Below are 112,227 nucleotides of genomic sequence, written 5' to 3' on the forward strand. Positions count from 1 at the left end.
CGTTTGAAAACCGTTTTGGCGGCCGTGGACTCTCGTCATGACCGATATTCGAATCTCTCTCACCGACAAGACAATCGCTCAATTACCCGCTCCGAAGGAAGGCTGGTACCTAGCGCGCGATACCGAATTGAAGGGCTTTTTCGTTGTCATTGGAAAACGAAGGAGGACCTTCACCGTCCAAGGTGACCTCAGGCGGGGCGGCAAGCGGGCTTCATCCATTAGGGTTTCCATCGGCGACGCCAGCGAGATGTCGACCCGAGCTGCGCGCGGCACTGCCAAGGAGTACCTCGCCCAGATTAGTCGGGGACGGCATCCGAACGACGAGAAGCAAGCCGAACGGACGAACCCAGTTCCGGCGATGGAAAGTTGCGGGACGGTTGCGAGCATCACGCTCAAGCAGGCCTGGGAACGGTATCTCGATGCGCATCTAATCCGGAAGAACCGCAGCGAAAAGACCATTGAGGGCTACCGCGATCACGTCGATCGCATTTTTGCGGAATGGCTCGATACTCCCCTCCATGAGCTCGCAACTGATCCCGCTCGGGTAGCCAAGAAGCACGACCAAGTTACGAAGGAGAACGGGCCGTACATGGCCAATGGCAGTATGAGGACCTTGCGAGCCATCTACAATCATGCACGGAAGACGAACAGGTCGTTGCCGTCAGATAACCCGGCCAATGCGGTCGACTGGAATGAGGAGGAGCGCCGCAACACCGGGATGGGAGCGGCCGACCTAAAGGGCTGGTTTGCGCAGGTCGCCGCCCTCGACAACCCCGTACGGAGAGAGTTCCACCTCTTCACGCTGCTTTGCGGTTCTCGGCCCACCGCGCTCCAGCAAGCCAAGCCAGAACACATCGATTTTCGGCGCCGCACGCTGCACATTCCCAAACCAAAGGGCGGTAAGAAGAAGGCCTTCGATATTCCGTTGTCGCGACAGATGATCCTTTGCCTCATCCGCACAATCCGGTTCGGTAAACAAATGTATCCTCTGCAAGCACAAGGATGGGTGTTTCCAGCCGACAGTGCGTCAGGGCATTTGGCGGAAACGAAAGAAGATCGTGAAATACTATCGAAATGGGGTAACGATCTCCGTCAGACCTTCCGTACGATTGCAACGGCTGCGGGAGTCTCGGAAGTCGACGCCAAGTTGCTGATGAACCATGCCATTCCTGGAGTGAACGGAGGCTACATCACGCGGCATAAGCTTCTTGAGGATCATCTGCGTAGCGAGCAGCAGGCGATCACCAGCGCCGTATTTGCTGCCTTGGGCGCATCAATGACCCGGGAGGGGTCGTTGCAGGATTGGCTCGGAAGAGGTGGTAGCCGAAGAGCAACACAACGGGCCGCTTCAGATAAACAAGGTGCAGCCCCGCCGGTTGTTCAAATTCAGCAAGGATCAATCGAGGGCTCGGTGCGTTGAAACTTCGACTCTCTATCCGCGCTCACGAATCGGTCCAATCCATCATGGTCAAGTTTGAGCCAACTCCAGCAATCGATGTCCATTCGGATCGAAGAGGCACAGAGACACCCCTCCTCCTCATCACCGCGGCGGTCGCCACCACCTACGCCCTGTCGCTGCGGTACGAGCGCGATTTCATTGTCGCCGAGCGAGCGCGTTTAGGCAGACCATAGCGCTGCCGCCCGGCCGCGGCATCGCCGGGAACAACCGGCCATCGCGGTGCTGCACGACGGGCACAGCTTTCGGCTCGCGTAGAGCACAGTCCTCGGATTTTTCCTGCCACCCGCATGCGTAGTTCATCGCTTGATGTCGGTGCAACAGTGTCGCCGAAAGTTGTCCGCGATCTCCTCAGCTCTTGACCTCTCCGCCGGCCGATAGTGAAATCCGGCTTTCAGTAATTGTTGCGGGGGTGGCGTCGTCGAAGAGTTCTACAGAGGCTTCGCGCAGCGGGCGCGCGATCTGGCGGAGAATGCGGGCCCGTTCACCAAGCGGCGGCTGCTCGACCTGGCCAGCGGTACGATCTCAAGAGCAGCGGATCAAGCTACGGACGCTCCGGTGCCAAGGGCAACGCCGCCGAACTTGCTGTTCTCCGGCTCGGGCGAAGTGAGTAAGGGCGGCATCGCAGAGATCCGGTGCACTTAGTCCGCAACGCACGAGAGCGCAGCGTTGGACGAGGATGTCACTCGGTTTGATTCACGCTCTCGATTCTGAGGACATCCATTCCTTCCGCGACGAAATATGGCATGTGATCTCCAACCCGGAGGCCGACAAGCGCGGCGCCCAAACCCGACAAAACGGAAAGCTGAGCCGGATTGGACGTGACGACTTCAGGCCAGACCAACTGCACGGTGCGTCTGCGAATGCCCCAATTCGTCCAGAACTCGACCCACGAGCCGATCGCGACGAGCGATTTGACCTCGGGAGCGTTATCCGAGACGATACTTGCTCGATCGATTTCAGCAAGCAGAAACGCCCCACCCGCGTCTCCTTGCCGTGCAGCTACGCGCGCGAGTGTGTCTAGGCGCGGATAGTCGGACGCGGTTAGGGCGATGGAAGGCAGAGGCATCACTACACTCAGTTCGTCAAGGTAAAGGGAGGCGATCCCGCAACGAAGCGCTGGAACAACCTGTTGGATCGAAAGACAGTCCGGACGGGCGAGGCTACCGTCCGGCTAAGTGCCTAATTGCAAGCGTCCGCCATGCAGAGAACGCCGCGTAACGTGCGTATCAGGCTCAACCGCGTGAATCATAACAACTCCAACATAGCCTTACTGACATTGCGACCATTGCGCCGAATAGGACGCAAAACAGTTCGACATAGTTCCGCTGATGCGACTGCATTCACAAAAGCCCACGCTCCTCGTCCGCAGAATAACCATCCGTTCAAGCGACGCGAGTAGATCGCATGGGGCTCGAAAACGTCCCGGCTCGCGATGCCGCTAAGCTCATCCAATCGCGAAGAAGCCCCCTGTCATGCCTCGAATGGGAGGCCCGGCGCCGAAGATCATCAATTGTGTCGTCGGGATAACAGCGCGCAAAGTCTTCCCGGATCAAGCTCTCAAGGAAGTCTCGCTCAGCTCTGCCCGCTGGATCTACGTAATGGAGGCAAGTACTCAACACTGAGTTGTTCACCCGTCTCTGCTTTTTGCGCTCTAGATTTGAGGGGCCAAGCGCGCACGTTATTCGTTCCGCGGGGCAGAATAAGTACTGCCCCGCGCTGTTACATCGCGATTACCATTTTCCCCTTCGGAGCCTCAGGCACTCTGTGGTACGCGAACCTCAAGAACCGTCAATCGCCGAAGGTCGCCGGTTCGCGTCTCCCAGGTGATCGAGTTACCGGCATTAAGGCCAATGAGAGCGGCGCCGACGGGCGTCAGGACGGAAAGCCTTCGCCGGGAGATGTCCGCGTCGTCCGGATAAACGAGCGTCGCGGTCCGAATGGTCCCGGTCGAGTCGTCCCGGAACCGCACCTCAGAGCCCATGCAAACAGTTTGTACAGGATGACCATCCGCAAGCACGTGTGCCCGCTCCAGCTCCTCGGTTAGTACAGAGGCCACATCAGGCATTTTGTTCTCCGCTGCTCGCGCGAGCAGCGAGAGCCGCTTGTAATCATTGGCTGTGAGCGTTATCGGCGGCTTGATCTCACTACGCATCGTCGTCTTGGTTGATGTAATTGACATCGTGTTCTTCTCCATTTTTGCGTTCGGGTGTCGGCCCGACAAGATGTTTTCGTCCGCTCGTCTGGTGGTGTGGGTCCCATCGCCGCGCCAGTTCGAGCAGAGCTTGCTCCAGGAAATGAAGCGGTCCGAGCTTCTGAGCCGATCTGGGACCGGCCAAGTTCGGTTGCTCGGACTTGATTCATCACATCGGATGCATGCGCCTCGCATCTACGGGCACTCTGATACGCTTGCAGGCAGATTTGGGCTCGACCGAATGCAATGCGCGTTAGTTTGCCTGCCGGCGGTCACCCCGAGCTCGGAGCGGACAAGCGCGCTGAGCTCGGGGCTATTCGCCCGCGATCGGATACCTTGCGAGATACAGGCTCCGACAGAATGTTGCCAAGCTCACCATGATAAAGTTTAAGTGGGCATTCCTGGCATGAAGTCAAACGCGACATTTCGTCAGCAACGCATAGCGCCTCAAGTAGAATATAAGACCCTTCCCAGCCCGAAGGAGGTGCACTTCCTCTCCTGCGCAAAAAGCCGCGGGCCTCTCTTACTGGCATTAGGTTTCAGTGATTGATCGCCTCTTCGGCGGGCAATATTCAGAGCCCTTCTCAAACAAGAACCTCAATTCCGCTCGCTTTTTGGTGGTACTTGTGCGTTTGCCACCGAGGTTCTCTGGCAAAAGACGGCCGGCCGCCTAAAAAAGCGGAGGTTGATAATGCCGAAAGAATACGAAACATCGGAGCAGCGAGAAAAGCGAGAATTGGACGAGGAGCTGGACCGGCAACTGCGGGAAACTTCTCCGGCCAGCGATCCCCTAAAAATCACGCGGCCAGCCAAACGAACTGCGTGGAAATCAGCTGTCCGCGACAGTGGCCGAAGGCGCGGCTGAGCATCTCGGAGGCCACGGCGATCCGCGCACATGCGAATGCCTTGCGGACCCCATGCTGCTGCGCAAGGGGATCCCACGCTCTGGTGCTGTTGAGACCCTGGGCCCCTCCCGGCGAGTCCCCAGTCGTTCCGCGTCACGCCTGAGAGGAGGCAGCCGTGGCTTCCTTTGGCGGTCTGACGTCAGGGCGGGTGGGAGGAACGATGAGAACGTCCACGTTCACGGACCGCAGAACTTCTTCTGTGACGCTGCCAATCAACGCTCGGAGCAACCCAGATCGGCCGTGAGTACCCAGTACGAGCATGTCCGGCCGCTTTGCCGCAACCGCACGCGCGATCACCTGCATCGGAAGGCCCTCGTCGACCCTAAGCGACCATCGCTGAGTGCCAAACTCATTGGCCACAAGAAAAGCGCTCATTTCCTCCATCGCCCCGTGGCGCTCGCTATCGACATATCCACTGATGACGTCGGAGCTCGCACCAGAGCTGAGCAACCGTCTCTTAGCCAGCGGCGAGAAGGCGTGAAGAAGCGTCGCTCCGTCTTCCAACAGCCCGGCGGACAGACCGAAGCGGATCGCGTCGGCCGATGTTTCCGACATGTCGACCGGCACCAGAACCCGTTCGTAGTGCCGCTGCGCCTCGTTGTTCACCATTAGAACGGGATACTTTCCTCCGCGAATGACGCGCTCGATCGTGGTCCCCGTAAAGATGTCGCGCAGAAACTGCTTGCGATGGGCCCCCATCACGATGAGATCGGCGCCGACCGCGGCGCTTGCGCGCAAGATCCCGTCGAAGGGGTGACCCCTGATCACGGTTGGATGGCAACGCGCGTCATGCAGTTCGGCCATGGACCCGATCTGCTCAACCAGCACCCGGTGAGCCTCCCGCTCTTCCATGCGGACCAGATCGTTAGGCAGATCTTCATCGACGACGTGAACGAGGTGCAACTCGGCACGACGGGCGCGAGCCAGAAGGCCGGCCTGGCGCAAAGCGCGATGAGAACGCGTAGAAAAATCCGTCGCAGCGACGATGATCATGTCAGAACCCTTGTATTGGGCCACCTCGCCGAGGTGATCTCGGCAAGGCGGCGATCTGATTGCTTAGGCCCGCTCATGACGCGGCCACACACAGGCAGCCCCGAGATCGGAGCGCAGTAACGTGTCGCGGTCGAAAACCGTAGGAGCGGGAGCGCGAGGTGACGAAGCAGCTTCCAGCGTCACCCTTCCGGGTGATGCGGTATCGGGGGCGGGCGGCGCGCAAAGGCGGTGCGGAATCCGTCCGGATCATAAGTCCAGATGAACAGGATCCACGAGGTCAGGACGAGCAGTGCCAAAAAGACAGACATGAAGAACTCCTGGCTGGGTCAGAATCGTTGAGTTGCAGCGCCCGGGCGATAAGAATCGCCCGGGTCACATGCCGATTTGCAGCCGGTTCTCCTGAATGCCTGGTCGCACTTTGGTCATCACGTCCTCTATTTGGAATGCCGCAGAGCTTCGAGCGACATCCCCAAGATCAGTCCGCCGGCAAGGGCCGACGATCGGCCGGCTGAAGTCGCGGCGAACGCGCACGCAGTTCAGCATCATGCCTACAATGGACGTAGGCATGCGCCGCGGGGAATCAATTGCGGCATTTAGCCGGCCTTGCCCTGGGGAGCGCCACCTTGGAACCGGCGCGTGAGCAGCTCCCGCCTACCTATCCTGTGGGTCACCCAGCTGTGCCCGTTCGGCGGTGTCACGAAAGCGGGCTGCGCCGACGAGAATGGTCAGCGCCATCGGAGTGGTGACGGCGCCGAGCACAACAATCAGGATCTCGTGCAGCACCTGCCTGCTCTCCAGGACCGAAAAGTACACCATCGAAGCGGCCGCGATGAAGACGGTGCCGAGCGTCGTTCCGAGCGTCGGCGCATGGACCCGCTCGTAGAACGAGCCGAGCCGCAAAAGGCCAAGCGAGCCGATCAGCGTGAAGGCAGCGCCGGTCAAAAGGAAGACCGCTGCGAGGACTGCAGCCCAAGGCGGCAAGTGCTCGATGCCGTTCATTCGATCACCTCCCCGCGAAGGAGGAACTTGGCGAGCGCCACTGTCCCGACGAATCCGAACAGGGCCATGGCCAGCGCAGCCTCGAAATAGAGCCCCTCGCCGGTCCGAATCCCAACCGTCAGAAGCAACAACATCGCGTTGACGGACAACGTGTCGAAACCGAGAACGCGATCTTGAGCTCGCGGCCCGAGAAAGATGCGCAAAGCGCCGCAGCCCATGGCCAGTGCCAGCAGCACCTGCGCGGCCAGGAGCGAGTAGGTCAGCATGAGCTGGCTCATTCGAATATCTCCAGCAGATGACGTTCGTAACGGTCCTTGACGGTGCGGATCCACTCCTCTTCATCGACGAGATCGAGAACGTGGATGGTCAGCACCCCTCTTTGGGCGTCGAAATTCACCCACAACGTCCCCGGGGTCGACGTAATGATGCAGGCAAGCGAGGCCAGCCCGTAGGAGTCGCGCACGTCGAGCGGAATCTCCACAAAACCCGATTTGCGCTGTCGGCGCCCCAAACCAAGAACGATCCGGCCCACCGCCAGGTTCGAGCGGACGATGTCGACGGTGACCAGTGCTACCAGCCGCGGAATGACGCCCGGTCGCCTGATCCGCACGGGTGGTAATTCCAGCGCGTTCAACATCTGCCCGCCGACCAGCGCGACCACGCTGCCGAGCAGGATGTGCCCGAAGGTGACCGCTTGATTGAGCAGCAGCCACAGCGCGAGCAGGCAGAAGCTGACAATGGGAAAGGGCAGCAAGCGAGTCATTTGCCCTCCGCTTGTCGCCTGCTGGAGCCGGTGTCTAGGACGTCGCTGACGTAACCCGCCGGCGCGTGGAGCGATTGCGCGGTGGCCTGCATAAAGCGGATCACGGGGCCGGCCAGAACCGTCTGCGCAGCACAGATTAACAGCAGGAACATGATCGGCGCCATCTCGATCACGCGCACGCGCGGCACCATGCGATCGGGCGAGGCCCAGAAGATGCGGATGCCTGCGCGTGCCATCGCGATCAAGGTCGCCAAACCCGAGAGGATCAGAACCGCGAGCAGAGCCCATCCACTGCGGGGAATGGCACCGCCCGGCTGATCGGCCGGATGGAGCGCCGCCGCGAGCAGCGCGAATTTGGCGATAAATCCGGACAATGGCGGCAGGCCGGCGATGACCAGCGCACACCCGATGAAAGCGATGCCGAGCCATCCCATAGTCGCCACGATGGCGATGCCCACGTCCGGTTCGGCTTCGTCTGTCTCGACCTCCTCGCCATAAGCTTCGCGCGTGACGGCGATCATGTCCGCTCCAGGTTCCCGGCCGCGCTCGATGAGCTCGACGAGGAGGAAGAAGGCGCCGATGCCGAGCGTCGAGCTGACCAGGTAGAAGAGCGCTCCACTGGTGACGCCGACCTGTCCCATCCCCGTGGCGGCGAGCACCGTTCCAGAGGATATGAGCACCGAGGAGCCGCCGAGTCGAGCGGTGTCTTGCGAGGCCAGTGTGCCGATGGCTCCGAACAGGATCGTCGCCAAGCCGGCCAACAACAAGAACTCCCTGCCGAAGCCGGCCGATGCGCCGGCGTCCTCGCCGAAAAGCAAGAGCGACAGGCGCAGCACGATATAGACGCCGACCTTCGTCATAATCGCGAAGATCGACGCCACAGGCGGACTTGAGGCGGCGTAGGCGGTGGGCAGCCAGAAGTTCAAGGGCCACATTCCCGCCTTGAGCAGGAAGGCAACCGCAAGCACCCCGGCACCTGCTTCGAGCAAGCCGCGGCTCTCGGCGGCGACTGCCGGCACGCGTGCCGCAAGATCCGCCATGTTGAGCGTTCCGGTTACGCCGTAGATCAAGCTGACCCCGATTAGAAACAACAGCGAGGCGGCGAGGTTGACGACGATGTAATGCAGCCCTGCCTTGACCCGTGCAAGGCCGGATCCGTGGAGCAGAAGGCCGTATGACGCCGCGAGCAACAACTCGAAGAACACGAAGAGATTGAAGAGATCGCCCGTGAGGAGGGCGCCGTTGAGGCCCATCAGCAGGAATTGAAACAGCGAATGGAAATGCGCGCCTGCCCGGTGCCAGCGTGCAAGGGAGTACACAACTGAGGCCAGCGCGAGGATATTGGTCAGAACTAGCATTAGTGCCGACAGCCGATCGAGAACGAGGACAATTCCGAACGGCGCAGGCCAACTGCCCAGACGATAGATCTCCCTTGTGCCGGTATCGGAAATTCTAAGCAGGATCATAGCAATGCAAACGAGAGCAACGGTTGCCCAGACGTTGAGGCCGGCCACGATCCACCGGTGCCTCTCACCGTTGAGCAGCAGCATGCCGGCACCTGCCAGCAGGGGCAGAAGGATCGGGGCAATGACCAGACCAGAGGCGCCGCTCACGCTTCCGGCTCCTGGCCGTCGACATGATCGGTCCGGGCGAGGCCGCGTGATGCCAGCAGCACGACAAGGAACAGCGCGGTGGTCGCGAAACTAATGACGATTGCAGTCAGTACCAGCGCCTGCGGAAGCGGATCGGCATACCGCGCAGGATCTCCGGCCTCCTTTGCAATGAGCACCGGAGCCCCCGTCCGCACTCGCCCCATGGCCACGATGAACAGGTTTACCGAGTAGGAAAGCAACGACAGCCCGATGATAACCTGAAAGGTGCGCGGCCTGAGGATCAGCCAAACGCCGGACGCGGCAAGCGTTCCGATACCGATTGCCAGCACGAACTCCATCAGACCAGTTCCTCCCTCGATGGCTCACTGGCCAAGCCTCGGCCGCTCTGAGGCGGAACTGTGTAGCGACGTAGCGATTGATGCGCGATCGCGATGAGCATCAGCACCGTGGCACCGATCACGAGCGAGAACACGCCGACGTCGAAAAGGAATGCGCTCGCCGTGGGGACGCGACCGACCAGCGGCAGCTCGGCATACGCAAAGTACGAGGTCAGGAACGGATATCCGAAAACGCAGGCGGCGGCCCCCGTGCACCCGGCGAGCAGAAGCCCGACCCCCATCCAGCGTACCGGCATAACGTGCAGACGAGCTTCCACCCATGTCGTGCCACGAGCCATGTACTGCAGGATGAACGCGGCCGCCATGGCGACGCCGGCCACGAAGCCTCCACCCGGAAGATCGTGCCCGCGCAACAGCAGAAAGACCGCCACGACACCGATCACGGGAAACATCAGTCTCATCATCAGCGCCGCCGTCTCCGTCGTATCTTTGGCGGTGTCACCCTTCTGTCGGTCGGGATGCGCCTCGTCGTGGCTGTCCTGGGCGTGCTGCTGTTCGGGAATGGGGATGCTCTCCGGCGCCGGACGGAAGCGGCGCAACAGCGCGTAGACGGTGAGCGCAACGACGGCGAGAACTGTGATCTCACCCATTGTGTCGAATCCGCGGAAGTCCACCAGGATGACATTGACCACGTTGGTTCCGCCGCCCTTGGCATAGGCGTTTTCGACGAAGTAGCGCGAAATGCTGTTCGTATCGGGATGCTGCAGGGCTGCAAACGCGAGCGTCCCCAGCCCGACACCGACGGAGAGCGCGATCGCGAAGTCACGTACGCGGTGCCATCGAATCCTGCCGGCTGGCGCCTCCGCCCCGGCCGGGGCGATACGTTTCGGCAACCATCGCAAGCCGAGCAGCAGGAGCACTGTCGTGACCGTCTCGACGACGATCTGCGTCAGGGCCACGTCGGGAGCCGATAGCCATACGAAGCTGACGCAGGTCACGAGACCGGCAGACCCGAGCAGTATCAGCGCGACGACACGATGAAATTTGGCCTGGATCGCGGCGCCGACCGCGCAGGCGGCTCCGACCGTCCAAAGCAAAGCGAACGCAAGATCAAATGTAGACCGCAGGGGATCCGCCATCGGGACGCCGCGCGAATAGAGCGGCAGCAAGGCGGCGAGGAACGCCGTGCCGGCCAGGATTCTCAATTGTGGCTGGAGATGTCTCGTCCCGAGCTTGCTCTCAAGCCAGCGTGCAAGACGCCAGGATAACGTCACCATCATCCAGTCGAAGATCCGCTTGCCGCTGAATCGGCCGAGCAGGGGCGGCCCCTCGTTGACGAGAAAGGAGCGCAGCATCACATAGACGCCGACACCACCGACCATCGCCAGGATGCTCATCAGCAATTCGGGCGTGAAGCCGTGCCAAATCCTCAGACTGTACTCCGGCATGTTGGAACCGAGCACGGCGCCAGCGGCGGTATCGAGGACAGGTGCAACGGTCAACGCCGGAGCGATGCCGACCACGACGCATGCAAGCACGAGAAGCTCGGCTGGAAGCCGCATCAGGAGGGGCGGCTCGTGAGGCGTGCGCGGAAGGCCGACGGGGGCGGGACCGAAGAACACGTCGCGAATGAACCGGAGAGAATAGGCAACGGTGAAAGTGCTTGCCGCAGTGACGATGTAGGGAAGCGCTTGATCGACGAATGAATTGTCATGGACTTCGATTGTCTCGGCGAAGAACATCTCTTTCGAGAGGAAGCCATTCAGCAGCGGCACGCCGGCCATCGATCCGGCCGCAACCATGGCCAGCATCGCGGTGATCGGCATGAACGCGTAGAGACCGCTCAAGCGCCGAATGTCGCGCGTGCCGCTTTCGTGGTCGATGATGCCCGCAGCCATGAACAGCGACGCCTTGAAGGTGGCATGGTTCATGATGTGAAAGATCGCTGCGATCTGCCCGAACGGAGTATCCAACCCGGTCAAGAGCGTGATCAAGCCGAGATGGCTGATGGTCGAGTAGGCCAGCAGGCCCTTTAGATCCTGCTGGAATACCGCGAGAAACGCGCCCAGCAGAAAGGTGATCAGACCGGCCGATCCTACCAACCACAGCCATTCATTCGATCCGCCGAGGGCGGGCCAGAGCCTGACCAAAAGAAACACACCGGCCTTCACCATCGTTGCCGAGTGCAGATAGGCAGATACGGGAGTCGGCGCCGCCATCGCGTGCGGCAGCCAAAAATGGAAGGGAAATTGGGCGCTCTTGGTCAAGGCGCCCAGCAGGATCAACACGAGCGCGGGGACATAGAGCGGATGCGAACGGATCGCCTCTCCTGACGCCAACACCTTGTCCAGGTCATAGCTACCAACGATGTGGCCGATCAGCAAGACGCCAGCGAAGAGGCAAAGTCCTCCGGTCGAGGTGACCACCAGCGCCATGCGTGCCCCCTCCCTCGCAGCCGCATTTTGGTGCCAGTAGCTGATCAGCAGAAACGAAAACAGGCTGGTCAGCTCCCAGAAAAACACGAGCTGGAGCAGGTTACCCGAGAGCACGATCCCCAGCATTGCCCCCATGAAGGCCAGCAGCAGGGAAAAGAACCGGGGCACGGGGTCGCTCGGCGACATGTAATAGCGGGCATACAGCACCACCAGAAAGCCGATCCCGGAGACCAGCATGGCGAAGGCCCACGCGAAGCCGTCGAGTCTCAGTGCAAAGGCGAGCCCAAGTTCGGAAATCCACTCCGTGCGCCAGCCGATAACGCCGCCATTCGTCACGCTCGGATAGGCCGCAGCCATGAGACAAAATGTTGCAAGTGCGACGCCGCCGGCGAGCCATGCCTCGGCATTGCGTGCATCGACCCGCAGGAGTGCCGCAATGAAGCATCCGGCGAACGGAAGGACGAGAACGGCAAGGAGGAGCATCGCGTTCGTTGGCCCAGCTGCAAAGGTGGAGGGTACGGTTCGCTAACCCTCATTGCTTAGCTGAGGCGGAGAGATATCTCCACTGCCAGATTGGTGCCGTAGTGCGGATCCGACCTGGAAGCCGCTATTCTGCCTGGAACCACCCACCTAGCACTCACTCACAATTGAGCTGCTGCCGGTTTGATGGACACCGGGATAAGCTAATCCCACCTTGCGCTCGAACTCAACCGGGCTGAGATAGCCGATGGTCGAGTGCCTGCGGATCGTGTTGTAAAATCGTTCGATGTAGTCGAACACATCGGCTCGTGCCTCGTCTCTGGTCCTGTAGGTTTTGCCTTCCGTCCGTTCGGTCTTGAGCGACGAGAAGAAGCTCTCCATCGCCGCGTTGTCCCAGACATTACCGGAACGGCTCATGCTGCAGACGATGCCGTGGTCGGCCATCAAACGCTGGAACTGCTCGCTGGTGTACTGACTGCCCTGGTCGGAGTGGTGCAACAGTGCTTCCGGCTTGCCGCGTCGCCAGACGGCCATCAGCAGGGCATCGGTCACCAACTGAGCTGTCATGGCGGCGCTCATCGACCAACCCACCACCCGGCGTGAGAACAGGTCGATCACTGCTGCGACGTAGAGCCAGCCCTCGGCCGTCCAGAGATACGTAAAGTCGGCGATCCACTTCTGGTTCGGCCGCTCGGCAATGAACTGCCGGTCAAGGAGGTTCGCCGGCACGGTCTCGAGCTGTCGATCGCCACTGTCCTTCGGCAAGCGCCGGCGTCGCGGCCGCGCCCGCAAGCCTTGCAGGCGCATCAGTCGTTCGATTTGGTGGAGGCCACAGTCCGCCCCATCGGCAAGCAGATCACGCCACACCCGGCGCGCACCATAGGTGCGGTCGCTCGCCATGAAGCTTGCCTTCACCTTGCCGCCGAGCTCTTCGTCGCTGCGGGATCTGGCGCTGGGCGAGCGATTCAGCCAGGCATGGAATCCCGACCGCGACACCCCCAGCGCATCGCATAGCCATGCCACCGGCCAGATCGCCCGGTGCTTCGCGATGAAGACGAACTTCATATCGCTTCCTTCGCGAAGAAGGCTGCGGCCTTTTTTAGGATATCCCGCTCGGCCTTTAACTTGGCGACCTCACGGCGCAACCGCTCGATCTCCTGCTGCTCCGGCTTCATCTGCCCGTGGCCGGGAAAGGCCTGCACCGGATCGGAGCCGAACTCTTTCACCCATTTGCGCAGAACGTTCTCATGGACATCCAGGTCGCGCCCGGCCTGCGCCACCGACACCCCACGCTCCCTAACCAGCTTGACCGCCTCGATCTTGAACTCGCGACTGAACTTCCGTCTCTTCATCGCCCACCTCCGGCTTCATGAAACACCTAATCCCGGTGTCCATCAAACCGGCAGCAGCTCATCTTTCGCAGTGGCGCGCGAAGCTCGAGTCGACATCTCACTGGCATCACCACTAGAAACCTTAATGGATTAAGCCCGCTTGCCGCGCGCATCAGGTCGCCTTGGACGCTAAAGTTCCTCCGCCGCCTTCCGAAGCACGAAGTTTGTTCTTAACTCTCAGGAAATTTCGTTTGTCTGAAGTAAGCGTCAGGCTCACGATAGAGCGTCAGACAATTTGTCGCTTGTCAAATGCGCACAAGAGACAAAACCAACGGCGTGACGTAAGCGCGGCCTTTGGAGATCTGAGGTGCACCGGGGTGAACAACGGCGTAATCCAGTCCCGTCGTCGGACGACCGGAGCGCATCCATCGCCTGGCGCCGTCTATGCCCGTCGCATTCAACACGGAGGTAGCGCGATGAATCCGACAAGAACGCTTCACGATTTCGGTCAAAGCTTGTGGCTCGACAACATCAATCGCGATTTGCTCAACGATGGCGCTTTGCAACGTTACATCGACGAACTATCCGTGACGGGACTGACCTCGAACCCCGCAATCTTCAATCATGCGATCAACAGCAGCACAACCTATGACGCCGACATTTCCCGGCAGGCGTTGCCGACGAAATCGGCTGAGGATACTTTTTTTGATCTGGCCTTGGCAGATTTGACCCGCGCCGCCGAGTTGTTTCAACCTGTTTTCGCCCGGACAAACGGGATCGACGGCTGGGTGTCGCTAGAAGTCTCGCCCGCCTTAGCTCATGACAGCGACAAGACCGTCGAGGCGGCGCTCGAGCTTCACCGGCGTGGCGGCAAGTCCAACCTGTTCATTAAGATTCCCGGCACTGCGGAAGGGCTGCCTGCTATCGAGGCGGCTATCTTTGCCGGCGTTCCCATCAACGTCACGCTGCTTTTTTCACGCGAGCAATACGTCGCGGCTGCCGAGTCCTACCTGCGCGGCGTCGAGCGGCGCATCGCGGCTGGGCTGAATCCGGCAGTCGCCTCGGTCGCCTCGCTCTTCGTCAGCCGCTGGGATGTCGCAGTCGCCGACAAGGTTCCGGGCGCGCTGACAACCCGGCTCGGCATAGCTGTCGCTCAGCGGACCTACAAGGCTTATCGAGAGTTGCTGGCCTCCCCCCGCTTCCTGCGCGCCGCCAACGCCGGCGCACTACCTCAGCGCCTGCTATGGGCCAGCACCGGCACCAAAGATCCGCACGCCTCCGATATCCTCTACATCAAAGCACTCGCGGCACCTTTCACTATCAATACGATACCGGACGCCACCCTCAAGGCCTTTGAAGACCACGGCGAGGTCGACACGACGCTCGATCCTGACGGAGGAGACTGCGAGAGGGTTCTCGCCGAATTCTTGAGGGTCGGTATCGATATCGACGTACTCGCTGCCAAGCTGCAGAACGACGGCGCCCAGTCTTTCGTCAAGTCTTGGAAAGATTTGATGGCCTGTATCAACTCCAAGGGGAACGCGATCCGCAAAGCGAGCTGACGTAGACGGTTATAACGTACCGTACACCAGGCATTGTGCGGAAGCATTAGAGCGTTAGCCGATCAGGTTGCAAATAGCCGGCGGCGGCGAAGTAGTTTTTGGATTCAGTGGGCGTGTAGGTGTCGACGATGCGCCCGATCGCGTCCCAAAGGCCGCCGACGGTACGTTCGGCGGCCTTTCGCAAGTGCGCCTTGAGCTTGGCGAAGGCGTTCTCGATGGGATTGAGGTCGGGGCTGTACGGCGGGAGATAGAGGAGCGTGGCGCCGGCCGCCTCGATCATCTCGCGTATGCGTGGCCCTTTGTGGCTGGACAGATTGTCCATGATGACGATGGCGTGCTCGGGCAGCTCGGGGACGAGCACTTTTTCGACATAGGTCTCAAAGGCGTCGCGGTTGATGGGACCGTCGAGCACCCAGGGAGCGATGATGCCGTGCGTGGTGAGAGCAGCTACGCAGGTTGTCGTTTTCCAATGGCCGTGCGGAATGGCGGCGCGCAGGCGTTCGCCGCGCCGGCAGCGGCCATGTGTCCGCGCCATGTTGGTCGATGCCCAGGTCTCGTCAATGAAGACGAGGCGATCCCGGTCGAGCTTGTCCTGACGCTCGCGCCAAGCCTCGCGCCCCTTCAAGACATCCGGACGGTCCTGCTCTGCGGCATGGGCAGTCTTTTTTTGCGCGTGATCTTGTGACGCGCGAAGAAGCGGCGGATCGTGCCATAGCCGAAGGATAGGCCTTGTTTGCTCAAGCTATGCCGCAATTCCTCGATGGTGATATCGGGTGAAGCCTCCAGCAGAGCCATGATCGTCGCCTGATGGGCATCAATGCGGTGAGACTTGCGATCGCCCCCTTGAGCCCTCGGCAGGGCATCGCCTTGCTTGCGCTCACGCGTTCGCCAGCGGCTTACGCTCGCCGGGCTCACGCCAAATCGCGCAGCAGCCTGCCGGCCTGAAACGCCGCCTTCAATACAGCCGAGAACACGTTCACGAAGATCCATCGACAGCGGTTTCGCCATGCCCGCCGGCCTCCAGTCCCCGGCAGACAGTTTGAATCATTAAACCGCTGATTTGGGAATCCCAAACGATTCAGTCAGGTAGGCTACCGCTCTAGCGCCCTGTCATCCACCAGACCGGCCCGCTTACCCAGCGCTTGCTTTACCTCATTCACGGCTCGATGCGCGGGAGCTTCGGCATTCTGGTCCTTGCCGGCCCTTGGCATCCCGGAGCGGCCGCTTGGCCGTCAAGGGCGCTTGACGCACGTCAAGAGCTCGTCATCTTCGATATCCGGATTGGCCATCCTTCATAGGTGACTGCGCACGACGAGATAGCGTCCATCGGGCTTCACCTTTACGCCGTTTCCGCCGCGCTGCGGGTCGCCAGCAGGGCATTTCAAAGTCCAGAAGATGATTTGGATACTGCACCGACTTTGCGCTGCAAACTCTCTCAATTCTACCAGCGCGTCTATGTCTCGATTGAATTTCGTAAGGTCGCCAATTCGAGGAACTCGTCTGCCTGCCGTCTCAGCTCTTCGGATACCATCGCCGGTGCGGTCTGTACACTTGACACGACCGTGGCTCTGACTCCCAAACGCTGAACCGCCTCGACGAGGGCACGAAAATCGCCGTCCCCAGAGAAAAGGAACAGTTCATCCAGTTGCGGAGCGATCTCAAGCGCGTCAATGGGAAGGTCTATACCAATGCTGCGTCTCGACCTCCTACCCTCATCCTCATGGCGCTTGATCAACTTCGTACGGACGGTGAACCGATTGACCTCGAGCCAGTCAGTGAGACGCTGAACGCCGCCGGCCGCGCTCTCTCTTATCGCCAAGTAGAAGTAAGAACGGACTATGACCCCCGATTTCTCGAATTCCAGCAATAATCTTTTGTAATCGATCTCGAAGCCAAGGTTTCTCGCCGTCCGATCCAAATTGGCTCCATCGATGAAGAGCGCTCTTCGTCCTGTCATGCCTCTTGCTTCCGCGGCGATCTGAGTCGCCTGCTTCTTTCGCGACAACGTGCGCAGTGGTTCCTAATGATCTCCCGAAATCCGAGGCAATACTTGGAATTGGTGGAACGGCGGCGGAGACGAAAGCGTCCACTCCAGCGTGGTCGCGCCGGGTCCCCACGGGTTACCCGCTGCCGTTTCCTTCCGGACGAAGGCATGCACCATGGTCACGAAGAACGTGATCAAACCGGCGGCGGAGAGATAGGACCCAATTGACGCAATCTGATTGAAGCCGCCGAATGCATCCGGATAATCTGCAATTCGGCGTGGCATTCCCGACAATCCGAGAAAATGCATCGGAAAAAACGCAATGTTGACGCCGACAAACGTCAGCCAGAAGTGCAATTTGCCGAGGGCTTCCGAGAACATGTATCCGGTCATTTTCGGAAACCAATAATACCAGCCTGCAAAAATTGCGAACACGGCACCAAGCGACAAGACGTAATGGAAATGCGCAACGACGTAATAGGTGTCCTGCAGCGATCGATCGATGCCTGGGTTGGCGAGCACAACGCCGGTAACTCCGCCGACGGTGAACACGAAGATGAATCCGACAGCCCACAGCATCGGCGTCCTAAAGGATATGGAGCCGCCCCACATCGTGGCGATCCAGGAAAAGATCTTGATGCCCGTCGGCACAGCGATAACCATGCTGGCCAAGGCGAAATACGCCTGCGCGCTGCTGGACATGCCGACGGTGTACATATGATGGGCCCAGACGAGGAACCCGATGACCCCGATTGCGAGCAGCGCATAGACCATGCCCAGATAGCCGAAGATCGGCTTGCGGCTGAACGTGGCGACGACATGGCTCACCATGCCGAAACCCGGCAGGATCATGATGTAGACCTCGGGATGACCGAAGAACCAGAACAGATGCTGGTACAGGATCGGGTCTCCGCCGCCTTCAGGCGCGAAGAACGTCGTTCCGAAATTGCGGTCGGTGAGAAGCATGGTAATGGCGCCGGCCAGTACAGGCAGAGACAGCAGCAGCAGGAAAGCCGTGACGAGGACCGACCAGACGAACAGCGGCATCTTATGCATCGTCATGCCGGGCGCTCGCATATTGAAGATCGTCGTGATGAAGTTGATCGAGCCGAGAATCGACGACGCACCCGCGAGATGCATCGACAAGATCACGAAATCGACTGCCGGTCCCGGATGACCAGCGGTCGACAACGGGGCGTAGAGCGTCCACCCGGTGCCGGCACCATCCGATCCAGGCGCGCCTTCGACGAACATCGAAATGATGAGCAGAGCAAACGACGCCGGCAGCAGCCAGAATGAAATGTTGTTCATGCGCGGAAATGCCATGTCGGGCGCGCCGATCATGAGCGGCACCATCCAGTTGCCGAATCCGCCCATCATCGCAGGCATCAGCGTGAAGAAAATCATGATCAGGCCGTGGCCCGTTACGAATACGTTGTAGACGTGCGGGTCCGTGAAGACCTGCAGGCCGGTATGCTGCAACTCCATCCGAATCAAAACTGAGAAGGTTCCGCCGATAAGGCCTGCACATATGGCGAGCACGAAGTACATCGTGCCGATATCTTTGTGGTTAGTCGAATAGAGATATCGACGCCAGCCGCCCCGATGTGCCCGCCCCGCATCGTGCGCCTCGCCAACTGTCGACATGGTTGTCATCGTCAATTCCGATCAAGCATTCGAATGCTAGACCTGCTTGCCTCGCGACCTTCAAAGAAGGCGCTTGCATCTTTCTTCCATCAGAGCACCCGGGCGGCAATCGATTTTAATTGCAGCTTCAATGCATGATTCTTGATCTTTGAAACTTCACGTCCCTCTTCCGCGCCGACGTCGGAGACGTTGCGGACCACGACTTGAGCCAAAGGAGCGGGACAAACCTCTTCGCCGGCGGCGGAACGGCATGTCGGCTTCAGACCGGGCGAGCATTTGCGCCCGCCGGTCGCGTCACTCACTTAAGATCGCCAGGAAGGTCTCGAGTATCTGGGAACCACCACCGGACACATCTCGCGGACCTTCCGAAATTCGCGTGCGACCTCTTCGTAGCCGACTGCGTCGAGGAAGTCGCAGATCACCGTTTCGGCGCTACCGTGCACGTTGCAGCCGTCGTTGCTCCGTTGCAGCGATTTCAGTTTAGCGATCGTGTCATGCTTGATGACAGTGTGCTCGAATTGTGGGTTGGGCAAAACCGGCATTTCAACGTACTCCCCTTTCCGGCACGGCACGAAACTGTCTTTCCACCGCGCCTTCACATCGAAATCGACGTTCCTCGATACGGTCGTTCCGTCGCAGGTCGAGGTCTCAAAGCCCGAGATAAGCACGTCGGACTTCTGGATCGTCGATGAGCTGCTTGGCGGACCCGCTGCGAGCGATATGTCCGCTTTCCATGACGTAACCTCGGTCGGCAACCGACAGAGCCAGATTGACGTCCTGTTGGACCAACAGAACTGTCACGCCCTCGCTACGGATCGCCACCAGCGCATCGATCAACTGCTCCACGACTACGGGTGCCAATCCCAAGCTCATCTCGTCGATCATCAAGAGAATCGGAGCGGCCATCAGTCCGCGGGCCATGGCGCACATCTGCTGTTCGCCTCCCGACAAGCTGCCAGCCAGCTGACGCCGGCGCTCCGCGAGCCGCGGAAATAGAGAGTACATCCTGTCCAGGTCCCGGCGTATTGCAGACTTGTCCGCGCGTATGAACGCGCCCATCAACAGATTGTCCCGTACGCTCATGCGGTCGAAGAGCTGGCGGCCTTCAGGAACCTGCACGAGACCGGCTCTAAAGGCACCGTCGGACGTCATCGGCAGGAGATCCCAGGAATTCAAGGACAAGCTGCCATGGCAGGGCAGCACGCGCGACAGCGCGCGCAGCAGAGTGGTTTTGCCCGCTCCGTTGCTGCCGACCAGCGCCACGACCTCGGCCGGGTAAATCTTCAAGGTTATGTCCTGCAAGACCGGCATTCCGCTGTAGCCCGCACTTACTCCGCGCACGTCGAGCAGCGGGACCGCTTTGGCTGCCGAATCCAATTTCATGCCCGCCTCTTGCCGAGATAGGCCTCGACAACCGTTTGGTTCGACAGGACGCGGCCTGGATCGCCCTCGGCGATCTTCACGCCATGATTCAGCACCAGCAGCCGATCCGACAGACTTCTGATGGCCTTGATGACGTGCTCGATGACAAGGACGCTGATCCCCTCATTGCGAACTTTGCGGATCACTCCGATCACGTCTTCGATCTCGACCTGATTGAGGCCAGCCATGACCTCATCGAAGAAGAACCTTCGGCTTCATTGCCAACGCCTTTGCCAGCTCGAGCCGCTTGCGGCCTGGCCCTCCTAGTTCGTCGGCGCGCTGATCGATATTTCTGGCCAGTCCGACGAACTCCAGCTGAGCGCGGGCCTGCTCACGGGCTTTCGCCATCTGGACCTGTCCGCCTCCCCGTCCGAACAGTGCCCCTACGGCGACGTTGTCCAGGACCGATAGGCCGGGAAATGGACGCATGATCTGGAAGGTGCGGCCTATGCCCAGTCTCGCACGGCGATATGCTGGCAAGTGGACAATGGACCTTCCTTCGAAGAGGATGTCGCCGGAGCTCGGAGCCAGCGTTCCGCTTATGAGGCTGACCAGCGTGGATTTGCCTGCACCGTTTGGACCGATCAGGCCGAGGATCTCGCCACGCAGCAGCATGAAGCTGACGTCGTCGACGGCGACTAGGCCCTCAAAGCGCCGGGTGACGTGATTGATCTCGAGCATCGCCGTCATAGCTGGTGGCTCCGAATATTTTCGCCGAAGTAACGCCAGCCCGTGCCGCGAAAGCGCCGCAGCACGTCGGCCAGGCCACGCGGCATCAAGACGACCGCGACGACGACGACAACGCCGAAGAACAGGCCCGCGAAACTAGTGATCTCGCTCGACAGAAGCTCTGAGACGGCCGAGAGCGAAAGCACCCCGACGACGGGGCCGAAAACCGTCCCGGGCCCGCCAAATACTGCCATGATGATCATCTTGACGTTCAGGCCTATATCGAATGCGCTTTCCGGGTCGATGAACGTAACCCAGTAGGCGTGAATGCCGCCCGCCAGCGCGCTGAATACGCCCGAGATGGCGAAAGCTACGGTTTTGTAAAGGGTCGTATTGACACCCATCACCGCCGCGCCTTCTTCGTTTTCGCGGATCGCGATCAGTCCAAAGCCGAAGCGGCTACGTGTCAGCCAGTAGACGGTTAGCGTCGCGAGCACGAGCAGGAGCAGCGACAACTCGTAAAAAAGCGGGTCGTTGTTGAGGGGCGGCAAGACGAGTCCGACGTTCCGCCCAGCCAATTTCACGTTGGAGACGATCGCGGCCATGACCTGGGCGAGCGCCAACGTCGCCATCGCGAAGTAGTGCCCCCTCAACCGCAGCACCGGCATCCCGATGAGCACGGCAAACACGACCGCAAGCGCAGCGCCGAACAAGAGGCCGACCCAGAAAGGCAATTGCCACTGCGCCATCGCGATGGCCACGCCGTAGCTGCCGAGCCCGTAGAAAACCGAATTGCCGAACGAGGCATAGCCCGCATAGCCCCCAATGACGTTCCAGCTCTGCGCCAGAACGGCCAGAAGAAGGGCATTGATGCCGAACTGGATGAGCACGTCCGAACCGAACCACGGCACCGCAGCCAGGACGGCAAGCGCGGCCAGAAGTAGCATGGTGCGTGCCGTCTTCATGCCGCCTTCCCCAATAGACCGTTGGGACGCACGATTAGCACCAACACCAGCACGCCGAAGCTTGCCACGTCGGAGAAGGTCGAGCGCGGTCAGGGACTCCAGGACTCCCAGGAACAAGCCGCCGACGATCACGCCGAGCGGATTGTCCAGTCCGCCGATAATCGAGATGACAAAGCATTTTGCCGTCAGCGCCGCGCCAATATACGGGTTGATTTGTGACACCGTTCCGTAGAGGCCTCCGGCGGCGCCAGCCAGCGCAACCCCGATTCCAAACGTCATGGCGTAGAGGTGCCGGGGATCGACGCCGTAGAGCCGGGCCGCAACCAGATTTTGCGCGGTGGCGCGGATCGCACGTCCGAGCCGTGTGCGCAGCAAGAAGAGCCACATGCCGACCGTCAACACGATCGCAATGCCGAACGCAAAAAGACGCGACACCGGCAGCACCACCGCTCCGAAGGCGATGCTGTTCCCGGCAGAGGACGGGTTGATGGTGCGAAAGTCGGCTGAGAACGCCAACTGAGCCAGGTAGGTGATCACAACCTCGATCCCGAAGGTCACCAGCAGAGTGCTGAACATCGGGGCCCTGACGATCAGGTTCAAAAGACCTCGCTGCACGCCATATCCCACCGCGAACATCACCACAGCAGTCAGGGGCAGCCCCAGAAATGGGTCGATGCCGGCATAAGTGTACAAGTACCAGGACACATAGCCGCCGAGCATGATGAACGCGCCATGCGCAAGGTTGACGATATTGAGGACGCCCCAGACCAGGGCGCGACCGAGCGCCATCACGGCGTACAGACCGCCCAGGAGCATTCCGTTGATAAGAACTTGCGCGAGCAGGTCCACATCTTCCTCTTCTCGGCCGAAGGCTCGTTCACAGTCTGCCTAGCGCACGTCCCAGGCCGGCATGGGATATTTCGGCCCCGCAATCTTGCCATTGCCACCGTAAATCGCGACCAAGCGGTCGCCCTGGACCTGAATGACCGTCTGGGGCAGATCGATCTGGCCGTTCTCATCGAATGCAATCGAACCATACAGGCTGTCGAACTTCACTTTCGAGAGCGCGTCGCGCACCTTCGCGGGATCCGTCGAGCCTGCCATTTCCGCGGCCTGCACAAGGGCCTTCAACGTCGGCGACACCGGAGGCGGCATGATAATCGGGGTCGTAGCCGAATTTCGCCTTGTAGACGGCCGCGAACTGCGCGGCGTCGCCAAACCAGCGGTCCTTCAGGTCTGTCGAAGGCAGCCAGGCCGTCATACCGAAGGCATAATCCGCATCCTTGCCCAGCGCCTTGCGGAAATCCTCGCTCGGAACGCCCACCGTGAAGGAATACATCTTCGGGGCGACCGCCGGGCTCTTCGCCTGTCGCACGAAATTCAGGATCTCGGTTTCATGACCCGCGACCAGCACCGCATCGATGTTCTTGCTTTTGATCTGCGCCAGAAGCGAACTGAAGTCCGTGGCGTTCGTGCTGTATCGCTCGTCCAAGACCAACGTCAGACCCGCCTTCTTCAATTTTGGCCGAGTCCCCTCCGCGACCGAAACGTCGAAGGCATCGTCCGCGTACAGCAGCGCGACCGATTTGGGAGCGGGATCGAGCCCGCTCAACATCTCGATTGTCGAGCCAAAATAGTTGCTGGCCGGCGCCAGCGTCCCGAAGATGTACTTGAAGCCGCGCGAGACGATCTGGTCTGACGCGCCGCCCCCTGCACCATGGGAATTCTGTATTTTTCGGACACAGCCGAATCCGCCAGCGCGAAATTGCTCGCAAACGGCCCCAGCAGGAAATCGACCTTGTCCTGCGAAACCAACTGTGTGTACTGACGCACACTCAAGTTCACGTCGGACTGGTTGTCGTAGAGCTTGAGCGCGAGCTTGTACGATTCATTGCCGATCTTGACGCCGCCCGCGGCATTAACGCGATCGATCGCGAGTTGGTAAGCGTCGCGATAGTAGCGGCCGGTATTGGCGACGGGTCCCGTCAGCTGCACCGACGCTCCCAAGACGATCTCCTTTGCAAGGACCTCGCCCGAAGGCATCGAGACGGCTGCGGCAAACATCAGAAGAGCCGACAGACGGGAGATTTTGAACACGAAGTTCATGCCTTCCTCCTCGTCTTTGGTTGCTGCATCGGCGTGACGCTGCTCGCCGTCCGCTGGGGCTTTATGGCGATCAGAACGCTGCAGGGCGGCTGGTGCAGGATCGACTCGCCGACCGATCCGTTCAGCCACCGCGCAAGGGCCCCTTGATCGCGATGGCCCACGACAATCAACCTGGCGCCCATTTCCCGGGCACACAGCACTATCTGCTCGGCCGGCCTTCCATACCGGATCTCGCTGGTCGCGATGCATCTGGCGCGTTGAAACCGCTTGACGCCCTCCTCGAGCACTCTCTGCATCACAAACTTCTGATTCTCAGGGATATAAGTCATCGCTTCCCCGATGAGCATGCTTTCGGCAGCATCGACGACCGCCAGAAGATGAACCGTCGCACCGCACCTTGATGCCAATGTCTCGGCCTGCGCCAGCGCCTCGCGGCCATCGGGCGAGCCGTCGAAAGCCAACAAGATTTTCTTATACATGGGGGCTTCCTTTCCGTACTGGTGTGCGCGGCCGGAACACGCCTGGCCGCTAACGCATGCGGCAATCTATGGCGCGAGCGGCAGGCTCCTTCATCGACACGTTCGAGCCGCTACGGCAAAGATGGCCGACACCCATCGAGCCTTCAGGACAGTCTCGACGCCACCGACCGTCGAAGGCCCGGCGAGGCGTTTTGAAAGATCACTTACTGAAGTTCGCGTCATCTCGGCATTCCTCTGTAGCACGCGCTCGGTGCCAACGATCTGCACCATCAAGCCGCCATCAACGTATGTCTGCGATCATGTTTGACAAATGAAATGTATGTACACTTGATATCGGCTTTGTTGCTGTGAGGTCTCGCATGGCAACACCACACAATCCGAGAATGCTCCAAGACGTGACAGTTGGCGAAGCGACAAGAGAGCCGACGCGTCCGTTTGAACAGCCACCTGCATCGAACTTGCATTGAACTTGCATTGAACTTGCATTGAACTTGCAACCAATTTCGTTTGCTTCGTTCAATCACGGGTGAATACAGTCCTCTCAAGGACACAACAAAGCGGCTCAGGTCCGCCCAAGGAGGTTTTGATGTCGCGAGACGTAGTACGTCCGCTTGCCTATCGTCGTGAGCTTCTCACCGTCGGTGCCGCTATCGCCGGTCTTCTGCCTCTCTCCAACAGCGCGTTCGCGACCGGCAGGCGCTCGCGCTCCAACAAGGTACAACCTCGAACTGTCAAGACTTCCGAGACGGCGGCCGCGCTTCGCGATCTTTGGATCGGACACATTTTCTGGGTAAGAGCCGTCTCGCTCGCGACCATCGAAAAGCAGGGAGCGATCGCAAAAACGGCAGAACGTCAGGCCGTTGCCAACGCTAAATCCATCGCCGCGGCCATCGAGCCATTCTACGGCGCAGCGGCCGAGGATGCCTTCTTCAAGCTCCTTGCGGGACACTATGGTGCCGTAAAAGCCTATCTTGCAGCGACGGTTGCAGGCGACGCCATCAGGCAGGGTGCGGCTACTCAGTCTCTGACTTCGAACGCAGAAGAGATTGCGAACTTTCTGAGCAAGGCAAACCCATATCTGCAGAAGGATGCAGTGAACGGCCTGCTCCAGGCCCACGGTAGTCATCACATCCAGCAGATCCAGCAACTGACCGATCACCAATACGACGCCGAGGCTCAAACCTGGGAAGAGATGAAGAACCACATCTATCAGATCGCGGACGCCACCGCCGACGCTCTGGCAAAGCAATTTGCCGAGAAGTTCTCCTGACGGTAGACGCAGCCCGAGCACGGAGAAGCACTGCTCGTCGCCGCGATCCATCCTTCGCAGCACGAGGGGCAATGATATCAGAACTGGCCGAAAAGACCGGCCGAGCCCCGCGAGCTTGGCCGGAACGAAGCGCCGTTCAATCGGATGTGAACCGCGCCCCGCCACGGCACGGACGTCATGCGCGCCCATGCGGCGATGAAATTGTGTTGCACCGGACCCAATCCTTCATGAGCGGGACTGAATCCGCGATACATGCCGATCGCCGCAGGCTGGCGATCTTGCCGAACTCGCTGTCGACCGGAGGACGGTCACGCTGCTCGGCTCGCCGCTTGCCGAACACCAGTCGACCGAGTGGCCTTCCGACAGTCCGATCAAGGCTGCTCCCAGAGGACTCAACACCGAAACCGCGTTCGGTTGTTCCGACGTTTCGTGGGGCATGACGAGGACGACCTGCCTTGTCGTGCCGGTAACATTATCGCGCACGTCCACGTGCGAGTTGACTGCTACGACGTTCTTTGGAAGCTCGTCGTCAGGGACGATTTTCGCCCGAGATATCTCCCGTAGTACGTTCGATGCGGACGACGCCATACGGCTATTCGTCAGCGCGGAAATGGCGATTGCGTATAGCCTGTCTCGGTCTGCTTCTGAAAGCATGACTGGAGGAAGTGCGATCGGATGCTCGTGGGGCGCATTCATGGCGGACTCCTGGCGGGTCGAACCTCGCTATTTTCGTTCCCCGCTCGCTCTCCGCAAGCGAAAAACATTGCGCGTCATGATCAAGAAAATTGATGTATCCTTCTGCGGCTCTTACGCTTGAGCGTCCTTTCCGATGTGTTCGACGGTTCAAGCGCTGGCAACGTGAACTTCGGCGCCCCGCGAGAGTTGACGACGGAACGCCCCACCCGGGGCAGAGGATATCGTTCACTAGAGGGCTCCATGGAAAACGACCTCTTGCCTGAGAGAATTCTCGATCAAATTGCCGACGCCGTCATCTACGCAGACCGATCGGGTGAGATCGCGCGATGGAATCGCGCTTCGGTGGCCATGTTCGGCTGCTCCTCGGAAGAGGCGCTCGGCCAACGTCTCGATCTGATCGTTCCAGAGCATCTGCGCGCTCCGCATTGGCGGGGGTTCGGCGCAGCTATGTCAACCGGCGTAATGAAGGTCGTCCGACTTTGACGCGAGCCCTGCATAAGAGCGGACGCAAGCTCTACGTCGGGCTGACCTTTGCCCTCGTGAAGGGTGTCGACGGCGACGTGCTTGGCTCGGTCGCCATGGCCCGCGACGTCACCGAACGCATCGAGCGAGAGCGTTCTGCAACACGCGCGGCCTGACTTCGGCCGTCATAGCCGCTCGCATCTTCGCTGCGCGGGCGCAAGGTCAGGAAAGCGCGACAGGGGCGTGGCGCGAGCGCACCGTCGCGCTCCCACAAGCCAACAACATTCTTGATGCAAACTTGCAATACTTTTCGCTTGTAGAACTTGACCGAATAGCCGGTACTGGTGCGCGGCAGCCCAAGACATCGATGGCCCAATGAGCCAAGGACTGCAGATCCTTCTCGTTCTCGCAGGGAAACGACATCATGCGGAAAGCCCGGTTACCCCAACAAACGAACGCGGACGTCACAATCCGGCAGTTTGCGCCCCCTCCTTTCAAGGCGAATGCGCTCGGCTCCACCTACTTTGGCTATTGCTCCAAAGAGGAGATACTGAGCTTTCTCAAGCAGCTGCTTGACGGCGAACACATCGGCCTGACCGCATACGCAGCGATCGGTCGTGCGGCCTGCACCCATCTTGCAGACCTGGCTTTAGAGGCCGAAATGGGCCAGGGAGCGATTTGCATCCTGCTCAGAAAGGAGATTGCCGCGAGAGGCGGGACCGGCATGCTTCGCGCAAAGGCGACGGACGCCATTCCCAACATCGATGGCAGCCTCCGAAGCCGGATAAGGTTCGCAAGCCGCAATCAGGCCATGCTGGCCGACATGATCGAGGATGCCGTCGTGGACATCTTCGATTCCAAACTAAATGCGAAGCTCATCTACTTGCTGCTTCTACACCGCAAACAAGTCGAGCAGCTTGAAGCAACTGCCGCATAGCCGGCGGGACGCGCGGGTCTTTCGTGTCGTGCGACACGTGCAAGAACGAAGGGAGATTATCGTGACCGCCAGAGAGTCTTTTGCACAGCGGGAGAAGAGAGAGATAGACCGCCAACTGGATCGGGAGCTCGAGGACACGTTTCCGGCAAGCGATGCCCCCAAGATTACCCGCTTCTGCGCGACATCGCATGCCACCACGGACGATACAAGGCCAAGCGCCCGTGTGCCCAAGCAGCCACCGGGCACCGCGCAATCTTGTGATGTTCAATCAGAATCTGCCGATGGCGCGCAGGACGCCGCAACGCCGATGAAGCAATGAGGTCATGGAGGGTATCATGGCCGGACTATGCGGTCTCGACTCTCGATACGACGCATTCCTGTTTGCCTCGATATACGAGCCGGACCAGAACTACTTGAGCGTCTTGTCACTACTCGCGCGCCAGGACGTCGACCCCTGGCAGGAGGCGGCCCGCCTCAGCAGCCTTTCAAAGGCTCAGGCAATACAGAGCCTTGCCGCGACGATTTCCCAGTCGAAGAGCGGGCAATGGTCGCCATCGGAGGCAGTCGTGCTGACTGGTCGCTTGATCGATCTATTGCCATCGAATTGCCCTGCCTATGCCGCCGCGCCATGGGGAGAGGGCGGAATCGGCGGGGTGATGTTGTGGGCGGCCGTCGGGCTGTTCATCTCGATCGCCATTTCGGGAAACCACGCGAGAAACTCGACCAGGGATTTGGCCCACCCGGTCAACGTCGCGGACAAGGCTACGCAGGCCGGTACGGTGATGCGATCGTCGTGGAGAATCGGAACAGATTAGATCGTCGCTGGGATCGAGCGGACCGGTCGACGTAAGAAGAGGCAGCGATGGGAAGCAAGATTGTGGCGGAGAACATCAAGTTGAAGCGCGCATACGATGATGCCGAGTCCGATGACGGCACGCGAATTCTGGTCGACCGCCTTTGGCCCCGCGGTGTCCGGAAAGTCGACGCGGCGATCGACCTGTGGGCCAAGGATGTCGCGCCTAGCGCCGGGTTGCGGAAGTGGTTCGGGCATGATCCAGCTCGTTGGCCCGAGTTCCGCCGCCGCTACTCGGAAGAGATGCGCCAACACCGCGAGCGGCTTGACGAGTTGCGCGCCCTTGCTCAACGGGGGCCCATCACGCTCGTTTTCGCAGCGCGCGATCCCGCTCACAACGATGCCGTCGTTCTTAGGGACTTCTTGCTCGGCCGGGGCACCTCCGGCGCGTCTTAGGCTCGCACTCCAACGATAGCCGAAAGCGGTGCGAGACTTGACTATCTCCTGATCAGCGAGGCTTACTCGCGCTCCCGACGAAGCGAAGCCAAGTTCGCGCGGCGGATAACACTCACTCGCAACCCACACCCGCCTGTATCGCTGCGCTCTTTAAGTTTCCGACAATCGAACCGTTATGACTTCCCCGTCCTCATGGCCCGGACGCCTGGTGGCTCAACGTAGCGGGTCGCCGCCAGCGCGGTGCCTGCTCCGAGTGGGCGTCCCTGGCGCTCCGACCTTCGCGCGCCAACGTTTCCGCATGGTTTACCATGTCGGCCGGACCGTTCCGGCCTACCTGCTTCCCCTCGCTGGAGCAGGGCGCGTGATTTTCGGCGGATCGCTCGCGGGGAATGTTTCTTCCAGCTGCCTGTGCAACTCCTCGTCCAGTTCCCGCCTCTCGCGCTGTTCTCGGGTCTCGATTTCTCTTGTCACGTCTAATCTCTCCTATCTCGGCGAACATTCGAAGTCCGCTGACATGTTCTCTGCAGCGGGGCTGAATGCGCGGCTTGGCGAATGGATGTGCTGCGGCTACCTCTCGCAAGGTCATCCTCAATGACGGGGACGATGGTGCTTTGTCGGCTTGTGCGAGCGCCCACCTGCTGCAATGCACGATTCGAGCTGGTGGAACCGTCTGTCGAAACAGCGCTACTCGTTCCAACATCTTCGGGGCTGTAACCGCTGCGGGCTTTGGACATACCGGGCGCGCGCGCGCGATGAGGCGCACGCCCGGTTTACGAACGGATTTGTCGATACCCCGCACTGCGAGGAGAATGATTGGAAATTCGATCAAACATCATTGCTTTCATGTATGCTCTCAAGACACGATCTCAAGGCAGCTGCGGACTTTTGCCGCACGGTCACACTGCTGTGAGCTCGATTCAGGCGAGCAGCCTCCGTCGGCATCAGATCAGGAGAGCTTGGTGATGCACCGGAGTTCGATAAAGCGAACTTTTGACGCTGAAATCGGTAGCCACTCTGAGCCTCAAGAGAGCTAGGCTGCTTGCGCGCGCTCTGACTTCGCCACTATCAGCACGCTACATGGCAGTGGAGACAAGGTCGACCCATCTGCCAGGCAATTGAAGTAGCGAGCGAGCGCTCCGTGATCTCGGCGACCGACGATAATCAGATCCGCGCCTATCTCAACGGCGGCGAGCATTATCTGCTCCGCCGGCTTCCCATAGTCCAACTTGCCTGTTGCCGCGCATCCGGTGCCGGTGAGCTGCCTCACAGCCTCGTCGAGCACTGCCTGCGTCTCAACTCCCTGATTTACGAACGATGATGTCCCTGCCTCGACAGTGAGCACTCGCTCGGGCGATTCAACGATCGCAACGAGATGAACTCTCGAACCACACGCGGCTGCCACATTCTGAGCATGAACGAGTGCGTCGCGGCCATTTGTTGATCCATCAAAAGCCAGGAGAATCCTTCTGTACATCAGAGTCCTTGGTTTGACATACGTCAAAGCTCGGAACGTCGACGGCCCCGCAATGGTTCCTCGAGGGCATGGTCGGTCGGCATTTTTCCCGCTCCTGGCGCGCGGATCACGCTGAGGTCAGCCTGCACGTCGATCAACATTTGACAAACGAAAACCATCATCGGTTGATGCCGATAGGCCGAATGAAAATGGCGCGAGAATTTTTCAGTCTAAACGACCATGGGCGCACGACCTGCCGACCGTTGCTCCTAACATTCTCCTCGATGAGAACTGACAACATTTTTCGTTTGCAAGACCCGCACGCTGGACGACAACTCAGGAGGCCCCATGGGGACGCTGAACGCGGACGATTGGAACGGATGCAATGCCTCTGCCGCTCGAACATATCGTCAAGCATTCGATAGGCACCCCCACGCTCACAGCGCCCCAACTGACATTGCTGCTTTTGGCAATTATTGTCTGCCTGGGCATCGCCCTCGTATGGACTCTTTGGGAGATCGAGCACGATACGAATCCGCGACACGATAGACATCGGTCGGATTAGGTATAGCCAATTGCAACTCAGCAACGAGCTGATTCGATCAAAGTGGGCGCGATGCATCCATCGCGCCCACGTCCTGTCTTCGGCGCCTATGTATTAGTCTTCGCGGCCAACCTTGAGCACGGTGAGCTCGCGCCTTTCGCCGCTTCTGGTGCGGAACGAAATCGTCTGATTGACCGAAAGCCCCAGAAGTGCGGCGCCGACCGGCGTCAGCACCGACACACGTCGGCGTGCAATATCGGCATCATGCGGATAAACCAGAACTACTTCTTGAACCTTCCCGGCCTGTTCATCCCGAAATTTCACCTTACTGCCGAAACTGACGATATCGGGACGCAGTTTATCTGCCGGGAGGACATGCGCCCGCTCGAGTTCCTCACGAAGATATTCGCATACCTCGGCCATCGGCCCGCTCGCGATCGAGGACAGCGCCGATAGTCTTGCGAAATGATCAGCATCAATGGCAATCGGGGGTCTCATCTCAGCTACTCTGTCGCGCTGCATTTCCCACTCCTCAAATCTTATCTAGCGATCCAGCTCTCTGCCAGCACATCGGCTCCTAAGCCGCCTGAGGGCCGTCGTCATCGGGCCCCGGAAAGCTGGTGGAAACCCGACCGGCGCTGCGGCGGGATTGTGCCGGAAACAACACGGGTGCTCCCGGCGGTGCCAGGACGCTTTCGACAATGACGGAATGAAGCCCGCCCTCGATACTGAAGAACTTCATGCGCTGCCCAACGCTCATTCCGAGAAGGGCGGCCCCAAGCGGTGAGAGGACCGATAGTTCCACCAGCCCGTTTCTAAGATCGTGCGGGCACACCAGGATTTTGCTTTCGGACTGCCGACTGCCGTCGACCCTGTAGGTCACCCACTCATTGAGGCGCACAGTACCATCCGGCACCTCGTTCGTATCAAACACGACGGCCCGACGGATCTCAGACATCAAGAATCTGCCTACGGGATGACGTTCTTTCACGGCATCATCGGCTAACCGTTCAAGGCGCGCATGGTCTCGTCGCGCTATGAAGATCGAGGGCAATTGCTCGGTGGAGTCGAATCGGATGTTTGACATCGCGCAATACTCCTCAGCTTTCATGAGCTGGTAAAACGCCTTCGTCACCCTCTTGGCGTTCAGCGGGGGCTACACATATGCTTCGCATCCTCCGGGTTAGGTCGATCAGATTGTTCGCGTGCTGCCCCAGCGCACCTATCTGATTTCGATAATACGCGTCTGAAACCTCGATCGCTTCCATGCCGGTTTTGGCGCTTGCAAGGCGCGCAAGATATGCAAATGACTGCAACGTATTGTTGCCGGCCAGTTGCGCGGTTTTGCGACTATGGTCTGCAACGGTGGCAACTACATCGCTCGCGGCGCTCATGTACAATCGCCCGATCGTTTTCGCCTCTGTCATCACTTGACTCCTTCGGTGTTGACCCGATCATGCGGCCGGTTGCTGGGCCCGCGCTGACGCAGCTTCGTATTGCGGCGCACCGTCCTCGATAGGCTCATGTCAAACGAGCGCGCAGCGCGTGCTACGCACCTCGTGACAGAGCAGGATTGTTTTAGAAATAGTTATGCCCGGACAGCCATTAAGGCTACCCGGGTCACCTGCCAATTTGCAGGTGCCCCTCGACGCAATATGGTTGATCGAGCGCAATGATATTCATGCAAACATACTTGGCGCGGCGGTCCGCGAAATCAAGATACTCCGTTGGTCCGCGCCGTTTTGTCGCGAATTGCTTCGTACCTCGTACTTAGACACCTTTCGATTTTCGCGGAATTGAGCCGCGATGCGGTATGCCGCACTGGATCTGTAACGCTCAGCCCAGCGTTTTCATTGCATCGAACGGTCAAATAAACTCGTTTGTCGTCGAGCGCTGCCGATGGGAAGATGCCGCTCTCCGAGAGAAGAGTACCATGACCAACGCTGGACAGAAACGTCCCGACCGACCGTCCATAGTTCTAACGAGGATGGACCGACAAAAGCTGCTCAAGCTGCTTCAAGACTTGCCGATGAGCAGCGTCGATACCGATTGCTCCCTTCGAGAGGAGATTGATCGGGCCGATATGATTTCAGACACCGCCACATGGAGTTCGGCCGTCAGACTCGGATGCGAGGTGAAGTTCGTCGAGCTTGGAACCTCGCAACTTCGTCGCGGTCGTCTCGTTCTTCCGGACGATGCCAGAACCGCTCACTGCATCTCGGTTCTAAGTCCGATTGGCGCCGCCCTCATTGGACTTGGACCTGGGCAGTCAATTCGTTGGACCGAGCGTGGTAGGGAACGAAGCCTCGCGGTGCTTGAAGTGCGAGCGAGCCGAGTATCACAGCCCACTTAGTCGGTGGCACAGCGTGTCGATGATGCAGGTGACGGTCTTGGCGACCCTCGCCATGAACGCGTGCCGATGCTGACGCGATTGCACGTGTTCTTGCTGAACGATTCGACACGCTCTGCTATCGAGCTACTTCCCGACGCTTGCAGCCTTGCGCAGCGCGACGAGCGCCGCCTCCAACGCTGCGGCATCAACATTTGTCGCGTGAGTGGCGTAAACGGGGAATGAGAACCGAGGCGCACCAGGAACCAGGTGAAGTGCGCCCTCGGCAAGATATGACTGAACCGCATGCATTCGGAAGTATCCGGAACCTCCCTCCAGGAGGATATAGCTCAGCGCAAGCGGACCAAGGTTTGTTACGAGGCTCGGCACGGTTTCCGGAAAGCTCACGGCATGATGAAGAGCGAACTCAGAACCCCATTCGACGTGAACATATCGAGGATCGTTCTCGTGATACTTCGCGAGATCGGTGGTCACGAGAACGAGTTCTTCCTCCATAACCAGATCTACCTCCAACCCTGGTCGATGTTGGGGAGCGTACATGATCGCGATATCTACAAGCCCGGCAGCAACGTGAGTAATCAAATCCTGAGGAACGTCGACGTGAACGCGAAGTGCAATGTCTGAGTGTGATCGCCTCAACTCCCTGACCCACTCGATTAAAAGCGGGCGCCATAAGCTGACTTCGCTTCCGATCGTCAAGACAGCGCTGTGTCCTTCCGGCACCGCCACTTGCTGTTTTGCGCGCTGCCACAATTGCACGAAACTCGGCGCGAAACGAAGGAACTGTTCGCCAGCCGGGGTGAGGCTCGCACCGCCCTTGTTTCTAACGAACAGCGGCCGCCCGAGCTGCTGCTCGAGGAGGCGCACACGTGCGCTGACCGTGGTCTGCGCGACATGCAAGCGGTCAGCAGCTTTGATGAAGCTACCGGTTGACACGATCTCGATGAAAGTTCTGGCAAGCTCGATATCCATCGTTTCATAGCATAATTGCTGCAGCAAAATGTCAATTGAATTCGTTTATTTGCTTTGTTCGTGCGATCGGCGGGATTGAACTACGGCCAGGCCATTATTCCTCATGGCTTCAAATGGCCGACGTTCCACAAGCGCCGCCGCAAGGAAGCGTCCGTCCCAAGCAAAGATCGAGTGCGACCGAATCTTCTTGCCAAAGGCCGGCGGATCGATCCCCGATCCATCGGCCGATCGCCGGCCACCTACCCGCCGCCCCTGACGTCGGACCTGCCTTTTCGCCGAAAGTCTATGCCGCCGAAATCCCGCAGCCGGAACCCAAGGGCGAGACGCCCATTGGTCTCGACTGGGTACGTTGAATGGCTCGGATCGAAGACTATGCGTTGATCGGCGATTGTGAGACCGGAGCCCTGGTTGGGCGCGACGGGTCGATCGATTGGCTCTGCCTGCCTCGTTTCGATTCCGATAGCTGCTTCGGACGGCTCCTCGGCAACGAGGAGAACGGGTACTGGAAGCTTTGTCCGGTCTATGGACATCCAAGCGAGCGCCGCTACCGGCCAGGGACGCTGATCCTGGAGACGGTCTTCACGACCGATCGGGGGCGTGTCCGCCTCACCGATTTCATGCCTCCAAAGACAGACGTTTCAAAGGTCGTGCGGATCGTCGAGGGCCTCGAGGGCAAGGTCGACATGCGCAGCGAGCTGGTCGCGCGCTTCGACTACGGCATCAGCGTGCCATGGGTCAGTCGCGTTGAAGACGGGGCGCTCAGCCTAGTTGCGGGGGACTCGATGCTGCTGTTGAGAACCGAAGCGCCCATGCGCGGCGAGTCCATGAAGAGCATCAGCTCGTTTTCGGTCAAGAAGGGGCAGCGCGTCGCTTTCGTCCTTTCCTACCAGATTTCGTACCAGGACCCTGCGGCTGCCGAGGATCCAGGCGCGCTATTGGACGCAACGGACCGTTTCTGGCGCGAGTGGTCTGGCCACTGCGAAGCAGCAGGAGCGTACTCCGATGCTGTTCAGCGCTCTTTGATCACTCTGAAGGCACTGACGTTCGCCCCGAGCGGCGGCATGGTTGCCGCGGCGACGACCTCCCTTCCTGAGCAGATCGGCGGCCCAAGAAACTGGGATTATCGGTTCTGCTGGGTGCGCGATGCCACGCTGACCCTCTTGGCCCTCATGGGAGCTGGGTACTACGACGAGGCGCGCGCCTGGCGAGATTGGCTCGTCCGCGCTGTGGCGGGAAGCCCCAAGCAACTCCAGATCATGTACGCGGTCACGGGCGAGCGCCGGCTGACCGAGTGGGAGGTGCCGTGGCTCTCGGGATATGAAGGTTCGAAGCCGGTGCGCATCGGAAACGCGGCGCACACCCAGCTTCAGCTCGATGTCTACGGCGAGTTGGTGGACGCTCTCTATCAGGCGCGTCGCGGCGGGCTTCATGAGAACAAGCGGGCATGGGCGATCCAATGTGCCCTGCTCGACCATCTCAAAGGCATCTGGACCGAACCAGACGAAGGCATTTGGGAAGTTCGCGGCGGCGCCAAGCACTTCACCTACTCGAAGATCATGGCGTGGGTGGCCTTCGATCGTGCCATCAAGTCGGCGGCCGAGTTCGGCATGCATGGGCCGGTACGAGAGTGGGAAGCACAACGCGCCGCGATCCACGAAGATGTGTGTCGGCACGGTTACGATGAACATCGGCAGAGTTTCGTGCAGGTGTATGGCGAGCCGCAGCTCGATGCCAGCCTACTGCTGATTCCGGCAGTCGGCTTCTTGGCGCCCGATGATCCGCGCGTGATCTCGACCATCAGGGCGATCGAGCGGGAATTGCTCCAGGACGGTTTCGTCCGCCGATATGACACGGGTGCAACAAAGGACGGTCTCCCGCCCGGCGAAGGCATGTTCCTCGCCTGCAGCTTCTGGCTTGCCGACGCGTATCACCTGATTGGCCGTGACGCGGATGCCAAGGCCTTGTTCGAGCGGCTTCTGGCGCTGCGCAATGACATTGGCCTGCTCTCGGAAGAGTACGACGTCGAACGCCGGCGCCTCGTCGGGAATTTCCCACAGGCGTTCTCGCACATCGCACTGGTGAATACGGCCCACAACCTCACACACCGCGAGAAACCCTCTGAGCACCGCGGCAGCAAGAAGCCGGTTCCCAGCAAAGGACAGCAGGCGACGAACTCGCTTTAGGAGGCAACCATGGCTGAGAGCACGACCGACCCCACAGCACCAGCCCTCCCCGGCGAACGTCCTCGACCCGCAGCCCGTTTTCCGGTCGTGCTGGAGGGCCAGCCAGCCCTCGTCACCGGCGCAAACTCTGGGATCGGCCGTGCTGTCGCCCTGGGTCTCGCCGCCTCTGGCGCCGACGTTGCCGTCAACTACATCGTGGACCCGCAAGCGGCTGAAGACGTGGCCCACCGGATCGAAGCGTTGGGTCGGAAGGCGATCACGGTCAAGGCGGACGTCAGCAGTGAGGAGGACGTCCAGTCGATGTTTGCCCGCGCTGTCGAGCACTTCGGGACACTGCACATCGTGGTCAGCAATGCGGGTCTGCAGCGCGATGCTCCATTCCATGACATGACTCTCGAACAATGGAATAAGGTCATCGGCGTCAACCTGACCGGCCAGTTTCTCTGCGCCAGGGAAGCCATCCGCGAATTCAAGAGGCGAGGTGTCGTGAAGGACGTCTCCGTCGCGGCCGGCAAGCTCGTCTGCATGAGCTCTGTCCATCAGGAGATACCCTGGGCGGGGCACGCAAACTATGCAGCCTCGAAAGGCGCCGTCATGCAGATGATGCGAAGCGTGGCCCAGGAGGTGGCTCCGCTCGCCATTCGTGTCAACGGGATTGCACCGGGCGCCATTCGCACGCCCATCAACCGGCCGGCCTGGGAGACCAAAGAGGCCTACGAAAGCCTGATGACCTTGGTGCCCTATAAGCGCATAGGAGAGCCAGACGACATCGCCCAGGCGGTCGCGTGGTTGGTGTCGGACGCCGCCGACTACGTGACGGGCGCGACCCTGTTCATCGACGGCGGCATGATGCTCTTCCCCGGCTTTGCGACCGGAGGGTAGGTCGTCACCGCTGATGGAGCATGTCTCGGGCCGCCTCGACGCCTGAATTCCCCAACATGCCGGCAGCAGCTGGCGACCGCTTCGCACGTTACACGTCTGCTTCCCGGGGACCGGGAAGAGGGATTTTCGGCTGTTCCAACCGGCAAGCGCTTGCACAATAAACGAAGCAAATGACTCAAGCGGTCGTCAACATCGTCGATCTTTGCGTCCGCTCTCCATCCTCGTGGGAGCGGAGGCAACCAGCAAGTGCGCTTTCTCCCCTCCCGTCGGAATTTTTCGGTCGTGCGTGCGCCAACCGGAGGCGGCTCCGCCCTTCTTCAGAAGGTCTGCTCACACTGGATGCAGCAAGATTTTTCCTGATCTCCCGGTGCACACGTCGTGCACACTCCGTCTCCTAACCGACTGAACAACTTGAACTCTCGCTCCAATCCATCATTGGACAAGCCGCAGCGCCACTCATGGATCACCCTCCGCTGATGGCCAGTTAGCCTTAATCACACAACAGAGTGCTGAGGTGTCGCGCGATGCAACTCTCTATCGGCGCACTGCCGGCCGTCGGTCGAAAATGGCCGTTTGAAAAATCAGATGCTCAAACGGTCTTGCTGGCTAAGGTATTGATTTGGTGGGCGCACCAGGGCTCGAACCTGGGACCCGCTGATTAAGAGTTCAAAGCCGGCGCCTCTCTGCGATTTCTGAATCTGCGCCACGCCACGACAGCAGCCAAGAAGGCCTTTTATTTCTAGGGACTTATCGCATAGCTTCGCAGTCCAGCGAACCCAGACCTTCAAACACCTCGGCTCGCCAAAACCGTTTGAAAACCGTTTTAGCAGTTCACATCCGTCCCATGACCGACATTCGCATTGCTCTCAGCGACAAAGCCATCGCTCAACTACCGACTCCTGAAGATGGTTGGTATCTGGCTCGCGACACCGAGTTGAAAGGCTTCTTCGTGGTCGTGGGGAAGCGGAAAAGGACCTTCACGGTTCAAGGTGACCTCAGACAACGGGGAAAGCGGGCCTCTTCCATAAGAGTGTCGATTGGAGATGCCACCGAATTAACGACTCGAGCGGCTCGCGCAATTGCCAAGGAATACCTTGCTCAGATCAGCAAGGGACAGCACCCGAAAGCGAGGCTAAACGGAAAGACCGGACAGGCCGATGGGAATAGTGGCTTAACGGGCGCTACCCTGAAGCAGGCCTGGCAACGCTATTTGGAAGCCCACCTAATCCGAAAAGGCCGTAGCGAGAAAACGATAGGTGGCTATCGGGATCACGTCGAACGTCTCTTTTCGGAATGGCTTGACACCCCTCTGCTCGATCTCGCGAATGATCCCGCTCGCGTCGCCAAAAAGCATGATCAGCTTACCAGGGAGAACGGTCCCTACATGGCCAATGGGAGCATGCGGACGCTGCGAGCCGTCTACAATCATGCGAGGAAGACCAATCGATCGCTGCCGCGTGACAATCCTGCGGATGCTGTCGATTGGAATCAGGAGGAGCGCAGGAACACCGGTATGGGCACCGGCGATTTGAAAGGATGGTTCATAGAGCTGGCCAATCTGGACAATCCAATCCGGCGCGAATTCCATCTTTTGACTTTGCTGTGTGGATCTAGGCCAACCGCATTGCAGCAGGCTAAGCCGGAACACATCGATTTTCGGCGCCGAACGCTCCACATCCCTAGGCCCAAAGGAGGCACTAAGCGAGCGTTTGACATCCCGCTGTCTCGTGAAATGATCATGAGCCTCATTCGGGTGCTTCGCTTCGGCAGACAAATGCATCCGTCACAGGCGCGAAAATGGCTATTCCCGGCTGACAGCGCCTCAGGGCACTTAGCGGAAACGAAGGAGGATCGAGATATCTTGTCAAAATGGGGCAATGACCTTCGTCAAACATTTCGGACGATTGCCACCGCTGCCGGCGTTTCGGAGTTCGATGCCAAGCTCCTCATGAACCATTCTATCCCTGGTGTGAACGCAGGTTATGTCACTCGACACAAGCTGGTTGAAGACCACCTGCGCAGCCAGCAACAAGCTATCAGTACCGTCGTGTTTTCCGCACTCGGTAAGTCGCTCACGGAACAGGAAGCCCTGATCAATTGGCTTGGCCGCGGAGCTAGTCGAAGAGCCGTACCCCAATTCCGGTTGGAACCAAACACTCTGGGCGAGCAGCAAGAAAGAATTCGGCAGGCCGCATGACGATTTGACCGCCGAAAACTCGGGAGACTCATCTTCTAGCCTAGATGCTGCGATAGCGCTCGATAGCGGAGAGATTAGGCAGTATTCCAAGCCCGGGGTTTTGGTTCAATTCAATCCCGCCCTCCCTCACATCGGCAACCGGGCCGCAAAACAAATCGCGCAACGGATTATCATTGGCATCGACCTCCAGCCAGCCATCACCGCCGACAGCCGCGAGGAGATGTGCAGACGCAAGCAGGCCGATGCCTCCGCCGAGATAGTGCGGACAGAACGTCTTGCCTACCCTCAGGATTTGGCGGGCGAGTTCTACGCAAACGGTAAGCCCGCCCCATTTTGCGATGTCGGGCTGAATCACGCCGAGCACATCGTCCCCGAGAGCCGCCTCGAAATCTTGGACACTGGAAATGTTCTCGCCCGAGGCGATCGGCATTTTTGCGTTCGCGCGCAGCTTGCGCCACTCCTCGCGCGGCCGGTCGGCGCGGATCGGCTCCTCCAGCCAGCGTAGATTGAACTCGGAGAGCCGCGGCAGCATCTCCAGCGCCTGATCCACCGACCAGCCCTGATTGGCATCGGTCGCGAGCATGCCGGCACCGACGATGGTTCGCAGCGCCGAGAGGTTCGCAATGTCGGTTTCGGCGCCAAAGCCGACCTTCAGCTTCAGCGCGCGATGGCCGCGCTTGAGCGCGGCTTCCGCCGTCTGCGCGGCACCGCCGGGATTGATGCCGCTGGCATAGACCTTGATCTTGCCGGATTGGCCGCCGAGCAGCCGCCACAACGGCAGGCGCTTGCGTCGCGCCGCGAGATCCCACAGCGCGAGATCGATGCCGGAGATCGCCTGCGCGAACGGACCGGGCTCGCCGCACTGGAGCGCCAGCACCTTGGTGCCCTTGGTCAGGGTTTCGAAAGGCAGGGCGGGCCCCTCGAATTTGCGTCCGACCAGGCCGGGCGCCAGCACTTCGGTGACCAGCCGGGCGCGGTGCTCCGCGCCCGGGGCTGGAAAATTGGACCAGGCTTCGCCCCATCCCTCGACTCCGTCTTCGTCGATCACGCGAACGAAGACCGCAGGACGATTGAGCATCTTGCCGAACGACGTCACCACCGGCGTGGCGAGCGGATAGCGATAGCAGAACGCCTCGACCGAGCGGATGGTGAAGCTGTCAGTCATGTTGCAGATCCTGCGAGACGACGCGGAGCTAACACCATCTCAGTAAGCGCGCGCGAAGTCACCTTCCTGCTTGATGTCGGTGAAGACAGGATAACGCGCCTTCCAGGCCGTGCCCTTGGCCGTGGTCAGTTCGCTGAGCCGGTCGAGCACGTTGAGGCCGTCCTTGCGCAGGCTGGCTGCCACCGCCGCGCGGTCCGGGAAGTTCTTCAGCACGGCATCGAGCCAGATGGTGCGGCCCGCGAGAAAGCCGCTCGCGCCGGCGGCATAGGAGTACTCAAGCACGCGCTCGAACTTTTCCGGCGCGGCGCCGCCGGACAGCAGCACCCAGGGGATGCTGCGCTCGCGGCAGATATCGCCGATCGCATCGAACTCCTTCTGCGCGGCTTTCGCCTCAGCGCTGCCGTCGCGGGCCGGCAGGCCGTTGGCCGCGAGCGGGCTCTCCAGCTTGAGGAGATCGACGCCATATTCCGGCTTGGCGAATTCGCGCACGCTGTCGATCACGAGGGCGGGCAGCTTGCCGGGCGACTCCACGTAGTCGGCAGTGTGGTTGGCGCTGCCGAGGAACGGATAGACCAGCAGTTCGAGGACGTAGGGAATGTCGTGGCGGGCACAATCCTCGCCGATCTCGCGCACGAATTTCTTCTGGTGCTCGTTCACCGCGGCATCGGCGTCCGGCCGGTACCAGGCCAGCACCTTGACGGCATCGCCGCCCATGGCGCGGATCTTGTCCACGCTCCAGTTGCTGATCGCACGCGACTTGCGGCCACCCGCGGTCTCCTCGACGCGGTGCTCTTCCAGCGTCATGATCAGGCCGCACCGTGGCGGCAGCAGATCGATTGCGGCGGGCACCGCAAAGTTCGGATCGAACAGCATCGAGCTGCAATGCGGCGCGAGATTCTCGACCAGGAGGCGCTTCGCCGCCGTCACATCGGAATATTCGACCTGGTCCCGCGTGATGCCCTTTGCTTTCGCGATGGCATCGAACAAGGGCGGCCGCTGGTCCAGCGCGACCATGCGAAAGTGGCCATCCGCGTCAGCAAGCCGTGCCAGGCCGCGGTTCTTTCCAATCGTTCTCATGGCTTCGTCCTCATGAATACAAGACACTCGTTGATGGTGGGGATCCCATTGCGGCCGCCGGCGTGGCGGCATTTCATGGCGGCGGTGGCCGCCGAGAATGCCATGGCGGCGCGCACGTCGAGACCGGCGCCGATCGCCAGCGCATAGGCACCGTGGAAGACGTCGCCCGCGCCCGTGGTGTCGACGACGTCGACGGCATAGGCGGCCTGCCGATGCAGCTCGCGGTTCTCATACCAGCTCACACCGCCCTCGCCGTGCGTCACCGCGATAACGCGGCAGCCGAAGCGCGCGAGCGCTGCGAGAGATTCATCCTTGGCCGAACCGGCAAAGGCGGTGAGCGCGGGCTCGGAAAAGATCGCGTGGTCGGTCAACGGCAGCAGCCGCTCGAACACCTCGGCGTCGGCCATGTCGCCATCGAGCACCGTCGCAATGCCCTGCGCCCGCGCTTCGCGGAACAGCGTTGCCGCACCCTCGACCCAGCGCGGATCGGCCAGCACGGAGGACGCGCGCGCGACGGTTTTGAGCGGAAGCCAATCCGCGCCTTCGGGATAGAGGCCGCGGAAGTTGACGATCTGCCGTTCGCCACTGCTATCGACGATGATCCCGGAGACGGACGAGCGGCCCTCGGCAAACAGCCGGAAGTTCTCGACATCGACGCCTGCGGCGGTGAAGGCCGACTTCATCTCATGGCCGGCGGCGTCATTCCCGGCCCGCCCCCAGAATGCGACCGACGCGCCAAGCTTGGCCACCGCCACACTCGCATTGGCGGCCATGCCGCCGCCGAGCGTGCCGTACTCGACAGCCTTGATCTTCTCGCTTCCACCCGCGAACGGCCGATCGACCCGCCAGACCTGGTCGAGCGCGGACAGTCCCAGGCAGATCACCTGCACAGGCTTCGCCCTGGATGCGACATCCGCCAGTGCCGAGAGATCGGCAATGTTGACCGGCGCGCTCACCGCAACACCTGTCCGTTGGCGGCATCGAACAGATGCGTCTTGCCGGGCTGCGGACGCAGATTGATGCGATCGCCGACCTTCGGCCGGAGCGACGGATCGACCCGCGCGATGGCCGAGACGCCAGCGAGATCGAAATGGATCAGCGTGTCCGAACCGAGCGGCTCGACCAGCCTGACGCTGATCGCGATGCCATCGGCGGCATCGGCCGCGACGGCAAAATGTTCGGGACGAATGCCCAGCACGGCATTGCCGGCCTTGCTCAGGCGGGCTGCGGGCTCGCCGTCCAGCGGCACCACCGTTCCACCTTGCGAGAGGACGGCACGCTTCTGGCGCCATTCGACCGGAAAGAAGTTCATGGCAGGCGAACCGATGAAGCCGGCGACGAACTGGTTGGCAGGCCGTTCGTAGACCGTCTCCGGAGTGTCGTATTGCTGGATCGTGCCGCTCTGGAGCACCACGATCCGGTCGGCCATGGTCATGGCCTCGATCTGGTCGTGGGTGACGAAGACCATGGTGGTCTTCAATTCCTGCGACAGCGCCTTGATCTCGGCGCGGACCTGCCCGCGCAGCTTGGCGTCGAGATTGGACAACGGCTCGTCGAACAGGAACGCCTTGGGATTACGCACGATGGCGCGGCCCATGGCGACACGCTGGCGCTGACCGCCGGACAGCTCTTTCGGCTTGCGATTGAGATACGGCTCGATGTGCAACAGCGCGGCGGCGCGCTTCACCCGCCCGTCGATTTCCGCCTTCGGCGTGCCCCGCAGCTCCAGCGCGAACGACATGTTGTCGTAGACGCTCATATGCGGATAGAGCGCGTAGTCCTGGAAGACCATGGCGATGTCGCGCTGGGCGGCCTGCACGCCGTTGACGCGCTTGTCGCCGATATAGAGGTCGCCCGACGAGATCGGCTCGAGGCCCGCGATGATCCGCAGCAGGGTCGACTTGCCACAGCCGGACGGGCCGACGAACACGACGAACTCGTGGTCCGCGATCTCCAGATTTAGATCGGGGATCACGGTGAAATTGCCGTAGCGTTTGGTGAGGTTGCGGATTGAGATCGAGGCCATGATCGCTTAGTCCAGCGCCAGCACGGGCTTGATCAGCTCGCCCTTGGCGAAGCGGACGAAATTTTCCGGGAGAGTCGACAGGCCGAACTCGCCGTCGACGAGGACGCGGTACTCGTCCTTGTACTTGCGCAGCAGCTCGACATTCCGCTCGAAATCCGAGACCGGGAAGTAGAAGGTCCGGATCATGTAGAAGTCCTTGCGGCGGAAGACCTTGCCTTCCTCGATGGTCCAGGGCGCGGCGTTCTCGCCGACCAGCAAAAGCGCGCCGCGCGGCAGCACGAGCTCGATGCCGAGGTTACGCGCCGCGTGCGCGCCCGAGCATTCCATGATGAGGGCGAAGCGCTTGGAGGTATTGCCGACGGGGTGCGCCTTCGCGCCGAAGGATTGCGCGATCTTTAGACGCCCCGCATTGGGATCGGCGACGTAGATATCGTCGTAACCGAGCGCGCGGAGCGCCAGCACGACCCCAAGGCCGACGGGCCCCGCGCCCATCACGAGAACAGGTCCGGCCTCACTCGCCGGCACCACCCGGCTGACGAAGCGCACGGCATGGCCTGACGTACCGATCGTGTCGAGCAGCAGCGGGGCGAGGCTGTCCTCGATGTCATCGGGCACCGGCAGCAGGCAGTTCTCCGGCACCGGCACATATTCGGCATAACCGCCCGGCCTGTTCCAGCCGATCAGGCTGGAGACTTCGAGGCACATCTGGGTGTCACCGCGCTTGCAGGCGGCGCAGTGACCGCAATGCAGCGGGATATAGACGGCGCAGCGGCGGCCGTGCAGGCGATGGCCCGGCTGCTCGACGACGCCGAAGATTTCGTGGCCGGCGGTGAACTCGGCGCCCTTGTGCCAGAGTTTGAAGTCGGAGCCGCATAACGCCGTGCGCGAGACACGGACCAGGACTTCGCCGGCACCGACATCGGGCATTGCCACGCGCTCGATGGTGATGCGGTCGTTGCCGTGGAAGACCGCGGCCTGCATGATCGAATTCGGGCGGGATGATATGTTCATCAGTTACCTAGCCTTTCACCGCGCCGAGCGTCAGTCCCGACACCAGCCAGCGCTGAACCAGGGCGGCCAACAGCAGCGGCGGCAACGCGATCAGCGTTGCCGCCGCCATGAGTGCGCCCCATTGCGTCGAGCCTTCGCCGATGAAGTTGAAGGCCGCCGCAATCAGCGTCTTCGTGTCGCCGTTGGAGAGCACCAGCGCAAACAGGAAGTAGTTCCACGAGAATACGAAGGCGAGGATCGCCGACACCGCGACGCCGGATGCCACCAGCGGCATCGCGATGCGCCAGAGGATGCGTGTGACGCTGCATCCGTCCACCTGCGCGGCCTCAAAGACGCTGCGCGGGATGGCATCGAAGGACGGCAGCAGCACCCAGATCACGATCGGCAGTGTGATGACGGCGTGACTGAGGATCAGCGCCGTGTAGGAACCGATCATGCCGATCTGCCGGAACATAACGTACCAGGGCAGCAGGAACAGCGTGCCGGGCGCCATGCGCGCCGCCAGTGTGAGGATCGCCGGCCATGAGATCCGTGTCCAGGAGACGGCGAAGGCGGCGGGGATTCCAAACAGCAGCCCGAGCGCGGTCGAGCCGACGGTGACGACGAGGCTGTTGAGCGCGTAGCTCAGGAACGGCGTGGTCCTGGTCAGCTCGATATAATTGTCCAGCGTCGGCGAGAAGATCAGCGTCGGCGGATAGGCGGTGACCTCAAAGGACGGCTTGAACGAGGACAGCACCATCCAGACCGTCGGCGCCATGATGAGCACGCCGGCGAGCACGAGCTGCAGGGTGTTGAGCCAGCGGATCCAGCGATCGGTGTTGGCGGCATCGTTCATGACATCACCACGCCACTGCGCCGCGCAGGCGATTGAAGGCGAGCACGGCGCCGAACACGATCGCCGTCAGCGTCAGCATCAGCGCACTGGCATAACCGATGTTGAAGAACTCGAAGCCGACCCGGAAGCCGTAGATGTTGAGCGTGTTCGAGGCGTTGCCCGGCCCGCCCTGGGTGGTGATGTAGATGATGTCGAAGAAGCGCAGGAGATCGACGCTGCGCAGGATCGCCGCGGTGACGATGGTCGGCAGCAGCAACGGCAGCGTGATGCGCTGGAACGTCTTGAAAGGGGACGCGCCGTCGATCTGCGCGGCCTCGTAGACGCTCGGCGGCAGCGACTGCAATCCGCCCAGCACGATCAGGGCGACGTAGGGTGTCCACTGCCAGCTGTCGATCAGCGCCACGGTCGGAATGACCCATATCGGCGAGGCCAGCCAGTCCGACGGCGGCAGGCCGAGCGACTGGAGGATGAAATTGGCGGCACCCAGCGAGGGATCGAGGATCACCAGCCACATCATGCCGGCCACCACCGGCGGCATCATGAAGGGCGAGATGAACAGCGAGCGCACGATGCCCGACAGGCGCTTGGCGTGGAACAGCACCAGCGCCAGCCAGATACCGAAGACGAGCTGCAGCGCCAGCGACAGTACGAACAGCGCGATGGTGACCCACAGTCCGTGCCAGAACTCGACGTCGGAGATCAGCTTCGAATAATTGGCGAGACCCGCAAAGGACTGCTTGCCCGTCGAGGAAAAGGTCTGGAAGCTCAGCCAGATCGTATAAACGACCGGAAACGCGATCATCGCGACCGTGAAGACCACGGCCGGCGCCGACAGCGCCGCCATCTCCAGCTTCTGCCGGTCCTGCGTGAGTGTCGCAGCCGTATCCGACATGTGTTCCTGTCCTCGATCGAATTGGGTGCCGGCAGGCAGCAAGCCAGCCGGCATCGGGCGGTCAGTTTAGCGCGATCAGCGCGTCCAGCGCCTTGTCGGCATCGGCGCAAGCCTGGTCGATCGGCTTCTGCTTCAGGATCAGATCCTGCACCGCCTGCCCGATGAACTCCCGCGATTGCGGATTGGCGACGATGGGATAGCCGACTTCGGACGAGCCCTTGGTGGCGAGCACGTCGAGCGCGGCCTGCCATTCCTTCCGCACCGGCTCCTCATCGATCCACTTGCGATATTCGGGATCGTTGGCGACCGACGGGCGCGGCGGTGCGATGCCCTGCAGCGCCATCTTCTTCTGCACCTCGGGGCTGGTCGCCCATTGCACGAAGTACCAGGCCGCGTCCGGCTGCTTGCTGTGCGAGGACACCGCCATGCCCCAGCCGATCGTGGTCGGCACCTGGCCGGCATCGCCCGCCGGGAATGGCAGCAGGCCGGTGTCCTTGAGCCGTGCGCCGCCTTCCATCACGGTGCGCAGTTCATTCGAGGATTCGAACGCCATCGCTGCGCGACCGCCGCGATACAAAGCGGAAATCTGCTGGAAGCTGTAGTTGACGACGCCGGGCGGTCCGTAATCGCGCAGCAGGCGGCTGTAGGTGTCGAGCGCCTCCTTGCCCTTCGCCGAGCAGAGGTTCGACTTGCCGTTGGCGATGTAGCTGCCGCCGATATTGTGCAGCATGTTGCTGAAGGTGTAGGCGACCGCGGGCTTGAGGCCGCGCGAGACGAACGGCGTTACCGTGCTGTCGCATGTCTTGATCTTCTCGGCCGCAGCCTCGACGTCCCTGATCGTTTTCGGCGCATCGAGGCCGCACTTCTTGAAGATGTCGGTGCGGTAATAGAAGATCGGACCTTCGAGATTCATGGGCATGCTGGTGAGCTTGCCGCCGAAGGTCGCCGCCTTGAGCAGAGCCTGACTCAGCCCGGCAGGATCGTAATCCTTGGCAACGTCATTCTTGGCCATCGCGGTGAGATCGCCATACCAACCGGCAGCGGCGAACTGCTCGCCCTCGCGCGAGGGCAGCGTCATGAACACGTCGACCTCGTCGCTGTTCGCGTTCATGACCGTGACCAGACGCTGGCGCATCTGCTGTTCCTGATAGCCGTCGACCTTCAGGGTCATGCCGGTCAGTTTCTCGAAATCAGCCTTGTAGGTCAGCAGCGCCTGCGAGACCGGATTGTTGTTGGCGAGAAAGGTGACGGTCTTGCCCTTGAACTTCATCCAGTCGAAATCGGCCGCGTGCGCCTGCGCGCTGACGGCAATCGCGAGAACGGGCAGCGCGACATGGGTCGCAAGCATCCTGGCCTTCATCGAACTCTCCTCCCGGCTGGCCGCCTTGAGCCGGCGGACCATTTTGAACGCGTTTCAGCACCACTTGAAAACGGTTACAAAATAGACCTCACATCGGCCGTGTCAAGCGATGGACAAGTCGCACAATCTACGGCAGATTTGCGATATTATCGCTACCACGCCGCTCGCAGCACAGGATGTAACGTTACATTCATGGGGTTAACCAACGCCAAGTCTGTGAAACAGGGCATCCGCGCCGTGGCGGCCCGGGCCGGCGTTTCGACCGCATCGGTCTCGCGTGCTCTCAACAATCCCGATGCGGTGAGCCCGTCCCTGCGCGCGCGCATCGAGCAGGCCATCGATGCGCTCGGCTACATCCCGCATGCGCCGGCGCGCATCCTGTCGTCACGGCGTTCGCGCACGCTCGGCGCGATCGTGCCGACGATCGACAACACGATGTTCGCGCGCGGCATCGCCTCGCTGCAGCAATATCTCTCCTCGGTGGGATACATGCTGTTCCTCACCACGAGCGGTTATGATCTCGACATCGAATTGCAGCAGGCGCGCAATCTCATCAGCCGCGGCGTCGACGGCCTTGTGCTGCGCGGCGACTGCCATCACGACGGCCTGCGAAAACTGCTCGCCGACAACGCCGTGCCCTTCATCAATGTCGGCATCTACCAGCCTGACCGGCCCTACCCCTGCGTCGGCACCGACAACGAAGCCGCCGCCCATCGCGCCGCCGCGCATGTCATCGAGCTCGGCCATCGCCGTATCGGCATCGTCTCGGCGCTCCAGCGCAACAACGACCGCGCCAGCGCCCGCGTCGCGGGCTTTCGCCGCGCGCTCGCCGAGAACGGCATCGAGCTTCCGCCGCAATGGCATGTCGAGGTGCCCTATACGCTGGACGACGCACGCGAGGCGGCACGCCATCTCCTGAACCTGAAGGACCGCCCAACGGCCGTGGTGTGCGGCAACGACGTCATCGCCTATGGCGTGCTGCTCGAGGCGGAGCGCGACGGGTTCTCCGTGCCGCGCGACCTGTCCGTCATCGGCTTCGACGACCTCGACTGGAGCAGGCATCTGCGGCCGAGCCTGACCACGATCCATGTTCCGACCGGAGAAACCTGGCAGCGCGCCGGCGAATATCTGGTGCGCAGCCTGGCCGGCGAGCAGACCATCATGCACCGCGAGATCGATTTCTCGCTGGTGGTCCGTGAATCGACCGCCCCGCCGCCGAAATCCCTGCAGTGAGACAATCCCAATGACTTCGAATTTCTACCTCGCGCCCGGCTTTCATGCCGTCGTGATCGGCGGAGCCGGCGACATCGGCGCGGCGATCAGCAACCAGTTTTGCGACCTCGGCGCGACGGTCACGGCAACAGGCGCCAATGAGGTCGATCTCGCCCGCACCCTGCTCAAGCCGCGCGCTGGCCTCACGCTTGCGACTCTTGATGTCACCGACGATGCGGCGATCACGTCATTCGCCGGACAGCATAAGCGTGTCGACGCGCTGGTCAATTGCGCCGGGATTCTCGCACGCGACAAGGAATTCGAGATCGAGACCTTCATGAAGGTGATCGACGTCAACCTCACCGGCACGTTCCGGACCTGCATGGCGTTCCACCTGCTGCTCACCGAGACCAGGGGCTCGATCGTCAACATCGCCTCGATGAATGCGACGCTGGCGCTGCCGCGAATCCCGGCCTATTGCGCCAGCAAGGGCGGCGTCGTGATGCTGACCAAGGCGCTCGCCCTGAAATGGGCCGAGGAAGGCATCCGCGTCAACGCGGTTGCGCCCGGCTATATCGAAACCGCGATCAACGCCGCGGGCCGCAGCGATCTTGCGCATTACCAGCGGATCGCCGACCGCACCGCGTTCAAGCGTTGGGGACGCCCGGACGATATCGCCGGCGCGGTTGCGTTCCTCTGCATGCCGGCGTCGCAATATGCGACCGGCACTGTCGTTGCTGTCGATGGCGGATTTCTTGCCGGCTGACGTCACACGAGCGCCCGCGGCCTTACGTCGACTGAGACGTCCGGCGGCGGCGCCCGTTCGCACTTTCGCGCCCAACGAATATGGCCTGCACAATGTCGCCGGAAATGTCTGGGAATGGTGCGAGGACTATATTTCGCCGGGCTATCACCGCCTCACGCCATCGAGAGATACCTTGAACTGCGAGCCAGCTCCCAACCGGTCGATGCGTGGCGGCCCCTTCCTCTGTCACGGATTTTGCTGCAATCGCCTTCGCGTCGCGGCGCAGAGCTCCAGTCTGCCCGACTCCGCATCGAGCAATGGCTTTCGCGTCGTGCCCACCGATCCGCCGCGGGATCCTTCATAGGATGGAGCCGGCTCCACAACCTGCGAAGCCCGCCGGCGCCCCCGGCATCCGGCTGCTGCCGCTGTTCCTGCGCAATTTCGTACGCAATCGCGAGACCGGCCTCGTGCTGGTCGCCATCGTCGTCGGGCTGCTCAGCGGCGTGCTCGTGGCTGCGATCTCGAGCCTCAGCCAGGTCTCTCACGCCCTGCTGTTCGACATTCCTTTCGACGCTCACCTCAGTGCCACCGGGGTGATCTCGTGGCAGCGAACGCTGCTGATCCCGGTGCTCGGTGGCCTGGTGCTTGCGCTGATCGGGCTTTACTTCGCCCGGCGCGTCAAGGGACAGCAGCTCGCCGACGCCATCGAGGCCAACGCGCTCTACGGTGGCCAACAAGTTCGCGACCGAGCTCGTAGATTTCACGGAGGTATTTCAGCTCGCCCCGGTCGGCTTGGCCATCCTCGATGCGGACTTGAGATATGTGTATTGCAACGACCTGTTGGCAGAGATCAACGGCCGCGCGGCTCAGGATCACCTTGGCCGGACCGTGGCCGAAATGGTGCCTGACATCGCGCCAGAGGTCGAGAAGCCGTCCGCGCGGTGTTCGAGACCCAGCAACCGATCTACGAACTGAAGATCAACGGGAGCACGCCCAAGTCACCTGAAGTCCAACGAGCCTGGCTGGAGAGCGTGCGCCCGTTGCGCTCTCGCGACGGCGCCCTGCGACACATTCTCGTCAGCGTGCAGGAGATCACGGCGCTTGAGAGGGCGGAAGCTGCGTTGCGGGAGAGCGAGCGCATCCTGAGAGCATCGCACCAGCTCAGCCCCGACGGCTTCACAATTCTTCGGGCGATCCGCGACGACGACGGCGAGTGCATCGATTTTGCGTGGGAGTATGCCAATTCAGCTGTCGAAGAGGTGCTGAATATGGGTCCTCTGATCGGAAAACGCCTGCTCGAGGTGCCCCCGGAAACCGTGACCATCCTGATCTGTTCCCTCGGTACGTCAGGGTGTTGTCGCTGTGCGGACCAGACGAAGCAGAGCTGCACTACCAGGCCGACGGTATTTCGGCTTGGTTCAGGAATTGTGCTGTCGCGATCGATCGCGATCGGCTCGCTGTGTCGTTTCAGGATATATCGCGAAGGAAGGACGCCGAGCAGCAGCTGGCGCTGGTGACAGCTGAATTCCGCCATCGGATCAAAAACACGTTGGCTGTCGTCGAGGGAATTGTAGCCCAGACAGCCTAGTACGCGACCGACGTACCCAATTTCTCCAAGGGAGTGCGGGCTCGGCTCCGGGCGCTCGGGTCAGCACAGGATCTATTGAAGGACGAAGGTAAGGCCGACGTACAGCTCAGTGAGGTCGTTCGCGCCGCGCTCGGGCCCTTCGAAGGACAGAACCTTCGGTGTGCGCTCAACGCCGAGGCCGCTGTTGCTTCGGAAGCTGTGGTCCCTTTGACATTAGCTCTGAACGAGCTCGCGACCAATGCGATCAAATATGGAGCGCTTTCTTCAACAGGAGGGAGCGCCGAAATCACGTCTGAAGTGAATGCCGGGCGGGTGACGCTCACTTGGCGGGAGACGGGCGGAGCAAGGGCTCAGGCGCCGCAACACCAAGGATTCGGGTCTCGTCTGATCGACGCTGTGGCGTCCCGCTTACCCGGTGGTCGAGTATCGAAAGAGTTCACTCCTGAGGGCCTGCTGGTCGTGCTTGATTTCGAGAACGGCTCCGGTGGAGCATAGCCTACCAACTGAGGGGCGGCGGATCGGGACACCACCGCCCGCGGTGTTGCCTTGATCCTAATGTCACGCTGGCTACCGTCACAGGGCGCTCAGATAGTCCACCGACTCCGACGAATCCAGCTTGGCCCCTCATTTCCGCTTAGGGCCATTTTCGACGTTTGCACAGGGATTTTCGAGCGGGGCGGATCTCCGCTTCTGCCCGTAAGCGTCCGTATGCTCGGTTGACGGATGGAGCCTCTCGTTGATGCACGCAGCACGCGCTAACCCTACCTGTACGATGTTTGAGGGCGGCCCGGAGGAGTTGCGCCGTATCGGGGTCTCGGGCGCTCAGTCCGCCGCCTGGTCGGCGGCGCGCCGGGCTCGCCGTCCGGTCCTCTTCACGTGCTCGTTCGCTGCCTTCTCCGCCTTGGCGCGCGACTCGCATTTCTTCCGCAGGTCTTCGATCTCCTCGTCGGTGAGATGCTCGATGCCGACGAGCGAGTTGCGCGCCGCCCCGACGCGGATCAATTCGTCGAGCTTAACCTGCATAGCTGCGCTGTCGCGGTTCTGCGAATTCTGAATCAGGAAGACCATCAGGAAGGTGACGATCGTCGTGCCGGTGTTGATCACCAGTTGCCATGTGTCGGAATAGCCGAATAGCGGTCCCGTCACAGCCCAAACGACGACCACCAGCGCGGCGATCACGAAGGTCGACGCGCGTCCCGCAGCCTGCGAAGTGCGGGTGGCGAACTCGCCAAAGAAGTGGGCGGCCGCGCCTTCCTTTTTCTTTCGCCTGTCGTTCATGAGACCTCCGACTGCGGAAGAACGGTCGAAGAGGTCAGCGGGTTCCCGCGCGCCCTGCGGTCCCTTACCAAGACCTTTGCTCAGGACACCTTGGCGCGCGCCCTCTCCCGCGCCTCGCGGCGTCTTTCCCGGCGCTCGCGCCGGCGCTTCGCCCTGTCGACCGGTTGTCCCAGCGTCGGCGCTTGCGCAGGCCCGGACTGAGCCGCGGGAGCTCCCGCGACCGTCGTCCAAAGAGGCCCCGCCGCGGTCGGGGGGCCTCCATGAACTCCAGGACGGCCCGCCCCTTGGGAGTGATCTTCCAGCCTCCGGATTCGCGGTCAACCAGGCCCTGCGAGAAGATGTCGAGGTCCGGCACCCGCGCCGCAAGCCGCTTGGTCCGGTCGGCCCACTCGCGGCCGCTGGTCGCCAGGATGGCCATGTCCCGCTTCAGGTCCTCCATCACGGCGAATCCTTCCGGATGGCTCACCAGTATCTTCAGGACGGTCACCTCGAAATTCACGCGCGGCTCCGGACGGTCAACGCCACATGGTGGGGGCGCGGAAAAGCGCGTCGCGCCCGACCTGACGTAACTGCTCCGGGGAAACCTCGGCATGCCGCGTGTTGGTCCAGGCCCAGCCGCGGGGGAGCCCGCGGCATGCCTGAGCGCCAACGCCGCGGTGATGCGGGCCGAGGCTCTGTCCCGGAAGCCCGGTCAAGCCGGTGCCATCGCGTTCTCGCGGACCTGCGATCCGTCCAGCGGCGACTTCAGCGATGCCAAGCTAATCCGGGAATTCGGCGAGGTGCCGGACGATCTCAGCACCTTGTGATGCCCGACGCCGCTGATCGACGGTGGGGAAGCTCGCATCATGAGATCTTGGTGATATAGACCTGGATCATCAAATGATCAGCTGATCACCCCCTTTACTTCCATTCGAAAGAGAAACAACGTGGCAAAGACCCGACCCGAACCCGTCCGCGATCCGAAGGCCGATCACCTTCTGACCCCGCAAAATTGCGTTCTGGTCCTGATCGACTACCAGCCTGAGCAGTATTCCAGCGTGACTTCGTCCTCGCGTGAGGAGATCACCCTCAATGCGATTGCGCTGTGCAAACTCGCTCAGGCCTACGGCATCCCTGTCGTGCTCTCGACGGTGGCGGTCGACATGGGCGTGAACGAAGGAACGATTCCGGAGATCCGCGCGGCTCTGCCGGGAGTGGAAGAAATCGACCGCACGGGCGTCAACGCATGGGAAGACGAAGACTTCCGCAAGGCGGTCCAGGACACGGGGCGGCGCAAGGTGGTCATCGGGGCGCTCTGGACCGAGGTCTGCCTCGCCTTTCCGACTCTGGACATGCTGGCCGAAGGCTACGAGGTCTACCCGGTCGCCGACGCCGTGGGCGGCATCTCGCCGGCCGCGCACGAACGCGCGTTCGACCGAATGATCCAGGCCGGGGCAAGGCCGATCACGGCGATCTCCTTTGGTTGCGAGATCATGCGCAACTGGGCGCGGGGAGATTCCGACAAGCTGCGGGAAGTCATGCGATGGTATTTTCCTCAGCATCGCCGCCTGCACAAGTCGGCTTGAGGGATAGTCGGCCACGGGAAGTTGAGCTGGCTCAAAGCGAAACCGCGGGGGCAGGCTTAGAGTTGGCTTCGTACCGAGCGGCATGAGTTCGCGCTCCGCTGCCGTTACGGTTGCGGAGCACCGGACTCCTAGGCACTCCGGGCTCCGTCCCTTCTTTCCGATCGCAGATGCAACGTCGGCTTCGAGAGCGACGTGCGGATACGTCTAATTCCGGAACTGCGGGTTGGACGGCGAAAGCATTTTGACAGTTTGTGAGCGCGATCGGCCCCGGCAGTCGTTCCACCTATTCCTCGCTGGCGGCGGCGGCATTTCCGGGCTCGAGCAGGCTGAGCGCCGTCTCGATCTGCGCGAGCAGCCGTTCGATTCCCTCGCGCTCGTTCGGTCCGGGATCGCTTTCCAGCCGGTCCAGGAGCGCCTGCTTGCGCGCATGCAGCCTAGCCACGATCGACATTGCATCTCCCCGCGCGGAACACCTGCAAACCACGTAGGGCGTGGGCGATCGGTTTGCCAATCCCGGCTTTGCGGTATTTGGAATCCCGATCAGGCGGAGCGCTTGCTGGACGAGCTGACGTTTCCTTGGCCAAGCAGCTTCCCGGTCCGTGCTGCTAACGAAGTGGAGCGCCATGCAGGCCGGACACCGCACCGACACGTAGGCCATTCCCGGCGCGCCCGGCCGATCGTCGTCCAGCCGATGCTGGACGTTCATGCCGGTGTGCGGACATCTGAAGATGATTTCGCGCTCCATGGCGAGATGATGCGCCCGGCCATCAGCCAGCGAAATTGCGGTTGATTACTTAAGCCGGCGCGTTCCGCAGGATACCGAGCCGACCCTACTCGGTCGGCACACCGATTTCGCGGATCGTTATTTCACAGAGCGTCACCGCCTCGGTGACGCCGCGCCTGTGAACTGCGATCATCCTCTGGGCCACGATGTCGCAAATCGGGTCCTTGCGATCGACCAAGCCGATTCTGCGGAGTGCGGCATTGAACGCCAATTCCAGAACGTGCCGTTGCTCTGGTTCAAAACCGTCTGTGATTAGAGATGTGATCGGCATAGCGGCGCTCCCTTGCCTTGCAGGCGGGAGCGCAATCGGTCTCTCAGCCACCGACGCCCACGGACAGAGCCTTGGCCGGTGATGGTTTGACCATGCGCCTTTTGTGGCGAGATAGCGAGTCTGAATCATTCTTCTATGCGTAGCCACTTGCTCAAAGCTCTCAAGGTGCGAGGAGGCTTAGGTGCAGAAGTGAACATTCGCTTTATGCCCTTCGAGACCTTCCCGACGCTCGACTTTTGGCACCCGCTACCTTCGTCTCGATCGGAGGATCCCCGATCGGGGTCATGGCGTTCGATTTTCCCGTCGGGAACGACCGATCCATTGGGCCGTTCGACTGTTTTGACGAATGCCCATTTCCTTGTGAGTCACCAGTGAGCGTACTTCTCGTCGAGGACGACCCTCTGATCCGCGAATTCGTCGTCGAAGCGCTGCGCGAGGCGGGCTACCATGTCATCCACGCGAGCAACGGCGAGGAAGCTTTGGAGTGGTGCAAACGCCGGGCCGCCGACGTGCTGGTCACCGACGTCAGGCTGCCCGGCCAAGTCGACGGGCGGCAGATCGCCGAGCGCTTCCGCGAGCAGGATCCGGAACTGCCGGTCGTCTACGCCACGGGCTTTTCGCCCAGTACACCACGCCCCGTGCCTGGCAGCCGCATCGTGACGAAGCCCTTCCATCCGGATGAGATCGTCCGCACGGTGAAGGAGCTTGGCCAAAGGCGGATGTCGCCCGAGTAGCGCGGCCCCGGCCCGAGGCGCAATGCGCAGGGGCCGCGAGGCCACTGCACATCCGATCCTGAGCGGCAGCCGGGACGACCGTAAGGCCGCGTCGGCACCTTCAACCGTCCTTCAGCGCGTCCTTGACGTCCCTCACGGGCCAGCTCTCGCCGGCCGGCCTGACACGCACCTCCCCGCCGCCTCCGACCAGCTCATGCGTGGCCAGATCGTCTTCGGCTTCAACCACCGTCAGATCGGTCTCGGGCTTCCAGTCGAGCGTCAGGTCGAGATCGCCCGGAAAGATCTGCCAGCGCGAGCCGTCTTCGAGCTCGAGGATGTGGCTCTCGGAGTGCGAGCGGATCTTCATTCGAGGCGTCCCTGAGGCCAAGGCCCGCGGCCGTTACTTCTGCCCCGAAGGTGCCTGGGCGTTCGAGTTGCTCGGGTTCTTCTGCTTGTTGGCTTCATGGTGTCCGATCACGCAGCCTGCTGCAGCGCCGAGCTTGCCGTGACCCGTCATGTGACCGGCGACGCCGCCGACGATGGCACCCTTGATGCAGCCCTTGGCTTCTGCCGGCGAAATCGACGCCAGCACCAGCAGGCACATCGCAGCCAGGATTGGCCTCATGGTCTCCTCCACTCTCATTTGTCCGCTGAATCAAGTCGCAGAAGGGAGCGGCGTTCCGAAGACCGGGGTGCGCCCGCTCAGGTCGCGTCCCGACCGGAGGAGGCCGAGACTGGCGAGAAGGAGGCACGTCGGAGCCGGCCCGTTTCCTCGCTGCCGCACTTGGGGCATCTGAAGGCGATCTCGCGTTGCGCGAACGTATCCTTCCCGGAGCTCACGGCCATCGGCCAGGTGCCACACCTCGGACACTTCACCAGCAGGTCATTCGTTTCCAACATCGCGACGGCTCCTCAAGCTAAACCCCACAGCTCCGCCAACGACCAGAAGATTCCGCCGTTCCCTGCGCCTCGCGCAGGACAGAATAGCCGTTAGCTTTGAGCCGACGGAGCCCCCTTCTGTACCAAATGATACAAACGCCTGCCGTGGCCGTGCTATGGTGGCCGAAAGGGGCTCGGCTCGCGTGGTAGATCGTCTGAAGGACTCACTCGCCGGCTTGGAGCCGCCCACCTGCGTGAACTGCAGGGTCGAGATGAGATGGATCATGTCGACGCTGGTGCGCCAATCGTCGGCAAGCACGATATTACATCGCTTCGTCTGTCCCCGTTGCGAGGGCGTCGACGACGTCGAAACCGAGTTCAAGCCTTCCCGACAAGCTGACGAAACGGCGCGGAGCGGCCAACGCGGCTTAAGACGCACAGGAAATGGGGAGCGCACGTTCTCCATCGGAACATCGAGCCCTGAAGGCACGTTGCTCCGAAGTGGAAGCCTTTCTGCACCGCCTGTTGACGGTCGGACTTTCCGATCTGGGTGCGTTACACCTTGACGCTCGGCCTGGTCGGCATCGCGTTCATCGCCCGGGTGTTGTTGGACGATTACCTTCGACCCTATCCCTTTCTGCTGTTCATCCCGGCCATCTTCCTGTCCTCCGTCCTGTTCGACCGGGGCTGCGGTCTCGCGGCGACCGTTGCGGGTGCCGCGCTTGCCCTCGCCTATCTTATCCCGGGCCCCCCATCGTCGGCTGCGATCCCTCTCATCCTTTTCATCTTCACGGGCATCTGTATCGCCGCTGTCACCGAGCTTCTGCGGAGCACGCTGCACAAATTATCCGAAGCCAACCGGTATTCGGAAATTCTGCTGCAGGAGCTCGCGCATAGAACGCGCAACGACCTCGCCACCATAATCTCCGTCCTTCGGCTTCAGGCTCGCTCGGCGACCGACCCGGCGGTCCAGACGGCGATCGCGTCGGCAGTAAGTCGGGTGGACGTGGTGGCGAAGGTCCACGACCGACTGCGCGACACCGCCGACGGCAGCCGCATCGCCCTTGCGCCGTACATCGAAGCCCTATGCGGAAGCCTGGCCGACTTTCATCGTGGCGTACGCACGATCTCGATCGGTGTCCGTTGCGAGAACATCGAGGTACGGAGCTCGCAGGCGGCGTCGATCGGGCTGATCGTGAACGAATTGGTCACGAACTGCTTCAAGTACGCCTTTCCGGAGGGCCGCCAGGGCACGGTCGAGGTCGACGTCCGCGTCAAGGACGAGCGTGTCCTGGTGACGGTGCGGGACGACGGCGTCGGCTGTCCCGCCGACGTCAGGAGCGGGCTCGGCACCCGCCTCGTCGGCCTTCTCGCGACGCAGATGAAAGGCACCGTAGTGAGAAGGCCACTTCCCGAGGGGTGCGAGGTACAAGTCTCGCTTGCGCTCGACGCCTGAACGGCGAATGCACCGAATTTCCTCGAACCTCGCTGCAACCGAAGAAGGGTTCTGGCGTAGACGGGTCGGAGCTTGCGACCATGACCGCACCATCGCCGAAGATGCTCGAAGAACTGCAGCGATACCGTAGGCTGCACGCGGAGGCGACCGACCCGCTTGCGGTGCGGCTGCTGCAGGACATCATCTCCGAGCTCGAGGCGAGCCTGCCGAGCGAGCAGCAGGATACAGGCAAGAAGGCTGACGACGCCTAGGCCGTGGGCAGGGATCGACCCCGGCATAGGCTGCGAAGGTCTTTCCGTTTAGCAAAGTGCGGAGCCATGTTGGCCGTCCTCGCCTCCCGAAGGCGCGTTTCTGTCGACGAGAGCGGCCTTGCCCGCCGCGCTCGCGATCCTTCAGAGCAGCGGTACCGGTCGCCCCCTTCCGATGCACCCCCAGGTCGGCCAACGGCTCGCGGTACTGCACTCGTCCGAATTCATGCTTCCGGCAGGCCTAATTCCTCGATCGCCCGGCCGCAGATTTCGGCGGGATCCTTGAGGCCGGTCTGACCGACCTCGATGATCTTCTTGGCGATCAGTTCGGTTAGAGGGTCGTTGCGATCCTGCACGCCGATCCTGCGGAGCGCCTGTTCGTAGGCCGTCGAAAGCCGCGTGATCTCTTCCGGCCCCAGAGGTGAGTTCTGAAGTATTCGATAGATGGCCACCCGTCCTCCCCAACGCTCGGGGTAGCGTAGCACCGATGTGCTGTGGGAGCATTGCACCCTTTCGGCTAATTTTAGCTTTCGCACCCCAAGCGGGCGTCGCCCAAAAGGGGGTGCCGATGAGCGACGCGAACCTCGTTGCGCAGAGGAACGATAGCGCGAGTGCCAGCTTTTCCCAATGCCCCTACCCAAGGGGTGAACCCCGAACTGGCCCCAGCTCATAGCCCCCTAGCCCCCCGAGCTGGGGCCTTTATCCGGAGCAGAAAGCCCTTCGATTGATGTCTTCATTGAGAGGGCTGTCGTCTGCGCCAGCAGCGGCCGTGCCGTCGTGCCGCGCCATGAAAACGCTGACCTAGCCGCACGTTCGTGCCGCACCTGTTCGATCGGCCGACGAAATTCCGGGCGAGGCGTACGATTCACATATGTGGATGCCGGAACAACGTCGGCCGGATTTGAGTCGCGGTTGCATCATTTTCCCGGTTGGCCCACCGGCGGGCCAGATCCAAGTCTGTCCAAAGTTTGGTTGGGGGTTACACGACATGCGTGAACACCATGGGATCGCGGTTGACGCCGCTGAGCTGTATGCGCGTCTGGACCGGCTCACGCCTCAATTATGCGAATTGAAAAGACTTCGCGCCCGCGTGATCGAGGCGGAGCGGAGCGCAGAAAATTGGAACCTCCGAGGGTCGTCTTCCGGTGGAAGCGACAAATCTCCTACATCTTGGTCGCCCTCTAGACTCCGCTGCACCTGGCAGCACCGGAATAGCCACCCCAAGATCCCGTTCCACTTGTCGGAACCAATCTGCCGGCGCCCGCGGCATGCTTGTCCTGCACCGTTACGGAAGCGCGCACTGCGCCGGTTCTCGATACGCGCCCCCGAAATCTGACAAGGTTGGGATGAGAGATGTTGCCATTCGAGATGTTCACGTCGAAATTGTAGCTTGGATCGCAAGGTCCGGACCGCGTCTCGAAGATCAGGTGCCACGCACCATCGAAGGCGTTTATCGGGTAGGAGCGCGCCTCGGCGCAACCGGCATAGGCGAGGGTTAGACAACCCGCCGTCAACTTGGCAACTAACCGCATCATCGGCATCGCCTCAAACCCTGGGTGAGTCTCTATTTTATTTTCCGCCCGTCAGAGGAGCGCCCTCTTTCTCCAGTAGCTTGAGAGCGGTTTCGATCTTGGCGAGCAGCGCCTGGATTCGGCGGTCTCGTTCGCGCCGGGATCGGCTTCGAGCCGCGCCAGCAACTGCTCCTTCTGGGCCAGAAGCTTCGCAACAGCCGACATCTCATCGTCCCCAAGGAAATCGATGGAGAAAGGGCTGCCCGGAGAGCGGCCCTTTCCTGATTCACCAGCTTCGGGTGCCGAAGCGAAACCCGATGCTCGGGCCGCCGCCATAGTAGCCGTAGCCGCGATCGTAGTAGCCGGGGCCGCCATAGTAGCCGTAGCTCCGGCGGACCACGTAGCCGTCGTCCCCGCCGTAGTAGCGCTGGACATAGCGGGGGCCGCGGGTTCGGTAGCAGCGGCCATACTCGCTGCAAACGAGACGGACCTGCTCGGTGCCACTAAGCTCGGTCGCGGCGATAGCCGCAGGCGCAAGCGGCGCGGCATTCGCGGACGCCGCCATCAGAGTCGCCGTAAGCGCTCCTAGCACGATGGTCTTCATGGTTCTTCTCCTTCCGTTGCGAGATCAATCGATCTCTTCGATGACGCGACGTTCGTGGGGTTCGACGATGTAGGTGCGGCTGTCACGGTTGATGTACCGGTACTCGCGAAGGGTCGGAGCATCCCGATAGACCTCTTCTGGAAACGCCTCGATCTTTACGCCCTCCGGCACGCGCTCGCCGGTCCGGATCTCAGTCCGGACCGAGCTGCCGGTGGTCACGCGCTTCTCGCGCTCAACCGGACGCGCCTTGGCGTGCTTACGAACGACCTCGCGATCGCGGTCAGTGAACGTCGCCTTGCGCTGCTCCGTCCGCGCCGGCGCGGCGGCCGTCGAACGACCGGAGTACGGCAGGACCGTCACGATCTTGTAGGTCGACGGCTCGACGATCACGATCTCGTCCTTCACCAGCACGAAGTTGTAGCCGCGGTACTGCGGCACGATCTCGACGACCTCGGCCGGCAGCGGCTGCAGGCGGACGTCGCGAGGGACGACCGTGCCCACCGACAAGGAGAAGTTCACGTTGGTTAGCGGCTGCACGTTCAGGTGGGAGATCGACGCGCTGATCCGGGTCCGCTGCTGATCGTTGATGTTCACCGACGCATTCACGTTGGTGTTCGACGAACGATCCGCCGTGTTCTGCTGATTGTTCGGCTGCTGGGCGGTGTTGGTCGAGCCGCTACCCGAGGGCGACTGCGCCTGGTTGGTGCTTGAGGAAGGCGGGTTGGCGCTCTGCGTCGTGCTCGACGGCGAGTTGGTCTGCGCCTGGTTGGACGGCGTCGTGGACTGGTTCGACGGCTGATTGGTCTGGGCCTGGTTCGTCGAGTTGCCCGAGGCGGGCGCCTGCGTGGTGTTGGTGCCCGTCCCGGAATTGGATGGCTGGCTACCGGCGGTCTGGCCGGTCGACGACGGAGCCTGGGTCTGAGCCGAGTTGCTCGAAGGATTGGTCTGAGCCGAGCCCGACGAATTCGACGGCGTCGACGTCGAAGAGGACGGCGTCGATGTGGAGTCCTTCTGCTGCGTCGCGGACGGAGTGGAGCTCGATGTGCTCGGCGACGATTGAGCGAAGGCCGAAGTCGCGATGGCGACTGCGGCGGTCGTAGCCAAGAATAAACGCTTGTTCATCTGAAACCTCCAAATGTGTACGTCGATCAAACCATCGACGCGGCGCGCAGTTCCGATTCGGGAAAACCTGGCATTCCTTTCGGATGTGAAGGATTGGTGCTGTAGCGAAATGGCACGACGGTTTTCGCGATCGGGAATAACCGGAACTTCGATGACAACTGCCCGTTGGCAGTGACTACTTACGAACTCTGAGGAGGACATCATGAAGAAGTTGATCGTGTGCGGCGCACTCGCCGCATTCGCCCTCGGCACCCAGGCCGCCAGCGCCGCCGAGTTCTACATCGTGCGCGACGCGACCACCAAGAAGTGCACCGTGGTCGACACCAAGCCGACGACGACCACCACGACCGTCGTGGGCAACGGCGTCTACAAGACCAAGACCGAGGCCGAATCCGCCGTAAAGACCACGAAGGTCTGCACCGAGCAGTGAAGCACCATTCGCGGGCCGACGGGCCCGCGACCTACCGACAGCAATTGGAGGAGAAAATGCCCGTATTGATTCTTTGGGCCGTTCCTGCCGTCCTCGTTGTTGGCGGCGTCGGCTATTTCCTGGTTCATATGCACTGAGCTACTGGCTTTCGCACCAACGGCCCGTCCGGCTCCCCGGACGGGCCGTTTCTGTTTGGCGAGCGTCATCTAACCTCAAAGAAAAAGGGGCCTCCGATGGAGGCCCCTCAATCCGAGAACGCTTGGTCCCGTCAGTTGTAGTCCGAATACTTGAACTGCGGGAGCGCCTTTAGCTGCTCCTTGTTGCCGCTCATGACGGCGTGGTCCGGCACCCAATCGTTCGTGTTGCGGTTCGTCGTGGTCGTCGAAGCCGCACCGGTGGTGGTCTCGCGCGTAGTGGTGGTGCTGGTCGAGCTTGTCCGAACCGGCTCTTCGACGAACTTCAGCTTGTCCATCGAGACCGCGATGTCGTGCTCGCCCATCCCGAGGAAGCCGCCGATGCCGATCACCACGGCGTTGATCTTGCCGCTCTTGTCGACCAGCAGTTCGTTGATGTCGCCGAGCTTTTCGTTGGCCTCGTTGTACACGTTCAGGCCCATGAGCTTCGAAGCACGCCAATTGCCCTTCAGCATCATCTTGTCGGCGGGCTGGGCGGTAGCCGCCGGCGCGGCGCGGTCGGCCGGCTGAGCGGATTGCGCGAACGCGGCGCCCCCGACAACGGCGGTGCTCAGCAAAGCGACAGCAAGAAAGCTTTTCATCGAATTTCTCCTCCAGCGTGAGTGCAGCACCCGTTCGGATGCCCGCCCCAACGCCCATCACTGCCGGTTGTTCCCGGATCGGAACGTGCGATTGCGACCCGCGCTTTCGAATCCTTGGCGCGATGAGACGCACTCAGGCGTGGTTCGCTTTCCGAGCGACCAATACCCGATAGCTCTCTTCGTACTGCCTGGCCATGCGACTGGCGACGAAACGCTCCTCGAAGCGGGCGCGGATTGTGCTTCGGTCCAGCCGGCGCGCTTCCTTGACCGCTTCGATCGCTTGCTCCTCGTCGTCCACGATGAAGCCGGTGACGCCGTGTTCGACTACTTCCGGCACCGATCCTGAACGGTACGCGATCACGGGCGTGCCGCATGCCATCGCCTCGATCATGACCAGGCCGAAGGGCTCGGGCCAATCGATCGGAAACAGCAGCGCGGCGGCGCCTGCGAGGAACGGTTGCTTCCGGCTTTCGTCCACTTCGCCGATGAGCTGGACCTTCTCGCCGTCGATCTCGGGTTCGAGCTTCCTTTTGAAGTAGGCCGTCTCGGCTCTGGGTATCTTGGCCGCGATCCGGAGCGGCATCCGGGCCGCCCGCGCGATGCGTATCGCGGCTTCCGGCCCCTTCTCCGCCGTCAGCCGCCCGAGGAAGGCCAGGTACGCACCGGCTTCGTAGGACGGACGAAACAGGTCCTTGGGCAGGCCGTGCAGGATCGTCGCGATCCAATTCGCGTCCGGAAGCGGCCGCCGCTGGTTGTCCGAGATGGAGACAAAGGGAGCCTTCGGGAAAGTCCCGATCACATCGGGCAAGCCCGGAAGGTCGAGCCGACCGTGCATGGTCGTCAGAAACGGCACTCCCGTGCGGCTCAGGACCGGCAGAGGCAACCAATCCACATGGGAATGAATCACGTCGAACTCGCGCGCGCGCTCGCCGATGGCCTCGATCAAGAGCGCGCAGGCGGCGTTCGGGTCGACGCCTCGCCGCCCCAGTCGTAGCGCGCGCGGCCACACGGCGTGGAGCTTGGCTTTCGTGCTCGAGTCGCCGCTCGCAAACAGCGTCACGTCGTGCCCGCGATCGACGAGCTCATCCACCAGCCAGGCGATCACCCGCTCGGTGCCGCCGTACAGCTTCGGAGGGACGCTCTCGGCCAACGGGGCAAGCTGGGCGATCCGCATCGAGCTAGGCCCCGAACGCGCTACGCAAGCCGACCACAAGGACCGCGGAAATGAGAAAGGAGATCGCGAGCAGCGTCCAGCTCGGCCTTGTGCTTCCGTTGGCTACGCGCGCGACGAGCATTTTCATGCACGTCAACATTCGTCTCGGGTGAGCCGCTGCAGATAGGCTAAACCGAAGGTCGCGAGTTCTTCGGCATCGCTTTGTCGCTCTTCCCATCTCCGATGCAGGTGGCGCTCCATGAGACAGCGTCGGCCATCATGCGCGTCGACATCGGGGTGTCGCGCACGATACACGGTCCAGGCGGTCTCCATGGCGTTCTTCAAGATGACGTTGCCGGCCATGCTCGCTCTCCGGAGACGAACCCAGTCTGCCAACTCAAGGCGCTTCGGAAAGTTTCCGGTTTTTCCCGGTAAGCCGCATCAACCAGACAATCGCGCGTTCAGCACGCTTTTGCCCGGGCCCGCTCGCGTGCCGCACGTCGGCGCTGCAGGTGCTGGCATCGGCTAGAGCGCCTTGCCGCGAGAGGTGGGGTCGCCGCAGGACTTGACGCCGGCAACTCCACGGCGGGCGCGGCGCTCTCCGTCATCCTCTCGGTAGGCCTTGCTTCCATGAACTCGAGCACGGATCGGCCCTTCTCCGTGATCCGCCATCCGCCGTTCAGCCGCTCGACCAGTCCTTGTGAGAAGATGTCGAACTCTGGCACGCGTGCGGCGAGACGCTTGGTCCGCTCGGCCCAGTCGCGCCCGCTCGTCGCCAGGATCGCCATGTCGCGCTTGAGATCGGCCATGACGGCGAACCCGTCGGGATAGCTCACCAGGATCTTGAGCACGGTGACCTGGAAGTTCACCCCCGCCTTCCCCGACCTATCGCCACATGGTCGGAGCGTCGTGGAGAGGCGCGCGTCCGACCTGCTTCAGCCTCTCCGGCGAGCTGTCGCCGTTCGTCGCCGCTTCCAGAATCCTCGAGGCAACATGGGTGCGCGCCGCGGTTTCGTGGCGCGAGACGTCTTCGCAGACCTCGTCGAAGACGGCGCGCAAGAGCGCGGTCGTGGCCGGATCGAACATGGGAACCCCCAACGCAAGAAGAGTTAGCTTACTGCGGAAACGCCGTGCGGTGAATTCAACAAAGTTAACGCCGTTACACCAAACGAAGCACATCGGCAGCTTCGCAACGCAACATGAAATGAACCCAACCTAAACCTTGCTGGTGTGGCCAAGCTCGATGCTCTCGAGTGAAGCCACCCCGGCGCCGAGCATCCATTGCCCGCTCGCCGCCGGGGGAAGCGAAACCATTGCCATTCTTTCCCGTTGTGGACGGGGCGCTCGAACAACGTGAAAGGATGCTCGATGAAGAAGATTGCAATGTCGGCGCTGATGGTCGGCGCCCTTGGTCTCGCCTCGGTGGCCACCACGGCCCCTGCCGAAGCTCACTGGCGGGGCGGATGGGGACCAGGGATCGCCGGCGGCCTGGTTGCGGGTGCCGTGATCGGCGGCCTCGCCTCTTCGGCGTATGGCTGGGGACCGGGATACGGGTATTACGGCGGCCCGGGCTACTATAGCGCCGGCTATTATGGCGGCCCCTACGCCTACGACTACGGATACGACGAGCCCTATCGCTGGGGCGGCGGCTACACCACGACCTACTACACGGCGCCGGTGTCCTACGGTTACCGCTATCGCCGCGTCGTCCGCCCTGCCTACGCCTACTATCGAGGGTCTTATCCGGTCGTTCGTCATCACTGGCATCGGCACTACCGCCACTGGTGAGAGCGGGCGCACGTGGAGGCAGCGAAGGCCGCACCCCGAGGGAGCGGCCTTTTCCTTTGAACGCCAGTCACGCTTCCGCTCACCACCATTTGCCGGCAAATGGATCGGTCCTCTCGAAGGCGAGACGCCGGTCGGGTGTTCGCTTCTGCAGCTTTGCCGATCGCTTCGGATGCGAGAGGACCGCCGCAGCGCGGGCCGGCGCTTCCTTTTGGGTCTCGCCGGAGGGTGCTGCAGGCACGGCGGCCATGGCTTCTCGCACTTCTCGCAGCGGCTCTTCCGGGATCGGATCGGCCTGCGCGATAATCGGCGCTTCGGCCCGCTGGCTGGTGTCGAAGACGATCTTCTCCGGGATGCTCCTCGCCGATTTTATGCGGATGATGGTCCTGTCGGGGTCGGCCACGACGGCGGCTTCGACGGGAGCGGGCAGGTACCGATCCGCAACGAAGAGCAGCGCCAGCAAGAAGCCGCCGACGAAGACGAAATAACGAATGAACGGCATGGACGGCCGCTCGCAAATGGGAAATCAAGGTATCGGCGGGGCCGGATGTGGTGGCGGGCCGCTGCGATCAGCAACCCGCCGGGAAGGCTTAGTCGATCTCCTGAACGACCGTGCGGGTCGACGGATCGACCAGCATCACGCGCTCGCCCGAGTAGACATAGCGGTACTTCGTGAGCGAGGGACCCCAATCTGCGGGTACCGCCTCGAGCTCGACTTCGCGGGGCACGGGCTGGCCGACCACGATCTTCTGCTGCACCGGACGAACCTTGTGCTCGGTCACGTAGGTGCGAATCTTGGTGCGGTATTCCGGCTCGATCTGCACGGCGGCCGCGTGACCGGTGCCGGTGGTGGTGACAACCGTCGACTGCGCCATCGCGCCCGTCGAGATCAGCGCGGCCATGGCCGTCGTCAGTAGAAACTTGTTCATGTTGTTCTCCTAGCCGCCAGATGCGGCATGCGAGAACCCGCCAATGATGGCAAAGTTCCGGACTTACGTCAGGATTGCTTACTTCTCCCGGGGGCTCCCCAAACGATGCCGGTCGAGCGGAATCGCGGTCGCTGGAGCATCCTTTGAACGGCCAGCTTCAGGGAGAGGCCCACCAACCTTCTGGGAACGGCTCCAGCGAATGCTCCTCGACTTGATTGTCGTTCGCCGGCCGGGAAGCGTCTAAATGCTCGCGGATTTCGAGAAAAGCCGACTTGGCCCTCGTTTCGCCGGCGAAGGCAGCTTGGGCTCGCGCTAACCGCTGCAATTGTCTCAGTTCGTTCGTCATGCGCACGAACATCAACGATGCGTTTTGCGCGCGCATTCAACTGCGATAACGACCCCTACCCTTTCAAAAAGCGACGCACGCAAAGCAACCAACCGGCTACCAGCAAGTTGCCGCTTTTTCCCGAAGCAGGGTGCGGCGATGAGTGTTGTTGAGCAGACGGCCAACCGGGCAGACATCTCGAAGAAGGAGAGGTTCGAAGGCTTTGCCATCGGCGCGGCTTTCGGAGCAACCGTGCTGGTCGTGATGGCGGCCTGGCTGTACTTCTTGGCACGCATCGCGGTATTCGCGGCGGCGTGGCTGTTCTTCTGATGCAACTCGGCGGCAGCTCGAAATGAGCCGAAATGACCACCGAACGTGGTGAGCTGGCCCCGCGAGACCGCTCCACCAACTGACGCATCCTTCATCGAGACCGAGCGCGCACGGCAGCTCAAGGGTCACTCAAGGGTCACGGAACCAAGCGCTCCAAAGCCACACTCTCCGGGCTGTTTCGCCTTACCCAGGTGGCAAGACCTACCAGCACTTTCTCCAGAGAACGCTGTCGCTTCACGCCTGGGGCAGGTCAACCTGCGCTGGTGAACCAGAATGTGCTGGACGCGACAGAACACCATGGATGCGGAACACATTTGATTGGTAGACTGACGGAGCCTGCCCGTGCGCCTTTTGCTGAGAATTATGCTTGCAATCGCCATCGTGAACCTTGCGCCGGCCGTCGCCGCGATGCCGAAGGGCCCCGTCGCTTCTCCTGCCTTACAGAAGGAATTCGATGGCTTCATGGAGAAGTTTCGCGCGGCGCTGAGCGCAAACGACTCCGCCGCCGTTGCCGGTATGACGCAATTGCCCTTCATGAATGACAACGCAATTCGCGACGCCGCGCAATTCCGTACCAAGATCTATCCGACTTCGTTCACGGCGAAAAATCGCGCTTGTATCCAGCGCGGCAAGGCCTTCTACGATCGCGATCAACAGAACAATGACTGTTACTCCGTCTTCTGCGGCCAGCTCATCTTCGTCTTCACTAAGACGCCGGCGGGCTTCCTTTTCACGGATATCGGTGCGAATGACTGATTAGGCACAATGCTGTTCACTGCTGCAACCGTTAATCCAACCTGCGCTGATTGATCAAGGTTCGCGGAATGCGATGTGGGCCGCTTAGGGTCAAAGTCGGTCCTGCCATCGCTCGAATTGGACGCAAGTACGTCTCCAATCGTCTAGAAGCGGACGCCGAATTGGAAGGGCTCTCGGCTGAGAATGACCAGCCTCACTAGTTGCGGAGGCCAACATGACCGTTATCCCAAGCACCGTCCCAGCCCTCCCAAAGCACGTTCCTTGGAACAAGGGGGAAGATCGTCGGCGCAAAGCCGCCGCTCCGTCCAAAGCACGTCTGGTCAATCCGAACCAAGCTCCAGGTCGCAGGCCGAACACGCGACCTAGCAATGTTTAACGTCGCCATCGATAGCAAGCTGCGCGGCTGCGACGTCGTAGCCTTGAAAGTTGAAGACCTTGCGCCGGGCGGGTATGCGGCCGACCGCGCGACCGTCCGACAGAAGAAAACTGGCCGGCCAGTTAAGTTTGAAATGAACCTCGATCCCTTCTCCGAGCGTGCGCTGCAGAAAATCCTGCAAGCCGTTTAAAAAGGTATTCAGATTGATCGGTTTGGGATCGAGCGCTTGTCGTCGTGAGAAGGCCAGCAGGCGACTGGTCAGTGCCGCAGCCCTTTGTGCGCCTCGCTTCGCGTTCGTTAGCGCGCGTTGGATGTTCACGCTGCCTACAAGATGGCGACTATGTCGCTCGGCAGTTTCGATGTTGCCGAGCACTATCATAAGAAGGTTGTTAAAGTCGTGTGCGATACCGCCGCTCAATTGGCCGACGGCCTCGAGTTTTTGGGACGCTGCTAATTGTTCTTGGACCGTCCGCAACTCGTCCTGCGCTTTTTTGCGTTCGGTCAGATCACGGGTAACCTTCGCAAACCCAACGAGGTTGCCCGCATCGTCCGAAATACGGTCTATTATAACGGAGGCCCAGAAGCGAGTGCCGTCCTTACGCATTCGCCAGCCCTCAGCCTCGAAGCGACCCGTCTCGGCGGCTTGTGCGAGAACTCGTTTCGGTATTCCAAGCTCAAAATCCTCCGGCGTGTAGAACTGACTGAAGTGATGCCCGATGATCTCGGATGGAGTATAGCCTTTGATCCGCTCCGCGCCCGGATTCCAGGTGCTCACATTACCTGCTGGATCGAGCTGGAAAATCGCATAATCGACGACCGCTTCGACGAGCCGGCGATAACGGCGTTCGCTCTCCAAGAGATTGAGCTGAGCCTGATGGCGTTCTGTGATGTCCCGGGTAACCTTCGCGAAGCCGATCAGTTCGCCCGATTCATCGCGGATGGTGTCGATCACGACAAGCGCCCAGAACCTGGTGCCGTCCTTGCGTACTCGCCATCCTTCGGAATGGAAACGGCCGGTTTCGCGTGCAGCAGCTAATGCAGCTTGCGGCGCTTCTTTGTCCCGTTCTTCAGGCGTATAGAAGGTCGAGAAAGGCTTTCCGATGATCTCCTCAGCAGCATAGCCCTTGAGCCTTTCCGCACCCGCGTTCCACGTCTGTACGCGGCCTTCAATGTCCAGCATGAAGATAGCGTAATCGACAATAGCATTTACAAGCAGCTCGAACCGGCGCGCATCCCCGATGCGTTCGAATGATGATTTTCTCATTTTTCCTGAGGCGGCGGAACAGCGGACTATGAAACGCCGAAGGCAGCTTATTAGTTCCGTACCTTAATACCCAAAACGACTTGTCTCGGGAAAAGCAGCTCGGCTGGCACTACCGCTTAACTGATACGGTGTCTGCATCTCCGGCGAACCGTTTGCGTTCATTGACGCTCAATGTCGGCGGATCGGCTCGAGGCGGCGAGCTTCGTCGCGCCATCCCAAAGCTCGAGGGCATGCCCATCAAGGAGCTGCCTAGTTCTGTCCCTCGCTGCTATTCGTTCGCGACCTCAAGTCAATTCGACGCTGTATGTGCCCATCAGCATCGATGATTTACGCTCGAAAGTTCGGCATGATCCCGCCCCAAACGGCTTGCCACTTTGACGGCCTTGCCATCGATATTATCCACCGTGCCCGCCCCACACCGTGCTGCCCTCTGATGCCTTCCATCAAACCGGTAACGTGAGGCCGCCGCAGGAAACTGCCGCGGCCTCGAATTTTCGAAAATAGTCCGGGTGAAAGAGATCTAAGCGAACTATGAGCAAGCCCTGGTGTCGCTAACAAAACATTGCTTTGTTTCAGCTGTATTTCGTCGCGGAGAGAAATGCTGTTCCTTTGAGGAACTTACGTCCCTGCCCCTCTGCCACTTTGGTGAGTGAGGCCCGCCGGGGCTGGCGAGCCTTCAATTTCTAGGCACAAGGTGCGTTTTACGCGACCTGCCCGTAGCAGCACTGTGGCAGACAAGTGCCCGGACTGGAACTTGGATTAGCATGTGCTAAGATTTGAGTAGGTCAGCGGTCGGAGCATGCCATGCTCATTCTGTTCGATGATGCAGAACATCGTGCGCGACTGATCGAGAGCATCCGGCGTCGCATGGATGAAGAGATCGAAGAAATCGCTTTGACTGTCTGCCAAGGTAGGACTGCCGAGCGCCCATTGCGCCGACTCCGTTTGCTTACGAAGCTGCTGGCGTCACTTGAGAGCAACAACGATGACGTACCGCCGGTGCGTGCGAGCGGGATAGATCCCAACAAAGACGCTTGAAGCGATGGCGGCTTTGTTTTGAGGTTGTCTTCACCAGGATCAATAGACTAAGCGAGCCAACGTCTGCTTCGGGTCAAAACCGGCTGCGGCAGCCAGTGCTATCGTGCGTCCGCTCTGCTCCGAAGAGCAGACCCAATGGAAGCCGCTGGGAAGGATAGCTTAGGGCCAGAAGCGGACTTAATGGTCTGCAAACCCTAATCGCCAGAGGACTGCCAGCTAACAGCGTCCTCGTGCTACCTTAGCGGGCATGTCGCCTTTCAGCATTCGTTCCATCCTTATGCTTGTCCTCATCGTCGGAGGCACGTCCAGCATCTACGTGTTCCTCGGCCTCAACCTGATTATGGTACTGATGGCTTTGGGCCTAGCCTGCCTTCTGTACGTCCCGTTCGCTAAGCGCTACGGGTGGGGCAATGAAGGGCGTCTCACAAGGCATCTCAGTCGTCCGCCGTTCGAAGACGAAAGCCGCAAAGCAAATTGATTGTGCTAAGATGAACTGGCTTATTGCTTTTGCGTTCTTCGGCTTTTGTTGGTGGCGCGAGGCAAAAGCACGCGAACGAGCGACAGAGCTCGCAGCGAGTGGAATTAGGCGTTCACCCTTGTATTGGGTGTCGAACGCGCTGGTTGCTATCCTGTTGGCTCTGGTTCTCTACATTGCCCACGTACACAATCAATCGCCCATTCCAGCTTTGCTCTGGTTCGCCGCCATGGCGATCATTGTGGCGTTGCTTTTTCTGCGTCGCGCGTTGAAATGGCGCTATCCCGTATAGGGAAGCCGTTTTTATTCTGCGTGCACGTCGGACACCTTCGGTGCAACAATGTCGGCTATGGGTCACAAGCGGTCGTAACGTCAAGTCAATAATCCCGCAACCATAAGGAAGTAGATGCGAGCAATTCCACCTGAACAAGAATGGACTGCTTCTCCGCCTTTGCAATTCAGAGATCCGAATCTCCTGCCAAGGGATGACTGCCGGTCCTCGTTGCGTCGATGAGTATCTATTCCTCTAATCTGCGCGTTGAATGAATCGTGCTAGTAACCCGAGGGGCTGTCCTCAATCGTCACTACCTAGCGCGCGAAGTATCTTCCTTCTATAGCTCGCCAGGTCGAACAGGAGTCTTGGCACTCTTTTGAGCTCAATCGCCTTGCCCTCGATTGCGAGATGTAGAACTCGTACCAATCTGGCAAGACCAAGTTCTACAAACGCGAGCCGAACATGCGGATCGTTCACAATCCTGAGCTGGTTGTCTACAATGACGATGGATGCCGCGAGATCAGGTTTCCTCTCCAGAACGAAGTCTCGACATGCCGCGGCAAATTCCTCCTCTTGAACGCTCAAAGGTACCTTTACTTCCCTGCGAGAACTTCCCGCCATATTCGGGTCCCCTATGAACAATCGGCAGCGAGGCACCTGATGCCGGCTCAGGTTTTTGGATTTCTAGTGGCTCGCGCGCTTGGTCGATCTCTTCGGACCCGGCAACACATCCGTGCAAACACCTTCATACACTTCCAGCCAGGCCTATTGCCTCTCCGAACGTCGGATGCGGATGGATGGTCTTGCTGAGATCAATTGCATCGGCGCCGATCTCGATCGCCAGGCAGATTTCTCCAATCATGTCGCCAGCGTGCGGGCCAACGATCACATCGCCGATGATGCGGTGCGTCTCTTGGTCGATGATCAGCTTGGTCATGCCAAAGACGCGCCCGAGGCGATCGCTCTGCCCGAGGCAGCCCACGGAAACTTCGCGGATCTAACGTGCCTGCCTGAGGAGGCCGCTTCATGTTCCATGATGCCAACCCAGGCCACCTCAGGATCAGTGTAGGCGACGTTCGGGACGATCTTCGCGTCAAATGAGCTCTTGAGCCCGGCAGCCGCTTCTGCCGCGACATGCACCTCGTGAACCGCCTTATGGGCGAGCATCGGGTTACCCGCGACATCGCCGATCGCAAAAATATGAGGCAAATTCGTCCGCATTTGCCTGTTGACTGCAACGAAACCTTTGCGTCGCATCTTACACCAATCTTCTCCAAGCCCAGATATGCGCTGTTCGGCACTCTGCCTGCGGACTGCGGGATCAATTCGTAAGTTCGACGCCCCGGCTTTGAGCTTTCAATCTGGACCGATACGCCGTTACTATCTGCCGTGGCGCTTACTATTTGCCGCCTCACTGTGCCCGAGCCGAGCATTGAGCTTCTGGATCAGCTGATCCGCGGCATCGGCGATCACCGTCCCGGGCGGGAAGATCGCCTCCGCGCCGGCCGCGTAGAGCGCATCGTAATCCTGCGGCGGCACCACGCCACCGACAATGATCATGATGTCGTCGCGGCCCTGCTTCTTCAGCGCGGCCTTCAACTCCGGCACGGCGGTGAGGTGGGCGGCGGCGAGGGAGGAGACGCCGAGGATGTGCACGTCGTTCTCGACGGCCTGACGCGCGGCTTCGTCGGCGGTCGCAAACAGCGGCCCGATGTCGACGTCGAATCCTATGTCGGCGAAGGCGGACGCGATCACCTTCTGGCCGCGGTCGTGGCCGTCCTGGCCGATCTTGGCGACCAGGATGCGCGGGCGACGGCCCTCGGCTTCCTCGAAGGCGTCGATCATCGCCTGAACTTTCTCGACCCGGTTGCCCATGCTGGACGCCTCCCGCTTGTAGACGCCGGTGATGGACTTGATTTCGGCGCGGTGCCGGCCGAACACCTTCTCCATCGCGTCCGAGATTTCGCCGACGGTGGCCTTGGCCCGCGCGGCGTCGATGGCGAGCGCGAGCAGATTGCCGTTGCCTTCGCCGGCCGAGCGCGTGATCGCGGCCAGCGCGGCATCGACGTCCTTCTGGTTGCGCTCGGATTTCAGCCGCTTCAGCTTGTCGATCTGCAGCCGCCGGACATTGGTGTTGTCGACCTTGAGGATGTCGATGGGGGTCTCATCCGTCGGCTTGTACTTGTTGACGCCGATCACGGCCTGCTTGCCGGCATCGATGCGGGCTTGCGTCTTGGCCGAGGCTTCCTCGATGCGCAGCTTGGGCACGCCGGCCTCGATCGCCTTGGCCATGCCGCCCAGCTCTTCGATCTCCTGGATGTGGCCCCACGCCTTGGCCGCGAGATCGCGCGTCAGCCGCTCGACGTAATACGAGCCGCCCCAGGGATCGATGATGCGGGTGGTGCCGCTCTCCTGCTGCAGGAAGAGCTGGGTGTTGCGGGCGATACGCGCCGAGAAGTCGGTCGGCAGCGCCAGGGCCTCGTCGAGCGCGTTGGTGTGCAGCGACTGGGGGTGGCCTTGCGTCGCCGCCATTGCCTCCACCGTCGTGCGCATCACGTTGTTGAAGACGTCCTGTGCGGTGAGCGACCAGCCCGAGGTCTGGCTGTGGGTTCGCAAGGACAACGAGCGCGGGTCCTTTGGATTGAACGGCTTCAGGAGCTTGGCCCAGAGCAGCCGCGCGGCGCGCAGCTTGGCCACCTCCATGAAGAAGTTCATGCCGATCGCCCAGAAGAACGACAGGCGGGGCGCGAAACGATCGACGTCGAGCCCGGCCGCAAGGCCGGCGCGCAGATATTCGACGCCGTCGGCGAGCGTATGGGCGAGTTCGAGGTCCTGCGTCGCGCCGGCCTCCTGCATGTGATAGCCGGAGATGGAGATCGAGTTGTACATCGGCATCTTCTGCGAGGTATAGGCGAAGATGTCGGAGATGATCCGCATCGAGGGCGCGGGCGGATAGATGTAGGTGTTGCGCACCATGAACTCTTTCAGAATGTCGTTCTGAATGGTGCCCGACAGCTTCTCCGGCGGCACGCCCTGCTCGCCGGCCGCCGCGACATAGAGCGCCAGGATCGGCAGCACCGCACCGTTCATGGTCATCGACACGCTCATCTGATCGAGCGGAATGCCGGCGAACAGCGTGCGCATGTCGTAGATGGAATCGATGGCCACACCGGCCATGCCGACGTCGCCGCCGACGCGCGGATGATCGGAGTCGTAGCCGCGATGGGTGGCGAGGTCGAAGGCGACCGAGAGACCCTTCTGCCCGGCGGCGAGGTTGCGGCGGTAGAACGCGTTGGAATCCTCCGCCGTGGAGAAGCCGGCATATTGCCTGACCGTCCAGGGCTGGTTGACATACATGGTCGGGTAGGGACCGCGCAGGAACGGCGCGATGCCTGGCCAGGTCTCAAGGAAATCGAGCCCGGCGATATCTGCTTCTCCGTATGCTGACTTGACCGGAATGCCCTCCGGAGTCACCCACGGATCGACGGAAACAGAAGAAGCGGCGGCCGAGCACTTTTCGAAAGCAATACTTGCAAAATTCGGGATAACGCTGATGGTTGTCATCTGAGTGTTCGCGTTCGATTGTCGATTATCGGGAAACCTTCGGGTTTTGGATCCGGTTGTAAGCGGCATTTAGCGTTGCCAAGGCGTCGCAACTGACGTGAATAAAGCTGCAGATGCCGGCCCGCCGAAACGCGGCCTCGCATTGAGAGGGAAGTCCCGCCAAATAGATGTGCCTAGCTCCGACTTGCTGAAGCGCGTGGGCGGAGATTTCGGCGCGCTCCGCATAGATCTTATCGCTGGAGCAAAGGCAGGCAAGTTCGGCACCAGAGCCCCTGAATGCGAGGGCAAGCTCGGCTGGGTCGGCGAAGCCGGCGCCGTCGATAGCCTCAATTCCTCCCGCTTCGAAGAAGCTCTTGGCGAATGTTGCGCGGGCCGTAAAGTCGGTCGGTGTGCCGAGATTGGCAAGAAACACTCGCGGCCGCGCGCCGAGTAGCTTCAATATCGCATCGGACTTATCGCGGAGCGATTCGAAGGGTTCCGCAAGCCGGATCGGCGGCAGTGCGTCAAATACGAATTTCTGATCAAAGCTAGGCGGAAGAGCTATCGGTCTTACGCTTAGTACCGCCGCTGTGCCTTCGCCAAGGTTTGCGAACTCGCTCACTCCGGTCAGCGGGTCGCTGCGTTTCGCGAGATTTGCACGGCGCGCTGTGCGTGTAGCTGTGATCTTCGCCTGAAGCGTTCCTTGCTGTAGAGCGGCAAAAATGCCGCCCGCATTTTCAGTCTCTTGAAAACTCCTCCAGGCCGCGTCGCAAAGCTCCGTTGTTAGCGCCTCAATGCCGCCAGCACCTGCGGCAGGATCGCTAACCTTGGCAAGATTGCTTTCCTCCAGCAGCAGAAGCTGCGTGTTGCGGGCCACGCGCCGGGCAAACGAGTCTGGAAGGCCGAGCGCCAACGTGTGCGGCAGGACTGTGATCGCATTGGCACCGGCGATTCCCGCAGAGAATGTCGCCAAGGTAGCGCGCAACATGTTTACGTAGGGATCGCGCCGGGTCAACATGCGCCAGGACGTGTCAGCCGCAATGAACAGCGGCCTCGGCGCCACACCGCACGCCGATTCGATGCGCGCCCAGAGGAGTCGCAACGCGCGGAATTTAGCCATAGTCAAAAACTGGTCGGCGTCAGCAGTGAGTCGCGCATAGATCATACTTCGCGCTTGATCCAGCGGAATGCGCGCCGCCTCCATAGCGTGCAGATATGCCACGCCGCAGGCGAGCACAAAGGCAAGCTCCTGCACTTCTGAGCCGCCGGCGTCATGAACGATCCGCCCGTCGCTCGCGGCAAACGGCCCCTTGAACCCCAGCGTTACAAGCCCTTTGATCGTGCTGGCAACGTCCCGTGCGATTTCTTCCCAAGTGTATGGACTGCGTCCGCTTAGGGCGCACGCGCCCAGCGGATCGAGCCCAAATCGAATGTCGCAGACGGCAGGATCGAGACCGACCGACTTCACATATTCCGCAACATGGATCGCGGTCTTACGCCCGTCTGTACCAATTTGGAGTTCAATCCCGATGCCGGCATCAAGGTGGACGTCCTTTAACGCTTTGGCGACGGCACCTGCCGTTTGATCGAGACCGAACCCGCGGCTGCAGTTGGCGCCGGCAAAGACGAGCGCCAGGCCCGTCGCCCCGTTCTCCAGATCGTGAAGGGCCTGCCTATTGGCCGTCACCGCGTCTGGATGATCGATGCGCTGCACGATCTGCCAAGGCGCCGCGGGTGCCCGCCCGTCGACTAGTGCAATGTCTTTCGCGCGGAGATAAATCGGCTCGATTCTCAAGTCGTCGTACGTCCTACCAATCAGCTTTTCGAACGGCGCTCCCTTTAGCACGCCATCAACGAGCTTGTGCCAGTCCTGGCGTGAAGCAGGCGCAAAGCCCGATGCCAATGCCAACCGTTCGGTTTTCATCAAGTCCACCTAATCCCAAGTGACGCCGAGCTTCCCAACATGACTTCTGCCTAGAGGTAACCGCAATTCCTGCAGACAGGCTGCCCATCTCAGGTCGCCTCTTGTTGTGTTCAGGAAAACTCCAAAATCAGCGCGTCGACCGCGAGCGTCGCACCGGCACTGGCGTGGATTTTCTTCACGGCGCCGTCTTGCTCGGCGCGCAGCACGTTCTGCATCTTCATGGCTTCGACGACCGCGAGCGTCTCGCCGGCCTTGACCTCCTGTCCCTCCGTTACCGCGATCGAGACGATCAGCCCGGGCATCGGGCACAGCAGCTTCTTGCCGGTGTCGGAGGCCGTCGTCACCGGCATCAGCCGCGCCGAGGTCGCTTCCGCTTCGGTCCAGACATAGACCGGGACTTCGACGCCCTGATGCGCGAGGCGGATGCCGTTGGCAATCGGCCGCACCTGCACCGCGACGAGGTGGCCGTCGATGGTGCCCTGCCAAACCGGATCGCCCGGCTTCCACGACGAGACCAGCAGATGCGAATTGCCGGCCTTGCCCTCGGCGTCGACGAAGCGGATCGCGATCGCATCGCCCTCGCGGCCGACCTCGAGCGGGATCTCCTGGCGGTCGAGCCAGACCGCGCGGCGGCGCTCGCGCTGCACGATGCGTCCACCCATCTGGCCGGAGATCTGGCGCTTGCGCTCCCCGAGCACGTGATCGATCGCGGCGCCAACCGCGGCGATGCGCCGGGCGACCTCGCCTTCGGGCACGCGCACTGCAAAGCCCTTGGGGAATTCCTCGGCGATGAAGCCGGTGGAGAGCCTGCCCTCGCGCCAGCGCGGATGATGCATCAGCGCCGAGAGGAACGGGATGTTGTGCCTGATACCGTCGACATAGAACGAGTCCAGCGCGGTGGCCTGCGCCTCGATCGCAGCCGCACGCGACGGCGCATGCGTGACGAGTTTTGCGATCATCGGATCGTAATGGATCGAGATCTCGCCGCCCTCCTGCACGCCGGTATCGTTGCGCACCGTGATGCCGTCCTTGCTTAACTCCGCCGGCGGGCGATACTTCACCAGGCGCCCGATCGAGGGCAGGAAGTTGCGGAACGGGTCTTCGGCATAGAGACGCGACTCGACGGCCCAGCCGGTCAGCGTGACGTCCTTCTGCGCGATGCCGAGCCTTTCGCCGGCCGCGACGCGGATCATCTGCTCGACGAGATCGATGCCCGTGACGAGCTCGGTGACGGGATGCTCGACCTGGAGGCGCGTGTTCATCTCCAGGAAGTAAAAGCTCTTGTCCTGCCCTGCGACGAACTCGACGGTGCCGGCGGAATCGTAATTCACGGCCTTGGCCAGCGCCACGGCCTGCTCGCCCATCTTGCGGCGGGTGGCTTCGTCGAGCAGCGGCGACGGCGCTTCCTCGATGACCTTCTGGTTGCGGCGCTGGATCGAGCATTCGCGCTCGCCGAGATAGATCACGTTGCCGTGCTTGTCGCCCAGCACCTGGATCTCGATGTGGCGGGGATCGACGATGAACTTCTCGACGAAGACGCGATCGTCGCCGAACGAGGCTTTTGCCTCGGCCTTGGCGAGGTTGAAGCCCTCGGCCACCTCGGCCTTGGAGTGCGCGATGCGCATGCCCTTGCCGCCGCCACCGGCGGAGGCCTTGATCATGACGGGGTAGCCGATCTCGTCGGCGATCTTGACTGCGTGCTTGTCGTCCTCGATAACGCCGAGATAGCCCGGCACAGTCGAGACCTTGGCCTTGGCCGCCGCCTTCTTCGATTCGATCTTGTCGCCCATCGCGGCGATCGCGCCGGAGTTCGGGCCGATGAAGACGATGCCGGCGGCCTCCAGCGCGCGCTGAAACGCCTCTCGCTCGGACAGGAAGCCATAGCCTGGATGCACCGCCTCGGCGCCGGTCTTGCGGCAGGCCTCGACGATCTTCTCGATCACCAGGTAGCTCTCGGCCGCGGCGGCGGCGCCGATCAGCACGGCCTCGTCGGCCATCTCGACATGGAGGGCGTCGCGGTCGGCTTCGGAATAGACCGCAACCGTCTCAATTCCCATGCGGCGCGCGGTCTTGATGACCCGGCAGGCGATTTCGCCGCGATTGGCGATCAGAATCTTCTTGAACACAGCTCTTCCTACAACGGAATGTTGTCGTGCTTCTTGGCCGGAATTTCCATCTTCTTGTCACCCAGCATGGCCAGCGCCCGTGCGATGCGGCGCCTCGTTGCATGCGGCATGATGACGTCGTCGATATAGCCGCGCTCGGCGGCGATGAAGGGCGACAGGAAGCGGTCTTCGTATTCCTTGGTTCGCGCGGCGATCTTGTCGGGGTCGCCGATGTCGCTGCGGAAGATGATCTCGACCGCGCCCTTGGCGCCCATCACGGCGATCTGGGCCGTCGGCCAGGCGTAGTTCATGTCGGCGCCGATCTCCTTGGACGCCATGACGTCGAAGGCGCCGCCATAGGCCTTACGGGTGATAACGGTGACGAGCGGCACGGTGCACTGCGAGTACGCAAATAGCAGCTTCGCACCATGCTTGATCAGGCCGCCATATTCCTGCGCGGTTCCGGGCAGGAAGCCCGGCACGTCGACGAAGGTGACGATCGGGATGTTGAAGGCATCGCAGAAGCGCACGAAGCGCGCCGCCTTGCGCGAGGCGTCAGAGTCGAGCACGCCGGCCAGCACCATCGGCTGGTTGGCGACAAAGCCGACGGTGCGCCCCGCAATACGACCGAAGCCAGTGACGATGTTCTTGGCGAACATATCGGCGATCTCGAAGAAATCGCCCTCGTCCACGACCTTCAGGATCAGTTCCTTCATGTCGTAGGGCTTGTTCGGATTGTCGGGGATCAGCGTATCGAGCGACATGTCGATGCGGGCGGCATCGTCGAAGCTCGGCCATCCCGGCACGCCGTCGGTGTTGTTCGACGGCAGGAAGTCGATCAGGCGCCGCATCTGCAGCAGCGTCTCGACGTCGTTCTCGAAGGCGCCGTCCGCGATCGAGGAGCGCGTGGCGTGCACCGAGGCGCCGCCGAGCTCTTCGGCGGTCACGACCTCGTTGGTCACGGTCTTCACGACGTCGGGGCCGGTGACGAACATGTAGCTGGTGTTCTTCACCATGAAGATGAAGTCGGTCATCGCAGGCGAATAGACGTCGCCGCCGGCGCAGGGGCCCATGATGACGGAGATCTGCGGGATCACGCCCGAGGCCAGCACTTGCGGCGGAACACGTAGGAATAGCCGGCGAGCGCGGCGACGCCTTCCTGGATGCGGGCGCCGCCCGCGTCATAGAGGCCGATGATGGGCGCCCGCGCCTTCATCGCCATGTCCTGCAACTTGGTGATCTTGAGCGCGTGGGTCTCGGACAGCGAGCCGCCGAACACCGTAAAATCCTTGGCGAAGACAAACGTTTTGCGGCCGTTGACGGTACCCCAGCCGGTGACCACGCCGTCTCCCGGAATCTTGGTCTTCTCCATCCCGAATTCGGTCGAGCGGTGCTGGACGAACATGTCCATCTCCTCGAACGAATGCTTGTCGAGCAGCAGGTCGATCCGCTCCCGCGCGGTGAGGCGGCCGCGCGCATGCTGCGCGTCGATGCGCTTCTCGCCGCCGCCGAGTTTGGCACCGGCGCGACGTTGTTCAAGGGCTTCGATAACGGACATCGATTGGGCCAACTGATCTACCGCTTTCTGGCGATTGGAGGCAGGTCGGTGCAAATGCCCTCATGGACTTCGGCAGCCATGCCGATCGTCTCGCCGAGGGTCGGATGCGGGTGAATGGTCTTTCCGATATCGATCGCGTCAGCCCCCATTTCGATAGCGAGACAGATTTCCCCGATCATATCGCCGGCATGCGGTCCGACGATCACGCCCCCGACGATGCGACCGGTTTCGGCGTCGAACAGCAGCTTCGTCATGCCATAGGATGCGCCCGACGCGATGGCCCGGCCGGACGCGGCCCATGGGAATTTTGTCGAACGGATCTTCCGTCCGGATTCGGCGACATCACGGTCGGACTTGCCGACCCAGGCGATCTCAGGATCGGTGTAGGCGACATTGGGGACGATCTTCGCGGTAAAGGCCGCCGGCTTCCCGGCAGCTACTTCCGCGGCGACGTGCCCCTCGTGAACGGCCTTGTGCGCCAGCATCGAACCGCCGACGACGTCGCCGATGGCGAAGACGTTGCGCGCCGTCGTTCTCATCTGCTCGTCGACCTGAATGAAGCCGTTCGAATCGATGGCAACGTCGATCCGTTCGAGGCCGAGCTCGCTACTGTTGGGAACACGGCCGGCCGATTGCAACACCAAATCGTACGATCGTGTCCGTACCGATGCGCCTGTGGTACCGACCCTCACGCCGTCCGGCGTGATTTCGGCGGTTGATACGCTGCTTGCGACGTCGATATGCTCGAAGCGATGCGCGTTGCGCGAACGCCAGATCTTCACCGCGTCGGCATCCACGCCCGCCAGGATATCGGGAAGCCTTTCGACAAGATCGATCTTGGTGCCGAGCGAGTTGTAGACGGTCGCCATCTCCAGCCCGATGATCCCCGCTCCGATCACGAGCATGCGGCCCGGAATGCTTCGCAGCGCGAGCGCGCCGGTCGAGGTCACGACCCGCTCGTCCTTGGGAAGCACCGCCAGCTGCAACGCGCGCGAGCCCGTGGCGATGATGCATTGACCAAATTCAATTTGCTGCGAGCCTGCCCCCTCACCGACAATCTCGAGCCGCGTGGCGGAGGCGAATTTCGCGATGCCGCGGATCACCGTGACGCGGCGCGCTGCCGCCATCTGGCTCAGCCCATCCGTCAGCTTCTTGACAGTGCCGTGCTTGAAGGCGCGCAGCTCCTGCAGATCGATCTGCGGCGCGCCGAAGCGAATGCCCTTGTCCGCGATCCGTTCGGCTTCCTCCTTGACGGCCGCAACATGAAGCAGCGCCTTCGACGGGATACATCCAACGTTCAGGCAAACTCCGCCCAAGGTGCCGTAGCGTTCGACGATCGCGGTGTTCAGTCCAAGGTCTGCGGCCCGAAATGCTGCTGAATAGCCGCCCGGCCCGCCTCCGATCACGACAAGATCGTATCGAGTATAATCTGTTACGCGCTGGCCAACATCCTGATCCGCTGAGATCGTCTCGCCTTGCGCGCCCGCTTCGTCCGACGCCGACGCCGTGCCAATCATGGAGCCTTGAGACACCTTGTCTCCAACACGCAGCGACATGCTCGTGATCACCCCTGCGATCGGCGACGGAATCTCCAGCGTGGCCTTGTCGGATTCCACTGTGATCAACGCCTGCTCTCGCACGACGACGTCGCCGACCCTGACGTGGACCTCGACGACCTCGACGTCTCGGAAATCCCCGATGTCGGGGACCCGGATTTCCTCTGTCCGCATCTGCGTCCTCACAACGCGAAGCGCCGCAGATCGGAGAGCACCGACGCGACGAAGCCCAGGAACCGGGCCCCAGCCACGCCGTCGACGACCCGGTGATCCCACGACAGACTCATCGGAAGGATGAGGCGCGGTTCAAACTCGCGGCCGTTCCAGACCGCCTCGGTGGCGGCCCGCCCGGCGCCGAGGATTGCCACCTCGGGCGCGTTGATGATGGGCGTAAATCCCTGACCGCCGATGCCTCCGAGAGACGACACCGAGAAACAGCCGCCCTGCATGTCGCCCGACGCGAGCTGCCCTGCGCGCGCCTTGTCGGCGAGCGAGCGCATCTCCGCGGCAATTTGCCGAAAGCCCTTCTTATCGCAGTCCCGGATCACCGGCACGACCAGACCTCTCGGCGTGTCGACAGCGACGCCGATGTGGACGTAGTGCTTGAGGATCAACTCATCGCCATCGAGCGACGAATTGAAGCGTGGGTATTTCTGCAGCGCCAAGGCCGCGGCCTTGATCAGCAGCGACACCATGGTGAGCTTCGCCGTGTCCTTCGCGGCCTCGGCATTGGCGAGTTGGCGAAAGGCTTCGGCGTCGGTCACATCCGCTCTGTCGAAATTCGTTACATGGGGAATGACGCTCCAGTTGCGCGAGAGGTTCGTACCGGTCAGCTTCTGGATCCGTGTCAGCGGCAGGCGCTCGACCGCGCCGTACCTCTCGAAATCCACCTTGGGCCAATCGACCGGGGCGCCGGGCTCAGGCGCCATCGCCGGTCTCGATCGCACCAGTCCGTTGACGAAGGCCGCCACATCCTCGCGCAAAATCCGGCCCTTAGGGCCTGTGGGCACGACAGAGTCCAGCGTCACGCCGAGCTCACGCGCCAAAGCGCGGACCGACGGCGATGCATGCGCCGCCCCGCTAGGCTGCAGCTGCTGTGCACGTGCTCGCGAGTCATCGACTGAAGCCGCGGGCGCCGGCCGTGACAGCGCCTCCTGCTGCGGGATCCGTTGCTCCACCTGCGGTGCCGACGCAGTCGCCGGCGGAGGCGCGGTGGATTCGCCGCGACCTTCGAGGACCATCAGAACCGAACCTTCAGAAACCCGCCCCCCGACGTCGATCATCAGTTTGGCCACCGTGCCTGCGGCCGGGGATGGCACCTCCATCGTCGCCTTGTCGGACTCGATCGACAGCAACGGCATGTCGATCGTGACCTCGTCGCCGACCGACACATTGATTTCGACTACCGGAACATCCTTGTAGTCCCCAATATCTGGCAGAACGACTTCAATTGAACGAGACATGCGCGCTCCGCCCTCTCTCAGCGCGACCAAGGCGATGCAACGCCAATCGGCAATTCGTAGCTGGCGATGGCTTCGGCGACCTGCTCACGCGCCACTTGACCCAATTTTGCCAGCGCCGACAGCGCCGCAACGACGATCTGCTTGCGATCGACCTCGAAGAACGATCTCAGCGCGGCGCGTGTATCGCTGCGCCCGAAGCCGTCGGTGCCCAGCACCGTATAGGGCGCCTCGATGTAAGAACCGATCAGTTGCGGATACGCCCGGACATAATCCGATGCCGCGACGATCGGCACCTTGCCGCCGAGGCATTGTACGACGTGGCTCTCGACCGGGTTCGACAGCGGCGAGAGCCGATTAGTTCGCTCCACCTCGCGCGCCTCCCGCGCCAGCTCGGAAAAGCTCGTTGCCGACCAGACTTCACAGGCCACTTTCCATTCGCTTTGCAGCATCGCTGCGGCGGCGAGCGCCTCCGGGAGAATGGCGCCCGAGCCGACCAGCCTGATCTTCGCCGGCCCGTCAGCGCTCGGCAGCACCCGATAGAGACCCTTGATGATGCCGTCGCGTGCATCGTCGGGCATCGAGGGCTGCGCATAGTTCTCGTTCATCGCCGTGAGGTAATAGAACTCGTCGTTGCCCTGCTCGAGCATCGACCGCATGCCGTGATCGACGATGACGGCCACCTCGTAGGAGAATGCCGGATCGTACGCCCGGCAGTTCGGAACGGTCGCCGCCATCAGATGGCTGGACCCGTCCTGATGCTGCAAGCCTTCGCCGCCGAGCGTCGTCCGGCCGGCCGTCGCCCCGATTAAAAAGCCACGCGCGCGCTGGTCCGCCGCCGCCCAGATCAGATCCCCGACCCGCTGAAAGCCGAATATCGAATAGTAGATATAGAACGGCAGCAACGGGAAGTTATGGATGCTATAGGAGGTCGCCGCCGCGGTCCATGACGAAATCGCCCCCGCCTCGGTGATCCCCTCCTCCAGCAATTGGCCGTCGATCGCTTCCTTGTAGTACAGCATCGAACCGGCATCTTCCGGCTCGTAGAGCTGTCCCGCCGGCGAGTAGATGCCGACCTGTCTGAACAGGTTCGCCATTCCGAAGGTGCGGGCTTCGTCGGCGACGATCGGAACGATGCGCGGGCCGAGCGTTTTGTCCTTGAGCAAATTGGTGAACAGCCGCACGATCGCCATCGTGGTCGACGTCTCCTTGCCGTCGCCGCGCAGAGCGAACTCCGCGTAGGATTGCAGTGGCGGCACCGGCAGCGCCGCCGAAACGCGTCGCCGCGCCGGCATGTAGCCACCGAGTGCCGCGCGACGGGCGCGCAGGTACTGAATTTCCGCGCTGTCTTCCGCAGGCCTGAAGAATTCCAGATCCTCGACTTGCTCGTTGCTGAGCGGCAGGGCGAACCGGTCGCGGAACGCATACAGCGCGTCGACGTCGAGCTTCTTGGCCTGGTGCGACGTCATGCGCGACTCGCCGGCGCCGCCCATGCCGTAGCCCTTCTTGGTCTTCGCCAGAATGACGGTCGGCCGACCCTTAATGTCCTTCGCGGCGGCAAAGGCCGCGAACAGCTTCTTGAAGTCGTGGCCACCGCGCTTCAGGCCGTCGATATCCGCGTCCGACATGTGCGCAACTAGCGCCCGGACCTCGGGATCCTCGCTGAAGAAGTGGGCGAGGTTGTAGGCCCCATCCTTGGCGCCGAGCGTCTGATATTTGCCATCGACGGTGTCGGCGAGTTTGCGCAGCAGCGCATGCTTGCTGTCGCGCGCGAAGATATCGTCCCAGTCCGATCCCCACAGCACCTTGATGACGTTCCAGCCGGCGCCCTGGAAAAGTGACTCGAGTTCCTGAATCACCTGCCCGTTGCCGCGGACCGGCCCATCCAGGCGCTGCAGGTTGCAATTGACGACGAAGGTGAGGTTGTCGAGATTTTCCCGCGCCGCCAGGGCGAGCCCGGCGATCGATTCCGGCTCGTCCATCTCGCCGTCGCCGAACACACCCCAGACGTGGCGACCAGCCGTCTGCACCAGGCCGCGATGCTGCAGATACTTCATGAACCGCGCCTGGTAGATCGCGCTGATCGGCCCAAGGCCCATCGACGCCGACGGCACCTGCCAGAACTCCGGCATCAGCCAGGGATGCGGATAGGACGACAGACCGGGGCCGCTCAGTTCCTGGCGATACAGCTTCAGATTTTCGTCCGACAGTCGGCCTTCGAGATACGCTCGTGCATAGACTCCGGGGGACGAATGCGGCTGGAAATACACCAAGTCGCCCTCCGACGCGGAGCTTGACGCGCGAAAGAAATGATTGAAACCGACTTCGAAAATCTCCGCGGCCGAGGCGTAGCTGGCGACGTGCCCGCCGAGCTCCCCATAGGCCTTGTTGGCACGGACCACCATCGCGAGCGCGTTCCAGCGAATGATCGCCGTCAGGCGGGTCTCGATCGCGATGTCGCCGGGGTAGGGCTTCTGCTGCTCGAGCGGAATAGAATTGCGATAGGGCGAAAACGGCGGAGAGTCCGGCAGAACGCCGAGCTCCTTCGCGCGCCGATCGAGCGCAGCCAGGATGTATCGCACGCGCTCGGCACCGGCGCTGCGGTGGAGCGATCCAAGCGAGGCGAGCCAATCGGCGGTTTCGACCGCATCCTGATCGGCGTTGACGGCCTTGCGTGGCGGATCGATGTGTGCAGTCATGCGTCGGGCTCCGAGAAAGCCCGCACTTGGTAGCATCGGGTGCTATGGCACGTGCTGCTGAATACGGCCGCGTTCCGACGAATTGCCCGGCTCCGGCGGGACGCCGAGGCTCGCATCGCAGCATTCTCTGCTGTTGGTTTAATCGGGCGAGTGATCGAGCCGTCGGCCGCCTGACAGGTGCTCCCGCTTGGTCACGGCGCAGCATGCCGCATCGCTCAGCGCTCACGCCGCAGTAGCGGGCATCTTGTCGCAGATCAGCGAACTCGACGGCTCGCCGCGACTAGTGACCTGACCTTTCAAAACAGCTAACCTCGGCTAGCAGCAGGATCTGCATCAAGGCCTGACTGACTTGACGAATTGGCAGGATTGAAATGCCGCCCGAGACCGAGTTCGATCGCGATTTTGCGCGAATGGATCTGCCCGATCTTCGGATCAACTATGATCCTGTCGATCCGGATCAGTTCGATCGTCCCGTCACTTCATTCTGTCTCGAAACCAGCAAAGACAACGACGACCTGCCGCTGCACTCACACCGCAAAGGCCAATTGGTCGTCGCATCTCGTGGCTCGGTGATGTGCCGGGCGCCTGGCGGCTTGTGGATCGTGCCTCCGCAAGGCGCGGTATGGATCCCGGCCGGCGTGCAGCACAGCAATTGCGTGGCCGATTTCGGCAAACTCTACACCGTGTTCATCGATCCGCAGGTCAGCATGCTGCCGCGGACCTGCTGCACGCTGATGATCACGTCGCTGGTGCGGGAATTGATCCACCGCCTCTCGGTGTTCCCACCGCTCTATCCGCTGGAAGGACCGACCAGCCGTCTCGGCCGGGTTTTGCTCGACGAACTCGTGCAGATGTCGACGACGGATGAAATGTATTTACCGATCTCCCCCGACGCCCGTCTTCAACACCTCGCGACCTCCTTCTTGAATAATCCGGGCGACCGCAGCACGATGGACGAAGTCGCCTCGCGCTACGCGATGAGCGAGAGTACCTTCGCACGCTTCATAGCCAAGGAAACGGGGATGACCTTCGGGCGCTGGCGCCAGCGTCTCCACATTCTGATCGCCATGCAACGCCTCACGGCGGGCACTTCGGTCCAGGCCGTGTCGCTGGAACTGGGCTACGAAACCCCCAGCGCGTTCATCACGATGTTCAAGAAGACGATGGGAAAGAGCCCCCGCCGCTTCCTTGCCGAGCGGTCGCGCCTGATTAATTCGGACAGTTTGCCCTAGCTCGCACGTCCCTGCCTGGGCACTTGACGACCGCGACCCCGCGACGCTTTCGCGGGGCCGCCCGTAACGAGGTCAGCGTTTGCTGTAAGGCGCAAGCGGATACTCGAGCGACGCTTCCGCAATGGCCTTTGGAGCCACCACCCGAGGCCTACCTTTCAAACCCTGCAGCATCACCATCGAACAGTGGATGTTCTGGCCGGTCTCGTCGAACTTGGTGTTGTCGCCGTACATCAGGATCGGCTTCATGTCGGTCTTCTTGAGCGCGCCGTGAATCGCCGCCGACTCCGGCGAAGCCGCCCGCGTCACGGCGTCTGCGACGATCTGCACCGCCTCGAACGCGCAGCCCGCATTGGCATCGAACCAGTCGTTCGGGTAGTCGGCCGCGAACATCTTCATGATCTTGTCGGTCTCGGCGCCCTTGGGATTGAGCCACAACGCTGACAGAACCGGACCGTCACCATACTTTCCGAGCGCGTCGTGATACGCCTTGTCGGACACGCCGTTGGAGTTGGGCGAAAACACCATCTTCGGGTCCCAGCCCTGCTTGATGCATTCGCGCGCGATCATGATCGCGTCGTTGACGCGCGTGACCGAGATCAAAGCATCGGCACCCGACGCTTTCGCCTTGGCAACTTCCACCGACAGATCCTTGGCCTTCTCGTCATAGGCAACGTACTGCGCGATCTTGAGCGGAACATCCACTTCCTTCCACGCCTGATCGATGCTGGCCGCCGTCGACTGCCCCATCGTGTTGTTGAGATGGAGAACGACGGCGCTGCTCGGCGGATCCTTCAGCGTGCCGAGCACGGACTTCAGCTCGGTCAACGATTGCCGCACGATGGTCAGCGACGTGGGGTAATAGCGGAACACTTGGGTGAAGCCCTGTGAAGTTACCTGAGTGGCGCTCGCGATGTGGACCACCATCGGCACCTTGGCGGCCTCGCAGGCCTGCAGCGCCGAAATGGTGGCACCGGAATCCCACGCGCCGATCAGCACGGTGCAGCCCTGCCGGATCAGGCTCTCGGCGGCAATCCGGCCGTTCTCCGGACGGCTTTGCGTATCGGCGTGAACGATCTCGATGTCGAGGCCGAACTTCTCACGCGCGAATTTGGCGCCGAGATCGATGCCGCGCACGCAGGCCTGACCGGGAAACGCCAGCACGCCGCTGCTGGGCATGATCGCTCCGACTTTCACTTTCGTGTTCGCCGCAAACGATGGCCTTGATACCAGGCCTGCCGCAACTCCCAATCCGCTTCCGACAATCGTCCGCCGCGTGATTCCGCTTCGCTTGGTCATCTCGATGTCCTGTTGCTGAAGGAGTGAAATCTTATCTCGACTGGTAGCTTCGTACGTTTTGGGACCGACCGCCGATCTCAAAGGCCCGTCTCGGCCTTGATCAATTCTTCCTCGGTTTCGTCGTAGAGCGACGCGATCAGCGACTGATAGCGCTCGTTGATCTGCTTGCGACGCTTCTTCCGCGTCGGCGTCATCACGCCGTTCTCGAGCGACAGCTCCTCCGGCAGAATGCGGAACGCCTTGATCTGCTCCGCTCGCGCCAGCCTTCCGTTGGCCTTGCCGATCTCCGCCTCGATCAGCCGGTTCACGATCTCGGAGCCTGCCAGGTCCGCGTAACTCGCGATCTTGTCCTCGCGCGACTTCGCCCAGTCCATTGTGGCGGTGGCATCCACTTCGATCAGAGCGGTGAGATATTTTCGCCCCTCGCCGATCACAGCCGCCTCGGAGATGAACGGGCTGTGCCTCAGCTCGTTTTCGATCTGAGTCGGGCTGATCGATTTGCCGTTCGACGTGTTGATGATCTCCTTCTTCCGGTCGACAAGCTTGAAGGTTCCTTCCGGCGACACTTCGACGATGTCGCCGGTGTAGAGCCAGCCGTCGCGAAGCGCCGCTTTGGTCTCGTCCGGCTTGTTCCAATAGCCCGCGAACAATCCCGGTCCACGGACGATCATCTCGCCGTCCTGGAGCACGGCGGTTTCCCAGGCCGGATCCGGCAGCGGGACCCCGACGTTGCCGGCCTTCGGCCACTCCGCCATCTGCACCAGATTGGCACCGACCAGTTCGGTCTGGCCGTAGCACTCCTTGAGCTGCAAGCCCCACAACTGCCACAGCGACATCAGCTCGGACGGCATCGCCGCCGACGAGGTGAACGCGACCTTCAGCTCGTCGAAACCGACCTCCGCGAGCAGCGGCTGGAACACTTGGTCGCGGCAGGCCGCGAACAGTTTCGAGACGAAGGCATCTTCGTGGCCGCCCTGACGGTTTTCGAGCGCCCTGCGCGCGATCGTCATGGCGAGCGCGTAGTTCTGATCTCCCGCACCGCCGGGGGGATGCACCTTGCTGAGAATTTGCGTGGCAAAACGCTGGTAGAACCGCGGCGGCGCCATGTAGTAGGTCGGCTTCACCTCTTTGATCGTCTGGGCGAAGTCCGCGGTCGTCTCGCCGAAATAAGGAACGGCGTCGGCGATCAGCGGCAACGTCGTCGCCTGCCCGCGCGCGACGGTGTGCGACATCGGCAAATGCACGACCACCCGGTGTTCCTCTTCGCGCATGCTGGGACCGAACAGGGTGATGCAATGAGCGCCGGCGAGAATGGAGAGGTGCGTCAGCATGGCGCCCTTGGGGTTTCCGGTCGTCCCGGACGTATAGCCGATGCTGACGACATCGGACGCCTTTGCTGTCGCGCTCTCCTTCTGCAGATAATCATGTGCATCGACATGGTGTGCTCCGACAAAGTCGGCCAGCGACCTGATCGACGCCGTGGCCTCGCCGGCCCAATCCGGGTCGAGCACGATGATGCCGCGGAGCTGCTCGGCCCGACCGGAGGCGATCACGATGCGAAGCTGCTGCTCCCCGCCGACGAACGCGAACTTCGCGCCTGAATCCGTGAAGCAGTAAGCCACTTCTTCGGGTGACGAGGTGAAGTACACGCCCACCATGACGCCGCCGGCGCACATCGTGGCCATGTCGGCGATCAGCCATTCCTCGGACGAATCGCCCATGATCGCGACCCGATCGCCGCGCTCGAGACCGGCACGCCGCAGCGCGCTGGCCAGGTTCACGACACGCTGCGCATAGGCGCCCCACGTCATGGCGGTCCAGGCGCCGTGACGCTTTTGTTGCAAGGCGATCTTGTCGGGCCGCTCCGCGAGTCGCGCTGCCAAAAGCTGCGCGACGGTCGTATCGGCCAACTGGGCGCCGGATGTAATCGCAGCGACGTTCATCTCAGCGCTCCGCGAAACGCTTGCGCTTGGCCGCGAAGGCGGCAACCGCCTCGGCCCGCTCGGGCGACTTGAAGGTCAACATCTCCAGCGCCGCAGAGGTGTCGAGCAGCAAATGGGCGTACTGCTTGATGATCTTGTTGACGCTGTACTTGGTCCAGACGATCGATTCCTTCGGCCCGCTTGCCAGCAGTTCGGCGTATTCGATCGCGGCATCGAGAACGTTGCCGTCCGCGACCACCTCGTTGATCATGCCGATAGCAGCCGCTTTCTCGGCGGAGATGAATTCGCCGGTCATCAGATAGTGCTTCGCGCGCACCGGCCCCATCAGCAGCGGCCAAATCACCGCGCCGCCATCGCCCGCGACGACGCCGGCATTGACGTGCGTGTCGGCGAAACGAGCTGTCGAGCTCGCATAGATCACGTCGCAGAACAGCGCGAGCGTGGCACCCAGGCCGACCGCGACACCGTTGACGGCCGCGACGATCGGCACTTCGACTTCCAGCATGTTGCGGATGAGGTGGCGACCGCTGCGCGTCGGGGACGGCAGCGTTCCCTTATCCAGCGACTTCTGATCGCCTCCGGAGCAAAATCCGCGGCCTGCACCTGTGAGAACGATCGCGTTGACAGAACTGTCGCGATCCAGCTTGACGAAGACGTCTTCGAGCTCCTCGTGCATCTCCCAGTTGATCGCGTTGAGGATCTCCGGGCGGTTCATCGTGACGATCGCGACGCCGGTGGCGCGTTGTTCGACGATCAGGTACTTGTAGCCGTATTGCGACATTGACTTCACCGCTGCATTACTTGTTCTGGGTCCGCATCAGCCGGATCTGCCCGAGGATCTCCTCGGTCGGCCGCACGACGTTGTTTCTGTCGTTGAAATGCGGGATGACGTAGCGACCGACCATGTCGATCGCCTCCATGATCTTTTCGTGCGGGACGGAGTCCATGTGCAGCAGCACCTCGTCGATCCCCATGGCCTCGAACTTCTCGATCTGACGAATGACCGTATCGGGGCTGCCGCACACCGTCGTGGCCGACTCGTTGACCAGATAGTCCCAGTCGTTGGCGGCACGCTGCATCGACGGCACGCTCTCTCCCATGTATTTGTAGTCGTCGGCAATCGCCGCGAGACGCGGATAGGCATCGGTCGAGATCTTGGCATAGTGCATCAGCGGGCCGGCATAATCCGCCTTGGCCTGCTCGTCCGTTTTCCCGATGCCGATGAACAGCGGAATGCCGATACGCGGACGCTGCAGCGGTCCCTCCGCGTCGCACTTCCAGTTTTTTTGATAGGCGTCGATCAGCTTCTGCTGAGCTTCCCAGCCCTGATAGATGTTGCTGCTCATCACGGCGAAGCCCTGCGAGGCCGCCCAGAGATGACTGCGCTCGCTGGTCGCCGCGATCCCGATCACCGGATGCGGCTTCTGCAGCGGCTTCGGAACCAGCTGGCGCGGAGGGATCTGGTAGTACTTGCCGTCAAACGTGAAAATGTCCTGGCGCATCGCCGTTTTCAGCAGCGCCAGCCCTTCTTCCATCTGCGCCAGCGTTTCGTTCGGATCGACGTTGAACGCCCGCATCGCGATGGTGGTGTTGGCGCGGCCGCCGTAGAATTCCATGCGGCCGTTGGACAGGATGTCGGTCACGGCAAGCCGCTCGGCCGAACGCAAGGCGTGGTTGATGCGCTGCGGCATCAGCGTCACCGCCGCGCGCAGCTTGACGCGCGACGTCACCGCGGCCAGATAGCCGAACACCACTTCGGGCGCCGAGCTCGAGATCCCGCCCAGTGCCACGTGCTGCTCGGAAAGCGCGACGCAGTCGAAGCCGACCTTCTCGGCCAGACGGACTTCGTCGACCAGTTCGTGAAGCCTGCGCGAGTAACTGTGTCCGACCTGGGTTTCCTGTTCAGACCAGAACCCAAACGTAAGTGCCATGTCTCAATCCTTTTAGCTTGCGAGATGGCAAAGAGTTTCATAGGCGTGGCGATATTTTCGCCCGAAAGCCGCGTTGCATAGTAACGCTTTCCGAATTTTATGCTGTCAGCATTCGCAACATGGCAGACGCCCCGGGAAGCTTCGCCACGCAGCGGACGGGCTGACCGTCAACGGCGGGCGCTGGCGGCTCCGGCCCCGCTATCGAAGGTCTTGATCAGCAACTCGGCGACCGCCGCGAGGCACGCTTCGCCGATGGCGTAGCTCGAGCCGATCGGACTTCCGATCACGCCGTTCTGCGAAACCGATCGGATGCCGTTCTTCCACATCAGTTCGAGATCAGCCTCCGACAAGCCGCCAAGATGGCCCACCTCGAAGCGGTCCGGTCTGACGCTGTCGGGCCTAATGACCATCATCAGCGACGTCTCGGCGATGTCGGCGTGGCCGCCGACGGCCAACACGTCTCCTCCGGCTTCGCGCACCGCATCGCGCCACGTGTCGATCCATTTCGTCGAGTCGAAGAACGCCAGGATCTCGACATCCGAGGGGACGGCCTCGCGCAAGCGACCGAGCATGTCCTTCAGGACCGGAAAATTGCCGATGTGACCCGAGTGAATCAGGATACGCTTGAAGCCGTGCCGCGCCAGGCTTGTGCAATAATCGACACAAATCGCTTCCAGCGTCTCCGGCCGTAGCGAGATCGTACCCGCGAATGGCAGATGGTGAGACGAGCAGCCGACCGTGATGGTCGGCGCCACCAGCGTGTTGCCGCGGCTGCGCGCGATCCGCTCGGCCAGAGCATCGGCATGATCCGCATCCATGCCCAAAGACAAATGCGGCCCATGCTGCTCGACGGCCCCCAGCGGGATCACTACCGTCGTGCACCCATCGGCCAGCGCCGCGGCGACTTCCTCGTGGCTCATCTGCTCCAGATAGATCTGATCGGGATATCCGCGCGTCATCGGCTCAGCCCTTACTGTTCTTTGACAAAAATCTCGCACGCGCGTTGGTTGAGCTCTCGGCTGTGACATAGGCGTCGAGGTCGGCCACGGTCATTTTTTCGAGCGCCTGATCGCTCATTTGCGCGGTGAGGTTGAGCGATCGCTTGATGGCATGGAACAGCTTGCGGTCTTTCTGCCGCAACACGCCGCACACGTCTCGCGCACGGGATGCGACCTCCTCGGTCGGGACGATCTCGTTCACGGCGCCGATCGCCACGGCACGCTCCGCGCCGACGAGCTCGCCCCAGTACAGCAGCTCTTGCGCCGCCCGCACGCCGAGCTTCTCGACTGCCCGGCGCATGCCTTTGGTCACCGGCAGCAGGCCATGGTTGATTTCCGGAAATCCAATCTTGCACGCCGCATCGGCCACAACATAGTCCGCATGCAGCAGAAACTCCAGGGCGCCTCCGACCGCATAGCCGCGGACGGCGCAGACGATCGGGCCCGGATAGTTCTCCATCGCCACGAGGAGTTCGTGGAAGAACCGGATGCGCGGCCTCGCGACGTCGATCCCGACGACTTCCTTGATGTCGCCGCCTGCGCTGAAGAAGCGGTCGCCGCTTCCGGTGAGCACGATGCCGGGCGGATTCTCGTCGTCGGCAAGGTGCCGGATCGCCTCCAGCAACTCGACGATGAGTTGCGCATTCAGCGCATTGGCCGGCGGCCGGTTCATCGTGATCGTGACCAGGTCTTGATCACGCTCGATCAGGAGAGAGGTGGCAGTGTTCATCAATGAGACCCAAGCGAGAGGCGGCTGCAACAGCCGGGGAGCGGTGGACCGAACGGCGGCGCGACGAGAGCCGCAACGCCCGACGCCTCGCCGAGACGGCGCGCCTCACAATCCCAGATAGGCGCGCTGGACATCGGGGTTCTCGAGCAGATCGCGGCTAGATCCATGCAACACCACGGAGCCGTTCTCGAGCACATAGCCGCGGCTGCTCAGCGCGAGCGACTTGGCGACATTCTGCTCGACGAGAAGGACCGTGATTCCCTGCTCGTTGAGGGATTTGACGACGCCGAACATCGCATCGGTCAGCGCCGGCGACAGTCCGATCGACGGCTCGTCGAACATCACGATTTCTGGCTTCGACATGATCGCCCGACCGATCGCCAGCATCTGTTGCTCGCCGCCGGACAGCGTGCCGGCGAGTTGGTCGCGGCGCTCGCGAAGTCGCCCGAACAGCTGATAGACGGAATCAATCGTATTTGCCAGGTCTCGCCTGGCCCGCTTCAGCGAGCCGCCGATCAGCAGATTGTCCTCGACGGAGAGCGCACTGAAGATCTGGCGGCCCTCGGCGACCTGAGCGATGCCCATTTCGCATATGTCCCACGGCGGTCGCCGCGAGATTTCGACTCCGTTGATCCTGACGGAACCGCGCGACGACGGAACGATCCCCGCGATTGATCGGATCAGGGAGGTCTTGCCGGCGCCGTTGGCGCCGACCACGCAGATCAGTTCACCCTTACCGATGCGGAGCGACACGCCGTTCAGCGCATTGGAGCCGTCATAAGCCACGCACAGGTCGTCGATTTCGAGAAGCGCGTCGTCAGGCATGGAAGCCGGCTCCCAGATAACTTTCCAGCACCGCAGGATCCGCTACCACCTCTGACGGCTTGCCCTCGGCGATCTTGGCGCCGTGGTGAAGCACCACCACGGTCGACGCCACTTCCATCACGATCCGCATCACGTGCTCGACCAGTAGGATCGTCAGTCCACCCTCGGCGAGCCGGTGCAGCACGCCGACGACGCCGGCCGCTTCGGTCGGACGCAGCCCCGCCATCACTTCGTCGAGCAGCAGCAACTTGGGGCGAGTCGAGAGCGCCTTCGCCATCTCGAGCATCTTGCGATCGGGCAACGTCAACTGATCCGTCCGGGCATTCGCCTTGCCGGCGAGCCCGACATTTTCGAGCGACTCATACGCCTTGTCCCGCGCCTCCTTGACGTTCGTCGTCCAGCTGAAGGCGCCCACCATGGCATTCTCGAGCACCGACATATCTTTCATCGGTCGGACGATCTGGAAGGTGCGCGCAATGCCCATGCGGCACACCGCTTCGGGCGGCTCGCGCTCGAGCGAGCGCCTCTCGAACAGCACCCGCCCGGCGGTCGGTCTCAGCGCCCCGGCGACGAGATTGAAGCAGGTGGTCTTGCCGGCGCCGTTCGGCCCGATCAGGGCGGTGATGCGGCCTGCCTGCAGTGAGAAGCTGACGTCATTGACCGCGACCAATCCAACGAACGCTTTGGTCAGGTTCTTCACTTCGAGCAACGCGGTCATTCCTCGACCTTCCGCAATTGTGAGATCCGGCCGCGCGCCGGCAGCTGGATCGCCTCGTAGAGCCGGACGATCGCCGGCCAGATGCCGTCGGGTAGAAACCACACGACCAGGATCAGCACCGCCCCGTAGGCGACGCTGTTCAGTCCGGGGAGCCCCAGGCTGTCGCCGAGCGCCCCCATGGCGTGATGCAGCGGGATCGCGGCCATCGAGCCGACCAGCGGGCCGAACGCAGTACCCAATCCGCCGACCACAGGGCCGATCAGTACGTCGACCGAGATCGCCATGCCCATGATCGAATCCGGAAAGATCGCACCCTGCACCAAGCCCAGCACGCCGCCGCCGACCGCGGCCGTCGCGGCCGATATCGAGACCACCAGCACCTTGTGGTGAAACGTCCGCACCCCCAGTGCGCGGGCGGCCTCGTCGTCGTCCCGCATCGCCCGCCAGACATAGCCCCAATAGGACCGCGAGATCAGCTCCGTTCCCGCGACACCGATGGCCGCAAGCGCGAGCGCGACGAAGTAGTAGAACCGCGCGTCACCGCGCAGCATCCCGACGTCCATCGTGCCGCTCGGCGCCTGATAGAACAGGCCCTGCATGCCGCCGACATAGTCCCACCCGCCGAACATGATCCGGGCGAATTCGGCGGCTGCGATCGTGAGCAGCGCGAAATAGATGCCACGGACCTCGAAGCGGAAGCTCAGCCACGCCAGCACCGCGCCGACGAAGCCCGCAATCACCGCGCCCAGCAGCAGACCGATCCACGGGGTGACGCCGTATTTGATGTTCAGGATCGCCACCGCATACGCACCGATTCCAACGAACAGCGCGTGACCGATGGATAGCTGCCCGCCGATCCCGAGCATCAGGTTCCACGATTGTCCCATGAAGGTGAACAACAGGACGATCGTCAGAAGTGAGATGACGTAGGCGTTGGACATGCCACCCACCACGGCCAGGGCGGCGAAGACCAGAGCGCCGGCACCCCAACGCTTGGTGTCGCTGGCTTGATCAGATGTCCTTTGCACCGAAAAACCCCCTCGGACGGAAAATCAGGATGATGATCAGGAGCGCGTAAGGGAGTGCTGTTTTCATCGACGGCGTGAACATCAAGGCCGCGATCGCTTCGGCGACCCCGATCGTCAGGCCGCCCAGAAGAGCGCCGCCGAAGCTGCCGAGACCGCCGACGATCACCGTCACGAAGGCCAGCAGCGTGAAGTCGACGGCGAGATAGGGCTGCGCATCGAACAGCGGCGAGATCAATGCGCCGGCGACGCCAGCGCAGGCGGCTCCGATGCCGAAGGTCACCGCATAGACCCGAGGGATATTCAGCCCGACCACCAGTCCGCCCAGTCGATTATTGGCGGCGCCCCGCAGCGATCGGCCGAATGCGGAGTACTTCAGATAGGCTCCCAGTGCGGCGATCAGCAGTCCGGCCGTAGCGGCCGCCTGGATGCGGGCCCAATCCAAGGTGAGCGGTCCCACGCTCACGGTCTGGAAAGACAACTGAGACGCCGTCGGCCGCGGATCGGGACCGAACGACATCAGCAATACGCCGCTGAAAAGCAGTGAGAGGCCGATGAAGACGATGAACTGATAATGATGCGGCCGATTGACGAACCGCTTCACGACGAGCGTCTCTAGCAGATAGCCGAACACGAACATGACGACCGCGGCGATCGCGGCGGCTAAAACGATCGGAATGCCCCAGATTCGAACGGTCCAGTATCCGATGTAGATCCCGAACACGACCATCTCGCCATGAGCGAAATTGACCACGCGCATGACGCCGAAGATGATCGTGAGACCGAGCGCGACGAGCCCGTAAACCAGCCCGATGAGCACCCCGCCGGCGATGACATTGAGCCAGAGCGACAGCATCAGCGACCGACCGCCGATGGATGCGCGATAGAAAGTCTTCGTCTTCCTTGCATGCTGATCGGTTCCATCTTGGCTGTAGCGGAAACGTAGCGGCGCCTGACGTCGTCCTGTGTTTCAGACCGCCTTTGGCGCGGCGAAACATCCGTCGATGTAGACGAGCGACTCACATCCGGCCCTCGTGGTCTGAGCCACCACCTCTCCGGTGAAAATGGTGTGACTACTGTCGCTGTAAGCATTCACCACGCGGCAATCGAAGCTGCAGACCGCGCCGACCAGACTTGGTGCTCCGGTTTTGAGATCGCACCACACACCGTCACCGAAGCGGATATCGCCCTTGCTGCCGTCCTGCCCGGAAAACTTGAGCGCCAGATCGCGATGCTCGACCCCTAGAATATTCCAGCAGAACGACCCACTGCTGAGAATGGTGTCGTGCGCACCGGCAGATCGATTGACGCAAACCAGCACGCTGGGCGGAGCCGCCGACAGCGAGCAGCCCGCCGTCAGTGTCAGACCATGGCGGTTCGGCGCCCGGCCTGTCGTGACGATCGACACGGTGCCCGGCACGCTGCGCATCGCAGCACGGAATGCTGCGGCATCGAGTGGGCTCGTTTCGGACAGCGGCGGTGTTGCGGACGGCATGGCTACGACCCTTGGATTCATGGGATGGATGCGCCCTCTTTGTCTGGTTGTGAGTCCGGGCATGCAGCGCTGCCCCGGTGAACGTCTGAGCTATCCGGCTGCTTGATAGAACTGGATGACGTTACCGCCCGGATCCCGCACCTTCACCGCACGGCCGTGACTTTCCATGTCCCGGACCGCGCCGACTTGCGCCCCCATGGCTGCGGCACGCTCCATTGCGGCATCGAGGTCATCGACATCGAAGACAAGAACGGCATCTTGCAGCTGGTCCGAGACCGACTCCGTCGGTCCGGCGACGCAGAACGCAGCCGCATCGCTCACGAACTGGATCCACTTGCCGGGATCAGCGAAGCGCACCTTCAGACCCAGGCCTTCGTAGAACTCGGCCAGGCGTCCAGGATCGTTCGCTGTCAAATAGACTTGCTTCAGTTTCACGCTCGACATCCAAACCGTCGCTACCCAAGTGCGATCGTGGGTGGATAGTCGCCCGAGCCTCTCAGCATTACTGCTTGAACAACGCCTGTCACAGAAGCTTCATCAGCATTTTATGCTGTAACGACTTGTCGAGTCGCTAGATCCAACTCTGCATCCGGCCGATCTTTGCCATTTTCTGGTTGACGAGGGTGGGCGTCGTTGCTGCCGAACCTTTTGTCTCGCGCAACGTCGGCGGCGTGGTCAGCGACGTGGGACCGGGGCCACACGCGACGACAGGCGGTTGTACGAAACAGGGCAGCTCTCGACATCGAGCTCTGCTGCAAGTCCCGTCAAGTGACATGGGGAGCCAATCGATGGAGCGGCGGGCATTACATCTTGACCGAATCCGTGGATCAACGTCGGCCTGCATATCGCATAGGCAAAAAATGTATCGGAAGTAGGCAACTAACCTCCTGATCGCAATGCACAATGCGAAGGTTGACGGTTTTTCGATACAAATCGACGATTTGTCGAAATCCCACAAGCGCAATTGCGGTTAGCTTTTACCGCGCGATTGTCATCACCCCACAAACGACGGTGATACGCGCCGCAGAAGACTGCCATACTTGGGAGATACGCGATGTCGACAACCTCTCTCGACAGAATAGATATCAAGATCCTCAACGAGCTCCAGCAGAATGCGAGCTTGACCAATGTCGAGCTCGCATCACGCGTCAATCTCTCGCCGTCGCCGTGTCTGGCACGCGTCAGAACACTCGAAAAACTCGGCGTGATCGATCGACGGATCGCCCTTCTCGATCCCGCCGTGCTCGGCATTGGTGTAACGGCTTTCATCCACATCAAGCTGGAAAAGCAGGTCCAGGCGTCCCTCGAGAATTTCACCCGATCCATCGACCGGCTGGCCCAGGTAATGGAATGCTATCTCATGACCGGTGAGAGCGACTACATGCTCCGCGTCATGGCGGCCGACATCGAAGATCTCGAAGACCTGATTGTCAACAAACTATCCCGCATTCCCGGCGTCAGCAGCATTCGATCAAATCTGGCCCTCAAGCGCATTTCGCACAAGACCGTGCTGCCGATCGACGCCAATCGGCCGGTCACCGTCAAGGCTTGCGCCACCCCCTCGCGCCCTCTGGAGCGATCACCAAGACCCCGATACGACCCAACCGGTCCTTTGCTGTCCGATGCGCCGGTCGGGCTCGACACCAATCGTCCCAGCTACAGCGTGGAAAGGCTATGAGGCGCCCCGCCATGGGCTCCGGCCAGTTGGCAATAATGGTGAAGTTAAGATCGGCAGAGTGCTCGAGCGGCGCTGCGAGCCTGACAATCTGCACACGACCCAACGCGAGCACCCGTCGGTTCCAGCGAGCAGAGCGACCGAGATGACGGGATCGATCGAAGCGGCCCTGCAGGCGCTCGCCGACGGCGAAATCGTCGTGGTCACCGACGACGACGATCGCGAGGGCGAAGGGGACCTCGTCGTTGCCGCCTCGCGGTGTACGGCTGAGAAGATGGCCTTCATCATTCGCCATACATCGGGAATCGTCTGCGCTCCGATTACTCTCGAAGACGCGAGACGCCTGCGGCTTGACCCGATGGTTGTCAACAACGACTCGGCGCACACCACGGCGTTCACCGTGTCAGTGGACTACCGGCCGGATAACGGTACGGGCATCTCGGCCGAAGAGCGGGCCTCGTGCTGCCGTGCACTCGCCAACCCCAACGCTGGCGCCGGCGATTTTTGCCGGCCGGGACACGTTTTCCCGCTGATCGCAAAAGAAGGGGGCGTACTCATGCGCTCGGGTCACACCGAGGCCGCCGTCGACCTGTGCAGACTGGCAGGTCTCGAGCCGGTCGGTGTCATCAGCGAACTGATGAACGACGATGGCTCGGTGATGAAGGGTCCGCAAGTCGCGGCGTTCGCAGACAAGCACAAGCTGAAACAGGTCACCATAGCAGACCTCATCAGCTTCCGGCAGGCCCGCGAGACGCTGATCGAGCGCGTCTCGAGCGTCACGGCGGAGAGCTCGATCGGCCCGCTCCAAGGCTATTCGTATCGCTCGCCGTTCGACCCCATTCATCACGTCGCCTATATCTACGGAGAACTGGGCGACGGCACCAACGTCCTCACGCGCTTCTACAAACCCAACATCCTGCGCGATTTGTTCTCGGGTCAGGAACAGGCCAAGATGAACGTCATTCTGCAACGCTTCAAGGATAATGGCAGCGGCGTGCTCGTCTATCTGCGCGACGGGGCGGCGGGCGTTCCGCCTGCGCCGCTAGGCCCGGCCAGTTCGCGCGAAGACGACCGTAATCGGCAATGGCGCGAGATCGGCGTCGGCGCCCAGATCCTGCGGGATCTCAAGATCAGCTCCATCCGTCACCTCACGTCGTCGACGCATCACCTGTCAGGCTTCGGCATCGAGATCGTCCGAAACGAAGCGCTCTAACTCCAGCCATCCGCGTTTCGAAAGTCCATTGAGCGCGTCCCGCACCTCAGGCATCCGGCTAAGCTTGCAGTTCGTCTTGCGGCAGGTCTCTACCGGGCCGGTCTGGCCGGCCTCGCGCTCGGAGAAGTAGCGCGCCGGCGATTTGCCAAGCGCCTTCTTGAACATGGTGATGAACGCGCTCACCGACTCGTAGCCGAGCGCCTCGGACACGGACTGAACCGCGTTGCCAGCAGACAATTTCTGGATGGCGACGATGATCTGAAGCTGCTGACGCCAGCGACTGAAGGTCATGCCGGTCTCGGCGAGCACAATGCGCATCAGCGTCCGCTCGCCGAGCGCGACGGCTTGCGCCCACTCCGCCACGGTCCTACGGTCGGCCGGATTGTCCATCAAGGCATCGGCGATCATACGCAGTTTCGAACTCCGCGTGATCGGAAGATGCAGCCGTTCGGTCGGCATGGCGATCAACTCGTTGAGGAGCACCGCGGCGATCTGCGCGGGCGGGCCGTCGGGATCGTAGAGCGGGGGCAGCGTTGCCATCCGATGGATCAGCTCGTGCAACAGCGGTGAGATCGACAGCGTGCAGCATTCCTGCGGCACGCTCGCCGCATCCATGTCCACATAGAGAAACAGCAGGCTGGCGTTGCCGCTGACGCGATTGCTGTGGGGCATACCGCCGGGAATCCAGACGCCGCAGCGCGGCGGGACCATCCACAGGCCGCTCGGCACTTCGCACGTCACACCGCCGCGCTGGGCGAGGACGAGCTGTCCCTTGCGATGGATGTGAACCGGCAGTTCGTCCTCCTGCTCCCGGGTATCCACCATGCCGGCCACGATCGGACGGTCCAAAATGTCAGGATCGAACCGCCGATAGTGCTGATAGAGCGTGCCGCGCATTGTCATCCTTTAGCAATTAATTGGCAGAATAACGAAATTCTCTCGACGCAGCAACGCCTATGGTCTCCGTGCTTCACGGACGATCACATCATGCCTTCACCATTTCTGTCTCGGCTTCTCGCAACAGCAGCGCCCGGCCGGCTCGACCCGAAATGGGCGCTGTTCTCGGCGAACTCCTTCATCGCGGCAATGCTCGCGATCTATTTTGCCTTCCGGCTCGGATTGGAGCGGCCGTATTGGGCGATGCTCACGGTCTATCTGACCGCACAGCCGTTGGCCGGCGCGGTTCGGTCACGCGCCGTCTACCGCTTCGTCGGGACATTGCTGGGCGCCTGCGTGGCGCTGGCGCTGGTCCCGATCCTGGTCGATCAACCCGCGTTATTGTCGGTTGCCGTTACCGCATGGGCCGGACTCTGCCTCTATATCTCCTTGCAGGACCGCACGCCGCGCAGCTATGCTTTCCTGCTGGCAGGCTACACCGCGACGACAATCGCGTTCTCGAACGTCAACGTTCCGGCGATGGTATTTGTGACCGCGCTGTCGCGTGTCGAGGAGATCCTGCTCGGCATCGGCTGTGCGACCCTGGTGCACACCCTGCTGTTCCCGAGCGACGTCACTACTCCTGTGCTGAAATCCCTCTGCGCCGCATTGTCGGACGCCTTCGCCCGGACCACCGATGTGCTCTGCGCGCGCGTCGACAAGGCACCGAATACGGGACGCTGGAAGCTCGCTGCGGACATCACGCAAATCGAGATCCTGTCGACGCACCTGCGCTACGACACCGCCGCGAGCAAGCCGGACCTGCGCGCCATCGGTGCCGTGCAGGACCAGCTCGCATTGGTCTTGCCGATGCTGCTGTCGGTGGAGGACGGACTCGCCGCCCTGGGAGAGCGGCGCTCGGCCGAGTTGAACCACCTGCTGTCTGAACTCGCCGACTGGACACGTGTGCCGGAGCGATCACCGGCCACTTCCGACGAACTGATCAGAAAGTGCACATCGTTCGAAGCGACCTGTTGCGACGATCGCAGCGAATGGGATCGGCTGATCGAGGCCGGAACCGCGGCCAGATTGGCCACGCTGATCGAAGCGCTGGCTGCCGCGCGAAGCCTGTCGCGCGCATTGCACAGCGGTGCTCACGCTGCCACTTGGAGCCAAGCTGGCCTGCGGGATCGACACGTGAGGCGACGCCTGCACAGCGATCCCGGCCTTGCCGTGCTGTCGGTCCTGGCTCTTGGCGTCGCCGTGCTCGGCTGCTGCACGGTCTGGATCACGACGGCCTGGCCGGAAGGCGGCGTCGCCACGCAAATCGCCGCCATCGCCGCGGCGCTCTACAGCAGCCTCGACGATCCCGCGCCAACGCTGATTTCCTACGCGCTCTGGACGCTGGCCTGCCTACCGATCGCCGCGATCTACCTGTTCGTGATCTTCCCGGCCATCACCGGCTTTCCGATGCTGGTGTTCTCGCTGGCGCCGACCTTTCTGGTGATCGGCTATCTGCAGGCCAATCCCCGGCATTTCATCAAGGCGCTGGCGCTCGGTCTTGGACTGATCAGCGCGCTCGACCTCCAGAACAAATTCAGCGCCGACTTCGCTCTGTTCATCAATAGCAATGCGGCTGCGATGATCGGACTTCTCACAGCGTTCATCGCAATTCGATTGCTGCGTTCACTGTCGGCATCGGGAGCGGCGCAGCGTCTGCTGTGCCACGGCTGGTCCGATCTGGCGAGGCTGGCTGCTGCACGGCGGCCGATGAGCCGCGCCAGATGGACCAGCATCATGCTTGATCGATTCGGCCTGGTGATCCCTCGGCTGGCTGGCGCGACGACGGACATCGCGGTTGAAGCCCGTCCCTTGGCCGCGCTGCAAATCGGCCTCGATCTGCTCGCGCTCAGGCAAGCCGCAGTGCACGAGGACGCGCGCAGCGACCCTGGCCTCCAGCAGCTTCTGCCGATGCTGTCGCAGGCATTCCGCTGGCTGGCCCGCGGCAACGCGAAACTGAAGCCTGACGATGCGCGCGCCCTTCTGGCCGCGATCGACAACGCGCTGTGCGACACGCGCAAAGACACGACCGCCTGCCAGCAGCGAACGCTCGCGCTGATCGGGCTGCGTCGGACGATGTTTCCGGATGCTCATGCTTTGTCCAGCAAGGCCATGCCATGAACGAGGAAATCGCCATTGCCGGCGTCTACGTTCCGACGTTAGCGCTGGCCTGTGCTTGTGCGCTCGCGGCCTGCTTTATCGCCCCCGCAGCCAACCGCAAATTCATCGGCGTCCATATTCGAAGGTATGCGTGGCACCCCGCGCTGTTCGACTTCGCCGTCTTCGTCATTCTGACCAATATCTTCTACGCTGTTCTGGGAAAGCTGCCGCTATGACAACGATGAGTTCGATGTTTCCCCGCATGATGCTCACTGTCCTGATGGTGAGCGTCGCGGCACCGGTCGGCATCGGCATGTGGGAGCACAACGAGGCGGCACCATGGACACGGGACGGCCGCGTCCGCGCCGACATCATCGCCGTTGCCGCCGATGTCTCCGGGCTGGTCGACGAGGTGCTGGTCAGGGACAATCAGGTCGTCCGCAAGGGTGATATCTTGCTGCGGCTGAATCCCGACCGTTTCCGCCTCGCTGTCCGACAAGCAGAGGCGTCTCTGGCCAACCGCGGAGCCGCCGCGGAGAAAGCAGCGAGCGACCGTGCACGATACGAGAAGCTGAGCGAAGGTGTGGTGTCGCAGCAACAGCGCGAGACGATCCGCGCTACGGATTTGCAAGCCAAGGCGCTTTATGGTCAGGCCGTGGCCGACCTTCAGATCGCGCGGCTCGATCTCGATCGATCCGAAATCCGGGCACCCGCGAACGGCCGCGTGACCAATTTCGATTTACGGCCCGGCACCTATCTCGCGGCGGGGCGCGGCATCATGGCCCTGATCGACATCGACACCCTGCGTGTCGAAGGCTATTTCGAGGAGACCAAGATCCCGCGGATCCACCTCGGTGACGCCGTTGACGTGAAGCTGATGAGCGGAACGACGCTGAGCGGTCGGGTCGAGAGTATCGCTGGCGGAATCGAGGACCGCGATCGAAGTTTGGGGTCCAGCCTGCTCGCCAGCGTCAATCCATCGTTCTCCTGGGTCAGGCTCGCCCAGCGCATTCCGGCTCGGGTCCGCATCCCGCGCAAAGATGTCGATCGCCTGATCGTCGGAACGACTGCGACGGTGCAAGTCAATGTTGGAAACCGCAACGCACCGCCAAACACCATGGGCGTTCTACGGTAACGCTCGGTAACGCGCTCAGCCGGCGCCGAGAAAATCTAATGAAAAAAAGCCGAACGGCGCGCCATTCAGAACAAAACTGCGAACTCGTTATTGAGATTGCTTTATAATTCCGGCTCACGCCCCGTCCTGGATCTCGGCTACCGCTGCAGAAATGGGCTGAAGGCGCTGAGTTGGACCGTGAATTTTTCGAGCGATCCAAGGGATCGAGCCTACAAACTCGATTGAGAGGTTGAAGACGTGGCTGGGGCGGGAGGGATCGAACCTCCGAATGGCGGAATCAAAATCAGTTTGATTATTGATTCCAATGCCAATTTGGAAAATCTCACGCAATTCGCCAATTACTTAGCAGGCATTTCCAAATGGAGAGCTGCTCCTTCGGCACGCATCAGAGCGCAGGGGTGCGTGCGTTCTAATGCGAAGAGAGATTGCGAGCCCCTGCGCTTCCGATAGAGCCGCTGATAAAAATGCATCTACGGATTAAGCACAATCAATGACTTGCAGGTCGCACCGCTGTCCTTGGGCAATCGTCGCACGACCATGCGCTCGATTGCATTGCCGTCATCCGAGCGGGCCTGCCGCACTAGCGGCGTTTTTACCTCACCGCCGTACCACCTAAATTCCAGCCGCGGCCGCCTTCGCCGAAGATTTCGTGCCCGGTTGCGGTCACGGCCACCGTGTCCTCGAGCTTGATGAAACCGCGCCTCGGATGCTTCATCGTGGTTTCCACCGAGATCACCATGCCGGCCTCGAGCGCCCGCTCCGCATCATAGGCGTCGTAGCGAACCGGGCCGGTCGCGGTCAGCCGCGGCGCCTCGTGGCTGACGAGGCCCATGCCGTGGGCGAGGAACTCGGTGTGCTCGTGCTGGCTTGTCTCCTTCAGCGCGCGTTCGGCGGCGGTGTAGATCGCCCCGCCCATGGCGCCGGTCTTGATCACGGCAAAGGCCGCGCGCTGCACGGCTTCGATCTCGGCAAGCAGATCCTTCAGTTCCTGATCGGGATCGCCAAGCACGGCCATGCGGGCGAGATCACCGATATAGCCGTGATAGTTGCCGCCGGAATCGAGCGAGAGCACGTCGCCCTCCTCCCAGCGCTGCTCCGACGGCGCCCGGTTGTGGCTCGCGCCTGCCGCCAGCAGGCAATATTCGAACGTCAATCCGCGCTTGACCTCCGCAACCTTCAGCGCGTCGAACAGCTGCCGCTTGGTGGTGCCGGGGCCGTGATGGGCGATGACGTCGAGCATGGACGCGATCACGAGATCGGAAGCCGTGCGCAGCTTGGCCAGTTCCGCCGGCGTCTTCACCGCGCGCAGCCGCTCCAGCACGAACAGCGCATCCTTGATCTCGCTGTCCGGAAACGCGTCACGCAGCGCGTTGCCGGCATCCATCGGCAGGAAAGCCACCTCGACGCCGATGCGCTTGGCGGGAACGCCGCTCTTGCGGATGATCTCCACCGCGCTTGCGATCGCATCGACGGAGCCGTTGCCGGAGATGCGCACCTCCTTAAGCCATGGCTGCTCCAGCTGGCGCTGATAGGTCTCCATGCGATGGGCGACATAGCCGGCCTTGTCCGGCGCACCCTTGGCATAGATGACCACGGGCAGATAGCGGCTGACGCCGAGCGCATCCATGTAGTCGAAGAAGATCGCGCGCTCGATATCGAGCATGTATTGCACATTGTGCTTGGAGGTGACGAGCAGCAGGTCGAGGCCTGCCTGCTCCATCAGCCGATCAAGCTTGCCGGTGTCGAAGGGGATGGCACGGGAGGCCGTTCGGGGGTGGACGCGCTTTTGCATCATGCATGGCCTTGTTTGTTATGATGGAACTTCAAGCGAAGCTAAGTCGGCGTCGGCCGCGCCGCAACGCCCTCCGGCTCGCCGCCGATGCTGACGGCCACGGTTCCCGCGGTCTCACCGCCTTGCGGCGCATCCAAGGCCAACGGCCGGCCATGGGTTTCGAGGCCGACCAGCGTGAAGGCAAGCCCGATCGCAAGACCGCAGGCGGCCAAAAACAGGAACGCGGGCGTCACCGCGTCGATGGTGGCTTTCGGAGTGATCAGGTTCGAGGTGCCCGCGATAAGTGCCAGACACAACGGGCCTGCGATCTTGCCGACGCCGTTCGCCGCCTGCGCGAGGCCGACGCCGCGCGCACTCAAGCGAACCGGGAAGATCTCGGCTGAGTAGGGAGCGATGTTTGCGAAGCCGCCGTCGAAGAACAAGGCAGCCGGGATCAGCAGCACGACAAAAGCGGGATAGCCGAACAGGGTGCTGTCGAAAAATACACCCGCAGTACCGAGCGACACCGCAATGCCGTAGCCCATGATCGCGCCGCAACGCCGCCGTCCGATCCATTGCGGCAGCACCGAGAAGATGGCCCGTCCGGCCATGCCTGTGAGCGAAACGATCACGAACAAATGAGCGGCCTCGCCCGGCGATACCCCCGTCAACAACGCGACGATCGTCGGTCCCCACAGAAACACGCCGTAGTTAGCGGTGCTGGCGCCGAACCAGACAATCACCGTCAGCCAGAAGCGCCTTGGCTCCACAAGCAACTCGGAGAAACCCGCACCTTGCGCGCGGACGGCGCGTTCGACCGTCGGCGGGGGCAAGGCATCGGGCGCTACTCGCAGGGCGCGCGCCACGATTCGGCGCGCATCAGCATCGCGACCGCGCGACACCAGCCAGCGTACCGATTCCGGCATGATCAGCGCGATCAGGAGCGCCGGCACGAGCGGCAGGAAGCCCAATGCGGCAAGCCCCCGCCAGCCAATATGCTGCAGCAGCGTCGCCGCCGAGAGCGAGGCAGCGAGGATGCCGAGCGAGACCGGGATCACGGTGGCGCTGGTGACCACGGTCCGATGGCGAGTCGGCGTATATTCGACGATCAGAGGCACCGCGACGGACGCAGCGGCACCGACGCCGAAACCGACGAAGAAGCGGAGTACGGCGAAGGTGACCCAGGCGCCATCGGCAATGAAGGAGACCGAGCCTGCACTCAACGCGCACAAGGTGACGCCGGCCACCAGCAGTGCCTTGCGTCCGAAGCGATCTGCGAGCGCGCCCCATGCCAGCGATCCCAGAATGGCGCCCACGCCTGCAGCGAGCAGGATCAGCGAGGTCTGCCCGAAGCTCAACTGCCATTGCGGCGCCAGAACAGCGACCAGGAAGCCGACGACGAAATAGTCGAAATAGTCGAACATGCTGGTAGAGACGCTGAGTGCGATGCTGATCCAGTAACGCGCATCGAGCCGCGCTTGGTCATAGGCCGTTACCAGATCCTCCTTGACTTCCACCATGGTCGTTCTCCTCCGCGGTATCTTCTGCTTCTTTGCTTTTTAGAAAGGCGATCACCGGTGCCGCGACCGCGGCCGGATCCTGGATAATGCCGACATGGCCGACGCCGTCGATCACCGCGGTTCGTGCCCCCGCAATCTCGCGCGCCAGCGACAGCGTGTGCGCCGGTGGGATCAGGCGATCGTCCCGGCCGGCCAGCACCAGCGTCGGCGCTTGGATATCGGCGAGCGATATCGCTGTCGGTTGCGCCAATACCGCGCTGCGGCGCTCGCGCTGGCCGGCATCGCGCTTGTTGCCCGTGAAAATGCGGAGCGCCTGCGGGTTGGTCGCTATGTAGTCCGGCGGGAAGAAATACTCGGCGAAGGCCGGCAGCGACTCCGGCAACTTCGCCCGCAACTCGGCAAACCGGGGAAAACCATCGGGATTGATCGACGCCACCGATACGCCCACACGAAACGTCGAGGAGAGCACCAGGCGGTCGATCCGCGCGGGGTGCCGGACCGCCGCCACCTGAGCAATGGCGCCGCCGAAAGAGGTGCCGAACACGTGGGCGCGGGTCAGGCCGAGCGCTGTTACGAGGGCGGCGAGATCGTCCGCAAGCTCGCCAAAACCATAGGGCGTGGCCGGATTGCGCGTGCCGCCGGAATCGCGCTGGTCATAGGCGATGACGGTGAAATGCGGCTCGAGCTGGCCAGCAAACGCATCGAACATGGAATGATCGGCTTCCGCGCCGTGCAGCAGCACCAGCGGCGGACCTTCGCCCGAGCGCTTGAGGCTGATCGAGATGCCGTTGGCTTCTATGCGCTCCATGGCTAGTGCAACACGGTCTGCAGCGCGGCGGCGAGCTCGCGCGCGGGGTTTTCCGGGATGTAAGGAATGCGCCAGGCTACATGGCCGTCAGGCCGCACCAGCACGGCGCCGCGCGGACCCATCTGGATCCCGTCGGAGGAATGCGCATTCGGCAGCTGCTGCAGGTTCAGCCGAATGCCTGTCTTCTCCGACACGGCGCGGCCCACCTCCAGCCAGGCCCCGCCGAGCGGGCCGGCGACCACCGTGAACTCCTTGTCGAACCAGTCGAGCGTGGAGTGTTTCCGCGCCATATCGAGCCACAGATGCGGGAAGCGCCCGCCCGGCCGATCGGACGGGAAATAGTAGCGCGTCAGATACCCGCCGCGCGGCGTGCCGTCGGGGATGACCGCGCCCTCCTCATAGGAAAAGCCGAGCCCCTGGCCGATCGAGTGCAGGTGATTGTCGAGATCGTTGACCCAGAAGCGGATGCGGTCCTCATTGCCCGAGCGCACCGCATCATCGAGCCGTCGAAAGCGGATCAGGTTGCCGTAGGAGAAGTCGGCGTTGGATTGCGCCACCGGCCGGCGCTCGACGTCGTAGCTGTCGAGCAACTTCTCGGAGGCGATCCCGCGCAACACGTAAGCGAGCTTCCAGGCGAGGTTGTGAGCATCCTGCACGCCGGAGTTCAAGCCGAAGCCGCCGGTCGGCGGGAAACGATGTGCGGCATCGCCGACCACGAAGACCCGGTTTTTCTTGAACTGCGACGCGACCTGCCTGCTCATGCGCCAGATCGATCGGTTGAGCAGCGTGACATCGAGATCGGGCACGCCGACATGGGTGCGGATGATCTCGACGGTCTCGGCATCGGTCCACGGCCGCGGCCGCTCGTCCTTCTCCTCGCCGATCTGGATCACCGACAGCCAGCGGTCGCGGCCGTTGGTGTTGAGAATGCCGGCTCGCCGCGGCATGCCCGGCTTGTCGCTATAGACCTGGTAGCCGGCCGCCTCGCGCGTGATCGGAAAGCGCGACAGATCGGCGCGCCAATATTCGTTGAGCATCACCGCAAGCGTCGCCGGCCCCACCATGTCGATGCCGGCGCGGCGTCGGGTCTGGCTCCCGGCGCCGTCGCAGGCCAGGAGATATTTGGCCTTCCAGAACTCGCTGCGGCCGGTTTCCACCGAGCGGATCTCGCAGATGACGCCGTCCTCGACTTCCTCGAAACCCATGAACTCGGTCGAGAAATGTACCTCCACCAGCTTGGAGCGGGCCACGACCTTGTGTATCTCCTCCTCCACCGCGTCCTGCGCGACCAGCGATTTCCAGGCCGGCGTCTGGCCGAGATTGGGCTCGGGACGCGAGCGGCTGATCTCGCGGCCGGCGATGCTTTCGACCTGCACGAACATGTCGGTGGAATCCTGCAGGCCGCGGTCGCGGATCGCCTGCTCGAGGCCCCATTGGCGGAAAATCTCCATGGTGCGCACCCAGCAGCCGCGCGATTTCGGATGATCCGTGGTGGTGGGGCTCTTCTCGACGATGACGGCGTCGATGCCGAAGCGATCGAGCAGAAGCCCCATCGCAAGTCCGACCGGCCCGCCGCCCACGATCATGATAGATGTGCGGCGTTGCGTCTCAGAAGACGTGCCCATCGACGTTTCCTTCCCCATTGGTCTTGTTGGCGGCAGGATGCGCCGTTTTTGACATCTCGCAAGAATATGTTTGATATGCTTCCGATCTCGTTTCGAGATGGAGGCCGTCAATGGACCTGCGCCAGCTCCGCTACTTCATCGCCGTGGCCGAGCGCGGCGGCTTTGGCGCAGCGGCAAGCAGTGTCAACGTCGCGCAATCCGCGCTCAGCCGGCACATCAAGGAGCTGGAATACGAGCTCGGCGGCGCGCTCTTGACGCGCACCGCGCGCGGCGTCGCGGTGACGGAGTCCGGCAAGGTGCTGTTCGAGCGCGGACGCTGGCTGCTCGGCCTGGTCGAGGACATCAAGGCCGAGGTGCGCACCGAGAACCGCGAGCCGAGCGGCACCGTGCGGCTCGGCGCGCCGCCTTCCCTCGGCGAAGTGTTCTATCCGCCGCTCGCCCAACTGGTCGTCGAACGGCTTCCGCGCGTGAGCCTGGAGCTCAGCGAGGGACTGACCGAATTGGCCAGCGATCGGCTGCTGCGCGGCCAGCTCGATCTCGCCATCCTCACCTCGCCGATGCCGAACGATCACCTCGATTACGACACGCTTGTCGTCGAGCAGACCTACCTGATCGGTC

At 61.8% G+C, this 112,227-nt stretch carries 113 protein-coding genes and 8 pseudogenes (1 of these 121 only partly in view); 39 read left to right on the forward strand and 82 right to left on the reverse strand.

Features of this window, described 5'->3' with window-relative positions:
- Nucleotides 1-37 precede the first annotated feature (37 nt).
- Nucleotides 38-1,420 (forward strand): tyrosine-type recombinase/integrase, encoded by a 1,383-nt coding sequence (locus ABIG06_RS02125; protein WP_370133790.1) that lies wholly within the window; start codon nt 38-40, stop codon nt 1,418-1,420.
- A gap of 718 nt (nt 1,421-2,138) precedes the next feature.
- On the opposite strand, the gene ABIG06_RS02130 is transcribed toward ABIG06_RS02125, so the two are convergent.
- The 11 genes from ABIG06_RS02130 to ABIG06_RS02180 all read right to left on the reverse strand — a co-directional run bounded on the left by ABIG06_RS02130 (nt 2,139) and on the right by ABIG06_RS02180 (nt 13,528).
- Complete coding sequence (locus tag ABIG06_RS02130) at nt 2,139-2,525, reverse strand: GreA/GreB family elongation factor (RefSeq protein ID WP_370133792.1); 387 nt, start codon at nt 2,523-2,525, stop codon at nt 2,139-2,141.
- A 687-nt stretch (nt 2,526-3,212) separates the two neighbouring features.
- Nucleotides 3,213-3,653 (reverse strand): nucleoside diphosphate kinase regulator, encoded by a 441-nt coding sequence (gene rnk, locus ABIG06_RS02135; protein ID WP_370133794.1) that lies wholly within the window; start codon nt 3,651-3,653, stop codon nt 3,213-3,215.
- A gap of 995 nt (nt 3,654-4,648) precedes the next feature.
- Nucleotides 4,649-5,548 carry a universal stress protein gene (locus ABIG06_RS02140; RefSeq protein ID WP_370133796.1) on the reverse strand — a complete coding sequence of 300 codons (900 nt, stop codon included), beginning with the start codon at nt 5,546-5,548 and terminating at the stop codon, nt 4,649-4,651.
- 179 nt (nt 5,549-5,727) lie between these two features.
- Nucleotides 5,728-5,856 carry a hypothetical protein gene (locus tag ABIG06_RS02145; RefSeq protein ID WP_370133799.1) on the reverse strand — a complete coding sequence of 43 codons (129 nt, stop codon included), beginning with the start codon at nt 5,854-5,856 and terminating at the stop codon, nt 5,728-5,730.
- Between the two features lie 343 nt (nt 5,857-6,199).
- The gene (gene mnhG, locus ABIG06_RS02150; protein ID WP_370133801.1) at nt 6,200-6,547 is read right to left on the reverse strand and encodes a monovalent cation/H(+) antiporter subunit G; all 348 of its coding nucleotides are present in this window, start codon (nt 6,545-6,547) and stop codon (nt 6,200-6,202) included.
- On the reverse strand, nt 6,544-6,825 hold the full coding sequence (locus tag ABIG06_RS02155; RefSeq protein WP_370133803.1) for a K+/H+ antiporter subunit F: 282 nt from the start codon (nt 6,823-6,825) through the stop codon (nt 6,544-6,546). The genes mnhG and ABIG06_RS02155 overlap by 4 nt, the downstream gene beginning before the upstream one ends.
- Nucleotides 6,822-7,310: a Na+/H+ antiporter subunit E gene (locus ABIG06_RS02160; protein ID WP_370133806.1), complete on the reverse strand. Its 489-nt coding sequence runs from the start codon at nt 7,308-7,310 to the stop codon at nt 6,822-6,824. The genes ABIG06_RS02155 and ABIG06_RS02160 overlap by 4 nt, the downstream gene beginning before the upstream one ends.
- Nucleotides 7,307-8,923, reverse strand: a complete 1,617-nt coding sequence (locus tag ABIG06_RS02165) for a monovalent cation/H+ antiporter subunit D (protein WP_370133809.1) — start codon at nt 8,921-8,923, stop codon at nt 7,307-7,309. Before ABIG06_RS02165 ends, ABIG06_RS02160 begins: the two co-directional genes overlap by 4 nt.
- A complete protein-coding gene (locus tag ABIG06_RS02170; RefSeq protein WP_104463919.1) occupies nt 8,920-9,261 on the reverse strand; it encodes a Na+/H+ antiporter subunit C in 342 nt (113 codons plus the stop codon). Before ABIG06_RS02170 ends, ABIG06_RS02165 begins: the two co-directional genes overlap by 4 nt.
- On the reverse strand, nt 9,261-12,179 hold the full coding sequence (locus ABIG06_RS02175; RefSeq protein ID WP_370133811.1) for a monovalent cation/H+ antiporter subunit A: 2,919 nt from the start codon (nt 12,177-12,179) through the stop codon (nt 9,261-9,263). The genes ABIG06_RS02170 and ABIG06_RS02175 overlap by 1 nt, the downstream gene beginning before the upstream one ends.
- A gap of 147 nt (nt 12,180-12,326) precedes the next feature.
- Nucleotides 12,327-13,528, reverse strand: a protein-coding gene (locus ABIG06_RS02180; RefSeq protein ID WP_370133813.1) for an IS3 family transposase whose coding sequence is annotated in 2 segments (ribosomal slippage) — nt 12,327-13,279 and nt 13,279-13,528 — 1,203 coding nt in all. Because the reading frame shifts where the segments join, the coding sequence is not laid out codon by codon here.
- 455 nt (nt 13,529-13,983) lie between these two features.
- Between ABIG06_RS02180 and tal the strand changes: the two genes are divergently transcribed.
- A complete protein-coding gene (gene tal / locus ABIG06_RS02185) occupies nt 13,984-15,069 on the forward strand; it encodes a transaldolase (protein WP_370133814.1) in 1,086 nt (361 codons plus the stop codon).
- Between the two features lie 46 nt (nt 15,070-15,115).
- Here the strand turns inward: tal and ABIG06_RS02190 are convergent.
- The 13 genes and pseudogenes from ABIG06_RS02190 to ABIG06_RS02250 form a co-directional block, all read right to left on the reverse strand.
- Nucleotides 15,116-16,077 (reverse strand): IS630 family transposase gene (locus ABIG06_RS02190; RefSeq protein ID WP_370133817.1). Its coding sequence is split into 2 segments (ribosomal slippage): nt 15,116-15,741 and nt 15,741-16,077, totalling 963 coding nucleotides; the frame shifts between segments, so codons are not numbered across the junction.
- A 445-nt stretch (nt 16,078-16,522) separates the two neighbouring features.
- On the reverse strand, nt 16,523-17,026 hold the full coding sequence (locus ABIG06_RS02195) for an NYN domain-containing protein (RefSeq protein ID WP_370133820.1): 504 nt from the start codon (nt 17,024-17,026) through the stop codon (nt 16,523-16,525).
- Between the two features lie 63 nt (nt 17,027-17,089).
- Complete coding sequence (gene ctaD, locus ABIG06_RS02200; RefSeq protein WP_370133823.1) at nt 17,090-18,709, reverse strand: cytochrome c oxidase subunit I; 1,620 nt, start codon at nt 18,707-18,709, stop codon at nt 17,090-17,092.
- 80 nt (nt 18,710-18,789) lie between these two features.
- Entirely contained in the window at nt 18,790-19,002 is a 213-nt protein-coding gene (locus ABIG06_RS02205; protein WP_370133825.1) for a hypothetical protein, read from the reverse strand.
- Nucleotides 19,003-19,368 (reverse strand): hypothetical protein, encoded by a 366-nt coding sequence (locus ABIG06_RS02210; protein WP_370133828.1) that lies wholly within the window; start codon nt 19,366-19,368, stop codon nt 19,003-19,005.
- Complete coding sequence (locus ABIG06_RS02215) at nt 19,349-20,083, reverse strand: ABC transporter ATP-binding protein (RefSeq protein ID WP_370133831.1); 735 nt, start codon at nt 20,081-20,083, stop codon at nt 19,349-19,351. Before ABIG06_RS02215 ends, ABIG06_RS02210 begins: the two co-directional genes overlap by 20 nt.
- Nucleotides 20,080-20,812: pseudogene (locus ABIG06_RS02220) on the reverse strand (ABC transporter ATP-binding protein). The gene ABIG06_RS02215 and the pseudogene ABIG06_RS02220 overlap by 4 nt, the downstream one beginning before the upstream one ends.
- On the reverse strand, nt 20,809-21,738 hold the full coding sequence (locus ABIG06_RS02225) for a branched-chain amino acid ABC transporter permease (protein ID WP_370140764.1): 930 nt from the start codon (nt 21,736-21,738) through the stop codon (nt 20,809-20,811). The pseudogene ABIG06_RS02220 and the gene ABIG06_RS02225 overlap by 4 nt, the downstream one beginning before the upstream one ends.
- A gap of 14 nt (nt 21,739-21,752) precedes the next feature.
- Nucleotides 21,753-22,605 (reverse strand): annotated as a pseudogene (locus ABIG06_RS02230) (branched-chain amino acid ABC transporter permease).
- A gap of 39 nt (nt 22,606-22,644) precedes the next feature.
- Nucleotides 22,645-22,812 carry a hypothetical protein gene (locus ABIG06_RS02235; RefSeq protein WP_370133834.1) on the reverse strand — a complete coding sequence of 56 codons (168 nt, stop codon included), beginning with the start codon at nt 22,810-22,812 and terminating at the stop codon, nt 22,645-22,647.
- Nucleotides 22,772-23,446: an ABC transporter substrate-binding protein gene (locus ABIG06_RS02240; protein ID WP_370140765.1), complete on the reverse strand. Its 675-nt coding sequence runs from the start codon at nt 23,444-23,446 to the stop codon at nt 22,772-22,774. Before ABIG06_RS02240 ends, ABIG06_RS02235 begins: the two co-directional genes overlap by 41 nt.
- On the reverse strand, nt 23,365-23,862 hold the full coding sequence (locus ABIG06_RS02245) for an ABC transporter substrate-binding protein (RefSeq protein WP_370133837.1): 498 nt from the start codon (nt 23,860-23,862) through the stop codon (nt 23,365-23,367). The genes ABIG06_RS02240 and ABIG06_RS02245 overlap by 82 nt, the downstream gene beginning before the upstream one ends.
- Nucleotides 23,859-24,341 (reverse strand): universal stress protein, encoded by a 483-nt coding sequence (locus ABIG06_RS02250; protein WP_370133840.1) that lies wholly within the window; start codon nt 24,339-24,341, stop codon nt 23,859-23,861. The genes ABIG06_RS02245 and ABIG06_RS02250 overlap by 4 nt, the downstream gene beginning before the upstream one ends.
- 586 nt (nt 24,342-24,927) lie before the next feature.
- On the opposite strand from ABIG06_RS02250, the gene ABIG06_RS02255 reads away from it, so the two are divergent.
- Nucleotides 24,928-25,611 (forward strand): hypothetical protein, encoded by a 684-nt coding sequence (locus tag ABIG06_RS02255; protein ID WP_370133843.1) that lies wholly within the window; start codon nt 24,928-24,930, stop codon nt 25,609-25,611.
- A gap of 225 nt (nt 25,612-25,836) precedes the next feature.
- On the opposite strand, the gene ABIG06_RS02260 is transcribed toward ABIG06_RS02255, so the two are convergent.
- Entirely contained in the window at nt 25,837-26,307 is a 471-nt protein-coding gene (locus ABIG06_RS02260; protein ID WP_129145120.1) for a GreA/GreB family elongation factor, read from the reverse strand.
- Between the two features lie 240 nt (nt 26,308-26,547).
- Between ABIG06_RS02260 and ABIG06_RS02265 the strand changes: the two genes are divergently transcribed.
- The 6 genes from ABIG06_RS02265 (at nt 26,548) to ABIG06_RS02290 (ending at nt 28,955) form a co-directional block, all read left to right on the forward strand.
- A complete protein-coding gene (locus ABIG06_RS02265) occupies nt 26,548-26,790 on the forward strand; it encodes a PAS domain S-box protein (protein ID WP_370133846.1) in 243 nt (80 codons plus the stop codon).
- Nucleotides 26,787-26,945, forward strand: a complete 159-nt coding sequence (locus tag ABIG06_RS02270) for a PAS domain S-box protein (RefSeq protein ID WP_370133848.1) — start codon at nt 26,787-26,789, stop codon at nt 26,943-26,945. The genes ABIG06_RS02265 and ABIG06_RS02270 overlap by 4 nt, the downstream gene beginning before the upstream one ends.
- Before the next feature lie 248 nt (nt 26,946-27,193).
- Nucleotides 27,194-27,706, forward strand: a complete 513-nt coding sequence (locus ABIG06_RS02275; RefSeq protein WP_370133851.1) for a hypothetical protein — start codon at nt 27,194-27,196, stop codon at nt 27,704-27,706.
- A gap of 61 nt (nt 27,707-27,767) precedes the next feature.
- Nucleotides 27,768-28,025 (forward strand): hypothetical protein, encoded by a 258-nt coding sequence (locus ABIG06_RS02280; protein WP_370133852.1) that lies wholly within the window; start codon nt 27,768-27,770, stop codon nt 28,023-28,025.
- Between the two features lie 16 nt (nt 28,026-28,041).
- Entirely contained in the window at nt 28,042-28,521 is a 480-nt protein-coding gene (locus tag ABIG06_RS02285; RefSeq protein ID WP_370133854.1) for a hypothetical protein, read from the forward strand.
- A gap of 47 nt (nt 28,522-28,568) precedes the next feature.
- Nucleotides 28,569-28,955, forward strand: coding sequence for a DUF488 domain-containing protein (locus ABIG06_RS02290; protein WP_370133856.1), 387 nt, complete (start codon nt 28,569-28,571; stop codon nt 28,953-28,955).
- A gap of 1,030 nt (nt 28,956-29,985) precedes the next feature.
- Here the strand turns inward: ABIG06_RS02290 and ABIG06_RS02295 are convergent.
- The 4 genes from ABIG06_RS02295 to ABIG06_RS02310 form a co-directional block, all read right to left on the reverse strand.
- Nucleotides 29,986-30,429 (reverse strand): universal stress protein, encoded by a 444-nt coding sequence (locus tag ABIG06_RS02295; RefSeq protein WP_370133859.1) that lies wholly within the window; start codon nt 30,427-30,429, stop codon nt 29,986-29,988.
- A 637-nt stretch (nt 30,430-31,066) separates the two neighbouring features.
- A complete protein-coding gene (rnk, locus tag ABIG06_RS02300) occupies nt 31,067-31,474 on the reverse strand; it encodes a nucleoside diphosphate kinase regulator (protein ID WP_370133861.1) in 408 nt (135 codons plus the stop codon).
- 55 nt (nt 31,475-31,529) lie between these two features.
- Nucleotides 31,530-32,039 (reverse strand): GreA/GreB family elongation factor, encoded by a 510-nt coding sequence (locus ABIG06_RS02305; protein WP_370133864.1) that lies wholly within the window; start codon nt 32,037-32,039, stop codon nt 31,530-31,532.
- Between the two features lie 13 nt (nt 32,040-32,052).
- Complete coding sequence (locus ABIG06_RS02310) at nt 32,053-32,379, reverse strand: phasin family protein (protein ID WP_370133866.1); 327 nt, start codon at nt 32,377-32,379, stop codon at nt 32,053-32,055.
- A gap of 506 nt (nt 32,380-32,885) precedes the next feature.
- On the opposite strand from ABIG06_RS02310, the gene ABIG06_RS02315 reads away from it, so the two are divergent.
- Nucleotides 32,886-33,305 carry a GreA/GreB family elongation factor gene (locus tag ABIG06_RS02315; RefSeq protein ID WP_370133868.1) on the forward strand — a complete coding sequence of 140 codons (420 nt, stop codon included), beginning with the start codon at nt 32,886-32,888 and terminating at the stop codon, nt 33,303-33,305.
- A 123-nt stretch (nt 33,306-33,428) separates the two neighbouring features.
- Here the strand turns inward: ABIG06_RS02315 and ABIG06_RS02320 are convergent, their stop codons facing one another.
- A complete protein-coding gene (locus ABIG06_RS02320; protein WP_370133871.1) occupies nt 33,429-34,274 on the reverse strand; it encodes a LysR family transcriptional regulator in 846 nt (281 codons plus the stop codon).
- A 353-nt stretch (nt 34,275-34,627) separates the two neighbouring features.
- On the opposite strand from ABIG06_RS02320, the gene ABIG06_RS02325 reads away from it, so the two are divergent.
- The 3 genes from ABIG06_RS02325 (at nt 34,628) to ABIG06_RS02335 (ending at nt 39,536) form a co-directional block, all read left to right on the forward strand.
- A complete protein-coding gene (locus tag ABIG06_RS02325; protein ID WP_370133874.1) occupies nt 34,628-36,457 on the forward strand; it encodes a glycoside hydrolase family 15 protein in 1,830 nt (609 codons plus the stop codon).
- Nucleotides 36,458-36,466: 9 nt separating this feature from the next.
- Nucleotides 36,467-37,339, forward strand: coding sequence for an SDR family oxidoreductase (locus ABIG06_RS02330; protein ID WP_370133875.1), 873 nt, complete (start codon nt 36,467-36,469; stop codon nt 37,337-37,339).
- An 844-nt stretch (nt 37,340-38,183) separates the two neighbouring features.
- Entirely contained in the window at nt 38,184-39,536 is a 1,353-nt protein-coding gene (locus tag ABIG06_RS02335; RefSeq protein WP_424578067.1) for an integrase arm-type DNA-binding domain-containing protein, read from the forward strand.
- Between the two features lie 40 nt (nt 39,537-39,576).
- On the opposite strand, the gene ABIG06_RS02340 is transcribed toward ABIG06_RS02335, so the two are convergent.
- The 8 genes from ABIG06_RS02340 to ABIG06_RS02375 form a co-directional block, all read right to left on the reverse strand.
- Entirely contained in the window at nt 39,577-40,701 is a 1,125-nt protein-coding gene (locus ABIG06_RS02340) for a mandelate racemase/muconate lactonizing enzyme family protein (protein ID WP_370133877.1), read from the reverse strand.
- 39 nt (nt 40,702-40,740) lie between these two features.
- A complete protein-coding gene (locus tag ABIG06_RS02345) occupies nt 40,741-41,778 on the reverse strand; it encodes a tagatose 1,6-diphosphate aldolase (protein ID WP_370133880.1) in 1,038 nt (345 codons plus the stop codon).
- Nucleotides 41,775-42,734: a sugar kinase gene (locus tag ABIG06_RS02350; protein WP_370133882.1), complete on the reverse strand. Its 960-nt coding sequence runs from the start codon at nt 42,732-42,734 to the stop codon at nt 41,775-41,777. The genes ABIG06_RS02345 and ABIG06_RS02350 overlap by 4 nt, the downstream gene beginning before the upstream one ends.
- On the reverse strand, nt 42,731-43,804 hold the full coding sequence (locus ABIG06_RS02355; RefSeq protein ID WP_370133885.1) for an ABC transporter ATP-binding protein: 1,074 nt from the start codon (nt 43,802-43,804) through the stop codon (nt 42,731-42,733). Before ABIG06_RS02355 ends, ABIG06_RS02350 begins: the two co-directional genes overlap by 4 nt.
- A 6-nt stretch (nt 43,805-43,810) precedes the next feature.
- Entirely contained in the window at nt 43,811-44,815 is a 1,005-nt protein-coding gene (locus ABIG06_RS02360; RefSeq protein ID WP_370133888.1) for a zinc-dependent alcohol dehydrogenase family protein, read from the reverse strand.
- Nucleotides 44,816-44,822: 7 nt separating this feature from the next.
- Nucleotides 44,823-45,650: a carbohydrate ABC transporter permease gene (locus ABIG06_RS02365; RefSeq protein WP_370133891.1), complete on the reverse strand. Its 828-nt coding sequence runs from the start codon at nt 45,648-45,650 to the stop codon at nt 44,823-44,825.
- A gap of 4 nt (nt 45,651-45,654) precedes the next feature.
- Nucleotides 45,655-46,542: a carbohydrate ABC transporter permease gene (locus tag ABIG06_RS02370; protein WP_370133894.1), complete on the reverse strand. Its 888-nt coding sequence runs from the start codon at nt 46,540-46,542 to the stop codon at nt 45,655-45,657.
- Between the two features lie 61 nt (nt 46,543-46,603).
- Nucleotides 46,604-47,902 (reverse strand): ABC transporter substrate-binding protein, encoded by a 1,299-nt coding sequence (locus ABIG06_RS02375; protein ID WP_057199173.1) that lies wholly within the window; start codon nt 47,900-47,902, stop codon nt 46,604-46,606.
- 192 nt (nt 47,903-48,094) lie between these two features.
- On the opposite strand from ABIG06_RS02375, the gene ABIG06_RS02380 reads away from it, so the two are divergent.
- The 6 genes and pseudogenes from ABIG06_RS02380 to ABIG06_RS02405 all read left to right on the forward strand — a co-directional run.
- Entirely contained in the window at nt 48,095-49,135 is a 1,041-nt protein-coding gene (locus ABIG06_RS02380; RefSeq protein WP_370133898.1) for a LacI family DNA-binding transcriptional regulator, read from the forward strand.
- A gap of 10 nt (nt 49,136-49,145) precedes the next feature.
- Complete coding sequence (locus ABIG06_RS02385) at nt 49,146-49,880, forward strand: SDR family NAD(P)-dependent oxidoreductase (protein ID WP_370133901.1); 735 nt, start codon at nt 49,146-49,148, stop codon at nt 49,878-49,880.
- Entirely contained in the window at nt 49,858-50,223 is a 366-nt protein-coding gene (locus ABIG06_RS02390; protein WP_370133903.1) for a formylglycine-generating enzyme family protein, read from the forward strand. The genes ABIG06_RS02385 and ABIG06_RS02390 overlap by 23 nt, the downstream gene beginning before the upstream one ends.
- Nucleotides 50,177-50,767 (forward strand): hypothetical protein, encoded by a 591-nt coding sequence (locus ABIG06_RS02395; RefSeq protein WP_370140993.1) that lies wholly within the window; start codon nt 50,177-50,179, stop codon nt 50,765-50,767. The genes ABIG06_RS02390 and ABIG06_RS02395 overlap by 47 nt, the downstream gene beginning before the upstream one ends.
- Nucleotides 50,682-51,376: pseudogene (locus ABIG06_RS02400) on the forward strand (PAS domain-containing protein). The gene ABIG06_RS02395 and the pseudogene ABIG06_RS02400 overlap by 86 nt, the downstream one beginning before the upstream one ends.
- A 92-nt stretch (nt 51,377-51,468) precedes the next feature.
- Nucleotides 51,469-51,942 (forward strand): annotated as a pseudogene (locus ABIG06_RS02405) (HWE histidine kinase domain-containing protein); the annotation flags it as partial.
- 327 nt (nt 51,943-52,269) lie between these two features.
- On the opposite strand, the gene ABIG06_RS02410 reads toward ABIG06_RS02405, so the two are convergent.
- Nucleotides 52,270-52,725: a low affinity iron permease family protein gene (locus tag ABIG06_RS02410; protein ID WP_370133905.1), complete on the reverse strand. Its 456-nt coding sequence runs from the start codon at nt 52,723-52,725 to the stop codon at nt 52,270-52,272.
- A gap of 80 nt (nt 52,726-52,805) precedes the next feature.
- Nucleotides 52,806-53,224 (reverse strand): annotated as a pseudogene (locus tag ABIG06_RS02415) (hypothetical protein).
- 91 nt (nt 53,225-53,315) lie between these two features.
- Between ABIG06_RS02415 and ABIG06_RS02420 the strand changes: the two are divergent.
- The gene (locus tag ABIG06_RS02420; protein WP_370133908.1) at nt 53,316-53,531 is read left to right on the forward strand and encodes a hypothetical protein; all 216 of its coding nucleotides are present in this window, start codon (nt 53,316-53,318) and stop codon (nt 53,529-53,531) included.
- Between the two features lie 120 nt (nt 53,532-53,651).
- On the forward strand, nt 53,652-54,290 hold the full coding sequence (locus ABIG06_RS02425; protein ID WP_370133911.1) for a hydrolase: 639 nt from the start codon (nt 53,652-53,654) through the stop codon (nt 54,288-54,290).
- Nucleotides 54,291-54,573: 283 nt separating this feature from the next.
- Here the strand turns inward: ABIG06_RS02425 and ABIG06_RS02430 are convergent, their stop codons facing one another.
- Nucleotides 54,574-54,741 carry a hypothetical protein gene (locus ABIG06_RS02430; RefSeq protein WP_370133914.1) on the reverse strand — a complete coding sequence of 56 codons (168 nt, stop codon included), beginning with the start codon at nt 54,739-54,741 and terminating at the stop codon, nt 54,574-54,576.
- A 102-nt stretch (nt 54,742-54,843) separates the two neighbouring features.
- Here ABIG06_RS02430 and ABIG06_RS02435 point away from each other — a divergent pair, with 102 nt between their 5' ends.
- The gene (locus ABIG06_RS02435) at nt 54,844-55,080 is read left to right on the forward strand and encodes a hypothetical protein (RefSeq protein ID WP_370133915.1); all 237 of its coding nucleotides are present in this window, start codon (nt 54,844-54,846) and stop codon (nt 55,078-55,080) included.
- 40 nt (nt 55,081-55,120) lie between these two features.
- Here ABIG06_RS02435 and ABIG06_RS02440 read toward each other — a convergent pair whose 3' ends face one another.
- Nucleotides 55,121-55,345 carry a hypothetical protein gene (locus tag ABIG06_RS02440; RefSeq protein ID WP_370133917.1) on the reverse strand — a complete coding sequence of 75 codons (225 nt, stop codon included), beginning with the start codon at nt 55,343-55,345 and terminating at the stop codon, nt 55,121-55,123.
- A gap of 284 nt (nt 55,346-55,629) precedes the next feature.
- Between ABIG06_RS02440 and ABIG06_RS02445 the strand changes: the two genes are divergently transcribed.
- The gene (locus ABIG06_RS02445; protein WP_370133919.1) at nt 55,630-56,079 is read left to right on the forward strand and encodes a response regulator transcription factor; all 450 of its coding nucleotides are present in this window, start codon (nt 55,630-55,632) and stop codon (nt 56,077-56,079) included.
- 100 nt (nt 56,080-56,179) lie between these two features.
- Here ABIG06_RS02445 and ABIG06_RS02450 read toward each other — a convergent pair whose 3' ends face one another.
- Nucleotides 56,180-56,425 carry a hypothetical protein gene (locus ABIG06_RS02450; RefSeq protein WP_370133921.1) on the reverse strand — a complete coding sequence of 82 codons (246 nt, stop codon included), beginning with the start codon at nt 56,423-56,425 and terminating at the stop codon, nt 56,180-56,182.
- Between the two features lie 33 nt (nt 56,426-56,458).
- A complete protein-coding gene (locus ABIG06_RS02455) occupies nt 56,459-56,683 on the reverse strand; it encodes a hypothetical protein (RefSeq protein ID WP_370133924.1) in 225 nt (74 codons plus the stop codon).
- An 816-nt stretch (nt 56,684-57,499) separates the two neighbouring features.
- Between ABIG06_RS02455 and ABIG06_RS02460 the strand changes: the two genes are divergently transcribed.
- Together ABIG06_RS02460 and ABIG06_RS02465 are read left to right on the forward strand one after the other, a co-directional pair.
- Nucleotides 57,500-58,393, forward strand: a complete 894-nt coding sequence (locus tag ABIG06_RS02460) for a sensor histidine kinase (protein ID WP_370133927.1) — start codon at nt 57,500-57,502, stop codon at nt 58,391-58,393.
- Nucleotides 58,394-58,473: 80 nt separating this feature from the next.
- Nucleotides 58,474-58,644, forward strand: coding sequence for a hypothetical protein (locus ABIG06_RS02465; protein WP_370133930.1), 171 nt, complete (start codon nt 58,474-58,476; stop codon nt 58,642-58,644).
- A 221-nt stretch (nt 58,645-58,865) separates the two neighbouring features.
- Here ABIG06_RS02465 and ABIG06_RS02470 read toward each other — a convergent pair whose 3' ends face one another.
- The 3 genes from ABIG06_RS02470 to ABIG06_RS02480 form a co-directional block, all read right to left on the reverse strand.
- On the reverse strand, nt 58,866-59,093 hold the full coding sequence (locus ABIG06_RS02470) for a hypothetical protein (protein WP_370133932.1): 228 nt from the start codon (nt 59,091-59,093) through the stop codon (nt 58,866-58,868).
- 1,345 nt (nt 59,094-60,438) lie between these two features.
- On the reverse strand, nt 60,439-60,756 hold the full coding sequence (locus ABIG06_RS02475; protein WP_370133935.1) for a hypothetical protein: 318 nt from the start codon (nt 60,754-60,756) through the stop codon (nt 60,439-60,441).
- 24 nt (nt 60,757-60,780) lie between these two features.
- A complete protein-coding gene (locus ABIG06_RS02480) occupies nt 60,781-61,878 on the reverse strand; it encodes a DUF1236 domain-containing protein (RefSeq protein WP_370140766.1) in 1,098 nt (365 codons plus the stop codon).
- A 202-nt stretch (nt 61,879-62,080) separates the two neighbouring features.
- Between ABIG06_RS02480 and ABIG06_RS02485 the strand changes: the two genes are divergently transcribed.
- Nucleotides 62,081-62,308, forward strand: a complete 228-nt coding sequence (locus ABIG06_RS02485) for a hypothetical protein (protein ID WP_124162174.1) — start codon at nt 62,081-62,083, stop codon at nt 62,306-62,308.
- Nucleotides 62,309-62,576: 268 nt separating this feature from the next.
- Here ABIG06_RS02485 and ABIG06_RS02490 read toward each other — a convergent pair whose 3' ends face one another.
- From ABIG06_RS02490 to ABIG06_RS02510, 5 genes are all read right to left on the reverse strand, one after another.
- Nucleotides 62,577-63,083 carry a PRC-barrel domain-containing protein gene (locus tag ABIG06_RS02490; protein WP_370133937.1) on the reverse strand — a complete coding sequence of 169 codons (507 nt, stop codon included), beginning with the start codon at nt 63,081-63,083 and terminating at the stop codon, nt 62,577-62,579.
- A gap of 133 nt (nt 63,084-63,216) precedes the next feature.
- Nucleotides 63,217-64,257, reverse strand: a complete 1,041-nt coding sequence (locus ABIG06_RS02495) for a glycosyltransferase family 4 protein (protein ID WP_370133939.1) — start codon at nt 64,255-64,257, stop codon at nt 63,217-63,219.
- A gap of 132 nt (nt 64,258-64,389) precedes the next feature.
- The gene (locus ABIG06_RS02500) at nt 64,390-64,599 is read right to left on the reverse strand and encodes a hypothetical protein (RefSeq protein WP_370133942.1); all 210 of its coding nucleotides are present in this window, start codon (nt 64,597-64,599) and stop codon (nt 64,390-64,392) included.
- Between the two features lie 98 nt (nt 64,600-64,697).
- Complete coding sequence (locus tag ABIG06_RS02505; protein ID WP_370133943.1) at nt 64,698-65,105, reverse strand: hypothetical protein; 408 nt, start codon at nt 65,103-65,105, stop codon at nt 64,698-64,700.
- 16 nt (nt 65,106-65,121) lie between these two features.
- Nucleotides 65,122-65,322: a hypothetical protein gene (locus ABIG06_RS02510; RefSeq protein ID WP_370133946.1), complete on the reverse strand. Its 201-nt coding sequence runs from the start codon at nt 65,320-65,322 to the stop codon at nt 65,122-65,124.
- 282 nt (nt 65,323-65,604) lie between these two features.
- On the opposite strand from ABIG06_RS02510, the gene ABIG06_RS02515 reads away from it, so the two are divergent.
- A complete protein-coding gene (locus tag ABIG06_RS02515; protein WP_424578068.1) occupies nt 65,605-66,024 on the forward strand; it encodes a hypothetical protein in 420 nt (139 codons plus the stop codon).
- A gap of 79 nt (nt 66,025-66,103) precedes the next feature.
- On the opposite strand, the gene ABIG06_RS02520 is transcribed toward ABIG06_RS02515, so the two are convergent.
- The 3 genes from ABIG06_RS02520 to ABIG06_RS02530 form a co-directional block, all read right to left on the reverse strand.
- Nucleotides 66,104-66,523 carry a hypothetical protein gene (locus ABIG06_RS02520; protein ID WP_370133949.1) on the reverse strand — a complete coding sequence of 140 codons (420 nt, stop codon included), beginning with the start codon at nt 66,521-66,523 and terminating at the stop codon, nt 66,104-66,106.
- A gap of 88 nt (nt 66,524-66,611) precedes the next feature.
- Complete coding sequence (locus ABIG06_RS02525; protein WP_370133951.1) at nt 66,612-66,950, reverse strand: DUF1236 domain-containing protein; 339 nt, start codon at nt 66,948-66,950, stop codon at nt 66,612-66,614.
- Nucleotides 66,951-67,107: 157 nt separating this feature from the next.
- Nucleotides 67,108-67,296, reverse strand: coding sequence for a hypothetical protein (locus tag ABIG06_RS02530; RefSeq protein WP_424578069.1), 189 nt, complete (start codon nt 67,294-67,296; stop codon nt 67,108-67,110).
- Nucleotides 67,297-67,434: 138 nt separating this feature from the next.
- Between ABIG06_RS02530 and ABIG06_RS02535 the strand changes: the two genes are divergently transcribed.
- The 3 genes and pseudogenes from ABIG06_RS02535 to ABIG06_RS02545 all read left to right on the forward strand — a co-directional run.
- Nucleotides 67,435-67,605 (forward strand): hypothetical protein, encoded by a 171-nt coding sequence (locus tag ABIG06_RS02535; protein ID WP_370133956.1) that lies wholly within the window; start codon nt 67,435-67,437, stop codon nt 67,603-67,605.
- A 342-nt stretch (nt 67,606-67,947) separates the two neighbouring features.
- On the forward strand, nt 67,948-68,361 hold the full coding sequence (locus ABIG06_RS02540; protein ID WP_370133958.1) for a hypothetical protein: 414 nt from the start codon (nt 67,948-67,950) through the stop codon (nt 68,359-68,361).
- Between the two features lie 214 nt (nt 68,362-68,575).
- A pseudogene (locus ABIG06_RS02545) lies at nt 68,576-68,873 on the forward strand (tyrosine-type recombinase/integrase); the annotation flags it as partial.
- Here the strand turns inward: ABIG06_RS02545 and ABIG06_RS02550 are convergent.
- Nucleotides 68,874-70,001, reverse strand: a pseudogene (locus tag ABIG06_RS02550) (PAS domain S-box protein); the annotation flags it as partial.
- A gap of 804 nt (nt 70,002-70,805) precedes the next feature.
- On the opposite strand from ABIG06_RS02550, the gene ABIG06_RS02555 reads away from it, so the two are divergent.
- Nucleotides 70,806-71,039, forward strand: coding sequence for a hypothetical protein (locus tag ABIG06_RS02555; protein WP_370133960.1), 234 nt, complete (start codon nt 70,806-70,808; stop codon nt 71,037-71,039).
- A 410-nt stretch (nt 71,040-71,449) separates the two neighbouring features.
- Nucleotides 71,450-71,806, forward strand: coding sequence for a hypothetical protein (locus ABIG06_RS02560; RefSeq protein WP_370133963.1), 357 nt, complete (start codon nt 71,450-71,452; stop codon nt 71,804-71,806).
- A 727-nt stretch (nt 71,807-72,533) separates the two neighbouring features.
- Here ABIG06_RS02560 and ABIG06_RS02565 read toward each other — a convergent pair.
- The 9 genes and pseudogenes from ABIG06_RS02565 to mdeB form a co-directional block, all read right to left on the reverse strand.
- A complete protein-coding gene (locus tag ABIG06_RS02565; protein WP_370133964.1) occupies nt 72,534-72,725 on the reverse strand; it encodes a hypothetical protein in 192 nt (63 codons plus the stop codon).
- The gene (locus ABIG06_RS02570) at nt 72,722-73,045 is read right to left on the reverse strand and encodes an FAD-dependent oxidoreductase (protein ID WP_370133966.1); all 324 of its coding nucleotides are present in this window, start codon (nt 73,043-73,045) and stop codon (nt 72,722-72,724) included. The genes ABIG06_RS02565 and ABIG06_RS02570 overlap by 4 nt, the downstream gene beginning before the upstream one ends.
- A gap of 123 nt (nt 73,046-73,168) precedes the next feature.
- On the reverse strand, nt 73,169-75,343 hold the full coding sequence (gene scpA, locus ABIG06_RS02575; protein ID WP_370140767.1) for a methylmalonyl-CoA mutase: 2,175 nt from the start codon (nt 75,341-75,343) through the stop codon (nt 73,169-73,171).
- Nucleotides 75,344-75,377: 34 nt separating this feature from the next.
- Nucleotides 75,378-77,255, reverse strand: a complete 1,878-nt coding sequence (locus ABIG06_RS02580; protein ID WP_370133969.1) for a methylmalonyl-CoA mutase family protein — start codon at nt 77,253-77,255, stop codon at nt 75,378-75,380.
- 110 nt (nt 77,256-77,365) lie between these two features.
- Nucleotides 77,366-79,381 carry an acetyl-CoA carboxylase biotin carboxylase subunit gene (locus ABIG06_RS02585; RefSeq protein ID WP_370133972.1) on the reverse strand — a complete coding sequence of 672 codons (2,016 nt, stop codon included), beginning with the start codon at nt 79,379-79,381 and terminating at the stop codon, nt 77,366-77,368.
- Nucleotides 79,382-79,389: 8 nt separating this feature from the next.
- Nucleotides 79,390-80,918 (reverse strand): annotated as a pseudogene (locus tag ABIG06_RS02590) (acyl-CoA carboxylase subunit beta).
- Nucleotides 80,919-80,935: 17 nt separating this feature from the next.
- Nucleotides 80,936-82,648 (reverse strand): dihydrolipoyl dehydrogenase, encoded by a 1,713-nt coding sequence (gene lpdA / locus ABIG06_RS02595; protein WP_370133975.1) that lies wholly within the window; start codon nt 82,646-82,648, stop codon nt 80,936-80,938.
- Between the two features lie 8 nt (nt 82,649-82,656).
- Nucleotides 82,657-83,937 carry a 2-oxo acid dehydrogenase subunit E2 gene (locus ABIG06_RS02600; protein WP_370133978.1) on the reverse strand — a complete coding sequence of 427 codons (1,281 nt, stop codon included), beginning with the start codon at nt 83,935-83,937 and terminating at the stop codon, nt 82,657-82,659.
- 17 nt (nt 83,938-83,954) lie between these two features.
- A complete protein-coding gene (gene mdeB / locus ABIG06_RS02605) occupies nt 83,955-86,633 on the reverse strand; it encodes an alpha-ketoglutarate dehydrogenase (RefSeq protein ID WP_370133980.1) in 2,679 nt (892 codons plus the stop codon).
- A gap of 371 nt (nt 86,634-87,004) precedes the next feature.
- Here mdeB and ABIG06_RS02610 point away from each other — a divergent pair, with 371 nt between their 5' ends.
- The gene (locus ABIG06_RS02610; RefSeq protein ID WP_370133983.1) at nt 87,005-87,865 is read left to right on the forward strand and encodes an AraC family transcriptional regulator; all 861 of its coding nucleotides are present in this window, start codon (nt 87,005-87,007) and stop codon (nt 87,863-87,865) included.
- Nucleotides 87,866-87,937: 72 nt separating this feature from the next.
- Here the strand turns inward: ABIG06_RS02610 and ABIG06_RS02615 are convergent, their stop codons facing one another.
- The 12 genes from ABIG06_RS02615 to ABIG06_RS02670 all read right to left on the reverse strand — a co-directional run bounded on the left by ABIG06_RS02615 (nt 87,938) and on the right by ABIG06_RS02670 (nt 99,270).
- A complete protein-coding gene (locus tag ABIG06_RS02615) occupies nt 87,938-89,161 on the reverse strand; it encodes an ABC transporter substrate-binding protein (RefSeq protein WP_370133986.1) in 1,224 nt (407 codons plus the stop codon).
- 77 nt (nt 89,162-89,238) lie between these two features.
- Nucleotides 89,239-91,104 (reverse strand): AMP-dependent synthetase/ligase, encoded by a 1,866-nt coding sequence (locus ABIG06_RS02620; RefSeq protein WP_370133988.1) that lies wholly within the window; start codon nt 91,102-91,104, stop codon nt 89,239-89,241.
- 1 nt (nt 91,105) lies between these two features.
- Nucleotides 91,106-91,885, reverse strand: a complete 780-nt coding sequence (locus tag ABIG06_RS02625; protein ID WP_197964516.1) for an enoyl-CoA hydratase/isomerase family protein — start codon at nt 91,883-91,885, stop codon at nt 91,106-91,108.
- 16 nt (nt 91,886-91,901) lie between these two features.
- Nucleotides 91,902-93,035: an LLM class flavin-dependent oxidoreductase gene (locus ABIG06_RS02630; protein WP_370133990.1), complete on the reverse strand. Its 1,134-nt coding sequence runs from the start codon at nt 93,033-93,035 to the stop codon at nt 91,902-91,904.
- Nucleotides 93,036-93,202: 167 nt separating this feature from the next.
- Nucleotides 93,203-93,994, reverse strand: coding sequence for a creatininase family protein (locus tag ABIG06_RS02635; protein ID WP_370133992.1), 792 nt, complete (start codon nt 93,992-93,994; stop codon nt 93,203-93,205).
- 4 nt (nt 93,995-93,998) lie between these two features.
- Nucleotides 93,999-94,763: an enoyl-CoA hydratase/isomerase family protein gene (locus tag ABIG06_RS02640; protein ID WP_370133994.1), complete on the reverse strand. Its 765-nt coding sequence runs from the start codon at nt 94,761-94,763 to the stop codon at nt 93,999-94,001.
- Nucleotides 94,764-94,868: 105 nt separating this feature from the next.
- Entirely contained in the window at nt 94,869-95,588 is a 720-nt protein-coding gene (locus tag ABIG06_RS02645) for an ABC transporter ATP-binding protein (protein ID WP_370133996.1), read from the reverse strand.
- Entirely contained in the window at nt 95,581-96,306 is a 726-nt protein-coding gene (locus tag ABIG06_RS02650) for an ABC transporter ATP-binding protein (protein ID WP_028140599.1), read from the reverse strand. Before ABIG06_RS02650 ends, ABIG06_RS02645 begins: the two co-directional genes overlap by 8 nt.
- Nucleotides 96,303-97,334, reverse strand: coding sequence for a branched-chain amino acid ABC transporter permease (locus ABIG06_RS02655; RefSeq protein WP_370133998.1), 1,032 nt, complete (start codon nt 97,332-97,334; stop codon nt 96,303-96,305). Before ABIG06_RS02655 ends, ABIG06_RS02650 begins: the two co-directional genes overlap by 4 nt.
- Nucleotides 97,318-98,187 carry a branched-chain amino acid ABC transporter permease gene (locus ABIG06_RS02660; protein WP_370134001.1) on the reverse strand — a complete coding sequence of 290 codons (870 nt, stop codon included), beginning with the start codon at nt 98,185-98,187 and terminating at the stop codon, nt 97,318-97,320. The genes ABIG06_RS02655 and ABIG06_RS02660 overlap by 17 nt, the downstream gene beginning before the upstream one ends.
- 114 nt (nt 98,188-98,301) lie before the next feature.
- On the reverse strand, nt 98,302-98,760 hold the full coding sequence (locus tag ABIG06_RS02665) for a flavin reductase family protein (RefSeq protein WP_424578568.1): 459 nt from the start codon (nt 98,758-98,760) through the stop codon (nt 98,302-98,304).
- Between the two features lie 156 nt (nt 98,761-98,916).
- Nucleotides 98,917-99,270 (reverse strand): VOC family protein, encoded by a 354-nt coding sequence (locus tag ABIG06_RS02670; RefSeq protein ID WP_183233617.1) that lies wholly within the window; start codon nt 99,268-99,270, stop codon nt 98,917-98,919.
- Between the two features lie 676 nt (nt 99,271-99,946).
- Here ABIG06_RS02670 and ABIG06_RS02675 point away from each other — a divergent pair.
- Nucleotides 99,947-100,504, forward strand: a complete 558-nt coding sequence (locus tag ABIG06_RS02675) for an Lrp/AsnC family transcriptional regulator (RefSeq protein ID WP_370134004.1) — start codon at nt 99,947-99,949, stop codon at nt 100,502-100,504.
- A gap of 142 nt (nt 100,505-100,646) precedes the next feature.
- A complete protein-coding gene (gene ribB, locus ABIG06_RS02680) occupies nt 100,647-101,714 on the forward strand; it encodes a 3,4-dihydroxy-2-butanone-4-phosphate synthase (RefSeq protein ID WP_370134006.1) in 1,068 nt (355 codons plus the stop codon).
- On the opposite strand, the gene ABIG06_RS02685 is transcribed toward ribB, so the two are convergent.
- Complete coding sequence (locus ABIG06_RS02685; RefSeq protein ID WP_370134008.1) at nt 101,673-102,611, reverse strand: AraC family transcriptional regulator; 939 nt, start codon at nt 102,609-102,611, stop codon at nt 101,673-101,675. The genes ribB and ABIG06_RS02685 overlap by 42 nt on opposite strands.
- Before the next feature lie 90 nt (nt 102,612-102,701).
- Here ABIG06_RS02685 and ABIG06_RS02690 point away from each other — a divergent pair, with 90 nt between their 5' ends.
- Genes ABIG06_RS02690 through ABIG06_RS02700 form a run of 3 tightly spaced genes read left to right on the forward strand, consistent with a single transcriptional unit; the run spans nt 102,702 to nt 105,885 of the window.
- Nucleotides 102,702-104,771: an FUSC family protein gene (locus tag ABIG06_RS02690; protein ID WP_370134011.1), complete on the forward strand. Its 2,070-nt coding sequence runs from the start codon at nt 102,702-102,704 to the stop codon at nt 104,769-104,771.
- Nucleotides 104,768-104,986, forward strand: coding sequence for a DUF1656 domain-containing protein (locus ABIG06_RS02695; protein ID WP_370134013.1), 219 nt, complete (start codon nt 104,768-104,770; stop codon nt 104,984-104,986). The genes ABIG06_RS02690 and ABIG06_RS02695 overlap by 4 nt, the downstream gene beginning before the upstream one ends.
- The gene (locus ABIG06_RS02700; RefSeq protein ID WP_370134016.1) at nt 104,983-105,885 is read left to right on the forward strand and encodes an efflux RND transporter periplasmic adaptor subunit; all 903 of its coding nucleotides are present in this window, start codon (nt 104,983-104,985) and stop codon (nt 105,883-105,885) included. The genes ABIG06_RS02695 and ABIG06_RS02700 overlap by 4 nt, the downstream gene beginning before the upstream one ends.
- Nucleotides 105,886-106,477: 592 nt before the next feature.
- Here ABIG06_RS02700 and ABIG06_RS02705 read toward each other — a convergent pair.
- The 4 genes from ABIG06_RS02705 to ABIG06_RS02720 form a co-directional block, all read right to left on the reverse strand.
- The gene (locus ABIG06_RS02705; RefSeq protein WP_370140768.1) at nt 106,478-107,677 is read right to left on the reverse strand and encodes a M24 family metallopeptidase; all 1,200 of its coding nucleotides are present in this window, start codon (nt 107,675-107,677) and stop codon (nt 106,478-106,480) included.
- Nucleotides 107,678-107,718: 41 nt separating this feature from the next.
- Nucleotides 107,719-109,176 (reverse strand): MFS transporter, encoded by a 1,458-nt coding sequence (locus ABIG06_RS02710; RefSeq protein WP_370134018.1) that lies wholly within the window; start codon nt 109,174-109,176, stop codon nt 107,719-107,721.
- Nucleotides 109,139-109,918, reverse strand: a complete 780-nt coding sequence (locus ABIG06_RS02715; protein WP_370134020.1) for an alpha/beta fold hydrolase — start codon at nt 109,916-109,918, stop codon at nt 109,139-109,141. Before ABIG06_RS02715 ends, ABIG06_RS02710 begins: the two co-directional genes overlap by 38 nt.
- Before the next feature lie 68 nt (nt 109,919-109,986).
- The gene (locus ABIG06_RS02720; protein ID WP_370134023.1) at nt 109,987-111,609 is read right to left on the reverse strand and encodes an FAD-dependent monooxygenase; all 1,623 of its coding nucleotides are present in this window, start codon (nt 111,607-111,609) and stop codon (nt 109,987-109,989) included.
- A gap of 110 nt (nt 111,610-111,719) precedes the next feature.
- Here ABIG06_RS02720 and ABIG06_RS02725 point away from each other — a divergent pair, with 110 nt between their 5' ends.
- Nucleotides 111,720-112,227, forward strand: the 5' portion of a protein-coding gene (locus tag ABIG06_RS02725; protein WP_370134026.1) for a LysR family transcriptional regulator. It continues 404 nt past the right edge of the window; only the first 508 of its 912 coding nucleotides appear in the window; it begins with the start codon at nt 111,720-111,722; the stop codon falls past the right edge of the window.

This window comes from Bradyrhizobium sp. USDA 326, from assembly GCF_049739485.1.
GTDB lineage: Bacteria > Pseudomonadota > Alphaproteobacteria > Rhizobiales > Xanthobacteraceae > Bradyrhizobium.

Coding starts and splice junctions, on each gene's coding strand:
- ABIG06_RS02125 (WP_370133790.1), top strand. CDS start 38: ATGACCGATATTCGAATCTCTCTCACCGACAAGACAATCGCTCAATTA.
- ABIG06_RS02130 (WP_370133792.1), bottom strand. CDS start 2,525: ATGCCTCTGCCTTCCATCGCCCTAACCGCGTCCGACTATCCGCGCCTA.
- rnk (WP_370133794.1), bottom strand. CDS start 3,653: ATGGAGAAGAACACGATGTCAATTACATCAACCAAGACGACGATGCGT.
- ABIG06_RS02140 (WP_370133796.1), bottom strand. CDS start 5,548: ATGATCATCGTCGCTGCGACGGATTTTTCTACGCGTTCTCATCGCGCT.
- ABIG06_RS02145 (WP_370133799.1), bottom strand. CDS start 5,856: ATGTCTGTCTTTTTGGCACTGCTCGTCCTGACCTCGTGGATCCTGTTC.
- mnhG (WP_370133801.1), bottom strand. CDS start 6,547: ATGAACGGCATCGAGCACTTGCCGCCTTGGGCTGCAGTCCTCGCAGCG.
- ABIG06_RS02155 (WP_370133803.1), bottom strand. CDS start 6,825: ATGAGCCAGCTCATGCTGACCTACTCGCTCCTGGCCGCGCAGGTGCTG.
- ABIG06_RS02160 (WP_370133806.1), bottom strand. CDS start 7,310: ATGACTCGCTTGCTGCCCTTTCCCATTGTCAGCTTCTGCCTGCTCGCG.
- ABIG06_RS02170 (WP_104463919.1), bottom strand. CDS start 9,261: ATGGAGTTCGTGCTGGCAATCGGTATCGGAACGCTTGCCGCGTCCGGC.
- ABIG06_RS02175 (WP_370133811.1), bottom strand. CDS start 12,179: ATGCTCCTCCTTGCCGTTCTCGTCCTTCCGTTCGCCGGATGCTTCATT.
- tal (WP_370133814.1), top strand. CDS start 13,984: ATGAATCCGACAAGAACGCTTCACGATTTCGGTCAAAGCTTGTGGCTC.
- ABIG06_RS02195 (WP_370133820.1), bottom strand. CDS start 17,026: ATGACAGGACGAAGAGCGCTCTTCATCGATGGAGCCAATTTGGATCGG.
- ctaD (WP_370133823.1), bottom strand. CDS start 18,709: ATGACAACCATGTCGACAGTTGGCGAGGCGCACGATGCGGGGCGGGCA.
- ABIG06_RS02215 (WP_370133831.1), bottom strand. CDS start 20,083: ATGAAATTGGATTCGGCAGCCAAAGCGGTCCCGCTGCTCGACGTGCGC.
- ABIG06_RS02225 (WP_370140764.1), bottom strand. CDS start 21,738: ATGCTACTTCTGGCCGCGCTTGCCGTCCTGGCTGCGGTGCCGTGGTTC.
- ABIG06_RS02245 (WP_370133837.1), bottom strand. CDS start 23,862: ATGAACTTCGTGTTCAAAATCTCCCGTCTGTCGGCTCTTCTGATGTTT.
- ABIG06_RS02250 (WP_370133840.1), bottom strand. CDS start 24,341: ATGTATAAGAAAATCTTGTTGGCTTTCGACGGCTCGCCCGATGGCCGC.
- ABIG06_RS02255 (WP_370133843.1), top strand. CDS start 24,928: ATGTCGCGAGACGTAGTACGTCCGCTTGCCTATCGTCGTGAGCTTCTC.
- ABIG06_RS02260 (WP_129145120.1), bottom strand. CDS start 26,307: ATGAATGCGCCCCACGAGCATCCGATCGCACTTCCTCCAGTCATGCTT.
- ABIG06_RS02265 (WP_370133846.1), top strand. CDS start 26,548: ATGGAAAACGACCTCTTGCCTGAGAGAATTCTCGATCAAATTGCCGAC.
- ABIG06_RS02275 (WP_370133851.1), top strand. CDS start 27,194: ATGCGGAAAGCCCGGTTACCCCAACAAACGAACGCGGACGTCACAATC.
- ABIG06_RS02285 (WP_370133854.1), top strand. CDS start 28,042: ATGGCCGGACTATGCGGTCTCGACTCTCGATACGACGCATTCCTGTTT.
- ABIG06_RS02290 (WP_370133856.1), top strand. CDS start 28,569: ATGGGAAGCAAGATTGTGGCGGAGAACATCAAGTTGAAGCGCGCATAC.
- ABIG06_RS02295 (WP_370133859.1), bottom strand. CDS start 30,429: ATGTACAGAAGGATTCTCCTGGCTTTTGATGGATCAACAAATGGCCGC.
- rnk (WP_370133861.1), bottom strand. CDS start 31,474: ATGCAGCGCGACAGAGTAGCTGAGATGAGACCCCCGATTGCCATTGAT.
- ABIG06_RS02305 (WP_370133864.1), bottom strand. CDS start 32,039: ATGTCAAACATCCGATTCGACTCCACCGAGCAATTGCCCTCGATCTTC.
- ABIG06_RS02310 (WP_370133866.1), bottom strand. CDS start 32,379: ATGACAGAGGCGAAAACGATCGGGCGATTGTACATGAGCGCCGCGAGC.
- ABIG06_RS02315 (WP_370133868.1), top strand. CDS start 32,886: ATGACCAACGCTGGACAGAAACGTCCCGACCGACCGTCCATAGTTCTA.
- ABIG06_RS02320 (WP_370133871.1), bottom strand. CDS start 34,274: ATGGATATCGAGCTTGCCAGAACTTTCATCGAGATCGTGTCAACCGGT.
- ABIG06_RS02325 (WP_370133874.1), top strand. CDS start 34,628: ATGGCTCGGATCGAAGACTATGCGTTGATCGGCGATTGTGAGACCGGA.
- ABIG06_RS02330 (WP_370133875.1), top strand. CDS start 36,467: ATGGCTGAGAGCACGACCGACCCCACAGCACCAGCCCTCCCCGGCGAA.
- ABIG06_RS02335 (WP_424578067.1), top strand. CDS start 38,184: ATGACCGACATTCGCATTGCTCTCAGCGACAAAGCCATCGCTCAACTA.
- ABIG06_RS02340 (WP_370133877.1), bottom strand. CDS start 40,701: ATGACTGACAGCTTCACCATCCGCTCGGTCGAGGCGTTCTGCTATCGC.
- ABIG06_RS02345 (WP_370133880.1), bottom strand. CDS start 41,778: ATGAGAACGATTGGAAAGAACCGCGGCCTGGCACGGCTTGCTGACGCG.
- ABIG06_RS02355 (WP_370133885.1), bottom strand. CDS start 43,804: ATGGCCTCGATCTCAATCCGCAACCTCACCAAACGCTACGGCAATTTC.
- ABIG06_RS02360 (WP_370133888.1), bottom strand. CDS start 44,815: ATGAACATATCATCCCGCCCGAATTCGATCATGCAGGCCGCGGTCTTC.
- ABIG06_RS02365 (WP_370133891.1), bottom strand. CDS start 45,650: ATGAACGATGCCGCCAACACCGATCGCTGGATCCGCTGGCTCAACACC.
- ABIG06_RS02370 (WP_370133894.1), bottom strand. CDS start 46,542: ATGTCGGATACGGCTGCGACACTCACGCAGGACCGGCAGAAGCTGGAG.
- ABIG06_RS02375 (WP_057199173.1), bottom strand. CDS start 47,902: ATGAAGGCCAGGATGCTTGCGACCCATGTCGCGCTGCCCGTTCTCGCG.
- ABIG06_RS02380 (WP_370133898.1), top strand. CDS start 48,095: ATGGGGTTAACCAACGCCAAGTCTGTGAAACAGGGCATCCGCGCCGTG.
- ABIG06_RS02385 (WP_370133901.1), top strand. CDS start 49,146: ATGACTTCGAATTTCTACCTCGCGCCCGGCTTTCATGCCGTCGTGATC.
- ABIG06_RS02390 (WP_370133903.1), top strand. CDS start 49,858: ATGGCGGATTTCTTGCCGGCTGACGTCACACGAGCGCCCGCGGCCTTA.
- ABIG06_RS02395 (WP_370140993.1), top strand. CDS start 50,177: ATGGCTTTCGCGTCGTGCCCACCGATCCGCCGCGGGATCCTTCATAGG.
- ABIG06_RS02410 (WP_370133905.1), bottom strand. CDS start 52,725: ATGAACGACAGGCGAAAGAAAAAGGAAGGCGCGGCCGCCCACTTCTTT.
- ABIG06_RS02420 (WP_370133908.1), top strand. CDS start 53,316: ATGCCGCGTGTTGGTCCAGGCCCAGCCGCGGGGGAGCCCGCGGCATGC.
- ABIG06_RS02430 (WP_370133914.1), bottom strand. CDS start 54,741: ATGTCGATCGTGGCTAGGCTGCATGCGCGCAAGCAGGCGCTCCTGGAC.
- ABIG06_RS02440 (WP_370133917.1), bottom strand. CDS start 55,345: ATGCCGATCACATCTCTAATCACAGACGGTTTTGAACCAGAGCAACGG.
- ABIG06_RS02445 (WP_370133919.1), top strand. CDS start 55,630: ATGGCGTTCGATTTTCCCGTCGGGAACGACCGATCCATTGGGCCGTTC.
- ABIG06_RS02450 (WP_370133921.1), bottom strand. CDS start 56,425: ATGAAGATCCGCTCGCACTCCGAGAGCCACATCCTCGAGCTCGAAGAC.
- ABIG06_RS02455 (WP_370133924.1), bottom strand. CDS start 56,683: ATGAGGCCAATCCTGGCTGCGATGTGCCTGCTGGTGCTGGCGTCGATT.
- ABIG06_RS02465 (WP_370133930.1), top strand. CDS start 58,474: ATGACCGCACCATCGCCGAAGATGCTCGAAGAACTGCAGCGATACCGT.
- ABIG06_RS02475 (WP_370133935.1), bottom strand. CDS start 60,756: ATGAAGACCATCGTGCTAGGAGCGCTTACGGCGACTCTGATGGCGGCG.
- ABIG06_RS02480 (WP_370140766.1), bottom strand. CDS start 61,878: ATGAACAAGCGTTTATTCTTGGCTACGACCGCCGCAGTCGCCATCGCG.
- ABIG06_RS02485 (WP_124162174.1), top strand. CDS start 62,081: ATGAAGAAGTTGATCGTGTGCGGCGCACTCGCCGCATTCGCCCTCGGC.
- ABIG06_RS02490 (WP_370133937.1), bottom strand. CDS start 63,083: ATGAAAAGCTTTCTTGCTGTCGCTTTGCTGAGCACCGCCGTTGTCGGG.
- ABIG06_RS02495 (WP_370133939.1), bottom strand. CDS start 64,257: ATGCGGATCGCCCAGCTTGCCCCGTTGGCCGAGAGCGTCCCTCCGAAG.
- ABIG06_RS02500 (WP_370133942.1), bottom strand. CDS start 64,599: ATGGCCGGCAACGTCATCTTGAAGAACGCCATGGAGACCGCCTGGACC.
- ABIG06_RS02510 (WP_370133946.1), bottom strand. CDS start 65,322: ATGTTCGATCCGGCCACGACCGCGCTCTTGCGCGCCGTCTTCGACGAG.
- ABIG06_RS02515 (WP_424578068.1), top strand. CDS start 65,605: ATGAAGAAGATTGCAATGTCGGCGCTGATGGTCGGCGCCCTTGGTCTC.
- ABIG06_RS02520 (WP_370133949.1), bottom strand. CDS start 66,523: ATGCCGTTCATTCGTTATTTCGTCTTCGTCGGCGGCTTCTTGCTGGCG.
- ABIG06_RS02525 (WP_370133951.1), bottom strand. CDS start 66,950: ATGAACAAGTTTCTACTGACGACGGCCATGGCCGCGCTGATCTCGACG.
- ABIG06_RS02530 (WP_424578069.1), bottom strand. CDS start 67,296: ATGACGAACGAACTGAGACAATTGCAGCGGTTAGCGCGAGCCCAAGCT.
- ABIG06_RS02535 (WP_370133956.1), top strand. CDS start 67,435: ATGAGTGTTGTTGAGCAGACGGCCAACCGGGCAGACATCTCGAAGAAG.
- ABIG06_RS02555 (WP_370133960.1), top strand. CDS start 70,806: ATGCTCATTCTGTTCGATGATGCAGAACATCGTGCGCGACTGATCGAG.
- ABIG06_RS02560 (WP_370133963.1), top strand. CDS start 71,450: ATGAAGGGCGTCTCACAAGGCATCTCAGTCGTCCGCCGTTCGAAGACG.
- ABIG06_RS02565 (WP_370133964.1), bottom strand. CDS start 72,725: ATGACCAAGCTGATCATCGACCAAGAGACGCACCGCATCATCGGCGAT.
- ABIG06_RS02570 (WP_370133966.1), bottom strand. CDS start 73,045: ATGCGACGCAAAGGTTTCGTTGCAGTCAACAGGCAAATGCGGACGAAT.
- ABIG06_RS02580 (WP_370133969.1), bottom strand. CDS start 77,255: ATGAAAACCGAACGGTTGGCATTGGCATCGGGCTTTGCGCCTGCTTCA.
- lpdA (WP_370133975.1), bottom strand. CDS start 82,648: ATGCGGACAGAGGAAATCCGGGTCCCCGACATCGGGGATTTCCGAGAC.
- ABIG06_RS02600 (WP_370133978.1), bottom strand. CDS start 83,937: ATGTCTCGTTCAATTGAAGTCGTTCTGCCAGATATTGGGGACTACAAG.
- mdeB (WP_370133980.1), bottom strand. CDS start 86,633: ATGACTGCACACATCGATCCGCCACGCAAGGCCGTCAACGCCGATCAG.
- ABIG06_RS02610 (WP_370133983.1), top strand. CDS start 87,005: ATGCCGCCCGAGACCGAGTTCGATCGCGATTTTGCGCGAATGGATCTG.
- ABIG06_RS02615 (WP_370133986.1), bottom strand. CDS start 89,161: ATGACCAAGCGAAGCGGAATCACGCGGCGGACGATTGTCGGAAGCGGA.
- ABIG06_RS02620 (WP_370133988.1), bottom strand. CDS start 91,104: ATGAACGTCGCTGCGATTACATCCGGCGCCCAGTTGGCCGATACGACC.
- ABIG06_RS02625 (WP_197964516.1), bottom strand. CDS start 91,885: ATGTCGCAATACGGCTACAAGTACCTGATCGTCGAACAACGCGCCACC.
- ABIG06_RS02630 (WP_370133990.1), bottom strand. CDS start 93,035: ATGGCACTTACGTTTGGGTTCTGGTCTGAACAGGAAACCCAGGTCGGA.
- ABIG06_RS02635 (WP_370133992.1), bottom strand. CDS start 93,994: ATGACGCGCGGATATCCCGATCAGATCTATCTGGAGCAGATGAGCCAC.
- ABIG06_RS02640 (WP_370133994.1), bottom strand. CDS start 94,763: ATGAACACTGCCACCTCTCTCCTGATCGAGCGTGATCAAGACCTGGTC.
- ABIG06_RS02645 (WP_370133996.1), bottom strand. CDS start 95,588: ATGCCTGACGACGCGCTTCTCGAAATCGACGACCTGTGCGTGGCTTAT.
- ABIG06_RS02650 (WP_028140599.1), bottom strand. CDS start 96,306: ATGACCGCGTTGCTCGAAGTGAAGAACCTGACCAAAGCGTTCGTTGGA.
- ABIG06_RS02660 (WP_370134001.1), bottom strand. CDS start 98,187: ATGCTGTCGCTCTGGCTCAATGTCATCGCCGGCGGGGTGCTCATCGGG.
- ABIG06_RS02665 (WP_424578568.1), bottom strand. CDS start 98,760: ATGCGCAGCGTGCCGGGCACCGTGTCGATCGTCACGACAGGCCGGGCG.
- ABIG06_RS02670 (WP_183233617.1), bottom strand. CDS start 99,270: ATGTCGAGCGTGAAACTGAAGCAAGTCTATTTGACAGCGAACGATCCT.
- ribB (WP_370134006.1), top strand. CDS start 100,647: ATGACGGGATCGATCGAAGCGGCCCTGCAGGCGCTCGCCGACGGCGAA.
- ABIG06_RS02685 (WP_370134008.1), bottom strand. CDS start 102,611: ATGCGCGGCACGCTCTATCAGCACTATCGGCGGTTCGATCCTGACATT.
- ABIG06_RS02690 (WP_370134011.1), top strand. CDS start 102,702: ATGCCTTCACCATTTCTGTCTCGGCTTCTCGCAACAGCAGCGCCCGGC.
- ABIG06_RS02695 (WP_370134013.1), top strand. CDS start 104,768: ATGAACGAGGAAATCGCCATTGCCGGCGTCTACGTTCCGACGTTAGCG.
- ABIG06_RS02700 (WP_370134016.1), top strand. CDS start 104,983: ATGACAACGATGAGTTCGATGTTTCCCCGCATGATGCTCACTGTCCTG.
- ABIG06_RS02705 (WP_370140768.1), bottom strand. CDS start 107,677: ATGCAAAAGCGCGTCCACCCCCGAACGGCCTCCCGTGCCATCCCCTTC.
- ABIG06_RS02710 (WP_370134018.1), bottom strand. CDS start 109,176: ATGGTGGAAGTCAAGGAGGATCTGGTAACGGCCTATGACCAAGCGCGG.
- ABIG06_RS02720 (WP_370134023.1), bottom strand. CDS start 111,609: ATGGGCACGTCTTCTGAGACGCAACGCCGCACATCTATCATGATCGTG.